Origin of the sequence: sulfur-oxidizing endosymbiont of Gigantopelta aegis, assembly GCF_016097415.1 — a bacterium.
GTDB lineage: Bacteria > Pseudomonadota > Gammaproteobacteria > GRL18 > GRL18 > GRL18.
The window spans coordinates 3582857-3671212 of the sequence record NZ_JAEHGE010000001.1; the positions used below are offsets into that span (position 1 = coordinate 3582857).

Annotated in this window: 89 protein-coding genes, 2 tRNA genes, 2 rRNA genes and 12 pseudogenes; 72 read left to right on the top strand and 33 right to left on the bottom strand. The window is 40.7% G+C overall.

Features of this window, described 5'->3' with window-relative positions; all coding sequences use genetic code 11:
• The first annotated feature begins 142 nt into the window (after positions 1 to 142).
• The 3 genes from JEU79_RS18360 (at position 143) to rrf (ending at position 3934) form a co-directional block, all read left to right on the top strand.
• Positions 143 to 218, top strand: a tRNA-Ala gene (locus JEU79_RS18360).
• Positions 219 to 713: 495 nt separating this feature from the next.
• Positions 714 to 3600: ribosomal RNA gene (locus JEU79_RS18365) — 23S ribosomal RNA — on the top strand.
• Positions 3601 to 3819: 219 nt separating this feature from the next.
• Positions 3820 to 3934 (top strand): 5S ribosomal RNA (gene rrf / locus JEU79_RS18370).
• A 524-nt stretch (positions 3935 to 4458) separates the two neighbouring features.
• Here rrf and JEU79_RS25800 read toward each other — a convergent pair.
• A complete protein-coding gene (locus tag JEU79_RS25800) occupies positions 4459 to 4617 on the bottom strand; it encodes a hypothetical protein (RefSeq protein ID WP_214660658.1) in 159 nt (52 codons plus the stop codon).
• On the opposite strand from JEU79_RS25800, the gene JEU79_RS28815 reads away from it, so the two are divergent.
• The 6 genes and pseudogenes from JEU79_RS28815 to JEU79_RS18400 all read left to right on the top strand — a co-directional run bounded on the left by JEU79_RS28815 (position 4577) and on the right by JEU79_RS18400 (position 7080).
• Positions 4577 to 4879: a lipoate--protein ligase family protein gene (locus tag JEU79_RS28815; RefSeq protein ID WP_198265278.1), complete on the top strand. Its 303-nt coding sequence runs from the start codon at positions 4577 to 4579 to the stop codon at positions 4877 to 4879. The two genes, JEU79_RS25800 and JEU79_RS28815, sit on opposite strands and share 41 nt — an antisense overlap.
• A complete protein-coding gene (locus tag JEU79_RS26800) occupies positions 4774 to 5124 on the top strand; it encodes a hypothetical protein (RefSeq protein ID WP_246540401.1) in 351 nt (116 codons plus the stop codon). The genes JEU79_RS28815 and JEU79_RS26800 overlap by 106 nt, the downstream gene beginning before the upstream one ends.
• Before the next feature lie 220 nt (positions 5125 to 5344).
• A pseudogene (locus tag JEU79_RS18385) lies at positions 5345 to 5886 on the top strand (type III pantothenate kinase).
• A 68-nt stretch (positions 5887 to 5954) separates the two neighbouring features.
• Entirely contained in the window at positions 5955 to 6125 is a 171-nt protein-coding gene (locus JEU79_RS18390; protein WP_198265281.1) for a hypothetical protein, read from the top strand.
• Entirely contained in the window at positions 6122 to 6778 is a 657-nt protein-coding gene (locus JEU79_RS18395; RefSeq protein ID WP_198265282.1) for a hypothetical protein, read from the top strand. The genes JEU79_RS18390 and JEU79_RS18395 overlap by 4 nt, the downstream gene beginning before the upstream one ends.
• Before the next feature lie 226 nt (positions 6779 to 7004).
• Positions 7005 to 7080: transfer RNA gene (locus JEU79_RS18400), tRNA-Thr, on the top strand.
• Between the two features lie 171 nt (positions 7081 to 7251).
• On the opposite strand, the gene JEU79_RS28820 is transcribed toward JEU79_RS18400, so the two are convergent.
• From JEU79_RS28820 to JEU79_RS18430, 6 genes and pseudogenes are all read right to left on the bottom strand, one after another.
• Positions 7252 to 7461 carry a tyrosine-type recombinase/integrase gene (locus JEU79_RS28820; RefSeq protein ID WP_425511186.1) on the bottom strand — a complete coding sequence of 70 codons (210 nt, stop codon included), beginning with the start codon at positions 7459 to 7461 and terminating at the stop codon, positions 7252 to 7254.
• A gap of 206 nt (positions 7462 to 7667) precedes the next feature.
• Positions 7668 to 7923, bottom strand: a pseudogene (locus tag JEU79_RS18410) (transposase domain-containing protein); the annotation flags it as partial.
• Positions 7924 to 9215: 1292 nt separating this feature from the next.
• Positions 9216 to 9488, bottom strand: coding sequence for an ATP-binding protein (locus JEU79_RS18415; RefSeq protein WP_198266070.1), 273 nt, complete (start codon positions 9486 to 9488; stop codon positions 9216 to 9218).
• Positions 9454 to 9696 (bottom strand): ATP-binding protein, encoded by a 243-nt coding sequence (locus JEU79_RS18420; RefSeq protein ID WP_198265284.1) that lies wholly within the window; start codon positions 9694 to 9696, stop codon positions 9454 to 9456. The genes JEU79_RS18415 and JEU79_RS18420 overlap by 35 nt, the downstream gene beginning before the upstream one ends.
• On the bottom strand, positions 9663 to 10019 hold the full coding sequence (locus JEU79_RS18425) for a Mu transposase domain-containing protein (RefSeq protein ID WP_198265285.1): 357 nt from the start codon (positions 10017 to 10019) through the stop codon (positions 9663 to 9665). Before JEU79_RS18425 ends, JEU79_RS18420 begins: the two co-directional genes overlap by 34 nt.
• A gap of 218 nt (positions 10020 to 10237) precedes the next feature.
• Complete coding sequence (locus tag JEU79_RS18430; protein ID WP_198265286.1) at positions 10238 to 10957, bottom strand: hypothetical protein; 720 nt, start codon at positions 10955 to 10957, stop codon at positions 10238 to 10240.
• 52 nt (positions 10958 to 11009) lie between these two features.
• Between JEU79_RS18430 and JEU79_RS18435 the strand changes: the two genes are divergently transcribed.
• Positions 11010 to 11297: a TraC family protein gene (locus JEU79_RS18435; protein WP_198265287.1), complete on the top strand. Its 288-nt coding sequence runs from the start codon at positions 11010 to 11012 to the stop codon at positions 11295 to 11297.
• 4 nt (positions 11298 to 11301) lie between these two features.
• Here the strand turns inward: JEU79_RS18435 and tnpC (JEU79_RS18440) are convergent, their stop codons facing one another.
• From tnpC (JEU79_RS18440) to tnpA (JEU79_RS18450), 4 genes are all read right to left on the bottom strand, one after another.
• Entirely contained in the window at positions 11302 to 12480 is a 1179-nt protein-coding gene (gene tnpC, locus JEU79_RS18440; protein ID WP_343075016.1) for an IS66 family transposase, read from the bottom strand.
• On the bottom strand, positions 12387 to 12791 hold the full coding sequence (locus JEU79_RS26805; RefSeq protein ID WP_246540129.1) for an IS66 family transposase: 405 nt from the start codon (positions 12789 to 12791) through the stop codon (positions 12387 to 12389). Before JEU79_RS26805 ends, tnpC (JEU79_RS18440) begins: the two co-directional genes overlap by 94 nt.
• Positions 12792 to 12897: 106 nt before the next feature.
• Entirely contained in the window at positions 12898 to 13263 is a 366-nt protein-coding gene (tnpB, locus tag JEU79_RS18445; RefSeq protein WP_198262804.1) for an IS66 family insertion sequence element accessory protein TnpB, read from the bottom strand.
• Positions 13260 to 13589: an IS66 family insertion sequence element accessory protein TnpA gene (gene tnpA, locus JEU79_RS18450; RefSeq protein ID WP_198262442.1), complete on the bottom strand. Its 330-nt coding sequence runs from the start codon at positions 13587 to 13589 to the stop codon at positions 13260 to 13262. The genes tnpB (JEU79_RS18445) and tnpA (JEU79_RS18450) overlap by 4 nt, the downstream gene beginning before the upstream one ends.
• A 54-nt stretch (positions 13590 to 13643) precedes the next feature.
• Between tnpA (JEU79_RS18450) and JEU79_RS18455 the strand changes: the two genes are divergently transcribed.
• The 6 genes and pseudogenes from JEU79_RS18455 to tnpC (JEU79_RS18475) all read left to right on the top strand — a co-directional run bounded on the left by JEU79_RS18455 (position 13644) and on the right by tnpC (JEU79_RS18475) (position 17198).
• Positions 13644 to 14021 (top strand): TraC family protein, encoded by a 378-nt coding sequence (locus JEU79_RS18455; protein WP_198265288.1) that lies wholly within the window; start codon positions 13644 to 13646, stop codon positions 14019 to 14021.
• A 112-nt stretch (positions 14022 to 14133) separates the two neighbouring features.
• On the top strand, positions 14134 to 14631 hold the full coding sequence (locus JEU79_RS18460) for a hypothetical protein (protein WP_198265289.1): 498 nt from the start codon (positions 14134 to 14136) through the stop codon (positions 14629 to 14631).
• Between the two features lie 53 nt (positions 14632 to 14684).
• Complete coding sequence (locus JEU79_RS18465; protein WP_198265290.1) at positions 14685 to 14849, top strand: hypothetical protein; 165 nt, start codon at positions 14685 to 14687, stop codon at positions 14847 to 14849.
• 126 nt (positions 14850 to 14975) lie between these two features.
• A pseudogene (gene tnpA / locus JEU79_RS28825) lies at positions 14976 to 15149 on the top strand (IS66 family insertion sequence element accessory protein TnpA); the annotation flags it as partial.
• 142 nt (positions 15150 to 15291) lie between these two features.
• A pseudogene (gene tnpB, locus JEU79_RS28830) lies at positions 15292 to 15593 on the top strand (IS66 family insertion sequence element accessory protein TnpB).
• 74 nt (positions 15594 to 15667) lie between these two features.
• A pseudogene (gene tnpC, locus JEU79_RS18475) lies at positions 15668 to 17198 on the top strand (IS66 family transposase).
• 140 nt (positions 17199 to 17338) lie between these two features.
• Here the strand turns inward: tnpC (JEU79_RS18475) and JEU79_RS18480 are convergent.
• On the bottom strand, positions 17339 to 18673 hold the full coding sequence (locus JEU79_RS18480) for a DUF1501 domain-containing protein (protein WP_198265291.1): 1335 nt from the start codon (positions 18671 to 18673) through the stop codon (positions 17339 to 17341).
• A gap of 10 nt (positions 18674 to 18683) precedes the next feature.
• On the bottom strand, positions 18684 to 21161 hold the full coding sequence (locus JEU79_RS18485; RefSeq protein WP_214660626.1) for a DUF1800 family protein: 2478 nt from the start codon (positions 21159 to 21161) through the stop codon (positions 18684 to 18686).
• Between the two features lie 174 nt (positions 21162 to 21335).
• Here JEU79_RS18485 and JEU79_RS18490 point away from each other — a divergent pair.
• Positions 21336 to 22495 (top strand): annotated as a pseudogene (locus JEU79_RS18490) (IS3 family transposase).
• 287 nt (positions 22496 to 22782) lie between these two features.
• Here the strand turns inward: JEU79_RS18490 and JEU79_RS18495 are convergent.
• Together JEU79_RS18495 and suhB are read right to left on the bottom strand one after the other, a co-directional pair.
• A complete protein-coding gene (locus JEU79_RS18495) occupies positions 22783 to 23877 on the bottom strand; it encodes a hypothetical protein (protein WP_198265293.1) in 1095 nt (364 codons plus the stop codon).
• Between the two features lie 150 nt (positions 23878 to 24027).
• Positions 24028 to 24828 carry an inositol-1-monophosphatase gene (gene suhB / locus JEU79_RS18500; protein ID WP_198265294.1) on the bottom strand — a complete coding sequence of 267 codons (801 nt, stop codon included), beginning with the start codon at positions 24826 to 24828 and terminating at the stop codon, positions 24028 to 24030.
• A gap of 248 nt (positions 24829 to 25076) precedes the next feature.
• On the opposite strand from suhB, the gene JEU79_RS18505 reads away from it, so the two are divergent.
• Positions 25077 to 25601: an RNA methyltransferase gene (locus JEU79_RS18505; protein ID WP_198265295.1), complete on the top strand. Its 525-nt coding sequence runs from the start codon at positions 25077 to 25079 to the stop codon at positions 25599 to 25601.
• A gap of 232 nt (positions 25602 to 25833) precedes the next feature.
• Here JEU79_RS18505 and JEU79_RS18510 read toward each other — a convergent pair whose 3' ends face one another.
• Positions 25834 to 26697, bottom strand: a complete 864-nt coding sequence (locus JEU79_RS18510) for an IS3 family transposase (RefSeq protein ID WP_246540402.1) — start codon at positions 26695 to 26697, stop codon at positions 25834 to 25836.
• Positions 26675 to 26995 carry a transposase gene (locus tag JEU79_RS26825; protein WP_198263033.1) on the bottom strand — a complete coding sequence of 107 codons (321 nt, stop codon included), beginning with the start codon at positions 26993 to 26995 and terminating at the stop codon, positions 26675 to 26677. The genes JEU79_RS18510 and JEU79_RS26825 overlap by 23 nt, the downstream gene beginning before the upstream one ends.
• 77 nt (positions 26996 to 27072) lie before the next feature.
• On the opposite strand from JEU79_RS26825, the gene JEU79_RS18515 reads away from it, so the two are divergent.
• The 18 genes from JEU79_RS18515 to JEU79_RS18600 all read left to right on the top strand — a co-directional run bounded on the left by JEU79_RS18515 (position 27073) and on the right by JEU79_RS18600 (position 43777).
• The gene (locus tag JEU79_RS18515; RefSeq protein WP_214660627.1) at positions 27073 to 27321 is read left to right on the top strand and encodes an RNA methyltransferase; all 249 of its coding nucleotides are present in this window, start codon (positions 27073 to 27075) and stop codon (positions 27319 to 27321) included.
• 358 nt (positions 27322 to 27679) lie between these two features.
• Positions 27680 to 28624 (top strand): serine O-acetyltransferase, encoded by a 945-nt coding sequence (cysE, locus tag JEU79_RS18520; protein WP_198265297.1) that lies wholly within the window; start codon positions 27680 to 27682, stop codon positions 28622 to 28624.
• A gap of 98 nt (positions 28625 to 28722) precedes the next feature.
• Positions 28723 to 29208, top strand: coding sequence for a Fe-S cluster assembly transcriptional regulator IscR (gene iscR / locus JEU79_RS18525; protein ID WP_198265298.1), 486 nt, complete (start codon positions 28723 to 28725; stop codon positions 29206 to 29208).
• A gap of 86 nt (positions 29209 to 29294) precedes the next feature.
• The gene (locus JEU79_RS18530; protein WP_198265299.1) at positions 29295 to 30509 is read left to right on the top strand and encodes an IscS subfamily cysteine desulfurase; all 1215 of its coding nucleotides are present in this window, start codon (positions 29295 to 29297) and stop codon (positions 30507 to 30509) included.
• 49 nt (positions 30510 to 30558) lie between these two features.
• The gene (gene iscU, locus JEU79_RS18535; RefSeq protein ID WP_198266071.1) at positions 30559 to 30942 is read left to right on the top strand and encodes a Fe-S cluster assembly scaffold IscU; all 384 of its coding nucleotides are present in this window, start codon (positions 30559 to 30561) and stop codon (positions 30940 to 30942) included.
• 111 nt (positions 30943 to 31053) lie between these two features.
• Entirely contained in the window at positions 31054 to 31377 is a 324-nt protein-coding gene (iscA, locus tag JEU79_RS18540) for an iron-sulfur cluster assembly protein IscA (RefSeq protein WP_198265300.1), read from the top strand.
• Positions 31378 to 31622: 245 nt separating this feature from the next.
• The gene (hscB, locus tag JEU79_RS18545; RefSeq protein ID WP_198265301.1) at positions 31623 to 32204 is read left to right on the top strand and encodes a Fe-S protein assembly co-chaperone HscB; all 582 of its coding nucleotides are present in this window, start codon (positions 31623 to 31625) and stop codon (positions 32202 to 32204) included.
• A gap of 258 nt (positions 32205 to 32462) precedes the next feature.
• On the top strand, positions 32463 to 34340 hold the full coding sequence (gene hscA / locus JEU79_RS18550; protein WP_198265302.1) for a Fe-S protein assembly chaperone HscA: 1878 nt from the start codon (positions 32463 to 32465) through the stop codon (positions 34338 to 34340).
• Between the two features lie 43 nt (positions 34341 to 34383).
• Entirely contained in the window at positions 34384 to 34722 is a 339-nt protein-coding gene (gene fdx, locus JEU79_RS18555; protein WP_198265303.1) for an ISC system 2Fe-2S type ferredoxin, read from the top strand.
• 86 nt (positions 34723 to 34808) lie between these two features.
• A complete protein-coding gene (gene iscX, locus JEU79_RS18560) occupies positions 34809 to 35009 on the top strand; it encodes a Fe-S cluster assembly protein IscX (protein ID WP_198265304.1) in 201 nt (66 codons plus the stop codon).
• A 19-nt stretch (positions 35010 to 35028) separates the two neighbouring features.
• A complete protein-coding gene (gene rlmN, locus JEU79_RS18565; protein WP_198266072.1) occupies positions 35029 to 36171 on the top strand; it encodes a dual-specificity RNA methyltransferase RlmN in 1143 nt (380 codons plus the stop codon).
• A 45-nt stretch (positions 36172 to 36216) separates the two neighbouring features.
• Positions 36217 to 37026 carry a type IV pilus biogenesis/stability protein PilW gene (pilW, locus tag JEU79_RS18570; protein WP_198265305.1) on the top strand — a complete coding sequence of 270 codons (810 nt, stop codon included), beginning with the start codon at positions 36217 to 36219 and terminating at the stop codon, positions 37024 to 37026.
• A gap of 2 nt (positions 37027 to 37028) precedes the next feature.
• Entirely contained in the window at positions 37029 to 38102 is a 1074-nt protein-coding gene (locus tag JEU79_RS18575; protein WP_198265306.1) for a helix-turn-helix domain-containing protein, read from the top strand.
• Between the two features lie 58 nt (positions 38103 to 38160).
• On the top strand, positions 38161 to 39450 hold the full coding sequence (gene hisS, locus JEU79_RS18580; RefSeq protein ID WP_198265307.1) for a histidine--tRNA ligase: 1290 nt from the start codon (positions 38161 to 38163) through the stop codon (positions 39448 to 39450).
• Between the two features lie 49 nt (positions 39451 to 39499).
• The gene (locus JEU79_RS18585; RefSeq protein ID WP_198265308.1) at positions 39500 to 40129 is read left to right on the top strand and encodes a YfgM family protein; all 630 of its coding nucleotides are present in this window, start codon (positions 39500 to 39502) and stop codon (positions 40127 to 40129) included.
• On the top strand, positions 40129 to 41301 hold the full coding sequence (gene bamB, locus JEU79_RS18590) for an outer membrane protein assembly factor BamB (protein WP_198265309.1): 1173 nt from the start codon (positions 40129 to 40131) through the stop codon (positions 41299 to 41301). The genes JEU79_RS18585 and bamB overlap by 1 nt, the downstream gene beginning before the upstream one ends.
• Before the next feature lie 30 nt (positions 41302 to 41331).
• On the top strand, positions 41332 to 42771 hold the full coding sequence (gene der, locus JEU79_RS18595) for a ribosome biogenesis GTPase Der (RefSeq protein WP_198265310.1): 1440 nt from the start codon (positions 41332 to 41334) through the stop codon (positions 42769 to 42771).
• Positions 42772 to 43219: 448 nt separating this feature from the next.
• Positions 43220 to 43777, top strand: a complete 558-nt coding sequence (locus JEU79_RS18600) for a hypothetical protein (RefSeq protein WP_198265311.1) — start codon at positions 43220 to 43222, stop codon at positions 43775 to 43777.
• A 182-nt stretch (positions 43778 to 43959) separates the two neighbouring features.
• Here the strand turns inward: JEU79_RS18600 and JEU79_RS18605 are convergent, their stop codons facing one another.
• Positions 43960 to 44811 carry an IS3 family transposase gene (locus JEU79_RS18605; protein ID WP_198265312.1) on the bottom strand — a complete coding sequence of 284 codons (852 nt, stop codon included), beginning with the start codon at positions 44809 to 44811 and terminating at the stop codon, positions 43960 to 43962.
• Positions 44789 to 44998 (bottom strand): annotated as a pseudogene (locus JEU79_RS18610) (transposase); the annotation flags it as partial. The gene JEU79_RS18605 and the pseudogene JEU79_RS18610, both read right to left, overlap by 23 nt.
• Positions 44999 to 45102: 104 nt before the next feature.
• Here JEU79_RS18610 and JEU79_RS18615 point away from each other — a divergent pair.
• The gene (locus tag JEU79_RS18615) at positions 45103 to 45918 is read left to right on the top strand and encodes a hypothetical protein (RefSeq protein WP_198265313.1); all 816 of its coding nucleotides are present in this window, start codon (positions 45103 to 45105) and stop codon (positions 45916 to 45918) included.
• A 133-nt stretch (positions 45919 to 46051) separates the two neighbouring features.
• Here the strand turns inward: JEU79_RS18615 and JEU79_RS18620 are convergent, their stop codons facing one another.
• Both JEU79_RS18620 and JEU79_RS18625 read right to left on the bottom strand, forming a co-directional pair.
• Positions 46052 to 46519 (bottom strand): cyclic nucleotide-binding domain-containing protein, encoded by a 468-nt coding sequence (locus JEU79_RS18620; RefSeq protein WP_198265314.1) that lies wholly within the window; start codon positions 46517 to 46519, stop codon positions 46052 to 46054.
• 585 nt (positions 46520 to 47104) lie between these two features.
• A complete protein-coding gene (locus tag JEU79_RS18625; protein ID WP_198265315.1) occupies positions 47105 to 47410 on the bottom strand; it encodes a c-type cytochrome in 306 nt (101 codons plus the stop codon).
• A gap of 102 nt (positions 47411 to 47512) precedes the next feature.
• Here JEU79_RS18625 and rimO point away from each other — a divergent pair, with 102 nt between their 5' ends.
• The 10 genes from rimO (at position 47513) to JEU79_RS18675 (ending at position 57746) form a co-directional block, all read left to right on the top strand.
• Positions 47513 to 48847 carry a 30S ribosomal protein S12 methylthiotransferase RimO gene (gene rimO / locus JEU79_RS18630; RefSeq protein WP_198265316.1) on the top strand — a complete coding sequence of 445 codons (1335 nt, stop codon included), beginning with the start codon at positions 47513 to 47515 and terminating at the stop codon, positions 48845 to 48847.
• A gap of 3 nt (positions 48848 to 48850) precedes the next feature.
• Positions 48851 to 49609 (top strand): carboxy-S-adenosyl-L-methionine synthase CmoA, encoded by a 759-nt coding sequence (gene cmoA / locus JEU79_RS18635; protein WP_198265317.1) that lies wholly within the window; start codon positions 48851 to 48853, stop codon positions 49607 to 49609.
• Positions 49610 to 49655: 46 nt separating this feature from the next.
• A complete protein-coding gene (gene cmoB / locus JEU79_RS18640; protein ID WP_198265318.1) occupies positions 49656 to 50621 on the top strand; it encodes a tRNA 5-methoxyuridine(34)/uridine 5-oxyacetic acid(34) synthase CmoB in 966 nt (321 codons plus the stop codon).
• A gap of 57 nt (positions 50622 to 50678) precedes the next feature.
• The gene (locus JEU79_RS18645) at positions 50679 to 50996 is read left to right on the top strand and encodes an SET domain-containing protein-lysine N-methyltransferase (RefSeq protein WP_198265319.1); all 318 of its coding nucleotides are present in this window, start codon (positions 50679 to 50681) and stop codon (positions 50994 to 50996) included.
• 434 nt (positions 50997 to 51430) lie between these two features.
• Positions 51431 to 51856, top strand: a complete 426-nt coding sequence (locus JEU79_RS18650) for a CHASE3 domain-containing protein (protein WP_214660629.1) — start codon at positions 51431 to 51433, stop codon at positions 51854 to 51856.
• A gap of 68 nt (positions 51857 to 51924) precedes the next feature.
• Complete coding sequence (gene tnpA / locus JEU79_RS18655) at positions 51925 to 52248, top strand: IS66 family insertion sequence element accessory protein TnpA (RefSeq protein ID WP_198262602.1); 324 nt, start codon at positions 51925 to 51927, stop codon at positions 52246 to 52248.
• Positions 52245 to 52574: an IS66 family insertion sequence element accessory protein TnpB gene (gene tnpB / locus JEU79_RS18660; protein ID WP_198262810.1), complete on the top strand. Its 330-nt coding sequence runs from the start codon at positions 52245 to 52247 to the stop codon at positions 52572 to 52574. Before tnpA (JEU79_RS18655) ends, tnpB (JEU79_RS18660) begins: the two co-directional genes overlap by 4 nt.
• 100 nt (positions 52575 to 52674) lie before the next feature.
• Positions 52675 to 54204 (top strand): IS66 family transposase, encoded by a 1530-nt coding sequence (gene tnpC / locus JEU79_RS18665; RefSeq protein ID WP_198265321.1) that lies wholly within the window; start codon positions 52675 to 52677, stop codon positions 54202 to 54204.
• A 44-nt stretch (positions 54205 to 54248) separates the two neighbouring features.
• Positions 54249 to 55892, top strand: a complete 1644-nt coding sequence (locus JEU79_RS18670; protein WP_198265322.1) for a methyl-accepting chemotaxis protein — start codon at positions 54249 to 54251, stop codon at positions 55890 to 55892.
• A gap of 48 nt (positions 55893 to 55940) precedes the next feature.
• Positions 55941 to 57746, top strand: a complete 1806-nt coding sequence (locus tag JEU79_RS18675; RefSeq protein ID WP_198265323.1) for a chloride channel protein — start codon at positions 55941 to 55943, stop codon at positions 57744 to 57746.
• Between the two features lie 239 nt (positions 57747 to 57985).
• On the opposite strand, the gene bamJ is transcribed toward JEU79_RS18675, so the two are convergent.
• Both bamJ and msrB read right to left on the bottom strand, forming a co-directional pair.
• Positions 57986 to 58675, bottom strand: coding sequence for a BamJ family beta-barrel-assembly machinery protein (bamJ, locus tag JEU79_RS18680; protein ID WP_198265324.1), 690 nt, complete (start codon positions 58673 to 58675; stop codon positions 57986 to 57988).
• Between the two features lie 163 nt (positions 58676 to 58838).
• Positions 58839 to 60008: a peptide-methionine (R)-S-oxide reductase MsrB gene (msrB, locus tag JEU79_RS18685; RefSeq protein ID WP_198265325.1), complete on the bottom strand. Its 1170-nt coding sequence runs from the start codon at positions 60006 to 60008 to the stop codon at positions 58839 to 58841.
• 302 nt (positions 60009 to 60310) lie between these two features.
• Between msrB and JEU79_RS18690 the strand changes: the two genes are divergently transcribed.
• The 10 genes from JEU79_RS18690 to gshA all read left to right on the top strand — a co-directional run bounded on the left by JEU79_RS18690 (position 60311) and on the right by gshA (position 71194).
• Positions 60311 to 61060: a response regulator transcription factor gene (locus JEU79_RS18690; protein WP_198265326.1), complete on the top strand. Its 750-nt coding sequence runs from the start codon at positions 60311 to 60313 to the stop codon at positions 61058 to 61060.
• A complete protein-coding gene (locus tag JEU79_RS18695; RefSeq protein WP_198265327.1) occupies positions 61060 to 62538 on the top strand; it encodes a sensor histidine kinase in 1479 nt (492 codons plus the stop codon). The genes JEU79_RS18690 and JEU79_RS18695 overlap by 1 nt, the downstream gene beginning before the upstream one ends.
• Positions 62539 to 62971: 433 nt before the next feature.
• A complete protein-coding gene (locus JEU79_RS18700; protein ID WP_198262526.1) occupies positions 62972 to 63919 on the top strand; it encodes an IS1595 family transposase in 948 nt (315 codons plus the stop codon).
• A gap of 97 nt (positions 63920 to 64016) precedes the next feature.
• Positions 64017 to 64316, top strand: coding sequence for a hypothetical protein (locus JEU79_RS18705; protein ID WP_198265328.1), 300 nt, complete (start codon positions 64017 to 64019; stop codon positions 64314 to 64316).
• 226 nt (positions 64317 to 64542) lie between these two features.
• Positions 64543 to 64821: a hypothetical protein gene (locus JEU79_RS18710; protein WP_198265329.1), complete on the top strand. Its 279-nt coding sequence runs from the start codon at positions 64543 to 64545 to the stop codon at positions 64819 to 64821.
• Between the two features lie 188 nt (positions 64822 to 65009).
• Entirely contained in the window at positions 65010 to 65966 is a 957-nt protein-coding gene (locus JEU79_RS18715; protein WP_198265330.1) for an MBL fold metallo-hydrolase, read from the top strand.
• A gap of 101 nt (positions 65967 to 66067) precedes the next feature.
• The gene (locus tag JEU79_RS18720) at positions 66068 to 66826 is read left to right on the top strand and encodes an enoyl-CoA hydratase/isomerase family protein (RefSeq protein WP_198265331.1); all 759 of its coding nucleotides are present in this window, start codon (positions 66068 to 66070) and stop codon (positions 66824 to 66826) included.
• Positions 66827 to 67158: 332 nt separating this feature from the next.
• On the top strand, positions 67159 to 68493 hold the full coding sequence (locus JEU79_RS18725; protein ID WP_198265332.1) for a DUF2066 domain-containing protein: 1335 nt from the start codon (positions 67159 to 67161) through the stop codon (positions 68491 to 68493).
• A gap of 8 nt (positions 68494 to 68501) precedes the next feature.
• The gene (locus JEU79_RS18730) at positions 68502 to 69602 is read left to right on the top strand and encodes an AI-2E family transporter (protein WP_198265333.1); all 1101 of its coding nucleotides are present in this window, start codon (positions 68502 to 68504) and stop codon (positions 69600 to 69602) included.
• 8 nt (positions 69603 to 69610) lie between these two features.
• Positions 69611 to 71194: a glutamate--cysteine ligase gene (gene gshA, locus JEU79_RS18735; RefSeq protein WP_198265334.1), complete on the top strand. Its 1584-nt coding sequence runs from the start codon at positions 69611 to 69613 to the stop codon at positions 71192 to 71194.
• Positions 71195 to 71230: 36 nt separating this feature from the next.
• Here the strand turns inward: gshA and JEU79_RS18740 are convergent, their stop codons facing one another.
• Genes JEU79_RS18740 through JEU79_RS18750 form a run of 3 tightly spaced genes read right to left on the bottom strand, consistent with a single transcriptional unit; the run spans position 71231 to position 72146 of the window.
• Positions 71231 to 71689, bottom strand: coding sequence for a thioredoxin family protein (locus JEU79_RS18740; protein ID WP_246540403.1), 459 nt, complete (start codon positions 71687 to 71689; stop codon positions 71231 to 71233).
• Positions 71632 to 71850 (bottom strand): hypothetical protein, encoded by a 219-nt coding sequence (locus tag JEU79_RS18745; protein WP_198265336.1) that lies wholly within the window; start codon positions 71848 to 71850, stop codon positions 71632 to 71634. The genes JEU79_RS18740 and JEU79_RS18745 overlap by 58 nt, the downstream gene beginning before the upstream one ends.
• Before the next feature lie 41 nt (positions 71851 to 71891).
• Positions 71892 to 72146, bottom strand: coding sequence for a transposase (locus tag JEU79_RS18750; RefSeq protein ID WP_198265337.1), 255 nt, complete (start codon positions 72144 to 72146; stop codon positions 71892 to 71894).
• Positions 72147 to 72689: 543 nt separating this feature from the next.
• Between JEU79_RS18750 and JEU79_RS18755 the strand changes: the two genes are divergently transcribed.
• The 15 genes and pseudogenes from JEU79_RS18755 to JEU79_RS28835 all read left to right on the top strand — a co-directional run bounded on the left by JEU79_RS18755 (position 72690) and on the right by JEU79_RS28835 (position 81970).
• The gene (locus JEU79_RS18755; RefSeq protein WP_198265338.1) at positions 72690 to 72905 is read left to right on the top strand and encodes a hypothetical protein; all 216 of its coding nucleotides are present in this window, start codon (positions 72690 to 72692) and stop codon (positions 72903 to 72905) included.
• 67 nt (positions 72906 to 72972) lie between these two features.
• On the top strand, positions 72973 to 73212 hold the full coding sequence (locus JEU79_RS18760; protein ID WP_198265339.1) for a transposase: 240 nt from the start codon (positions 72973 to 72975) through the stop codon (positions 73210 to 73212).
• 263 nt (positions 73213 to 73475) lie between these two features.
• Positions 73476 to 74105, top strand: a complete 630-nt coding sequence (locus JEU79_RS18765) for an IS3 family transposase (RefSeq protein ID WP_246540620.1) — start codon at positions 73476 to 73478, stop codon at positions 74103 to 74105.
• A gap of 487 nt (positions 74106 to 74592) precedes the next feature.
• On the top strand, positions 74593 to 75045 hold the full coding sequence (locus tag JEU79_RS18770; protein ID WP_198265340.1) for a winged helix-turn-helix transcriptional regulator: 453 nt from the start codon (positions 74593 to 74595) through the stop codon (positions 75043 to 75045).
• Positions 75042 to 76184 (top strand): glycosyltransferase family 4 protein, encoded by a 1143-nt coding sequence (locus tag JEU79_RS18775; RefSeq protein ID WP_246540404.1) that lies wholly within the window; start codon positions 75042 to 75044, stop codon positions 76182 to 76184. The genes JEU79_RS18770 and JEU79_RS18775 overlap by 4 nt, the downstream gene beginning before the upstream one ends.
• Before the next feature lie 95 nt (positions 76185 to 76279).
• Positions 76280 to 76879, top strand: coding sequence for a sugar transferase (locus JEU79_RS18780; protein ID WP_281400976.1), 600 nt, complete (start codon positions 76280 to 76282; stop codon positions 76877 to 76879).
• Position 76880: 1 nt separating this feature from the next.
• Entirely contained in the window at positions 76881 to 77546 is a 666-nt protein-coding gene (locus JEU79_RS18785) for an acetyltransferase (protein ID WP_198265341.1), read from the top strand.
• Positions 77543 to 77974 carry a MaoC family dehydratase gene (locus tag JEU79_RS18790; RefSeq protein ID WP_198265342.1) on the top strand — a complete coding sequence of 144 codons (432 nt, stop codon included), beginning with the start codon at positions 77543 to 77545 and terminating at the stop codon, positions 77972 to 77974. The genes JEU79_RS18785 and JEU79_RS18790 overlap by 4 nt, the downstream gene beginning before the upstream one ends.
• A 469-nt stretch (positions 77975 to 78443) precedes the next feature.
• Positions 78444 to 78722 carry a Uma2 family endonuclease gene (locus JEU79_RS18795; RefSeq protein ID WP_198266077.1) on the top strand — a complete coding sequence of 93 codons (279 nt, stop codon included), beginning with the start codon at positions 78444 to 78446 and terminating at the stop codon, positions 78720 to 78722.
• A 64-nt stretch (positions 78723 to 78786) separates the two neighbouring features.
• Positions 78787 to 78948: pseudogene (locus tag JEU79_RS18800) on the top strand (aminotransferase); the annotation flags it as partial.
• A 134-nt stretch (positions 78949 to 79082) separates the two neighbouring features.
• Positions 79083 to 79535, top strand: coding sequence for a Uma2 family endonuclease (locus tag JEU79_RS18805; protein ID WP_198265343.1), 453 nt, complete (start codon positions 79083 to 79085; stop codon positions 79533 to 79535).
• A gap of 23 nt (positions 79536 to 79558) precedes the next feature.
• Positions 79559 to 79867: pseudogene (locus tag JEU79_RS18810) on the top strand (DegT/DnrJ/EryC1/StrS family aminotransferase); the annotation flags it as partial.
• Between the two features lie 83 nt (positions 79868 to 79950).
• Positions 79951 to 80541 (top strand): IS1 family transposase, encoded by a 591-nt coding sequence (locus tag JEU79_RS18815; protein ID WP_198265344.1) that lies wholly within the window; start codon positions 79951 to 79953, stop codon positions 80539 to 80541.
• The gene (locus JEU79_RS18820) at positions 80538 to 80771 is read left to right on the top strand and encodes a hypothetical protein (protein WP_198265345.1); all 234 of its coding nucleotides are present in this window, start codon (positions 80538 to 80540) and stop codon (positions 80769 to 80771) included. Before JEU79_RS18815 ends, JEU79_RS18820 begins: the two co-directional genes overlap by 4 nt.
• A 26-nt stretch (positions 80772 to 80797) precedes the next feature.
• A pseudogene (locus JEU79_RS28835) lies at positions 80798 to 81970 on the top strand (IS3 family transposase).
• Positions 81971 to 82306: 336 nt separating this feature from the next.
• Here JEU79_RS28835 and JEU79_RS18845 read toward each other — a convergent pair.
• The 7 genes and pseudogenes from JEU79_RS18845 to tnpC (JEU79_RS18885) form a co-directional block, all read right to left on the bottom strand.
• Positions 82307 to 84130 carry a carbamoyltransferase family protein gene (locus JEU79_RS18845; protein ID WP_198265349.1) on the bottom strand — a complete coding sequence of 608 codons (1824 nt, stop codon included), beginning with the start codon at positions 84128 to 84130 and terminating at the stop codon, positions 82307 to 82309.
• On the bottom strand, positions 84131 to 85132 hold the full coding sequence (locus JEU79_RS18850; RefSeq protein ID WP_198265350.1) for a polysaccharide deacetylase family protein: 1002 nt from the start codon (positions 85130 to 85132) through the stop codon (positions 84131 to 84133). It abuts the gene before it with no gap.
• A 133-nt stretch (positions 85133 to 85265) separates the two neighbouring features.
• Positions 85266 to 85553: a hypothetical protein gene (locus tag JEU79_RS18855; RefSeq protein ID WP_214660630.1), complete on the bottom strand. Its 288-nt coding sequence runs from the start codon at positions 85551 to 85553 to the stop codon at positions 85266 to 85268.
• Positions 85554 to 85634: 81 nt separating this feature from the next.
• A pseudogene (locus JEU79_RS27665) lies at positions 85635 to 85895 on the bottom strand (transposase domain-containing protein); the annotation flags it as partial.
• A 288-nt stretch (positions 85896 to 86183) separates the two neighbouring features.
• Positions 86184 to 87345 (bottom strand): annotated as a pseudogene (locus JEU79_RS28840) (IS3 family transposase).
• A 63-nt stretch (positions 87346 to 87408) separates the two neighbouring features.
• Positions 87409 to 87534, bottom strand: a complete 126-nt coding sequence (locus JEU79_RS18880) for an IS66 family transposase (RefSeq protein ID WP_246540405.1) — start codon at positions 87532 to 87534, stop codon at positions 87409 to 87411.
• Positions 87531 to 88356 (bottom strand): IS66 family transposase (gene tnpC / locus JEU79_RS18885; RefSeq protein ID WP_198265354.1); only part of this gene is annotated, 826 nt, incomplete at its 5' end. The genes JEU79_RS18880 and tnpC (JEU79_RS18885), both read right to left, overlap by 4 nt.

Sequence of the window (88356 nt, forward strand, 5' to 3'; positions counted from 1 at the left end):
AATTTTATCCATTTTGAATTGTTAGCCTTGCTCATGTGCGATGCACACTACACAAGGCTAACAATCCAAACTGAATAAAATTCCGAGATTCTAAAGCAGCCACTAAGGTGACTGCGGGGGTGTCGGAATGCCTTAGTCTATTGGGGCTATAGCTCAGCTGGGAGAGCGCCTGCCTTGCACGCAGGAGGTCAGGAGTTCGATCCTCCTTAGCTCCACCAATACTAACACTCAGCAAAATCCAAAGGCGGATTAAGTATAGTTACTGACACATTGTAAGATTCAGTATTTATAGTTAATCCATTTTTTATGGATTAGAACGAAGACTTGGCAACAAGTCATCGTGCTCTTTAAAAATCAGTGAAGTAAACCAACGCAAATGTATCTTAGGTGATACATTGTGCTTGCCTGTTTTTTTATCCAACAAGCAAGTACAAACAATTACCGAGGGTATGCGTCTACAAGCAATGGCTGGTTGTATTGACAGTGCTCGCAAGAGGACAGAAGAAACAACTGGCTAAAGTTCAATAGTAGAAAAAGTAGTTCTTAAAAACGAGGCCACCGACGCAAGTTGGTGGTTGAATTCTTAGAAGAAAGTTACGAAAAGCGATCTTTATGTATCCATAGTCTTAACTAGCAATAGTGAGAGACAGGTATTTTCGACGCAACGACGCGAGTCGCAGCAAACAAAAGGCCGAGAGTACTTTGTGATATATAGTCAAGAGATTAAGCGCATACGGTGGATGCCTAGGCGATAAGAGGCGATAAGGACGTGGTAATCTGCGATAAGCTCTGACAAGGTGATAAACATCCGTTATAGTCAGAGATTTCCGAATGGGGGAACCCAGCCAGTGTAAGCTGGTTATCAATATCTGAATACATAGGATATTGAGGCAAACGAGGGGAACTGAAACATCTAAGTACCCTTAGGAAAAGAAATCAATAGAGATTCCGTCAGTAGCGGCGAGCGAACGCGGAACAGCCCAAAAGTTTAATAAGTGTTAGTGGAATGACTTGGGAAGGTCAGCCAAAGAGAGTGATAGCCTCGTACACGAAAGCACATATTAGATGAATCTGAGTAGGGCGGGACACGTGATATCCTGTCTGAATATGGGGGACCATCCTCCAAGGCTAAATACTCCTTATCGACCGATAGTGTACCAGTACCGTGAGGGAAAGGCGAAAAGAACCCCGGAGAGGGGAGTGAAATAGACCTGAAACCGTGTGCGTACAAGCAGTGGGAGCAGACTTTGTTCTGTGACTGCGTACCTTTTGTATAATGGGTCAGCGACTTAATTTCAGTAGCAAGGTTAACCGAATAGGGGAGCCGTAGGGAAACCGAGTCTTAATAGGGCGCAAGTTGCTGGTATTAGACCCGAAACCGAGCGATTCAGCCATGAGCAGGTTGAAGGTGCCGTAACAGGCACTGGAGGACCGAACCCACTTATGTTGAAAAATGAGGGGATGACTTGTGGTTAGGAGTGAAAGGCTAATCAAGCTCGGAGATAGCTGGTTCTCCTCGAAAGCTATTTAGGTAGCGCCTCGTATCTTACTCCAGGGGGTAGAGCACTGTTTCGGCTAGAGGGTCATACCGACTTATCAACCCGATGCAAACTCCGAATACCTGGAAGTACAATTACGGGAGACACACGGCGGGTGCTAACGTCCGTCGTGGAGAGGGAAACAACCCAGACCGCCAGCTAAGGTCCCAAAATTATTGCTCAGTGGGAAACGATGTGGGAAGGCCCAGACAGCTAGGAGGTTGGCTTAGAAGCAGCCACCCTTTAAAGAAAGCGTAATAGCTCACTAGTCGAGTCGGCCTGCGCGGAAGATTTACCGGGGCTAAGCAATATACCGAAGCTGCGGATGCCGCTATTTATAGTGTGCATGGTAGAGGAGCGTTCTGTAGGCTGATGAAGGTGTTCTGTAAGGAATGCTGGAGGTATCAGAAGTGCGAATGCTGACATAAGTAACGATAAAGGGGGTGAAAGACCCCTCGCCGAAAACTCCAAGGTTTCCTGCTCTACGTTAATCGGAGCAGGGTGAGTCGGCCCCTAAGGCGAGGCAGAGATGCGTAGTCGATGGGAAACTGGTTAATATTCCAGTACTTTTTATAACTGCGATGGGGAGACGGAGAAAGCTATACCAGCCTGGTGATGGTTATCCAGGTTTAAGCCGGTAGGCATGTCACTTAGGAAAATCCGGGTGGCTTTATGCCGAGACGTGATGACGAGACACCAAGGTGTTGAAGTGGTAGATGCTCTGCTTCCAGGAAAATCCTCTAAGCTTAGGTTATAAGGAACCGTACCCCAAACCGACACAGGTGGGTGGGATGAGAATTCTAAGGCGCTTGAGAGAACTCGGGTTAAGGAACTAGGCAAATTAGCACCGTAACTTCGGAAGAAGGTGTGCCCTCCATGGTGAAGCATTTACTGCGTAAGCTGAGGAGGGTTGCAGTGAACTGGTGGCTGCGACTGTTTATTAAAAACATAGCACTCTGCGAACACGAAAGTGGAAGTATAGGGTGTGACGCCTGCCCGGTGCCGGAAGGTTAATTGATGGGGTTAGCTTCGGCGAAGCTCTTGATCGAAGCCCCGGTAAACGGCGGCCGTAACTATAACGGTCCTAAGGTAGCGAAATTCCTTGTCGGGTAAGTTCCGACCTGCACGAATGGCGTAACGATGGCCACACTGTCTCAACCCGAGACTCAGTGAAATTGAACTTGCTGTGAAGATGCAGTATACCCGCGGCTAGACGGAAAGACCCGTGCACCTTTACTACAGCTTTGCACTGAACTTTGAACCTACTTGTGTAGGATAGCTGGGAGGCTTTGAAACCATGACGCTAGTTATGGTGGAGCCACACTTGAAATACCAGCCTGGTATGTTTGAGGTTCTAACCTAGACCCCTTATCGGGGTTGGGGACAGTGTATGGTGGGTAGTTTGACTGGGGCGGTCTCCTCCCAAAGAGTAACGGAGGAGCGCGAAGGTACCCTAATCCTGGTCGGAAATCAGGAGGTTTGTGCAAAAGCATAAGGGTGCTTGACTGCGAGACAGACATGTCGAGCAGGTACGAAAGTAGGCTTTAGTGATCCGGTGGTTCTGTATGGAAGGGCCATCGCTCAACGGATAAAAGGTACGCCGGGGATAACAGGCTGATACCGCCCAAGAGTTCATATCGACGGCGGTGTTTGGCACCTCGATGTCGGCTCATCACATCCTGGGGCTGTAGCCGGTCCCAAGGGTATGGCTGTTCGCCATTTAAAGTGGTACGCGAGCTGGGTTTAGAACGTCGTGAGACAGTTCGGTCCCTATTCGCCGTGGGCGTTGGAGAATTGAGAGGAGCTGCTCCTAGTACGAGAGGACCGGAGTGGACGAACCTCTGGTGTTCCGGTTGTCACGCCAGTGGCATTGCCGGGTAGCTACGTTCGAACTGATAAACGCTGAAAGCATCTAAGCGTGAAGCAGGCCTCAAGATGAGTTCTCCCTGACACTTTAAGTGTCCTAAAGGGTCGTTGAAGACTACGACGTTGATAGGTTGGGTGTTGAAGTGCAGTAATGCATGAAGCTAACCAATACTAATTGCCCGTGAGTCTTGACTATATATCGCAAAAGTACTTTCGAATAAGAGATTGTTTGAGAGAATTACATTCTACAGAATGAATTAAGGCTTTAGCGTATACCCAAAGATACGGTTGTTACCGAGTACCAAGGGTAACGATAACGACCAGCGTTGGGCGGTTTGATAACCGCCTGAGAAGTTTACTTCCAATATTCGAGCGAGGGGCGAAGCGCAAGCTAGCCTCTTACTCCACCGCCTTTCCTGGCGGCCATAGAGACATGGAACCACCCGATCCCATCCCGAACTCGGAAGTGAAACGTGTCATCGCCGATGATAGTTTGGGAGTTCCCATGCGAAAGTAGGTCACTGCCAGGGTTTAATACGGCTTGCACTGAAAAGTGCCAAGTTAAGAAGAAGCCCCTGAGTCTCACGACTCAGGGCTTTTTTTTGTGCGAAAGAAAAGATGCAAGAAAAAGACTAAAAGAAAAGCAGGGTTGATAGTTAGGTATCGTTGCGCTTAAAGTACAAGTTATTGAAACGTAGGATGCTGCTGAGGCACGATGCGCATCAATCTAGATGAAATATAACAAATATAATCTTGCTAGTTTTATAATTTTTAGTAAGATACCCCTCATGAACAAGCTAGACTCAGAATATGAGCTATTTAAAGCACTTTGTAACAAAGAACCCGTTGCTATTAATACTAAAAACACAGGCTTAATCGAGAGCTTGTTGGCCAAAAAATATAGGTATTAAACAAACTGCTAACAACTATAGAATAAAACAAGAGTGCATTGCTCTATCAGAAAAATTGCTCCGCAATAATCTTGATACGGCTATCAATAACTCAATTAATCCACTAAATATCACCTATCAAACCAATTCAACCAATAAACAAATCACGCAACAAAGCCAAATAGCAAAATACTCAGTGCTTTTAAGCGAATATCAATCTTCGGGTCAGGGAAGACGAGAAAACAATGGTTTTCACCGTTAGCGACAAATATCTGCTTATCAATGCAATTTGAACTACAACAAACACAGAATATACAATTCATTCCTTTAATAACAGCAGTTGCAGTTTGTCGTTCGTTAAAACAACTAGGTGTTGAAGCTTGTCAGATTAAATGGCCCAATGATATTTACCTTGAGGGTAAAAAATTAGCAGGAATTCTTGTTGAAAGTCGCTTTAATGCAGAAAAAAGTCAGTATATGTGGTTGGTATCGGACTCAATGTTAATATGGATGCTAACGAGGATATTGATCAATTGTGGACTAGTCTACGTATTAATCAAAATAAACGCTTTGATCGAAACATAATTGTTTCTTTGCTTCTATCCGAATTGATAGCAACCTATAATAGGATATCCGAATTTAATGCCTATGACTTTGTAAGAACATGGCATCAATATGATTATTTGTACGGTGAAACGATTACTATAGTCGATAGCCATGGCTCATACACTGCTATGGCCCAGGGATTGGCAAATGATGGGGCATTATTGATCAAACGATCAAGCAAAAAAAAGAGCAAGATAAGATATATTCAGCTGAAGTTTCGATAAAAAAGTCAGGACAGATCAAATAAGCCAATTTATCTTTCCATTGGTAGGATGTGGTGAGGAACGAACCACATCAAAGACGTAGATTTAAAACCATTGATGCGGTTCGTTCCTCACCACATCCTACATCTGAAGTGTAAACATCTTTTTGATCTATGCCAAAAGTCATAGGAATGCTGTGTGAAAATATTAAAAAAGAAGTGAGAAAAAATACGTGAGTTATGTGTTAATTGATGCGGGTAATAGTTGTTTAAAAATAGCCCGAGTATTAGAACTGGATAATAATGACATAAAAAACGACATAAGTTATAACATTATTGATTATACGGATTTATATGAAGATTTATTTTATGAACTAGAAGACTATACACCCTCAAAAGTATTAGTTTGCAATGTGTCCAACCCGCTTAATTTTCATATTATTTCTGATGTGATTTATAAGCTTTGGCAAATTGAAGCACATTTAGTACATGTTGAACAAGATAAATACGGTCTCACGACATTATATTCAAATCCAAGAACACTCGGGGCTGATCGCTGGGTGGGCATGATTGCAGCACGCGAAGAATTCAAAAAACACTCTGTGTCGTTGATTGCGGCACTGCTGTTACTATTGATGTTGTCACAGATATTGGCGTACACTTGGGCGGATTAATCACTCCAGGCATTAAAACAGCCCGTGATTCTCTCGGTTTGAACGCAAATAACTTACCTTCAGTTGAAAATAACAGTAAAAACATCAATAATAATGCATCATCCTTTTAGCGACCAATACACAGGATGCTATTTTAGGTGGTACGCTGTATCAACTAAGTGCCTATATCGAGCGTATTGTGTCTGAGATAAAAGAAGAGTTTGGTGAAGGTGTTGAATGTATTATCACCGGTGGCGATGCTGAGAAGATTCAAGCACTTACCTACCACCACTTTCATTATAGAGAAGCACTCATATTGGCAGGTTTAAAGATCGTGGCTAGAGAAAAATTTTGCAGGGATAGTATATGAAGTGGTTGTTTATCATTGCGGTGTTGGTAAATATTGCCTTTGGTGTCAATAATCTATTTTTTGTAGATAAATCCGACCTACAAACTGCCAGTACGGATGATTTTGATAAAACTCAAATAGTCTTACTCAATGAGATGGACTCTAATGCCTTAAGAGAACTTCAGGATAAAATCTTGCCAAAGCAGTCAGACTTAGCCGCTGATTTAGTAGACATTGACAATGAAACGCTCGATTTAGATAAAAATGTCTCTCAAGCTGAGAGTGAGACCCAAGCAGAAAACTTAGCTGAAACAAGGAGCCAAGAATTACCTCCCGTTGATAGTGATCAAGTATCTCAAGTCATCCCAACGCTTCCAAGAAGTTTATGTTATCGATTGGGACCCTTCAGTAAAGACTTAATGACTGATGTTAGACTAACACTAGAAGCACAATATCAAAATGAGTTATCTTTTGGTATCGAAACCACCTCAGCGATTACATACTATCGTATTTATATTCCACCTTTAAAAGACAAAAAAGCAATTAAAGAAATATTGGCTCAGCTAGACGAAAATGGTCTAAAAGATCATTATGTCATGTCTATCGATGGACGAAAAAATGCCATTGCTCTTGGCGTGTTCAAAAAAGATCGGCAGCTGAAAAGTCGCGACTAAAGCCGCTGGAATTGGTTTTTCAACCACCATAGAAGCCATTAGCGATGATAAAAACAGCCTTTATCAACTCATGGTGCTGTTTAAAAACAAACAGGATCAGGCTTTTTATCAAACGCTGGTTTTAGAAAAAGAACTTATCTCCATCGCCTGTGAAAATAAAGGTTGATCACACAAACAGATTCTGTATAATACGCCCTGTCTTGTCCCTAAGACGTTTTAACGATATGCCGGTATAGCTCAGTTGGTAGAGCAACTGACTTGTAATCAGTAGGTCCCGAGTTCGACTCTTGGTGCCGGCACCATATTCTTAATTTTTAAAAAAGTGATATCAATTCACCTTTTAAAAAATTACTTTAAAATCAAGTCAGAACCCAATCCTTCTACAATATATTATCCAATCTAATGTCCAATTAAAAATCCAATCTAAAGTCAATTCGCTACTCAAAAAATTAACAAAACAGAATACATTACACTTATTGTGAGCGATTAATTCTTTTTGTCAAGCTTTGTTCTAATATTTTTATCAATTCCATTTGTGGTGCCAAATCAGTCTCAACATACTGACGAGTCACTCTCAGATCTGAGTGTCCTAGTATATTTGAAAGAGTTAATATATTAATATTGGTGGTATTACCCAATTCTGAGGCCATGGTATGGCGAAACCGGTGAGGGGATACGGATATACCCGTATTTTTTTAAGTCTTTTAAAAATCCACTCACTTGTTCAACGCTACAAGTTAATCCATGATATTTTGAGTTGAACCTTGTGATATTAAAAACCTGGTCAGTTCGTTTTGTATTACCAACTTCTTTGTGTTTCTTCAGTAAAAACGTCAAGTCTTCAATTAATATGTCAGTAAGCGCTTAACGAACAGCGTTCTTTACCTTTTCAATTCTGATTTTTTAAAATTCCAGGAAGCAATGCTTCCAGCTTTTCAACCGTATCCGCATAAGGTAATTGGGTTAATACATAGACCATATACATATGGCTCAATATCATTGGCCTTAGCGGTTTCAATAAAACTATAATGAACTGCACTGGCATGTGCACCCTTTGGCGTATCTGAAAATAACCAGGCCTTTCTACCCACGCAGAATGGACGGATAGCATTTTCTGCCAGCACATTACTGATATTCAACCGACCAAGGCAAACCATCGGCATATTTTGAGATAATGATGTGTGCCATCAGGTGAATACTGCCCATTGATTTAGGTAATGGATGTTTTGGCATGACCGCAGCTTTCATTGAACGACTGTCTGTGTCATTGGTGCCTGCAAAGACGGCTTTTCCTGGAAGTATTCCAGTATTTGGACTTTAGCTGGAATGATATCCAGCTCTTCTCTGACTTTAGTGTAAAAACCTCAATGGCACCGGCTTTTTCTTCATCTGTCAGATCGATGAAGACAGGGACTCTTGGAATAGTCTTTGAGAAAGGCTTCCTGCCTGTTTTTCTTTCTTCTTAGGCGAAGTGGTTTTAGGTTCAGGAGCCCCTCGTTTTTCTGTTCAATGACACTCAACAATTCATTCTTGTCCGCGTGTGAAAAAGCGGAAAATATAGAGTCGTTTTTGTGGATTCAGCCTTGTTTTGCATGGCTTTATTATAACAAAAAATAGACTAAAAAATACTTAAAATACAGACTCATAATGCAATTTCTTATGCGGTTTCATGACACTGATATCATAGCCGTCTAATAGCCAGTTGATTTGTTGTCCGGTGATCATTCTGAGTTATTTTGAAGCACGGGAGCAAAGGCAATATCTTCAAAAAGGGTTGGTATCGATTATTTTTTTTTTAAAGCAAAATTAAAAATAGCCTTCATATGACGAAGGTAAGTATTCCATGTTGTCGTACTGGCCTGTTCTAATACTGTATCTTTCCAGTTGGCTTGGGTTTTTTTATATGCATAAAATCAATTTCCTGAATAATAGATGAATGAGGGCAACATTCATTAAATCGTCTTGAAATTGACAGATAATTCTCTTCAGTTCTTGGATTATTGATCTTTGCGCATAGGTAATATTGAACCATCTCTTTAATAGTCATTAGTTTTAACCTCGTTATTTTTATTAATAGTTAAAAACAGCCTCATCCAACATGTATAATCACCTTATTGAATTCAGGGTGCTTACCATCAGGATAAATCACATTAAAAGGGAGTAAATAGATGAGCCATGATTTGGGTCTGGCGTCAAACCTTGTCCGGTTGCGCAATTAGCGGTTTCATTCTGAGTCATCGATTATTGTCAGTGAAGATACTTGATAGGGCGAAAAGCGACCGATGTGCGGCTTTTGCACTTGCACGAAAGCCTGGTTTGAGCGTAATGAGCAATCGCTTGCGATAACTGTCGCAATTTGATTAGACGCATGATGAATATCGGTGCAGCAATCATATTGTCAAATAGTATTCACTGAGGTAATGAGCAAGCTATTGGTTCATTTTTGACAAATAGTACCTGGCACTATATCAATATCATCAAGAATAAGTAGCTCATATTTATCCAGCTTTTTCAGTTCAAATTCCAGAGATAACGCTTCTTTTGCCTTTTGAAGCATTTGCACCAATGAAGTGCTGCTCATGAATTTAACCCGCACTGATTGCTCGATGAGTGCGTAACCAATAGCGGCGGCTAAATGCGTTTTCCCCAGACCACTGGCACCAAATAAAAGCAGATTATGTCCTTGCCTGAGCCAGTCTAACTGAGTGATTTTTTTGTTTGAGCTGTTGGGCTGTCACACCGGTTATTTCATTAAAGTCATACTGTGATAACTGTTTACCAATGGGTAGTTTGCTTTCTCTTAATAAGCGCTTTAATTTGTTGTCATGCCGGTAACTGGTTTCTAATTCACATAAATGGGCTAAAAATAATTCAGGCTCCCAATCTAATTCAATGGCTTTTGTGAAACCTGCTGCCATTGTTTGACCATGGTCGTTAAACGTAATTCTTTGAGTAAAAACGGTAATATCATCTCGGTAAGCCGATGATTTAAAGGCATTGGGCTTTTGGCTAACGAGTGAATGATATGTTTATAATTGATTGAACGCGAACGGATATGGCGGTGTGCATAAATACGCTTTAAACTTAAGGTCAATTCATGACCATAGAAACAATCTAAATGTTGATCATAAATATGGATCAATAACGTGGTACCAATCAATCGGGAGGGTACGGTATAAGTGACTCGTTTAACTGAAATGGTACTCCTTGTGGTGACTTTAACATAGATCACTAAAGCCATTGGTGCGGCGGCTGGGAAGCGGTTTTAAGTGTGCTTTTTCTTCATTAAATCGTGTTTTACAGCGTATGTTTATTTGGCGAACGATGTCATCAATAAAGGCTTCATAATCCAATAAGGCGGTAAAATCTCGACTGCCACGAAGGAGTAGCTTTTGTTCGATTCGGCGTTTTAAATGACCATTAGGGGATTCAATGGCTCCATTTTCATGGGCAATGCCTTTATTGTTTCGAGTGGCTTTTTATACCATAGTATTGACATAATTTTTCATAACGCTCGGTCAGCTTTTCTTGTTCATAATGATTGTTAAATGCAGCACTTAGGCTATCGGTTCGGTGGCTTACAGGGACACCGCCTGATTGCCATAGCGCATTCTGTAAGCCTGAAGAAAGAGATTCAAAGCTCTCTCCACCTAAGACAACTTGAACATAAGTCCAGCCACTATAAACCAATCGGTAGTGATAAAGTTTGTGTTTAAAATCTTCTCCGTCAATCGTGATTTTAAGCTCATTAGCCCAGGTGTAATCTGAAATACCCATATCACCGGCAATGTGTTTTTGTTGAAAAATAACTTCTTGCTCCGGTCCTTCCTGAGCACGCCAGCGTTTGACTCGGCGTTGCAGTGTTCTTAGGTGAGTGTTGTCAAATTGACCGGGTTCTAGCTCTTCCAGTGCTTCTAATAAGGTAATGGGCTGTAGTTTGGGCTCAATCTCAAGTAAGGGCACTAAATGTTGTTCAAAAGCACCATTTAAGGGATCTTTTCGAGTTTTGTACTGTCTGGGCTGTGTGGTGCCGCCGGGGTGCTTACCTGTATCAATGCGTCGCGCTGATCTTTCTGAAAATCCTGCTTTGGCTGCTGATGAAGCTTGAGTGTGATTCGGTTGTTTTCGATGTGACATGTATAACTTGACCTGTTCTTGGGTAATTGATTTTCCAGACATAAAAATCCTTCTCGATTAATGTGTCTGGAGTGTATCAAACCGGCCAAGCTAGTTGTCGCCGACCGGACAAGTTAATTGTCGCCTAATAGATGATGAACAATGCTGGTATTTTGATGATATACCCCATCGTATTCTGACGGTTGAACGGCTGAATCGAGTACCAACACCAGGTCACATGACTGCTGAACGTAGTCATAATGATTTTAACTTTGCATTTATGGATCGTTTGCCAGCAGGCAGTATTTTCACTATGTCCATTATTTTCAAACCACAGGATGTGATAGCCAACCACCTTGGAGGAATTATTAATGCCTCAGTGGGTACGGAAGATGATTCGTAAGCGCTTAACGAACAGCGTTCTTTACCTTTTCCAATTCTGATTTTTTAAAATTCCAGGGAAGCAATGCTTCCAGCTTTTCAACCGTATCCGCATAAGGTAATTGGGTTAATACATAGACCATATACGCATATGGCTCAATATCATTGGCCTTAGCGGTTTCAATAAAACTATAATGAACTGCACTGGCATGTGCACCCTTTGGCGTATCTGAAAATAACCAGGCCTTTCTACCCACGCAGAATGGACGGATAGCATTTTCTGCCAGCACATTACTGATATTCAACCGACCATCTTCACAATAAACAGTCAGCTTAGGCCATTGATTATCAATATAGGTGAGTGCTTTTCCTGTCAAGCTGTCGTTCGGCACTTTGCCCAGGGTGTTATCGACCCATGTTCTTATTTTCTCAAGAAGCGGCAGGCTCTGTTTCTGACGAACCTTAAATTTTTCATTAACACTGGCTTCTTTTATCTCACGCTCAATTAAATACAGCTTATTGATATGGGCCAGTGCCACATCGGCTTTTGTAGGCTTTTGATTGCTCTTTTTCTTTGGTTGTGCCGTCTGAGAATCTTTGAATTTACGGCGAGTGTGATCCCAGCAGCCGACCGATGTGGCATTATTTTGTGCACACACGGCATTGTAACCGGCATAGCCATCGGTTTGCAGATAGCCGCTAAAGCCATCAAGCAGGCGCAGTGGTACTTCCTTCTTACGAGAAGGATCGTATTCAAACAGCACACTGGGTTGTCCAGGTGGCCCGCCACGACTGACCCACATGTATTTGTTCGAATGAGCACTGAGTCCCGGCTCTTTTAATACTTTGAGCACCGTTTCATCCATTTGGATGATGTCACCCGACAGTTGATGTTCTCGCATGAGGTTGATGAGCGGCTGGAACTGATGAGCCAGTTTAATAGCCCAATTGGCCATGGTGGCTCGGGTTATATCGCCGCCATAGCGTGATAATATGCCTTCCATTCGATACAGAGGCAAACCATCGGCATATTTTGAGATAATGATGTGTGCCATCAGGTGAATACTGCCCATTGATTTAGGTAATGGATGTTTTGGCATGACCGCAGCTTTCATTGAACGACTGTCTGTGTCATTGGTGCCTGCAAAGACGGCTTTTTCCTGGAAGTATTCCAGTATTTGGACTTTAGCTGGAATGATATCCAGCTCTTCTCTGACTTTAGTGTAAAAACCTCAATGGCACCGGCTTTTTCTTCATCTGTCAGATCGATGAAGACAGGGACTCTTGGAATAGTCTTTGAGAAAGGCTTCCTGCCTGTTTTTTCTTTCTTCTTAGGCGAAGTGGTTTTAGGTTCAGGGAGCCCCTCATCGTCAGCCGCCTGCTCAGCTTCATCAAATAAGCGTTCCTGACCATCACTTTTTTCACTGCTGGGTGCAAAGCGTTTACTACGAGCCAGACGAAGGGCTTCTTCCAGTATTTTTATACGTTGGTTTTTCTGTTCAATGACACTCAACAATTCATTCTTGTCCGCGTGTGAAAAAGCGGAAAATATAGAGTCGTTTTTGTGGATTCAGCCTTGTTTTGCATGGCTTTATTATAACAAAAAATAGACTAAAAAGTACTTAAAATACAGACTCATAATGCAATTTCTTATGCGGTTTCATGACACTGATATCATAGCCGTCTAATAGCCAGTTGATTTGTTGTCCGGTGATATTCATCAGGTCATCTTCACCCTTTGGCCATTTGAACTTTTCTTCTGAGAGACTTTTGTAATAGAGTACAAAACCGGTATTATCCCAGAAGAGGCATTTAATTTTATTACGCTGACGATTGGTAAAGGCATACAGATGGCCTGCAAAAGGATTATGACCTAATTCACATTCAACAATGGCACTGAGGCCAATAAAACTTTTACGAAAATCAACAGGCTTCAGATAGAGATACACCTGTGGCAGGCTGAGTGATGGAAGTATGGCTGACTTCATTGGAACAATCCTGCTAATTGTTTTACCAGCTGTACATTATCGGCAGTCACCCCTTCAATGCGTAGCTGATTGGGTAATTCTACAATTAATGCTGAGGTGCGGGCTGAATAGTGTGTCGGGGAAGATAGTTGAATAAAACCATTCCCCTTTGTCATCGCACTGGTTTGCGTTGTTGCACCCAGCAACTTACGCTTGTAATAGCCAAAACGTTTGATGGGTAGCCCATGTTCCTGACAATAGGATGCCTGGCTGATACTGTTTTCATTCCATTGATTAACGTGGTCTTGCCAAAATTGTTTTGAGTTGGCTTGGGTTTCTGGTTTCATTGATGTGCCTCATAATTAATCGATGGATTGATTATGAGGCAGGGGAGATATTTTTTGAATAACGCTAGATGGTTAAGCGCTTACGATGATTCTATTCTGGCGGCAGAGGAAGCCGCTCATGCCAAGCGTCAAATCGCTCTGAAAAACAAGTTTCATCCTGTGAATCTGTCTTTATACATAAAAGCAGATACGCTGTCAGAGCTGGATGAAATGACGTATGAAATTGATTCTTTATTGATCAGCAATGATCTCCAGCCTATCGATCTGAATAGTGACTTATTAACTCTGGACAGCTATCTGAAAAATCTGCCCATGGCCTATGATGTGGAATACGATAAATTCAGTCGTCGTTCAAGATTAATGCATTCCCTGGATATTGCAGCACTGAGTCCCTTATATGGTCGCTCCCGTGGATCAGTAATCCTGGCTTAAATGAATTTAACCGGGGAGGTGAGGCTCTTTTCTGGATCCCATAAGAGATCGCAAACAAAATGCGCATTTATTAACACTGGGTCCAACGGGAGCAGGCAAGAGTTCTTATCTGGTGAAGATCATTCGCTCCATGTTTGCTATTCATCGCCCCCGTATTTTTATTATTGAAGCAGGTAACAGCTTTGGCTTGTTGGGTGATGATTTTAAACGTCTGGGAGTGAGTGTTAATCAGTTAAGCCTGAAACCCGGTACCAAAGTGTCCATTCCTCCCTTCCGAGATGCAACGGCTTTGCTAAAAACCATAACAGAAACGGATATTGATGCCATTGAGGATGATGATCAGATTGAAGAAGTTGAGTCTGTTCAGGATAAACTAATGAATTCAGAAGCTGATCCTGATGAAAAAAGGGATCAGTTGGGTGAAATGGAAATTGCCGCAAAGATCATGATTACTGGTGGGGATGAAAATGAGAAGTTTAACAAATCTGATCGCCTGATTGTACGCCGTGGTATTTATCGGGCAGCAGAAACGGTTGCTAAAGATGGGCGTAAACAAACTATGGTAACCGATGTTGTCAACGGATCCGTGAGGTTTCACATTTTGAACTAACCCAAAATAATAATCGAAGTAAAGGAGAACGAGCCTCTGAACTGGCCGATGCCATGGAATTGTTCTGTGATGGCTTTACTGGAGAATTATTCAATCAGGAAGGGGAGTATTGGCCGGAAGCAGATATTACCGTTGTGGATCTGGCTTATCTGGCTCGTGAAGGATATGAAACTGAATTGGCAGTAGCTTATACCGGATTGATGGTAAACGTCAATTAAAACCCACGTTCACAATAAGCTTCAGTTAGCTCAAACTATGATCTTCAATTCGTAATTTGGAGATACAAATGAGCAACCATTCAAAAGATGCTTCGATGAAGCAACACATAGAGAGCCTGCCAAGCCAGTAACTTAAGCCAGGCAGTTTATTGTCAACAACATAAGATACCCTCTCATATTTTTAGCTATTATCGAAAGAAGTTGGGTTATGTTAGCTCATCAAAACAGGTCAACACCAACAATCAACTCATTCCCATTAATTTACTGGCCAATTCCCCACAAGCAATGCAATTAAAGTAAGCCATACCAATGGTTTCAGTTTGGAAATCAATTCTGATACGAACCTGAATCAGCTCAAGTCCATTCTGGATTTGCTCAGGACTGTTTCATGATAACGGGCATCACAGTCAATCAGGTTTATCTGGTTTCTGGTGTTACCGATATGAGAAAAGCAACCAATGGGCTATCACTGATTGTCTCAGAGCAATTGGAACACAATCCCTTTGATGGCAGTGTCTTTGTTTTTGTAATCGTCAGCGAGATAAACTTAAAATACTGTACTGGGAGCGTAATGGTTTCTGGCTTTACTATCGTACACTTGAAAAAGGGAAATTCCAGTGGCCGATGGAAAAAGAACAACCCACTCTTTCGTTAACACTGAGAGAATTACAGTGGTTACTGGATGGTTTATCTTGCACACAACACCATGCTCACCCTGAAATTCATGGTCTGGAAAACAACTAAAAAAGTCCCTTTAGATGCGCATTAAACAGAATAAATACAAGCATTTAACGCTCATTTTTAGTATAATATAACGCATGAGTTCAACAGACAAAATACTACCAGAAGAGATACCAACGCTCAAAAACAGGGTGCTTGAACTCCAGTCAAAAGTGGACTGGTATGAGGAACAATTTCGTCTGTTGCAACATAAACGGTTTGGTACTTCCAGTGAAAAAGAAGTTCACCCCGACTTCTTTAATGAGGCAGAAACGTTCGCCGAAGAAGCACCGGAAGTCCGTGAAACCATTACTTATGAGCGTAAAAAGCCCGGTCGTAAGCCTTTACCTAAAGACCTACCTCGTAAAGTTGTTCGTCATGAGTTATCTGAAGCAGAACAAGTCTGTGACTGCGGTCATCACTTGCATGAAATTGGTGAAGAGACCTCAGAGCAACTGGAAATTGTTCCTGCTCAGGTATATGTTGTAGAACATGTTCAGGTTAAATATGCCTGTCGTGCTTGTGAGGAAGGCGTTAAAACTGCTCCTAAGCCTGCACAGCCCATTCCTAGAAGTTTTGCATCACCCAGCCTGCTGGCCTATATCATTGTTTCTAAATTCCTAGACAGCTTGCCTCTCTATCGACAGGAAGCGATATTTAAACGCTATAAGATAACACTTTCCAGAGCCAGTATGTCCAACTGGGTGCTTAAATCAGCTGAATTACTCAAACCCTTTTATAATCGGTTGTTGTATTATCTCATTAGGCAGAAAATCATCCAGGCCGATGAAACAACGATGCGAGTGATCCATGATGGACGTGAGAATTGCCCTAAATCTTATATGTGGCTCTATCAAAGTGGCGGCTATCATTCCAAGTGTCCCATTGTTTTGTATGAGTATCAGCCTACTCGTGCAGGCCAACATGCCAAAACCTTTTTAACGGGGTTTTCAGGTTACCTGCAAACGGATGGCTTTCCCGGTTATCATATATTCGAAAATGAGAACAGTGAAGTCACTTTATTAGGCTGCATGGCACATGCTCGTCGCAAGTTCCATGATGCCTTAAAAGCATTACCCAAGAACAGTCAGAAAAAGCCTGGCATGGTACAAATGGCGATCAGTAAAATTGCTAAATTGTATGCGATTGAAAAACAAATCAAACCGCTCAATGCTGAACAACGTTACCTGATCCGTCAGGAAAAAAAGCAAACCACTACTGGATGACTTTAAAAAGTGGTGTGATGATAAAGTGACTAAAACAACAAAAGACAGTAAGTTGGGTGTCGCTATTCGTTATGTGATCAATCAATGGAAGTATCTGACTGTCTATCTTGAAGAGGGCAACCTCCAGATTGATAATAATATGGCAGAGCGGCGGATCAAACCCTTTGTGATTGGGCGCAAAAACTGGGTCATGAACCAAAATCCTCGTGGTGCTGAGGCCAGTGCTATTTTATATTCAATCGTGCAAACAGCGAAAGCAAACAACCTAGAGCCCTTTGCCTTTTTAACACACATTCTGACTGAGTTACCTAAGCTGGGCAGGCATTATGATGATGAGGCTTTAGAGCAATTGTTGCCATGGAATTTGACTGAAAAAATTCAGCCTTTAAATAAAGTGGAATGATACGTCAACGTGGGAAGTTTTGACGTATACGTTTTAATAATTGATGCGCTTCGTACCTCAGCAGCATCCTACGAGCGAGTAATGTAGGATGCTGCTGAGGTACGAAGCGCATCATCAATAGCATGAATGCTAATCAAGCACTAGCTTAAGAAGCCAATTGGATTATAGTTATGATTAGGAAAAACCGGTCCTAAAGTGTTATTACCCAGGTGTCTTGAAAGCACTTCAGAGAAGACATCGGTATAATCAATCGTCTTGGCTAAATAACGACCTTGATAGAGTTGATCTTCCCTTAGACCCGGCCACTGAGCGCCCGCGCCATACATTCCCCCATTGATTGAATTACCCACAGCAAACCAACTTGATGCATTGCCATGATCGGTGCCGCGACTACCATTTTCTCGTGCGGTACGACCAAACTCGGTCATTGTTAAAATGACCACATCAGAATCAGTGGCAGTGCTAATGTCCTTATACAAGGCAGCAATTCCCGAAGCAAAATCACTGTGTCGAGTTGCCTGACTGCCTTCGGCGCCACCCTGATTTGCGTGGGTGTCCCAACCGCCGATATTCACCGTGGCGAGTTCCAGACCAACATCAGATTTAATTAATTTTGCTACCTGAGTCAATTGACGACCAAATGAACTGTCGGGATAAGTCGCACCATTTTCAGGGGTATAATCCGCTTCAGATACATCGGCCAATGTCTCAAGGTTGTTGAGCATGATTTGACCTTGTTGATGAACCAGATCACGATTTGGATTATCAAATACGGAGTCACCATAGATATTTAATAAATTTTCTATGGTGGCACTATCAAAATTATTGGCACCGAAATCGGAAATATTGTTAAAGGTCATAACGCTTTCTGAGCCCCGTAAGGCATGCACTAATTCATCACCCATACTAACGGCTCTGACCAGTGAATCTCTTTTTAAAGCGGCCATGTGTCGATTGAGCCAGCCATCTGGCAGGCGAGTCGGCATACCGCTTTCTATTAGATTTTGACTCTCAAAGTGGGAACGTGACGGATTGTTATAATGCACTGCGGGCATAACCGCCATCACACCTTGCTGATAAAGCTCATGTAATGGCGATAGCGCAGGGTGCAAACCTAATAAACCATCTAAGTTTAAGGCACTGGCTGCGCTAATAGAGGGCGGGCTGATACCAATGGTCGGACGTAAGTTATAATATTCGTCGTCACCAAAGGGAATGACGGTATTAAGGCCATCACAGGCACCACGCTGGAAAATGACCACCAGTGTTTTACCGGCAAACTGATCAGGCCCTGCAGTTTTAATGATTGGCGTGGCCGAAGCCGCAGCCTCTTTTTTTAAGTTGCCTAATAAAATGGCATTACTCATCAATGCATTGGCAGATGTTACCGTTGGATTAAAAGGATTGCCGTAAAGGAATGATCCTGAAGCCAGTGGCACCGCCATTAAATTGCGGATAAATTTTCTTCTGTTCATGACAAATCCTTTATTGAAGTTGATAAGCTGGAAAACTTAAAACGGTTGCAATCATTGCTCGCAATGCTTGCTCAGACCCTTCTGCATCCAGTTCAAAGGGCACACGGCCATCCTGTGTCAGCTTGTTGTAAGCGACTGACCATTCAAATGGTGTGTAGTCACTATCGACAGTCAGCATCAGTAAATAGCCCAATACACCCTGTGCAGTCTCATAACCACGGCTTCTAAAAAATTCCGTGACACTGTTGAGATAAGTATTACTGTTGTAATAATTTTCTTCGTTAAATGCCAGATTAGTGCCGAAGCGAATGCGGGTCATGAGCTGGTTCATATTGATCCATTTATCGCCGGTTTCAGCCCAGCCTGTAGGGACAGGATTATGAAACAAAGGCATGCCCAGATTTTGTATTTCAGCATAGGTATTACGTGGCGAATGCTGAGCCATCAAATTACGTTCAGCACCGGCGAGAAACTCAATGGGGGTTTTGAATTTCTGGTGGAACTGTCGGGGTGAATTAAATTCAGGCGAGGCAAAGATTGTTTGCAATACCTGTTTTATGTTGCCATTACTACTGAGGAAGCTTGCGGCACAACCGCTGATTGAACCTGGTAGTGGCTTATCATCAACAAAAACTTGCAAGAGCTTAGTACAGATAAATTTGGCCGTGGCAGGGTGTGAGGCTAATATGTCAAGTATCATGTCACCGCCTTCTACGCCTAAACCGGCAGGGATAACATTACCGACAAAGAGTTTTTCTCCGTAGTCATGTCGTGACTCATTAAAGTAGAAGGCATGATCTCTTTCTTGCCAACCGGTGAATACACGGGCAACTTCAGCGACATCCTCATTGGTATAACCGCCATTGACTCCCAGTGTATGCAACTCCATTAACTCGCGAGCATAATTTTCATTAGGCTCTTCTTTGCGATTGGTAATATTGTCCAAATAAACCATCATGCCGGGGCTCTTTGAGCTAACGGCAAGCAAGTCACGAAAGTTACCCAGGGCATGACGGCGAAACAGATTATTCTCACCGAGTTCATAACCGACATGACTGGTTTTATTGACATCGGTATTGAAGTGATTTTCCCAGAACCAGGTCATTACTTCTAATAATTGACGCTTACTATAAATTGCATACTTAAGCTGATAATCAATTAGGTCACGATGCGAGTCAGGCACTTCAAAGGCAATTCTATCCTGGAATGCAGTATCATCAATCGTTGAAGGATTGAGCTGTTGATTAATAAACGCCTGAGCACCCATTTTGCGTACTTCATCTAATAAGTCAGGTGTTGCGCCAAAGGTGAGGCGATTGATTAGCTGAACGCCATCATCAATGACTGAAACGACTTGTAAATTGACTGTTTCGCTGGAAAGATTACCGGCTGAATCCACTGCTTTGATGACAACATCAATGGTGGCGCCTAGAGTGACTTCCTCAACGACTAAAGTCCAACGACCGCTTGCGGATATTTCTATTTTGGAGTCACTTTTAACCTTGCCATAAATAGAGTCATTCACGTCAGCGCTTAGGCGTCTCACGCCGGTATTATCGCTGACATTACCGGATATGAGGAATCCTTTGACAGATACTTTGTCACCATTGAGGTGTGAGCTAATATCTAACGCCGGGAATTCATCATCTACAATTGAGTTGACGCTTAGTCCCACTTGAGTTTTATTTTGAGCCACATCATAGGCGGTCACACTCAGTGGAATATTGCCTAATCCACCCAGCATTGCAGCATTGACTGAATATTCCCAATAATTATTTGATACTGTTGCAAGACCAGAGCTACCACCAATATTGACTTCAACTCTATCAATGGCATCATTGTCACTGACTAGTCCTCGTAATAAAAAGCCATTACTACTGACTAAGGCATTTGCAGAAGGACTGCTAATGGAAATAACAGGTACTTTTTGATCAGGTCTATAGGTTAGGCCGGGGCTAATTGAAAAAACAACTTTGCCGCTTTCGCTGATCCAAGGTGAAAAGTAATATTTGTTCTGTGCAAAGGTGTTTTTTGCCAAAATCGTATAAAGTCTGCCTGAGTTAACGCCAGATAAATCAAAGTTTACGACTCCTTGTGCATCGGTTGTGCCGGAGTTCTTCCAGTGCAATTTTCCATCGGGTGTTTTTTCAATGGAGGTGAGCTTAAAACCGGCCATTGCCTTGCCATTGCGCGCATCAATGAGAGTAACGGGTGTATTACCGACTGCAAACGAAAAGTTGCCTGTGGTATTTAATATCTCACTATAAACGCTACCGGCTTGATAAGGTGAGCTTTTTAACTGATAAAGTCTGCCTGAGCCCAGGCCATCTAAATCAAATGCAACTTTACCCTGGGCATCCGTTGTCAGACGTTGACGCCATTTGTATTCATCGTTAGGTAAAATTTCTTTGACATCAATGCGCTGGTTGGCAAGCGGTTGATTAGTCAAGGCGTTAACCAGGGTGACATTTAAAGGTTTATTGCCCACGGTAAAAGTCACTGCACCGAGAGTGAGGTCTGGGCTATATTTGGTACTACCATCTATGAGGCTAGTGGCTCGAAGAAAGTATTCACGGCCATTGCTTAAACCGGGTAGTAATGTGGCTATACTTAACCGGACACACAACTTAAAATAACTAAAAGATAAAAAGTGTGACCTAAAATGAATGATCAAACAAAAAAACCGAATAAAAGCTATACATCAGAATTTAAAGAATCAGCTGTCAAATTAGCTAATGAGACGGATCAACCCGTTTCTCAGACTGCCAGGGAGCTAGGTGTTAATGTAAATACTCTACATACCTGGATCAGTAAATATTCCAAACCGGTGAAGACGGTAGCCAATAGAAGTGATGAACACATTTATGATGAAGTAAAACGTCTGAAAAAAGAATTGGCAAAAGTGATTCAGGAGCGTGATTTATTAAAAAGGCCACAGCGTACTTTGCAAGGGAAACTTTGTGAAGTACGCATGGATAACTGATCAGGCTAAAGATTACCCGGTAACGATTCTGTGCCGTTTTATGGATGTTTCCCGTAGTTGCTATTATGATTGGGTTAGCTCTCCTAAAACGGATAGAGAGAAAGAAAATGAAGCGCTTACTGAGCAGCTAAAAAACTGTTTGAAGACAGTCGCAAGACTTATGGAACCCGTCGTCTTAAAAGAAAACTGGCTGAAAAAGGCGTTCATATAAGCCGCCGGAGAATTGGTCGATTAATGAAAAAGCCGGTTTGTTTTGTAAAACGAAGAGACGCTTTAAAGCGACGACTAATTCCAAGCATAATAAGCGTATATCTCCAAATTTACTGGAAAGAGAGTTTACTGTCTCTCAACCTGATCGCTACTATGTGGGTGATATTACCTATATTGCCACCAAGGAAGGCTGGTTATATTTAGCGGTTGTCATTGACTTATTCTCTAGGCAAATTGTTGGCTGGTCGATGGATGAGCGAATGAAAGCCAAGCTAGTCAATGATGCTTTACTGATGGCCATATGGAAGCGTAAACCAATGGATGGATTGCTTTGGCATACTGACCGAGGTAGCCAATATGCCTCTGATAGTCATAGAAAAATATTGTCGGATCATAACATAATTCAGTCTATGAGCCGCAAAGGAAATTGCTGGGACAATGCTGTATCAGAGAGCTTCTTTCATAGTTTGAAAACTGAATTGACGCACCATTGTCGATTCAAAACCAGAGTAGAAGCAAAGCAGGCAATATTTGAATATATTGAGGTATTTTATAATCGGGAGCGACTTCATTCGGCTAATGATTATTTGTCACCAGTCGATTATGAAATACAGCAGGAAATAGCTTAAATCGATTGATTGAAGAGGGTAAAAGGCGACATAAATGCCGCCCATTACCGTTGACGGCCATCGGCTCCTCAGCCTGTGCCGTGAAGATATTGTAACAGGATCATTACCGTTGTGAAAATACCTTGGGTGAATGGAACGGCTCTATCGTTCCAGAGGGCAAAGCCCTTTCTCTTCATCTGTTTAAAGTTAACATGAGAAACTAAAATGATAGGAAATACAAAATGACAAAAATCACTTGAAACAGCCAAAAAAATATTTAGAAAACTGTCCGGAAAAGTGTTGACACATCATAGATCAAAACGAATAATACCACTGGTGTCGGTATTACCGGATGCGTGCCATTTATTGCTAGCATCACTTAATCGCTCGTATACTGTTATTCTAAAATCAGGCAGTGCTTTTTCGCTGGCGCCACTTTTTACCGCAACAGCTAAGGTGCCGACATTAAAACTGAAAGAGCCGGTAGTCGTGATAAGATCGGAATAACTATAGAGATTATTGTAAACCTTGGATGCTAATTTATAGCTTCTTCCTGCACCGAGACCATCTAAATCAACAATGATTTGACCATTTGCATCAGTAGTTCTTTCAGTGATCCAATCACTTTTATCATTAGCTAATAGCTCCTGGACAATCACTTTTTGGCCAGCAATAATTTGTCCACTAATGCTGTCACGTAAGGTAATGTTGAGAGCTTTGTTGCCTACTTTAAAAGCAATTTTGCCAATATTTGAGATGATCTGGCTATTTTTATAGCTACTATCAACGGGACTTTTTGCTTTTAAGATGTAGTTTGTGCCGCTCCCCAAGTTTTCCAAATCAAAACGAATGATACCCTGTTGATCGGTTTTACCTGAGGTGCGCCATTTTTGTTTGCCATCGGCCAAAATCTCGTAAGCAGTGATGGAATAATTTTTTAGGAGGCTTCCATCTGCACCGGAAGTAATGCTGGCACTCAGGGCGCCGACTTGAAAAGCAAAGATACCACTGGAGGATACAACTTTGGAATAGGTGGTAATGTTGTTAAATGCATTAACAGTCAACACATAATTCTGACCGAAGCCTAGGCCTTCTAAAGTGAATATTGCCTGCCCTTGAGTATCGGTGGTCTTATTGGCAAACCATTTTAGCTTGCCATCAGATGCGCGTTGATAGGCGGTCACGCTAAGCCCGGAAAGCTTCTGTTGGGATAAGCGATCAGTTAAATTAACGGTGAGTTGTCTGGTTTGAGCGGCTTCAAGCTGAGCATAAGGGGTCAAAACCAGCACTAATAATAGTGTGAGGAGTGACAGGAAGGCTCTACATTTCTCCCAAGCATATCGTTGTAGAATGTGTTGAAAAGAATGATGCTGGCTGACATCTATTGTTTGTTTTATTAACACATTGCCCCCTTTCCTTTATTGTTGATTATATTAATATTTAGTTTAAGCATTAATATAAAAAGGGGTGTGAGTGCTTTCACAGTTAAGAGTTTTAAGTGCTTTTAATGTGGAAATTTGTGCGTTAGTTCAATAAATTTCACCAGCTCAGGGCTATTTTACGAGCTCAGGGCTGAGATGTGGTTTAATCGTCTGTAATATCTCTTTAAACACTTTCGGTGTACCAGCGACAATATTGCCGGTTTCCAGGAAGTCATCACCACCGGAAAAGTCACTGACTAGGCCACCGGCTTCGGTGATTAATAAAGCACCTGCTGCCATATCCCAATCATTGAGGGCAATTTCCCAGAAGCCATCCAAGCGTCCAGCCGCCACATAGGCTAGGTCTAATGCGGCAGAGCCGGGTCTTCTGATGCCGGCAGTCATTGGGAATAAGGCTTTAAAAGTAGCCAGATAAGAATCTAAATGTTGTTGATCTTTAAAAGGGAATCCAGTGCCTAATAATGCACTTTCTAAGCCTTTTTGTTTAGAGACACGGATACGGCGGTCATTGAGCATCGCACCTTCACCACGGCTGGCAGTGAATAATTCTTGATTAGCCGGATTAAATACCACCGCCTGAGATAAACGGCCATTTTGCTTAAAAGCAATGGAGACGGCAAACTGAGGGAAGCCATGGAGAAAATTGGTGGTGCCGTCTAATGGATCAATAATCCACTGAAATTTTTCATCACCGTCAAGTAGGCCATTTTCTTCGGCCTTGATAGCATGATTGGGATAAGCTTTTCTAATCGTATCAATAATCACCATTTCAGCCTGACGGTCAACATCGGTGACAAAGTCATTGGCGCCTTTATTGGTCACTTTTAAGCTATCGACTTTGTCCATGGAACGGTAAATAACAGTACCGGCTGCGCGAGCGGCACGCACTGCAATATTGAGCATAGGATGCATTTGGAAGTCTCCGTAAAAATGCTGATATTGGCCTTAGCACTTAGGGCTAAAGACACGAATTAGAAGAATATTAACTACATTGGTATAAAATCTAGCGAGTATTCGGTGTTAAAGAGCAAATAAGCGACATATTATAACATCAATACGTGTTAAAATTCACTTTCTCGAATTGTTTGTCGCTTTTTTTATAAGGTTCTTTTTTTAAGAGCATTTTTTAAATTAATTGCATTTAACTATCAGGTGCTTTAATGAGCATTAATAATATCCGTATTGTCATGATCAATACTTCTCACCCGGGCAATATCGGTGCTGCCGCCCGGGTGATGAAAAACATGGGGCTAGATCGTTTGTATTTGGTGAACCCTAAGGAATTCCCTAATTATGAAGCGACCGCAATGGCTTCAGGTGCAGATGATTTACTGTCTCAGGCCGTGGTCTGTGATTCCTTTGAAGAAGCCTTGGCGGGCTGTCGCTTAGTCTTAGGCACAACAGCAAGAGAACGTAAAATACAACATGAGTTCATTGATGCCCGTGAAGCCGGAGTGTTATCGGTAAGTGAAGCCGAACAACATGAAGTTGCTTTAGTGTTTGGGCGGGAAAGAACGGGCTTAACCAATGAGGAAATAGGCCTTTGTCATAAGCTGATCAATGTGCCTACGAATCCGGAGTATAGCTCCTTAAATGTTGCCTCTGCGGTGCAAATTATCAGCTATGTGATGTGTCAACACTTTTCCGGACAGTTTTCTAAATATTTTTTTGGCTGTTTCAAGTGATTTTTGTCATTTTGTATTTCCTATCATTTTAGTTTCTCATGTTAACTTTAAACAGATGAAGAGAAAGGGCTTTTGCCCTCTGGAACGATAGAGCCGTTCCATTCACCCAAGGTATTTTCACAACGGTAATGATCCTGTTACAATATCTTCACGGCACAGGCTGAGGAGCCGATGGCCGTCAACGGTAATGGGCGGCATTTATGTCGCCTTTACCCCTCTTCAATCAATCGATTTAAGCTATTTCCTGCTGTATTTCATAATCGACTGGTGACAAATAATCATTAGCCGAATGAAGTCGCTCCCGATTATAAAATACCTCAATATATTCAAATATTGCCTGCTTTGCTTCTACTCTGGTTTTGAATCGACAATGGTGCGTCAATTCAGTTTTCAAACTATGAAAGAAGCTCTCTGATACAGCATTGTCCCAGCAATTTCCTTTGCGGCTCATAGACTGAATTATGTTATGATCCGACAATATTTTTCTATGACTATCAGAGGCATATTGGCTACCTCGGTCAGTATGCCAAAGCAATCCATCCATTGGTTTACGCTTCCATATGGCCATCAGTAAAGCATCATTGACTAGCTTGGCTTTCATTCGCTCATCCATCGACCAGCCAACAATTTGCCTAGAGAATAAGTCAATGACAACCGCTAAATATAACCAGCCTTCCTTGGTGGCAATATAGGTAATATCACCCACATAGTAGCGATCAGGTTGAGAGACAGTAAACTCTCTTTCCAGTAAATTTGGAGATATACGCTTATTATGCTTGGAATTAGTCGTCGCTTTAAAGCGTCTCTTCGTTTTACAAAACAAACCGGCTTTTTTCATTAATCGACCAATTCTCCGGCGGCTTATATGAACGCCTTTTTCAGCCAGTTTTTCTTTTAAGACGACGGGTTCCATAAGTCTTGCGACTGTCTTCAAACAGTTTTTTAGCTGCTCAGTAAGCGCTTCATTTTCTTTCTCTCTATCCGTTTTAGGAGAGCTAACCCAATCATAATAGCAACTACGGGAAACATCCATAAAACGGCACAGAATCGTTACCGGGTAATCTTTAGCCTGATCAGTTATCCATGCGTACTTCACAAAGTTTCCCTTGCAAAGTACGCTGTGGCCTTTTTAATAAATCACGCTCCTGAATCACTTTTGCCAATTCTTTTTTCAGACGTTTTACTTCATCATAAATGTGTTCATCACTTCTATTGGCTACCGTCTTCACCGGTTTGGAATATTTACTGATCCAGGTATGTAGAGTATTTACATTAACACCTAGCTCCCTGGCAGTCTGAGAAACGGGTTGATCCGTCTCATTAGCTAATTTGACAGCTGATTCTTTAAATTCTGATGTATAGCTTTTATTCGGTTTTTTTGTTTGATCATTCATTTTAGGTCACACTTTTTATCTTTTAGTTATTTTAAGTTGTGTGTCCGGTTAAGTATAGCCACATTAATGAAGTGATGATGGCTCTACAAAGCCTGAGCAAAAAAGCTGAAAAGGAACAAGCCATTGACTATGCTTCAAGTGACAATATGGAACGTTTTTATGAACACTTGCAGCAAACATTGATTGATATTGATTTTTTACGCGTGCAACAATCACCACAACTCATGCCTAAATTACGCCATATATACAATCGAACCCGCTTGAAAGAAGAAGAATTAAATATCCTTCGGGGTGTTTTGAATAAAACCCAGCGGCTGATAAAATAAATTGAACCATTTTCGTAAATATTCAGCGTATTGAGCCTATCAATAGAGTATCCGGTTGAATAGCTTGTCTTTACAGGGTTTTGAAAATAGGATGTTTTCATAAAGCGTCACAGGGATGTGCTTGGCGACCCTGTAAAGACAAGCTGTTTAATCGGATACGGGAATTATACTGAACAATTACCCATTTTCTTTGATATTTGTCGGGTTTGCCCCAAATTATGAGATTGAGTGTTGGTTTATTTCCTAGTAAAATGCACAGTCTTTGTCGATAGGCTTAGTTTTTGATGAAAAACACAGCTATAAATGCGAAATAGGGATTTATATGACTTTATTTAATAGTACGGGTTGAGAATGCTAGATGTTTGAACATTTAAAAGAAGACATTCAATGTGTTTTTGATCGCGATCCAGCGGCACGTAACTATTTTGAAGTGCTGACAACCTATCCCGGTGTGCATGCGATGATTTTTTATCGTATCAATAACCGCTTATGGCGTTGGAATATACAATGGCTAGCGCGCTTTTTCTCCTCAACCGCGAGAATTTTAACCGGTATTGAAATACACCCCGGTGCTACGATAGGGCGTCGTTTTTTTATTGATCATGGCATGGGTGTAGTGATTGGTGAAACGACAGTCATTGGTGATGATTGTACCTTATATCATGGTGTTACCCTGGGTGGCACCTCATGGAATGCGGGCAAACGCCATCCAACACTATGTAATGATGTGGTCGTTGGTGCCGGTGCTAAAGTATTGGGCCCGATTACTTTGGCTGATGGGGCTCGAATTGGCTCCAATGCGGTTGTAGTCAAAGATGTGCCAGAGTCATGTACGGTGGTGGGTATTCCAGGCCGAGTGATATCAGCGACCAAGCCGTCCACAGACAAGATCCAAAGTGATGCCATTGATGAAGTAATTAAAAAAGCGCATCCCAATGATGAACAACGTGAACACATGGCGAAGAAAATAGGTTTTGATGCCTACGGTACTTCCGGTGATATGCCTGATCCAATTGCTCACGCAATTAATTGTATGCTGGATCACATGCATTCGGTTGATGATAAGCTAGAAAAAATGTGTACCGCCATTCGTTCCATTGATGCTGAATTCCCAGAAATCAGTATCCCCGAAGTGCACATCTGTGAAATAACACCGGTTGACGATAAGTCAGAAGGCTGTCCGGCGCAGGATTTTTGCAGTAATGCACCGGGCAACAAACAAGAAGATAATGTTCAAATAGTACATTTAGAGACGAATGTCTCCGCAGATAAAAGTGCCCGTGCCTGTGATGAAAAATTATAATCCGTCTAGCCTTGGGGAGTCTATAAAAAATACTTGACTAAAACGCTAGGTTTTCTTAAGATGGGTAAATGATATCTTAAGAATACAGGAAAACATCAATGAGATTGACCACAAAAGGGCGCTACGCAGTAACAGCAATGCTGGATTTAGCTTTACACTATGAGCAAGGCCCGATTACTTTGGCCGATATCTCACAGCGTCAGGAAATCTCACTTTCTTATCTGGAACAGCTTTTTTCTAAATTAAGAAAAAATGAACTAGTGGATAGTGCCAGAGGTCCAGGTGGTGGCTATCGCCTGAGCCGACCTGCTGATGAAGTCGCGGTGGCGGAAATTATTGCTGCTGTAGACGAAACAGTTGATGCGACACGTTGTAAGCGTAAGGGTAACTGCCAACATGAAGAACGTTGTTTGACTCATGAGCTTTGGTGTGATTTAAGCGATCAAATCTTTAATTTTTTGGCCAATATCTCTTTGGGCAACTTAGTTGAAAAACAAGCGGTTAAAGAAGTGGCTCGTCGTCAGGATGATGCGGTGGCAATGAACCATATACGCCTAAAAGAACAACGCACTGCTGAGGCTTAAACCTCATAGGTTTACTATCTCATAGAAAAAACGAATACCAATACTGGAATCCTTGCCAGTGTGACTAATGATGACAGGAATGATTAATGAGTTCACCGATATATCTGGATTATTCAGCAACAACACCAGTTGATAAACGTGTTGCCGAGACAATGTGCCACTATTTAACAATTGAAGGGACTTTCGGAAACCCAGCTTCCCGCTCACATAAATATGGTTGGGATGCAGAATCGGCTGTTGAAGAAGCCCGTGAAAATGTTGCTGCATTGATCAATGCAGACGCCAAAGAAATTGTTTGGACCTCGGGTGCAACAGAATCTGACAACCTGGCTATTAAAGGGGCTGCACACTTTTATGCTAAGCGTGGTAAACATATCATCACGTCAAAAACTGAGCATAAAGCGGTTTTAGATACTTGCCGTCAGTTAGAACGTGAAGGTTATGAAGTCACCTATCTTGATCCGGAAGAAGATGGTCTTATTGACTTGGCAAAACTTGAAGCGGCTATGCGTGATGACACTATCTTAGTTTCTATCATGCACGTGAATAACGAAATTGGTGTGATTCAGGATATCGAAGCCATTGGTGAAATGTGTCGTGCCAGAAAAATTGTTTTTCATGTTGATGCCGCACAAAGTGCCGGCAAAACAGAAATTGATTTGAAAAAATTAAAAGTGGATTTATTATCTTTATCAGCACATAAAGTTTACGGTCCTAAAGGTATTGGTGCACTCTATGTGCGCCGTAAGCCAAGAATTCGTATTGAAGCTCAAATGCACGGTGGTGGCCATGAGCGCGGTATGCGTTCCGGTACTTTAGCACCGCATCAAATTGTTGGTATGGGTGAAGCATTTAAGATAGCGAAAGCAGAAATGCTGGATGAAAACAAACGCATCCTGGCTTTACGTGACCGCTTATTAAAAGGCTTCGAAGGTATGGAAGAGCTTTATGTCAATGGTAATCTAGAACAGCGCGTCCCGCACAATTTGAACTTAAGCTTCAATTTTGTTGAAGGCGAGTCATTATTGATGGCCATTGATTCATTGGCTGTTTCTTCTGGTTCAGCCTGTACATCGGCTAGTCTGGAACCTTCTTATGTCTTACGTGCAATTGGTCGTAATGATGAACTGGCACACAGCTCCATTCGTTTCAGTATCGGTCGTTTTACCACTGAAGAAGATGTGGATTACACGGTGCAACTATTAAAAGAAAAAGTGGATAAACTGAGATTGTTATCACCTTTATGGGATATGTATAAAGACGGAATTGATATTTCATCAATTCAATGGAATGCGCACTAAATTTTAGCGCAACACTCCAATAACGATAGAAAAATTGAGGTAAATGACAATGGCTTATAGCGATAAAGTAATGGACCACTATGAAAATCCACGTAATGTTGGCACCATGGATAATGATGAATCCGGTGTTGGTACGGGGATGGTTGGTGCGCCAGCCTGTGGCGATGTAATGCGTTTGCAAATCAAAGTAGACGAGCAGGGTATCATCGAAGATGCTAAGTTTAAAACCTATGGCTGTGGATCAGCGATTGCTTCAAGCTCTCTGGTAACAGAATGGGTAAAAGGTAAGACATTGGAAGAAGCAGGTCAAATTAAAAATACTGATATCGCTGAAGAACTGGCTCTACCACCCGTTAAAATTCACTGTTCAGTACTTGCTGAAGATGCAATTAAAGCAGCTATTACTGATTATAAAGAAAAGCAATCTAGCTAAATAAATAACCTTTATTTATTAGTGGTAATTCTTTACTACCATAGAAATAGAGGTTATCGTACAGCTTCTTGATAAGAAAAGCGTTTAGAATTGATGATTTAGGTTATTTTTATGGCAATTACACTCACTGATGCAGCAGCAAAACACGTTGTCGGTTTTATTAAAAACCGTGGCAAAGGCGAAGCATTACGCCTAGGCGTGAAAACAAATGGTTGTTCCGGTATGGGCTATGTACTTGAATTTGCCGATAGCGTTGAAGATGAAGACGAAGTCTTTGAAGACAAGGGTGTAAAAATCATCGTTGATCCTAAAAGCCTGATCTACATCGATGGCACAGAGCTCGACTATGGCCGCGAAGGCTTAAACGAAGGTTTCAAGTTTAACAACCCGAATGTTAAAGACGCTTGTGGTTGTGGTGAGAGTTTCAACGTCTAGTAACAAAGAGTTTCAACGTTTAGTAATAAAGAGTTTCAACGTTTAGTAATAAAGAGTTTCAACGTCCAGTAATAAAGAGTTTTAATCGTTGGCTTCAATTGAGGTGGATAAGCTTGCACATCCACCTTAACCACTAAATATCAACTCACAACTATCATACAAACTTGAAAGCAAACAAAACACCGGTTTAACACTTCCCACATATAAACCGCATCATCATTCACGTCTCAGGCTACTTCGTTCTCATGACAAATAATAGCAATAACATTCCGACAGATAATTACTTTAGCTTACTGGGTATGGTCGTTCATTTTGATGTCGATAAAACAGCACTGACAAACAATTACCATGAGATCCAAAAAAGCATACACCCTGACAACTATGCCAATGCCTCCGATTTAGAGCGTCGCTTGTCAATCCAAAAAGCGGCACAGATCAATGATGCCTTGCAAACCTTGAAAGATCCCACTCGACGTGCCACATATCTATTATCCTTATTTGGCATCGAACTGAATGAAAATGATACTAGTGTTGAGCCTGCTTTTTTGATGGAACAAATGGAGCTAAGAGAAAGCCTCTCTCAAGTGGGCGATAAAAGCGATCCGCTAGCAGCATTGGATGGCATTTTAAACAATGTTAAGCAGCGTATTAAAGAGGCGATTGAAGTATTAAGATCATTATTTCAACAGCTCACCTTAGATAAAGTAGCAACTAATCAAGATGAACTGCTGAAAAAGGCAAAATCCGAGGTGTTAAAAATGCAATTTTTAAATCGCCTGCAGGAAGAATGTCTGAATAAAGAAGAAGACTTGGCTGATCAATACTAGTCTCTCTTGTAACTATTAACTGATTTTTTTAGGATTAAGTGCATTGTAGAGTTCCAATAGAGTATCCGATTAAATGGCTTGTCTTTACAGGGTTTTGAAAACAGGATGTTTTCATAAAGCGTCACATGGATGTGCTCGAGCGACCCGGTAAAGACAAGCCATTTAATTGGGTACGTGAATTACACTGAACAGTAACGTCATTTTTTTAGCAAGAAATGGCAAGAATTATTAACGAATTTAATTAGAAATTATATCACTATGGCTTTATTACAAATATCTGAACCCGGAGAAACCACTGCACCGCACCAGCATAAACTAGCGGTTGGCATTGACTTGGGTACCACAAACTCCTTAGTCGCCAGTGTCCGTAGTGGCATGGCAGAAACTATTGCGGATGAGCAAGGACAGCATTTGTTGCCTTCCGTGGTACAGTTTCTGGGTAAAAATGAGCAAGGTTATCAAACTGATGTGGGTTATCAGGCACATAAAAATGCCGCAAAAGATCCCAAGAATACCATTGCTTCCGTGAAACGATATATGGGGCGTGGTCTGGAAGATATCGAACAACAGAGTATGTATGATATTGTCACTGAAGGGGATTCAGTCGTACCAAGAATTCACACCATTGCCGGGGATGTCAGTGCCGTAGAAGTGTCAGCAGAAATTTTAAAATGCTTGAAACAACGCGCAGAAGAAGCCTTGGGTGGTGATTTAACGGGCGCAGTAATCACCGTACCTGCTTATTTTGATGATGCCCAGCGCCAGGCAACTAAAGATGCTGCTAAGCTGGCCGGTCTTAAAGTCTTACGCCTAATCAATGAACCCACAGCCGCCGCTGTGGCCTATGGTCTGGATTCCGGTAGCGAAGGTATTCATGTTATTTATGATTTAGGTGGCGGTACCTTTGATATTTCCATTTTAAAACTGACCAAGGGTATTTTTGAAGTCTTATCGACAGCCGGTGACTCGGCTCTGGGTGGTGATGACTTAGATCAGCTATTAAGCGATTGGATTATTGAACAAATCAATGTCAATGAGCTGGATGCCAAAGTATTGCGGCGCATTTCAGATGCCGCCAGAGTAGCAAAAGAGACGCTCAGCCAAAATGAAAATTGCACCATAACGATTGAGTCCGATGTAGAACAAGCTTGGGAAGTTGAAATTTCCCGTGAAAAGTTTGAATTATTAATTCAGCCCCTCATTCGAAAAACACTCGTACCCTGTCGCCGTGCTTTACGAGATGCCGGGATTGAAAGTGATGAAATACAAGATGTGGTGATGGTTGGCGGTTCGACTCGAGTGCCTTTAGTGCGTCAAATGGTTGGTGAATTTTTTAGTACCGAGCCATTAGTCGATTTAGATCCGGATAAAGTGGTGGCTATTGGTGCAGCACGTCAAGCCGATATCTTAGCGGGCAATAAATCCGAGGATGATATGTTATTGCTGGATGTTACCCCGCTCTCATTAGGCTTGGAAACGATGGGAGGACTGGCAGAAAAAGTCATTCATAGAAACACCACCATTCCCGTGGCCAGAGCGCAGGATTTCACCACCTTTAAAGATGGTCAAACCGCTATGGCGATTCATGTGGTTCAGGGAGAGCGAGAATTAATCAGCGATTGCCGTTCTTTAGCACGTTTTGAATTACGTGGCATACCACCGATGGTTGCCGGGGCCGCCAGAATTCGAGTCACCTTTCAAATTGATGCGGATGGCTTGCTTTCTGTTGCTGCCCGAGAAGAAACCTCCGGTGTAGAAAGCAGTATTCAGGTTAAACCTTCCTATGGTTTAAGTGATGGTGAAATTGAAACCATGCTCAAAGACTCATTCAGCTATGCACAGGATGATGTGGATGCTAGAAAATTACGTGAAGAACAAGTTGAAGCTAGCCGCGTTGTCGAAGCGCTTAATGCCGCATTAGAAGAAGACGGTGAAAAATTACTCTCTGCCGAGGAGCGAGCAGAAATTCGTCAGGGAGTTGATGAATTGACTGAAATTGCTCAGCAGGATGATCAACGAGCAATCAAACTTAAAATTGAAGCCGTCGATAAGATTACTTCAGAATTTGCACAACGCCGTATGGATGCCAGTATCAATCTGGCCTTGAGCGGTCAACGTGTTGACGATATTAACTAAATAAGCCACATAATTAACAAGCTAAAGTGTAAAGGGCCAGAAAATGACTAAATTAATTTTTTTACCGCATGAAGAGATATGTCCTGAAGGTGCGGTTATAGAAGTAGAACCGGGCATGACTATTTGTGATGCTGCTCAGGAAAATGACATTGAAATTGAACATGCCTGTGAAAAATCCTGTGCCTGTACTACTTGTCATGTCATTGTGAGAGAAGGCTTTGATTCTTTGGAAGAAGCTACTGAACTGGAAGAAGACTATCTGGATAAGGCTTGGGGCGTTGAACCTGATTCACGCTTGAGTTGTCAGACTGTGGTTGCCGATGAAGACCTAGTGATTGAAATACCTAAATATACCATTAATATGGTCTCTGAAAATCACTAAGCTTTGGTTAACAAGCTTTAAGCTGGAAAAGTCTGATTTTCCCAGCTTAAAACAGTCATAAAAAATAAGTAAGCAGGAGATAAGTAATGGGCTTAAGATGGACCGATACACATGAAGTGGTTATTGAACTTGATGAGTTGTATCCAGATGTTGATCCACAGTATGTGAGTTTCCCTGATCTGATGTCATGGATTTTGGCGTTGGATGGCTTTGAGCAAACGGAAGAACATTGTGGTGAGCAAATTCTTGAAGCCATACAAATGGCCTGGATTGCCGATCGTGAGTGAACAGGCATCAAGTCAGCCTATTAACTTTAAGTCCAATAAAATTAACCTATTAGGTTATGATTTGGCCCACATGAAGGCTTTTTTTTCTGAAATTGGAGAAAAGCCTTTTCGCGCTGTGCAAGTGTTAAAATGGATTCATCAATTTGGTGCTCATGACTTTGCTCAGATGAGCAATGTCAGCCAGACACTGCGCCAACGGCTCAGTGAAATCGCTGAAATCAAAGCCCCTGAAATTGTTGCCGAACAAAAGGCCAGCGATGGTACGATTAAATGGCTAATGCGTCTTGATGGTGGCAATAGCATTGAAACGGTTTATATCCCTGAAGACAATCGCGGTACACTATGTGTTTCATCACAGGTCGGTTGCGCCTTGGATTGTGGTTTTTGTTCAACGGCGAAGCAGGGTTTTAACCGCAATCTAACCAGTGCAGAAATTATCGCCCAGTTATGGGTCGCTAATCTGGCCTTAAACCCTCTAGCTCAAGCCTCTTCAGATGACTCAGATAGTACGCATCATGGTAAAGTTCAGGACTCAAAAAATCGTGTCATTACCAATGTGGTATTAATGGGCATGGGCGAACCACTACTTAATTTCAACAATGTGGTTGAAGCGATCCATTTAATGCTTGAAGACAACGCTTATGGTTTATCCAAACGTCGTGTGACCCTCAGCACCGCCGGAGTTGTGCCAGCATTGAAACGCCTGCGTGAAGAATGCGATGTTAGCTTGGCCATTTCACTGCATGCCCCCAATGATGAAATTCGTGATAAAATAGTCCCCCTGAATAAAAAATACCCCATCAAAGAGCTATTAGCGGCTTGTCAGCACTATTTCAGCGGTGATACGAAAAAGAAGCAGTTTACCATTGAATATGTTATGTTAGCCGGGGTTAATGATAGTGAGAAAAATGCCCGCGAACTGGCTGTTTTACTAAAAAATATGCCCTGTAAAATCAATCTCATACCATTTAACCCGTTTCCAAGCAGTGATTTTGAATGCTCGAAAATGCACACCATCAATCGCTTTAAAGATATTTTATACAAGGCCGGTTATGTGGTGGTGGTACGCAAGACACGAGGTGAAGATATTGATGCTGCGTGTGGTCAATTAGCGGGTAAAGTAAAAGACAAAAGTCGCCGAACGGGTGTAGAAAATAAATAAAACGCTGCTTATTTTTGCTGTAACTGTAAAAGGGAAGTTATTTTGATGAAAAAGTTGTTTATCGTATTATTGTCCTTGGGTGCTTTGAGTGCCTGTCAGAATTCGCCACTGAGTGACAGTACTGCTGGTGACGATGACTTAAGTGTTCGTTATTCTGAAAGTAGTAGTGGCGAAGGTGGCAATAAAGCGTCAGAGATTAATACCCAATTAGGCGCAGGCTATATTGGTAATGGTAATTACGAACGTGCCTTGATTAAATTAAATAAAGCCTTAGAGTTTGATGCGAATAATGCCCAGGCACATAATTATCTTGGGGTGTTATATGGCCGTTTAGAGCGCCCGGACAAAGCGGAATCGTCATTTAATAAAGCGCTGAGAATTGCACCCAATAATTCTTCTATATTAAATAATTATGCTATTTTTCTCTGCGAGCAGAAAAATTACGAAAAAGCGCGTGTGATGTTTAAACGGGTGCTTAACAACCCGCTTTATACTAATCTTGACCAGGCTTATCAGAGTGCAGGCTTTTGTGCTTTGAGCAATAATAATTGGGATCTAGCAGAAAAACTCTATCGAAAATCATTGGATCTGACGGCTAATTCAGCCTTAGCATTACTCGGTTTAGCCAAAGTAAACTACAAGAAGCAGAATTTTCAATATGCCTGGAGTTATTTTGAGCGCTATTATAAAGTGTCTGTACTGGATTCAGATGCGCTATGGTTAGGGATTAATATTCTAGAGGAAGTGAGTAAGCCGGATAAAAATTTATTATCTAGCTTTAAATTGCAATTAAAAAGTAAATATCCAGACTCGGACGAAACCAAATGGTTTTATGAAGGCAAGCAGGAATACTAAACTTGGATAAACAATCTGAACAACAAGCACTGAAAGATATTATTGCGTCCAAAGAAGATGGCTTTGGTGTGCAGTTTAAAGCCGCCCGTGATGAACAAAATTTAACGGTTGAAGAAGTTTCCAGAAAACTGCATCTGGATAAAAAAATCATACTGGCTTTGGAAAAAGAAGATCATACGCAATTACCTGTGGCTACTTTTGTTTGTGGTTATATTCGTAACTATGCAAAATTCTTAAACATCCAGCCAGATCCATTGATCGAATATTATAAAAATGTGAGCGGTTTTGATAATTTTTCGCCTGAGCTGAAAGTGATTAAATCGAAGCATTTAACGGGCCAATCAAGTTATTTCACCGCTTTTTCTGCCATTATTGTTCCCGTAATGATATTGTTACTTATTTTGGCCTTGGCTGCGGGTGGTTGGCAATTGTGGTTATATGGTTCAGAAAATTATTTAAATAATACCTCGGACTCAGCTTCTAAAACTGTCTCATTAGTTGAATCAACAGAGCTGCGAGATACGGATGCTGAGACTTTATTGCTACCCGATATTGGTGAAGCTTACAATGAGCAAGCCATTTCGGCTGGAGATAAATATGTTGAAGGCTCTCATCTAGTTGAAGGCTCTCATCTAGTTGAAGACTCTCATCTAGTTGAAGGCTCTAAACCAGTTGAAGGCTCTAAACCAGTTGAGGACTCTAAACCAGTTGAGGACTCTAAACCAGTTGAGGACTCTAAACCAGTTGAGGACTCTAAGCCCATAGCAGATTCTTTGATCACTGAAGCTTCTCAGAGAGAAGAGAGTGCTCAAGTTGAAAGTACCAGTGCAAACATTAAAAATCAGTTGATTGTCGAGTTTAGCGGTTCGTCATGGGTCAAAATCAAAGGCGCAGATGGCAAAGTATTGGCTTCTGGTCTGAAAAAAGCCTCTAAAGTCTTACATTTGGAGGGGAAATTACCCTATCAGGTTTTCTTAGGCGATGCCCGTGTCGTTAAAATAAGCTTAAATGGGCAAGTTTTTGATCAATCAAGGTATATAAATGAGAAAAATGTCGCTCGATTTAAGGTAAAATAGCCCTTTTTTACTGAATTCCCTCAATTTAATTCAAATTTAATCCAATAAGGAAACCCTTTTGGCAGACAAAATTCAATCAATACGTGGAATGAACGATATTCTTCCCGATGAAAGTCCTGCATGGCAGTTTATCGAAGAAAAATTGCGTCACCTGATGCAAAGCTATGATTATGACGAAATACGCTTTCCAATTGTTGAAAAAACAGCACTTTTTAAACGCTCTATTGGTGAAGTCACTGATATTGTAGAAAAAGAAATGTACACCTTTGAGGATCGCAATGGCGATAGCCTGACTTTAAGGCCGGAAGGGACTGCTGCTTGTGTGCGAGCAGGGATACAAAATGGTATACTGGTTAATCAGCAACAACGTTTGTGGTATATGGGACCCATGTTTCGCCATGAGAGACCGCAAAAAGGTCGCTATCGTCAGTTTCATCAGATTGGCGTAGAAGTATTTGGTCTGGACGGGCCGGATATTGATGCTGAACTGATTTGCATGACGGCACGTTTATGGCAAACGCTGGGCTTATCGGATTCAGTGACCTTGCAATTGAATTCATTAGGTACTCCGGAATCCCGAGTGGCCTATCGTGCTGTTTTGACGGACTATTTGCAAGCCAATGAAGCGCTATTAGACAAAGACAGTCTGCGCCGTTTGCAGACTAATCCATTGCGTATCCTGGATAGTAAAAACCCTGCGATGCAAGCGATGATCGAAGCCGCACCAAAATTGATGGATCATCTTGATGACGAATCAAAAGTACATTTTTCACGCTTATGTGCTTACTTGGATAGCCTGGGTATTGCTTATGAAATCAATACCCGATTAGTACGTGGTTTAGACTACTATAGCAAAACCGTATTTGAGTGGGTAACTGATAAATTAGGTGCTCAGGGCACTATTTGTGCCGGTGGGCGCTATGATGGTCTGGTGAAACAACTCGGTGGACGGGATACCCGTGCCGTCGGTTTTGCTATGGGACTGGAGCGCTTAATTAGTCTGCTGGAACAGTCTAAACTGGAGCAGCACTTTAAAAAGCCCCATGCCGTGATGTTGATGATGGGTGAGCGGGCACAAAATGCCGGGCTGGCACTCACTGAGCAATTGCGCAATCAGCTGGAGAATGTCCGAATTTTTAATGTGTGTGGTGGTGGTAGTTTTAAAAGCCAGATGAAACGAGCGGATAAGAGTCAGGCAGAAATTGCCCTGATTTTAGGTGATGACGAGTTGGACAACGATGTGGTCACAGTAAAATACCTGCGCGCTGATAGAGAAGCTGATAAACCTCAGCAAGAACAGCTGACAATGCAACAGGTGACCGACTTATTGGCTGAATTAGTTGGCTAAATTAATAAATAAATAGTTTGATTAAGAATTTAAGTGTCTGGGAGACATAATGGATAACTTTGAAACAGAAGAACAACAGGTAGAAGCCATAAAAAAATGGTGGGGCGAAAACTATATAATGGTGATTGTTATTACCATCGTTGGTTTGGGTGGCATTGTGGGTGTGCAGCAGTGGAAACAGAGCCAAGTGACGCAGGCTCAGACCGCTTCTATGGAATATGACCATATCTTACAAATTGTAAAAGAAGGTAAAGACGAGCCCGTTAAACAACAAGTTGACACCATGCTGGGTGAATATGCTGATTACCCTTATGCGGCATTATCAGCCATGTTGGAAGCTAAGCAGCTTATTGATGCAGGCAAGTTATCTGAAGCTGAAACTCAACTTAATTGGGTCATCAATAACTCTAAGGCACAAAATTTACAGCATATTTCCAGAATTCGTTTAGCAACGATTCTTTCTGCACAAGGTAAAAATGATGCGGCCTTAAAAGTACTTGATGTTGAAACGGGTAATTTCAGAGCCAGCTATCTGGAAGTCAAAGGCGATGTTCTGGTTGCGATGAAACGCATAGACGAAGCACGTTCTGCCTATGATCAAGCCTTAGAAGCCTATGCTGTGATTGGTGCTAATGCACAGATTTTACGCGTTAAACGTAATGATTTAGGAAAATCATAATGATAGCGAAAAGAATAATAGGCATAGCTGCACTTAGTTTCATGAGTTTATACCTCAGTGGTTGCGGTTGGACCGATAGTTTTTTTGGTGGCGAAGATAACTCGATTCCACCGACTGAACTACAAGATATTACGAGTAGTGTACAAGTTGGAACTACCTGGACTAAAGACGTTGGTGTTGGTCTTGATGAAGCCTTTGTGGATTTACAGCCGGCAATTACTGATATTGAAGCGTTTACCGTCGATCGTGAAGGTCAGGTCACTTCGCTTGATTTGGCTACGGGTGCGGTCAATTGGCAGATTGAATTAGAAATGGTGATCACCGGCGGCGTAGGTCATGGTGAAGGCATCCTGGTTGTGGGTAATAATCGTGGTGAGATCATTGTTATGGATGATAGCAATGGCGCAGTATTGTGGAAAAAAGAACTCAGTAGTGTGATGCTCTCATCGCCATTGGTACAAGATGATACCTTGATTGTCCGCACGGGGGATGGCCGTATTTTTGGTCTGAGTGCAGAAAATGGCAGCCAGCTTTGGGTCTATGATCGGGGCGTGCCGGTACTAACCTTACGTGGTAATAGCAGCCCTGTTCTTGGTGGTAAAGAATTAGTCTTTACTGGCTTTGATAGTGGTAAAGTCGCCGCAGTGGGTGTTCAACATGGGCGCTTATTGTGGGAGGCCAATGCGGCAGTACCCAGAGGCCGTTCTGATTTAGAGCGTTTGGTTGATATCGATGGTTCCATGGTGCTTGTAGGTCGAGTGTTGTATGTGGCGACTTATCAAGGACGTGTAGTGGCAATCGATGCTCTAGAAGGGGAAATTTTATGGGCAAAAGAAATGTCCTCTTATGCCGGTATTTCAGCCGATGAACGTCATATCTATGTCACTGATTCAGATAGTAATCTTTGGGCAGTGGATCGTGTTTCCGGTGATATGTTGTGGAAACAGGACAAACTAGCCTATCGCCAACTGACAGCACCGGCTTCTGTGGGTGACTACATTTTAGTGGGTGATTTTGAGGGTTATGTACACATACTCTCACGTCTTGATGGTGAAATTGTGGGGCGTGAAAAGATCAATAGTAATGGTTTTCATGTTCAGCCACAGGTATCGGGTGATACCGTTTATATTTATGGTAATGGTGGTACTTTAGCCGCATTGCGACTTAATTAATTAGTACAAGAAGAGCGATAGAAACAAGTTATGAAACCGGTAATAGCCCTAGTTGGGCGTCCTAATGTGGGCAAATCAACGCTCTTCAATCGTTTAACCAAAACGCGTGATGCTTTAGTCGCGGATATGCCAGGAGTTACACGAGACCGCCAATATGGTGAAGGCATCGTGGGTGATCGCCCTTATATAGTTATTGATACAGGTGGCTTGAGTGGTGAAGATGAGGGCATTGATACCCTGATGCAGTCGCAGGTTTATCAGGCCATGAAAGAAGCAAATATTATTTTGTTCCTAGTTGATGGCCGTGGTGGTATTACCGGACACGATCAAACCATTGCGCAATATTTACGTGAATTGGGTAAGGACATTCTTATACTGGTCAATAAGGCTGAAGGTATGAATGAAGATGTCGTTGAGGCTGAGTTTTATGCTTTGGGCTTAGGTCAGCCCTATGCGGTATCATCATCTCATGGTGATGGTATCGCCCCCTTGATGGAAAAGATTTTAGGCGATATTCCTGAAGATGAAGAAGGTGAGGCCGATGAAGATTCCTATGCAAAAAGTGGCATTAAGTTAGCCATTGTTGGTCGGCCTAATGTCGGTAAGTCAACCTTGATTAACCGCCTGATGGGCGAAGAACGGGTGGTGGCATTTGATATGCCCGGTACTACCCGTGATAGTATATTCATCCCCTTTGAGCGTGATGGTCAGCGTTATACCTTTATCGATACTGCGGGCGTGCGTCGGCGTAGTCGAGTCAAAGAAACCATTGAAAAATTCTCCATTATTAAGGCATTACAGGCCATTGAGTCGGCCAATGTTGTGATTATCATGCTCGATGCCCATGAGGGTATTACGGATCAGGATTTACACTTACTCAGCTATGTCATTGATACCGGTCGTGCGCTTATTATTGCTATTAATAAGTGGGATGGTATGACCAAAGAGGCGCGTGAGTTTGTTAAAGAACAATTAGAGCGTCGCCTGCCTTTTCTTGATTATGCGAAATATCATTATATTTCAGCCCTGCATGGCAGTGGTGTTGGTTTATTGTATGATTCAGTGGACAAGGCCTACGATTCGGCGATGAAGCGCCATCAACCAGCTAAATTAAGTAGCTTGCTGGAAGAAGCAGTACAAATGCATCAACCGCCTTTGGCACGTGGACGTAGAATAAAGCTGCGCTATGCGCATCAGGGCGGTCAAAATCCTCCCCTGATCGTGATTCATGGTAGTCAGACGGAGCATATTCCTGAGTCGTATAAGCGCTATTTAATGAATTCGTTTCGTAAATGGTTAAAGCTAGAAGCGACACCCATACGATTAGAATTTAAAAATAGCACTAATCCTTATCGTGGCACGCGTAGAAACAACGATAAAACCAAGCAATTACTGCTTAAACGCCATCGTCAGACCAAAAATATGGCGAAGAAGTTCAGTGGCAAGAAAAACAAAAGAACCAATCGTTAGAGCTAGTCGTTAGAGCTAGTCGTTAAAGAACCGTTTATTACTCAGGCGTAGGGTGGGCACGCTTTTTGTGCCCACGCTGATAGTGTGAAGAACCCTATTGGCTGCTTATACTCATGATACTCAGTCATGCCTCGCTGCGCCCTGAAAGAAGTGCCCTTAGGGTGCATTTCCAAGTATAATGGATATATTACTCAGTCATGGTCATAAAGGTTGTGATTTGAGCAGCAATTATCGGCGTCGTGAACAATGTAAGCACAGCAGCATCTAACAAAGACTCAAAATAATACTTTTCGCACTGTTCTTCCACCCAAACTAAAAAAGTGAAAAAAATTGAATTATTTTTGAACTTTTTCACGATCTATCGATCAGATCAGTATACTCACAATAAATTGAGAAACTGATATGCTCAAGCCACGACCACAATTGACAAAAAAGGCTGATTAAACCATTGGCCTCCTTAACTAAAACCAAAAAGCACTTGGGCTTTACCGCATTACGAATGGCTGTTACTTCTCATTTTCTGGCAATCAAAGACAATCGCCAACAAAACAAATGTGACTACAGCCAAACAGAGGCATTGATGAGTGCATTTGCCTGTATGTATTTTCAAGAGCCTTCCCTTGCACAGTTTCAGTTGCGAATGGAAGAAGAGCTTCATAAAAATAATTTACGAACCCTCTTTGGTGTTGAGAATATACCTCAAAACAGTCAACTGCGAAAGATACTTGATGCTGTGCCCAGTGAAGGGTTCGCCCCCATTTTTAAAGATTTGTTTGAACGTCTGAGACGGCACAAACATTTAGAAGATTATGCTATTTTTCCCAATATATTACTGTGCGTAATTGATGGCACCCAGTATCACAGTTCAAAAGACATTCATTGTGAACAATGCCTGATGTGTCAACACTTTTCCGGACAGTTTTCTAAATATTTTTTGGCTGTTTCAAGTGATTTTTGTCATTTTGTATTTCCTATCATTTTAGTTTCTCATGTTAACTTTAAATAGATGAAGAGAAAGGGCTTTGCCCTCTGGAACGATAGAGCCGTTCCATTCACCCAAGGTATTTTCACAACGGTAATGATCCTGTTACAATATCTTCACGGCACAGGCTGAGGAGCCGATGGCCGTCAACGGTAATGGGCGGCATTTATGTCGCCTTTTACCCCTCTTCAATCAATCGATTTAAGCTATTTCCTGCTGTATTTCATAATCGACTGGTGACAAATAATCATTAGCCGAATCTCCCGATTATAAAATACCTCAATATATTCAAATATTGCCTGCTTTGCTTCTACTCTGGTTTTGAATCGACAATGGTGCGTCAATTCAGTTTTCAAACTATGAAAGAAGCTCTCTGATACAGCATTGTCCCAGCAATTTCCTTTGCGGCTCATAGACTGAATTATGTTATGATCCGACAATATTTTTCTATGACTATCAGAGGCATATTGGCTACCTCGGTCAGTATGCCAAAGCAATCCATCCATTGGTTTACGCTTCCATATGGCCATCAGTAAAGCATCATTGACTAGCTTGGCTTTCATTCGCTCATCCATCGACCAGCCAACAATTTGCCTAGAGAATAAGTCAATGACAACCGCTAAATATAACCAGCCTTCCTTGGTGGCAATATAGGTAATATCACCCACATAGTAGCGATCAGGTTGAGAGACAGTAAACTCTCTTTCCAGTAAATTTGGAGATATACGCTTATTATGCTTGGAATTAGTCGTCGCTTTAAAGCGTCTCTTCGTTTTACAAAACAAACCGGCTTTTTTCATTAATCGACCAATTCTCCGGCGGCTTATATGAACGCCTTTTTCAGCCAGTTTTCTTTTTAAGACGACGGGTTCCATAAGTCTTGCGACTGTCTTCAAACAGTTTTTTAGCTGCTCAGTAAGCGCTTCATTTTCTTTCTCTCTATCCGTTTTAGGAGAGCTAACCCAATCATAATAGCAACTACGGGAAACATCCATAAAACGGCACAGAATCGTTACCGGGTAATCTTTAGCCTGATCAGTTATCCATGCGTACTTCACAAAGTTTCCCTTGCAAAGTACGCTGTGGCCTTTTTAATAAATCACGCTCCTGAATCACTTTTGCCAATTCTTTTTTCAGACGTTTTACTTCATCATAAATGTGTTCATCACTTCTATTGGCTACCGTCTTCACCGGTTTGGAATATTTACTGATCCAGGTATGTAGAGTATTTACATTAACACCTAGCTCCCTGGCAGTCTGGTCCGGTTACATATAGCCACATTAGCCTGCATAAAGAACATAAAAGCGGTGAAATCACTTACAGTCATGCCGTATTACAAGGTGCCATCATGCACCCAGATAAAAAACAAGTGTTACCAGTCATGCCTGAAGCCATCCAAAATAAAGATGGTACAGAGAAACAAGACTGTGAGATCAATGCCAGCAAACGCTTCATTGCTCAATTGAAAAAAGACCACCCTCGCCAAGGCTTTGTTATCTGTGGTGATGGACTGATGTCACACCAACCGATGATTGAAACCATTAAAGATAATAAAATGCATTATCTTCTGGTGACCAAACCAGGTGATCATAAATATCTTTTCGAATGGCTCAATGACTTTACTGAATTGTCCTCATTTGAAACCATCGATGAGAAAGGTCGTACCCATCAGTATCGTTGGAAAAATGCAGTTCCATTACATGGTGAAGCTGATGCCGTCACCGTTAACTTCCTTGAGTATCATCTCATCAATTCAGAAGGAAAGATCACCTATCGTAATAGCTGGGTGACTGACTTTCAAGTCAGTGAGCACAATATTATCCAACTGGTTCAGGCTGGGCGTTGTAGATGGAAGATTGAGAATGAGTGTTTTAACACGCTGAAAAATCAGGGCTATTCTATAGAACATAATTATGGTCATGGTAAACAATATCTCAGCTATAACATGTACCTACTTACCTTGCTGGCCTTTTACTTTCATCAAATATTTGAGCTGACCGATGGGGCTTATCAGGCCTGTCGAACTAAAGCAGGTTCTAAGCGGTATTTGTGGGAAATGTTCAGAGGGACTATTCAGTTTCTTGTCATGGATTCATGGGAGGAAATGATGGATTTGTATTTAAATCCAGATGACTACGAGGTAACGAAAACGAAAAAATCTTAAACCCAACCGTTTGAAGGAATGCACTTGAGTGTGTAGCTCGACCCGTGCCTGCCATTTAGTGGTGCAAACGTGAGCCACTCAAAGAAAGTGCCATAAATTTTTAAAAAGCATGAACTTGGCTAATTGATGAGGTTTAAGTGGGTTCACCGATTTTTGCTGTGATTTGAGCCGACGCCTTGCGTAAATTCAAACTCAGTAAACGGGCAATCCCTTTTAAAATTTTAATACCGACTTCAGGGTGTTTGTTTAATAAGGTATTAAAATCATCACGGCGTAAAATCAAAATAGTCGAGTTCTTACGCGCCCGTACGGTGGCGGAACGAGTTAGGCCATCGATCAGCGCCATTTCACCCAATGATGCACCTTCTGAAATAGTGGAAATAACCACTTCTTTATCATCCAGCGTTTTAACAATTTCCAGTTCACCTGCAGCAACAAAACTCAAAAAACTACCATGCTGGCCTTCTTTACAGACTAGACCGCCTATTTGTAATTCTTTTGGGAATAAGTATTGAGATAATACTTGAGTATCATCGGCATCCAACTCATTGAAAATGGGTATTTCGGTAATGAGGTATTCAAGTTCTTTATTAATATTCATTGTTTTATATGCACTTTTATTGATGAGTTGATCGATATACCCGTGACACTTGGAAGTGCAGGCTTCGTTATTTTAATTTAAAGCCTCAATCATGTAGTACTTATACAATCAATCGGCCTTAAATCAAAATGCCTCGCTACATTTCCAAGTATCATGGGTATACTGTACTAATAATAAAATAGATTCCCATATTAGCAAGCTTGCTTTGATGCTATTTGCATATTTATGACTTTGGTCAAATAAATTGTCTTATTAATTGGTTATTATATCTGCAGATGTAGTATAATTCTTACCTTGTAGTGTCTGTCCTACAAAAATAATTTTATTGTCTGTATTTGAGGTTTTTTTAAATGATGATCTATTTAGTGGTAATCATATCGTTCATGGCGGGATTTTTATTAAGTGCTGTGATTGGGAGCAATCCAATTCGTGAAGACGAAGAAATGCCTCTATTAGCGAAAGATTTTATTAATATAAAATAATTTTTTGCTTCTATATCTGTTTTAATAAGTAAAAAATAGCTCTCCATGCTCATTTGCTCAGCACGAAGTGCTGCAAGCTGTCAAATGAGCATGGAGTAAAGGCTTATTTGTCTCCAGAGTGCTCCAGAGCATATAGGCTCACTGCTTTTAAGCTATCCCCGGTAATATTTGGGAACTTAGGCATCATTAAACTACCCTCAGTAATTTTGCTCGCAATATAGTCAACATTTTTATTTTCGCTAGTCAGTTCATAATGGATATTATCCTTACCCTCAATAGCTTTATGACAGTCTAAGCAAGCATTTTTAAAAATATCTTCACCACTCGCACCCGTTTCTGGGGCAAAGTCTTTACTACAGCCTGCCAATAAGAGTGTGCTTGTTGCTACTGCTAATAATAATGTTTTCATTGAGTATCCTTGAGTTTTTAATAAGCCTTAGGACATTAATGTTGGTATAATAGTTCATTTTTCAAGCAGACATTCGTAAATAAAGTAAGATTTAAGGTAATTATGAGCGCTAACAAGATAGGTTTTATTAGTTTAGGCTGCCCCAAGGCTTTGGTTGATTCCGAGCAAATTCTGACGCGTTTGCGTGCAGAAGGCTATGATATCAGTGATTCTTATCAAAATGCTGATATGGTGGTGGTGAACACCTGCGGTTTTATTGATGATGCGGTAGAAGAGTCATTGGATGCCATTGGTGAGGCGCTGGCCGAAAATGGCAAAGTCATCGTGACCGGTTGCTTGGGCGGCAAGGGTGACATTGTTAAAGAAACTCACCCTGATGTATTAGCCGTGACCGGTCCTCATGCCCTGGAAGAAGTGATGCAGGCCGTACATGCGCATATTCCCCCTGATCATGATCCCTATACCAGTTTGATTCCTCAGGGTGGGGTTAAACTTACACCTCGACATTATGCCTATTTAAAGATTTCAGAAGGTTGTAATCATAGTTGTAGTTTTTGTATTATTCCTTCCTTACGGGGAAAATTAGTCAGTAGACCCATTGGCGATGTGTTGCAGGAAGCTGAAAATCTGGTTAATGCAGGCGTTAGGGAATTATTAGTGGTGTCTCAGGATACTTCCGCCTATGGTTTAGATACTAAGTATCAATTAGGTTTTCATCAAGGCAAGCCGGTTAAAACGCGTTTTAAAGAATTGGCAGCGGCTTTAGGTGAGATGGGAGTCTGGGTAAGAATGCATTATGTTTATCCCTATCCTCACGTGGATGATGTCATTCCCTTAATGGCGGAAGGTAAAATCCTGCCTTATCTGGATATTCCATTACAACATTCTTCACCGAGTGTGCTTAAGGCAATGAAACGCCCGGCCAATAGTGAAAATATGCTCAAACGCATTGCTTTTTGGCGGGAGATTTGTCCTGATATTACTTTGCGTAGTACCTTTATTGTCGGTTTCCCCGGTGAAACAGAGCAGGATTTTGAGGATTTATTGGCTTTTACCCAAGCAATTCAATTTGATCGTGTCGGTGCGTTTAAGTATTCTGCGGTTGATGGTGCTGATGCCAATGCATTGCCTGATCATGTCCCTGAAGCGGTTAAAGAGGAGCGTCTGGAACGTTTAATGGCAGTGCAGTCTGAAATCAGCTTTAAGAAGTTGCAGGCTAAAGTCGGTCGGACGATGAAGGTGATTATTGATAGTATTGATGACAAGGGATTAATCGCCCGTAGCGCATCTGATGCGCCGGAAGTTGATGGACTAGTGTTTGTCGATCCTTTAGAGGATGATCAAATTGAGCAAGCGGCAGACCTGAATCCAGGGGATTTTATTGATGTTGAAATCATTGATAATAGTGAACATGATTTGTTTGCGCGCTTGGTGTAATAAATGACGCTAGGGCGTGATACACTGTTTTCCAGTCCACTGGATAAATTGGTTGATTTTAATTTTGACGAAAAAGTAGCCAGTGTATTTCCGGATATGATCAATCGTTCTGTGCCGGGTTATGCGAGTATCGTGGCAATGAGTGGTGTTTTGTCGGCTGAGTTTTATCAACATCATAGCAATTGCTATGATCTGGGCTGCTCATTAGGTGCATCGGCTTTATCAATGGCCAAGGCATTACAGGCTCGCTTTAGCGATGAACAACGTTCAGCTATTATTGCAGTGGATAATTCCACCGCAATGTTAGCTAAGGCAAAGTCTTTATTACAACAAAGTGATCCGGATTCAGCGTATAGCAAAGCCATTGATTTTATCTGTGCTGATGTGAATGACATCGTTATAGAAAATGCCTCGGTGGTGGTAATGAATTTTACCTTGCAGTTTATTGAGCCACAGCAACGGAAAAATTTATTGGCAAGGATTTATCAGGGGATGAAGCCGGGCGGTATTTTGATTTTGTCAGAAAAGCTCAACTATAGTGATGCTGAGCAGCAAAAACTACTGATTGATATGCACCATTTTTTTAAAAAAGCCAATGGCTATAGTGATTTAGAAATCAGTCAAAAGCGACAAACATTGGAAAATGTATTGCTACCGGAAACTTTAGCACAGCATAAACAGCGTTTAAATGATGTTGGCTTTAAACAAACTGAACAATGGTTCCAATGTTTTAATTTTTCATCTATTATTGCTATAAAATAATCTAAATTTAGCGTTTCCCAAATAATAATATACTCACTTCGACACTATGCTTGAATACACTGCTTTATACCAATCCATGCAAGATACGGCCTTAGAAAAATGGGCTGAAACCTTGCCCGATCAAATTGCGCAATTAGAACCCTCGACTCATGGTGATTTTAATCGCTGGCGTCAGGCTTTGAATGATTTGCCTGCTGTGACTCAATGTCATGTTGATTTTAATTCAGACACCTTGCAAATACGCAGTGAAAATGCACTTGATGGGGAATTGTTAGAAACAACCTTAAAGCAGCTAAGCCCTTGGCGTAAAGGCCCTTATCAAATTAATGATTGTTTAATCGATACAGAATGGCATTCTGATTGGAAGTGGAATCGTATCGTTGAACATATATCGCCGTTAAAAAATCGTCTGGTATTGGATATTGGTTGTGGCAATGGCTATCATTGCTGGCGTATGCATGGTGAACAGGCACGATTGGTGATTGGTATCGATCCTTCCTGGTTATTTTGGATGCAGTTTCAGGCGCTGAAACATTTTATTGGTGATAAGCCTGTGCACTTACTTCCCTTTGGCATAGAACAATTGCCTACCAATCTGCATGCCTTTGATACAGTATTTTCTATGGGGGTGTTTTATCATCGTCGTTCGCCGATTGATCACCTGCAACAACTCAAAGCTACGTTGCGCAAAGGGGGAGAGTTGGTGCTGGAAACCTTGATTATTGATGGTCATTTGGGTGAAACTTTAGTGCCGGATGATCGCTATGCTAAAATGCGTAATGTATGGTTTTTACCCAGCGTTGCAACGATGACGCAATGGTTACAACGGTGTGGATTTGAAAATGTGCAAGTGGTTGATATCAATCAAACCGCTATTGAAGAACAGCGCAGCACTTCTTGGATGCCTTATGAGTCATTACAAGATTTTCTTGATCCAGAGGACAAAAACAAAACAATCGAAGGCTATCCAGCCCCCAAACGGGCAACGTTTATTGCTCAAAAACCGTTTTAAAACGACTCAATATAAATGCATAAGACGAGAAACTACCACTAATGAGTAAAAACAACTATGAGTAAAAAACAGGCAGTCCATCAAGCGCCAGTCTATGTTGGAGAAAGTAAAATTCATGGCAAGGGCTTATTTGCTGCACGGGATATCAAAAAAGGTGAGCTATTGGGCGAGTTTAAATGTCAACCGACCAAAAAAGATGGGGCTCATGTCATATGGATGGCAGAAGATCGAGCCTATAAAGTATTAGATGATTTTAAATACATTAATCATGATGATCGGGCCAATGCCGCTTATTATGATGATTTTACCGTCATGGCAATCAAAAAAATAAAAAAAGATGATGAAATTACCCACTATTATGGACAAGATTGGTAATAAGGACTCATTATTAAGCCCTATTTAACCTGAGTTCTGGATAATAATTTACGGTATTGTTTAGTTAGCACTATTGTGATGCGCTTCGTTCCTCAGCAGCATCCTACTGTTTTACAATACATTACTTGCAGACAAGCGTAGGGTGCTGCTGAGGAACGAAGCGCACCGCCATGTAAGTTAACTTGCTCGTATGTATTATCCAGAATTCAGGTTATTTATTAATATTTACTCTCTTCTTTGACTTTTAGCAATGAAAAACTAAACTATAATCTAATACTACCGATATATCATAGTTATAGCGAATCAGTTTTCTTTCTTTGCTTCCCGGGGGAGCGTTTTTGATGCTAAAAGCCATATTTACCAAACTTTTATTGAATACTACGGTTAAATCGAAGCTGCGATTTAGTTTTGTGTTTTTTTTATTGGTCATTTTATTGGGTAGTGGTTCCTTTATTTATAATGGTTATACCCAAAAAGCGGTCATTATTGATGTGACTCAGAAGGGGGCGCCAATTATTGCTCACCTGCAAAGTATTCGTGAAGGCATTTCTGAATTATCCGCATCCAGCGGTCTTTATCTCCTGACTCGGGAAAAAAATTATCAAGATGTTTATCAAAAGGCATTAAGTGCCTTAAAAACACACATCACATCACTGGATGAGCATAAAGCCAGTTATCCTGAAATGGTGCAGTCGTTGGTCAAAATTACTGAGAAACTGAATGTACTGGATAAAAGTTTTGTTAATGTGATGAGAATTGGTGCAGATGATAATCTGAACAAACCGGCATTATTAATTGCCGGTCAAAAAGTGGGGCCGATCATTAATCAAATGTTACAAATCACTGTAAACGTCAATTAAAACCCACGTTCACAATAAGCTTCAGTTAGCTCAAACTATGATCTTCAATTCGTAATTTGGAGATACAAATGAGCAACCATTCAAAAGATGCTTCGATGAAGCAACACATAGAGGCCTGCCAAGCCAGTAACTTAAGCCAGGCAGTTTATTGTCAACAACATAAGATACCCTCTCATATTTTTAGCTATTATCGAAAGAAGTTGGGTTATGTTAGCTCATCAAAACAGGTCAACACCAACAATCAACTCATTCCCATTAATTTACTGGCCAATTCCCCCACAAGCAATGCAATTAAAGTAAGCCATACCAATGGTTTCAGTTTGGAAATCAATTCTGATACGAACCTGAATCAGCTCAAGTCCATTCTGGATTTGCTCAGGACTGTTTCATGATAACGGGCATCACAGTCAATCAGGTTTATCTGGTTTCTGGTGTTACCGATATGAGAAAAGCAACCAATGGGCTATCACTGATTGTCTCAGAGCAATTGGAACACAATCCCTTTGATGGCAGTGTCTTTGTTTTTGTAATCGTCAGCGAGATAAACTTAAAATACTGTACTGGGAGCGTAATGGTTTCTGGCTTTACTATCGTACACTTGAAAAGGGAAATTCCAGTGGCCGATGGAAAAAGAACAACCCACTCTTTCGTTAACACTGAGAGAATTACAGTGGTTACTGGATGGTTTATCTTGCACACAACACCATGCTCACCCTGAAATTCATGGTCTGGAAAACAACTAAAAAAAGTCCCTTTAGATGCGCATTAAACAGAATAAATACAAGCATTTAACGCTCATTTTTAGTATAATATAACGCATGAGTTCAACAGACAAAATACTACCAGAAGAGATACCAACGCTCAAAAACAGGGTGCTTGAACTCCAGTCAAAAGTGGACTGGTATGAGGAACAATTTCGTCTGTTGCAACATAAACGGTTTGGTACTTCCAGTGAAAAAGAAGTTCACCCCGACTTCTTTAATGAGGCAGAAACGTTCGCCGAAGAAGCACCGGAAGTCCGTGAAACCATTACTTATGAGCGTAAAAAGCCCGGTCGTAAGCCTTTACCTAAAGACCTACCTCGTAAAGTTGTTCGTCATGAGTTATCTGAAGCAGAACAAGTCTGTGACTGCGGTCATCACTTGCATGAAATTGGTGAAGAGACCTCAGAGCAACTGGAAATTGTTCCTGCTCAGGTATATGTTGTAGAACATGTTCAGGTTAAATATGCCTGTCGTGCTTGTGAGGAAGGCGTTAAAACTGCTCCTAAGCCTGCACAGCCCATTCCTAGAAGTTTTGCATCACCCAGCCTGCTGGCCTATATCATTGTTTCTAAATTCCTAGACAGCTTGCCTCTCTATCGACAGGAAGCGATATTTAAACGCTATAAGATAACACTTTCCAGAGCCAGTATGTCCAACTGGGTGCTTAAATCAGCTGAATTACTCAAACCCTTTTATAATCGGTTGTTGTATTATCTCATTAGGCAGAAAATCATCCAGGCCGATGAAACAACGATGCGAGTGATCCATGATGGACGTGAGAATTGCCCTAAATCTTATATGTGGCTCTATCAAAGTGGCGGCTATCATTCCAAGTGTCCCATTGTTTTGTATGAGTATCAGCCTACTCGTGCAGGCCAACATGCCAAAACCTTTTTAACGGGGTTTTCAGGTTACCTGCAAACGGATGGCTTTCCCGGTTATCATATATTCGAAAATGAGAACAGTGAAGTCACTTTATTAGGCTGCATGGCACATGCTCGTCGCAAGTTCCATGATGCCTTAAAAGCATTACCCAAGAACAGTCAGAAAAAGCCTGGCATGGTACAAATGGCGATCAGTAAAATTGCTAAATTGTATGCGATTGAAAAACAAATCAAACCGCTCAATGCTGAACAACGTTACCTGATCCGTCAGGAAAAAAGCAAACCACTACTGGATGACTTTAAAAAGTGGTGTGATGATAAAGTGACTAAAACAACAAAAGACAGTAAGTTGGGTGTCGCTATTCGTTATGTGATCAATCAATGGAAGTATCTGACTGTCTATCTTGAAGAGGGCAACCTCCAGATTGATAATAATATGGCAGAGCGGCGGATCAAACCCTTTGTGATTGGGCGCAAAAACTGGGTCATGAACCAAAATCCTCGTGGTGCTGAGGCCAGTGCTATTTTATATTCAATCGTGCAAACAGCGAAAGCAAACAACCTAGAGCCCTTTGCCTTTTTAACACACATTCTGACTGAGTTACCTAAGCTGGGCAGGCATTATGATGATGAGGCTTTAGAGCAATTGTTGCCATGGAATTTGACTGAAAAAATTCAGCCTTTAAATAAAGTGGAATGATACGTCAACGTGGGAAGTTTTGACGTATACAAATCACTAGTGTGATGATTGATTCTGAAGTAGAAGAAGAATCTCAGAGTGAAGAAATTGATCAGGTTAGAGTCAGTATTCTTAAGGTATTATTTGAACTACGCTCGGAATGGTTAAATTTATCACGTAATACCACTGTTTTTTTGACCTATCGCAATAATATTTTCTCGGAAGGCTATGTCGTACAATTGGATATTATAAAAAGTAAATTGGAATTTCTGGCTAGTCTGGAAGATGAACTTACTTTTGAAGAAGCGAATGGCCTTGAGGAATTGCAGGATATTGTAGTGAATTATGAGGCATTTTTAAAAGAGATTGTGCAGGTTCATAGTAGTAATGATTGGCGCAAGGACTCACAACTTATTCGTGATGAACTAGTCCCCTTATTAACAGATATTCTGAATTCAATCGGGCAAATTATCACTAAGCAACAAACACGTGCAGATGAAAAAATCCATAAGCTCTTGACTGATATTGAGTTATTTTCAAATATGACTTTAGTAATTGCCATCATCAGCTTTATTGGTGCCTTGCTCATTATTCTTATTCTCAATCTATTAGTGACTAAGCGACTGGTGACAACACAAAAGGCAATGCATGAAATCTCCTCAGGCGGCGGCTTGGGACACAGCCTGGATGAAAAAGGCAAAGATGAACTGGCGGCACTGGCAGTGGACTTTAATGTCTTCGTCGGAAAAATTAAACGGGTGGTTGATTTGGTGGTACTTTCTTCAAGCAATTTAGCTAAAGAAGCAAATAAAATGAGCTCCTTGACAGCATGTGCTTTGGATTTTTCCAATAGTCAGGAACGGCAAGTCTCAGAAGTGGCTGCTATCAATAGCCAGATGTCAGTGCAAATGGAAGCCATTGCTGAAAATACCAATAAAGCCGCAGAGTCTGTTGAAGAAGCTAAATCAGCAGCAGAGAGTGGGCGTAGTATTGTCCAACAGGCGATTGAATCGGTTCAGATAATTGCGACAGAAGTGAAAGATTCATCATCAGTGGTGAATGACTTAGCTAAAGATACTGAAAGTATTAGTTCAGTGATTCAGGTGATTCAAACGATTTCTGAGCAGACCAATTTATTGGCACTTAATGCTGCCATTGAGGCCGCCAGAGCAGGTGAGGCGGGTAGAGGCTTTGCTGTTGTCGCTGATGAAGTGAGAAGTTTATCGCACAAAATTCAAGAAGAAACTATTGTCATTAAGGAAAAAATTGAACAACTACAAAAAGCCTCTGTGAGTGTGGTCGACAAAATGAGTAGCATGCAGAGCCATGCAGAACGTACCGTACAACTTTCAACTGAAACGGGCAACAGCTTTGATAATATTGTCAGCGATATTACTCGTGTTAATGGGATGAATAAAGAAAATGCGGGTGCTACTGAACAACAACGCAAAGATAATGAAAAAGTGAGCAATTCATTGGAGAACTTAAGTGTAATGTCACAAACAATGGCTAAGACTTCTCAAGATGCTTACAATTCAGGTAATGAATTTAAAATCATGGCCGAGCAATTGAAAGATATAGTGGAGCAGTTTGTACATACCTCTGAAAGCAATGAAAGTTACGATGCAAATACAATATCTGTTACAGATGAAAATAATAATAAAAAATCAAATAATGTTTCAGACTCTCATGATGTAGAGTTGTTTTAACTTGGTTGGCAATAATAGTGATCACTAAGTCTGCTATACTTTGTTGTTATGGTTAAGCAAAAAAAATCAATGTTAAGTCGCTGGAAATCACTGAATCATCATGCTCATTTTCATGATAGCTTGGATCGCTTCCGCCTCCACCTTTCCCGCCCCGATGCTTTAATTTCACTGGCCTTGCTCGGTCTTTTTACCGGACTATTAACCGGTATTATTATTGTTTTATTTCGCTTATTAGTTGAATGTATTCAAACAGACTGGTTAGCTGTGCAGGGCGAAAATTATGAGGCGCTAGCGCTTGAAAGTCGTTTTTTATTACCGCTGCTGGGTAGTTTACTCATTGCCCTGCTGTTTCACTTCTTTGCCAAAGGTTCATCGGTATTGGGCATTGCCAGCGTGATGGAGCGTATGGCGTTTCATCAGGGCTACTTGAGTATGCGCGGCTTTTTTTTACAGTTCTTTGGCGCAGTGATTGCCATTGCTTCGGGGCATTCGGTGGGTAGGGAAGGACCTAATGTCTATCTGGGTGCTGCCTCGAGCAGTTTGGTGGGACAACTCCTAGGCTTGCCTAATAATAGTATTCGCACCCTAGTGGGCTGTGGTACTGCGGCAGGCATTGCGGCCTCATTTGATACCCCTCTTGCAGGTGTTATTTTTGCCTTAGAAGTGGTGATGATGGAATATACACTACTGAGTTTTATGCCAATTATTTTGGCCGCAGGCGCGGCGACCACTGTTTCTGTTTATGTGTTTGGCAGTCAGCCTGCGTTTATTGTACCTGATATTCATCAAGGTTCACTGTTTGAATTACCCTTAATTGTAGTGCTGGGTTTTTTGGCTGGCATTCTTTCCGCATTTTTAATTGAATTATTAAAAATGACAGCCCACCGTACCAGGAATTTTAATTTTCCGAGCAAGTTAATGCTTTCAGGTTTTCTAATTGGCCTGATCGCTATGTTAGAGCCAAGCATCATGGGTATTGGTTATGATACCGTAAGCCAGGCCTTAGCTGGTGGTTTTATATTGCAAACACTGGTGCTGTTATTGCTTTTTAAATTATTAGCAACCGTGGTCAGTATTGGTCTGGGGATCCCCGGTGGTGTCATCGGTCCGACCTTGTTTTTGGGGGCGTGTCTGGGTGGTGCGTTTGCTTTGCTGCTGCGTGCAATAGCGCCGGAATTAGGGCTGGATATTGGTTTTTATAGCTTGTTGGGCATGGGCGCGGTAATGGGCTCAAGCTTGCAAGCACCTTTAGCGGCTTTAACGGCAATGATGGAGTTGACCCATAGTCCACAGATTATTATGCCGGGTATGATTGCTATTGTGGTGGCCAATTTGACGGCCAGTGAGTTGTTTCGTAAGAAATCATTATTTGTGTCATTATTAGAAGCCAATGAAGTCAATGTTTATACCAATCCCATTAGTCAAACCTTAAGACGCATGGGCGTTGCCAGTGTCATGAATAAGCATTTTATCGAAGTCGATAGTGTTATTCATAAAGATAAAATGGCATTGTTGCTAGAGAAAAAACCAGAATGGCTATTAATTAATGAGCACGATAAGTCGTACAAACAATTAATGCCGGTGATTGACTTAGTTAAATATCTGGAAGAACTTGAAGCGCACCCTAAAGCGGATAAGGTGGAGCAGAAGGAAATTGATTTATTATCAATACCGGCAAAAAGAATTGATATTATAGGGATTCATTTACAGGCCACATTGGATGAGGCACTCAACAAACTTGATGATTTAAATTTGGATGCCTTGTTTGTTGAACGTATGAATGCACCCAATATTAAGCGTCTCTATGGTGTCTTGACTCGTGAACAGATTGAATCAGCCTATCAATTTAAGTGATTAACCTATCTTTACATTGGTAGGATGTGGTGAGGTACGAACCGCATCAAAGCCTGTTTGTTTTAACCTAAAATAATCAGTTGAATCGTAGCGAGAGCGACTTAGGTGCTGAAAATCCTTAAGATTCAGTGCATAAGGCGGTCGCAGTAGGTTCAACTGATTTTTTTAGGTTTAAAGCCATTGATGCGGTTCGTACCTCACCACATCCTACACTTGAAATGTAACGCAAGTTTAAGCATTTAATTAATTTTCAATAACTCAATATCAAAAATTAATGTTGAGTTGGGTGTGATCACCGAACCCACAGAACGATCACCATAGGCAAGATTGGCAGGGATGAATAATTGCCATTTATCACCGGCTTTCATGAGTTGCAAGGCTTCAACCCAGCCCGGAATCACGCCATTGACGGAAAACGTTGCGGGTTGATTGCGTGAGTAAGAGCTGTCAAATTCTGTGCCGTCTATCAGTGTGCCACGATAGTGCGTTGTTACTTTATCCGTTGCCTTTGGACTAGCACCACTGCCGCTCTTGATGACTTTGTATTGTAAACCACTCTTTAAGGTGATAACGCCATCCTTACTTTTGTTTGCCGCAAGGAAGTCCTTACCCGCCTTAATATTCTTTCCGGATGATGCTTTCTGAATTTTCTCTTGTTGTTTGATGAGCTTGGTTTTAAATGCATCCAGCGCTTGTTTCATTTCAGCCGTTGATAAAACTAACTTGCCCTTTGAGCCATCTTTAATACCTTCAATCACACTATCAACTTCTAACTCAATGCCTTGCATTTTTAAGGACTGAATAAAGTTAGAGCCAATGGCATAAGCGGCTTTTTGATCAATGGTTTGAGGCTGTGCCAAGGCAATAACAGGTAGTGCGCAGGCAAGGCTTAGGCTGGTTAAAATTCGCTTAAGAGAGAGCGTATTCATCATTACGATGTCCTTATAGTTTAGTCATGGGTGAAGAAGGATGAAGAGAGGTATATCTCAGAAGCATATCTCAGAGGTGAGTTAATAGACTCTCTTATTTATGTTTAAAGAGAGTCTACATCATAGATTTACTTTCTGCCTTATAAAGTTGGGGGATAAAGCATTATTTTTTTATATTTTCAAATAAGGTCACATATTGCTCATAACCCTGCTCAACTAACTCAGCCTGGGGGACAAACTTGAGTGAGGCGGAATTAATGCAATATCTTAAACCGGTTGGCTTTGGGCCATCAGGAAATACATGACCTAAATGCGAATCAGCATGTTTGCTACGTACTTCTGTACGGCTATAAAACAAATGCTTATCGGTTTTTTCTGTTACTGCCATTGTTTCAATGGGCTGAGTAAAACTGGGCCAGCCAGTTTTTGATTCATACTTATCCGTTGAGCTGAAAAGTGGTTCTCCGGAAACGATATCGACGTAGATACCCTGTTTTTTATTATCCCAATATTCATTCTGAAAGGGACGCTCGGTATCTTCTTTTTGGGTGACACTGTATTGCAACTCAGTTAATTGTGCTTTAAGTGTCTTATCATCAGGTTTCATATAGCGTCCTTTTTGCGACTTATTCTTGGCTTGGTTTTGGGGTTGAGCGTGGGACAAAGAATGAGATCTAGCCTTTCTTTTATGTAAATTCTCACCCCAGATAGACTCTAGATACTGGTCACGACCTGAGCGAAAACGATAATATTTATAACGAATAGGATTCTTTTTATAATAATCCTGATGATAGTCTTCAGCAGGATAAAAGGCCTTAAATTCTGTGATTTCAGTAACAATGGGCTTATCATAACGGCCGGATTTTGCCAGATCCTTAATAGCTTGTTCGGCCAATGATCTTTCGTTCTCATTGGTATAATAAATGACTGAACGATAATGTGCCCCGCGATCGACAAATGAGCCCGTTGCATCCGTGGGATCAATCAAATACCAGAGTTCATCCAATAACTCATTATAACTGATTTTATTAGCATCATAGATGACTTCTACGGCTTCAACGTGTTTGGTCATACCCGAAGACACTTGTTTATAACTGGGATTTTTAATCTCACCGCCACTAAAGCCGGAAATCACGTCAATGACGCCATCCACTTTTTCATAATTAGATTCGACACACCAAAAGCAGCCACCGGCAAAGTAGGCTTTTTTATAGGTATCGTTGTTATTTGTTGTGCTTGAGTTGCTATTCCCTGCAAACACGGTTAATGCGACGGTTAAAGATATGCCTGCCAATAAGGTCAGTAATATCTGCGGTGTTTTGAATCGTTTCATAATTTTTCCAGTATTAACTCTTTTGGTGATTGTTCTAGGATAATAGCACTATTGAGGTATATTGCCTCATGCTCTGCCTATCAGTATAAAGTAAATATTTGCCAATTTTATCACCTAATTATCACCTTTTTATCACAAAAGCTCAGCTTGTTATAGGTATTTTCCGAACTATAATTTTTCCACCAAAACTTTATACTAAGCTTACATATAATGTGCCTACTGCGAAATTGCTTAACGTATACCCATGATACTGAGTTGAGGAAGTAGGATTGAGGGCTTATCGCTAGATGTTAACCAATAATATGAAAAAAACAGTCTTAATTGTTGAAGATGATCCGGATATTGCCAATTTAATTAAATTGCAATTATTGGATTTAGATTGTGAGGTCGAAATATCTCATGATGGTCTGGAAGCTTTACAATTATTCAAAGCCGGTCAATATGCCTTAGTTATTCTGGATATTATGTTGCCGAGCATGGATGGTCTGGATATTTGTAAGGCTATTCGAGCAACGAATTCGCCAGTGCCGATTATGATGCTGACTTCAAAATCAACGGAATTAGATCGTGTTTTGGGGCTGGAATTAGGTGCAGATGATTACTTAACCAAGCCTTTTAGCGTATTGGAACTGGTTGCCCGAGTGAAAGCATTGTTTCGTCGGGCAAGCTTCCGTGAAACAGCCTTAAATAACTTGTCCAATGAGGCGTTAACGGAAAATAACTACTCGCAAGCAGTACCATCAGACAATTTGTTGAGTGTGGGGGAGTTGCGCATTAATTTACGCTCTCGCACCGTCATAGCCAGAGGTGATGAGCTTCGTCTGACCGCCAAGGAATTCGATTTGCTAACCTTTTTTGCCCAACATGCTGGTCAGGTTTTTACCCGTACACAATTGTTGGATAAAGTCTGGGGTTATGGTCATGATGGCTATGAACATACGGTTAATTCTCATATTAATCGCTTGCGGGCAAAAGTTGAAAACAACCCCACCAAGCCGGATTATATTTTAACTGCCTGGGGTGTTGGTTATAAATTTGTTGAGAATTTATAATGCCGGGTGAATATATTTTTCGTTCTCTCTATGCGCGTCTTGCCAGTATTCTCGTGCTGATCATTTTAACCATGGGCTTTGTCTATGGTTTTATTACCTACTCTGTCACCAGTGATTACCTACAAGAAACAACTCAGCAGTTCAATCGGGAATTGGCAAAAAAATTAGTCGGTGAGCGTGCCATTGTGGTAGATGGAAAAATTAATCGGCAGGCCTTAAAACAAACTTTTCATGACTACATGACGGTGAATCCGAATATTGAAATTTATTTATTGGATCTCAAGGGTAAAGTTTTATCTTATTCTGCTGATCCCGGTATTGTGAAACGGGAATCGGTGTCTTTAGAACCGATTCAGTCCTTTTTTCAAGGGAAATTAGTGCCGGGGGATGATCCCCGTAGTTTTACCATGAAAAAAGCTTTTTCTGTTACCCATGTACCCACTGAGGAAGCACCGGAAGGCTATTTATATATTGTGCTGCGTGGCGAGGAATATGATCAGGTTAATCAGGCTTTACAAAACAACTATGTTATTCAATATAGCCTCTATTCATTGTTGATCAGCTTAGGGGTCGGCTTGCTACTGGGCTTGTTATTATTTTATACCATCACCCGTCGGGTAAGAAATTTATCGATTGCTATGCGTGACTTCAGTGACAATGGTTTTAGCGCCTACCCTGATCCCAAATTACTAGACAAGCAACATAAAGATGAAATTGGCTATCTGGCTCGCAGTTTTGATGTCATGGCAGAACATACCATTGCTCAACTCAGTAAGTTGGAAGAACAGGATAAGTTACGTCGTGAGTTGGTGGCCAATATTTCCCATGATTTGCGTACCCCGTTGGCCAGCATGTTGGGTTATCTGGAGACTTTGACTATCAAAGGTGAATCCTTAGATGCTCAAAGTCGTGAAGACTATCTAAAAATTGTCTCGCAACATGGCAAACGCCTAAGTCGCTTGATTGATGATTTATTTGAATTAGCCAAATTTGACGCCAAGGAGATTACCCCGAAAAAAGAAATCTTTAGCTTCAGTGAATTTATCTTTGATAGTATTCAAAAATTTCAGCATCGCGCCAAGCAGGGGGAGATTAAACTGCAATTGAATTGTCCACGTGAAGCCCTATTGGTTAATGCTGACATTGCTCTGATAGAGCGGTTCATTGATAATCTCCTGGCCAATGCCTTTAATTACACTCAGCCAGGTGACATGATACTGGTGAATGTCAGCCAGCAGGGCGAAGAAATACAGATCAGAATTCGGGATACAGGCTGTGGTATCAGCGAGAAGGACTTACCTAAAGTTTTTGATCGCTTTTATCAGGCAGACAATAAGCATCGCAAAGGCAAACATGCGGGATTGGGTCTAGCGATTGTAAAACGGATAGTGGCCTTGCATGAGCGCCAGATTATAGTGAATAGTACCGTGGGAGAGGGCACAGAATTTTGTTTTAGCTTATTGTTAGTGGAGCAATGAGAAGGTCAATTTAAAGACGGTTTTGAGTCATTGACTATCCACAAGGTAATATTCGGGTTGTTCGGCAGTTTTTAAGGGTGTTTTTGTATTACCAGAAAATGTAAAAACTGATATAATAAAACCAGTAAGTACGAATACAGTCAGCATTAAGACTGGATCTTTTCCAAATGTCATCGTTTTACTCCTATACGCCTGTTTTTCGTTTCGTTTTAAAACAACTTATGTCTACAAGCAACTTATTTATAAACACCAACTTATATAAAAAAATAGAATTTTATTGCTGATTTTTTCACAATTTTCGCAAATAGACACCAATATATTACTTGATTACCCACAAAGCTCCGCCATATTTCGATAATTATACTATAATTATACTATAATTATACTATAATTATACTATAATTAAAGTATAGATTATGTGTGGAGTAGAATGATGTCAAAAAATAAAATTCAGTTTCAAGAAGGTTATAGTTTATTTGAGCTTTTTAATGATTATGGCACTGACAAACAGTGCCGACAAGCCTTATTTAAATGGAAATTTCCTGATGGATTTGTTTGCCCAGAGTGTGGCAATAAGACTTATTGCACTCTAGAACATCGCCATCTTTATCAGTGCCACCATTGTCATCATCAGACATCAGCAACCTGTGGGACAATATTTGATAGTACCAAACTGCCTTTATCTAAGTGGTTTTTAGCGATTCATCTTATGACTCAATTGAAGACAGCGGTTTCAGCATTAGAATTAAAGAGACAGCTTAAGGTAAGCTACAATACAGCCTGGAGTATGAAACAAAAGATCATGCAGGTTATGAAAGAACGTGATGACAGTAAACCTTTATCAGGCATCATTCAAATTGATGATGCCTACTGGGGTGGTGAGCACAGAGGCGGCTCCAGAGGTCGTGGTTCAGAAAATAAAACACCGTTCGTTGCAGCCGTTTCTACTAATGAAGATGGACACCCGATTGCAATGAATTTAAATGTGCTTAAAGGGTTTAAATCCAGTGAAATAAAACGATGGGCACAAACTCATTTAACACCTGGAAGTACTGTTTACTCAGATGGGTTAAATTGTTTTCCTGCGGTTAAAGAAGCTGACTGTAAGCATGTTCCAATCGTCACGGGTGGTGGTGCGGCAAGTGTTGATAAAATTGAGTTTATCTGGGTTAACACTATGATAGGTAATATTAAAAACTCTATGAAGGGAAGCTATCATTCCATTAACTCAAAACATTTACCTCGGTATCTTGCTGAATTTTGTTATCGGTTTAATAGACGCTTTAACTTAAAAGACATGATGCCAAGGTTTTTATGCGTGGCGATGAAAACGCCACCTATGAATGGAAAGCTCCTAAAAATGGCGGAGCTTTATGGGTAATCAAGATATATTATATAAATGAGAACTTGTTTGTATTCTAATTTGATGTATTTCTACTTTTTATGAGTTACAAATGATTTCTACAAGGATTTTTACAATGAAAGCCATGCTTTCCACTATCACTATTTTTTTACTTGTTCTACCTGCTCTGAGTTTCGCTAATGATCAAGTGGATATTGCAACGACGAGCGAGATTCAGGATTATTGCTATAAACCATCGAAGCCACTATTTTTTGCCACCAATGAATATAAACGTATTTATGCTGAAGATGTTAGTGAATACAAGCGTTGTCGTCAGGGCTATATTGAAATGAAACAGCGTGTTGCGCTAATGAAAGCAGAAGCGGATAAAAATGCTAAACTTATCCATAAGCGTTTTATTAATAGCCATCATTAACCTAAAATAATCAGTTGAATCGTAGCGAGAGCGACTTAGGTGCTGAAGATTAAGGGTTTTACAGGTTATTTGGGCTTTATTCGTAGTCACCTACGGGTGAAGTCAAAATGTTCTGGAAAATCCTTAAGATTCAGTGCATAAGGCGGTCGCAGTAGGTTCAACTGATTTTTTTAGGTTTAAGCACCGTAGTAGCAATTTTACATCATAAAAAAGCAGCAGGTTGAAAATGAAAGTTAGAATTTTAATTTTACTCAGTATGATCTTGGCTGGTTTTAGTGCTTCCAGCACTGCCGATATGTTTGAACCGATTCCTTTTTGCTACAAGCCGACGAAACCGTTATGGTTATCCACGGCTTATTACGCACGCCGTTACCAGCGTGATGTGGGGGATTATCAGCACTGTATGAAAGATTTTATTCGCTCTCAGGAATTGGCGGCCAAAGTGCATAGTCAAGCAGCCAAAAAGGCATTGCAAAGCTGGCAAGCGTTTTCTAAAAAGAAATAAAATCGGGTCGTTTTTTTGCAGGAGGGGCAATTGCCTAAGCATTTTTGTGTGGACAAAGCCTCTGAGCTGAAGATTGCCTTTCCTGTTGCTTTTAATGAGTAAAATTACCCCACTTTCTGACTATTAAATCAGCACTTTTTGATATATATTGTTATGGCTATTTATTATATAAAGAAAAAGGTCAATTAATGTTAAGAATATACGTGTTAGTGGTGAGTTTATTTCTCGTGACAAGCGAAGCTTTCGCATGGGACTTAGGTAAGGCAGGTACTTTTCAGTTTGAAAAAGTGGCGGAAAATGTCTATGTCATGCATGGCCCATTGACAGAGCCTAGTGTTGAAAATCATGGTTTTATGAATAACCCCGGTTTTATTGAAGCAAAAAATGGCTTAATTATTATCGATCCCGGTTCTGCTTATGGCGTGGGTTTGGAAGTACTTAAGGAAATTGAAAAAATTTCCAAAAAACCAGTTCTAGCCGTATTTAATAGCCATATTCATGGTGACCATTGGCTGGCAAATCAGGCCATCGTAGAAAAATACCCCGAAGTTAAAATATATGGCCATCCTAATATGATCAAGCAGGCTAATGGTGAGCAAGGGCTTAATTGGCTAGATCTGATGCTGCGCCTAACAGAAGGTAAAACCAAGGGAACAAAGATTGTGGCTCCCAAATTTGCTGTTAATGAAGGTGAGGCGATTAGCGTCGATGGGCAACATTTTCGCATTCATTCTATGATACCTGCACACACCAATACTGATATCATGATTGAACATGTAGAAAGCAAGACTCTGTTTCTAGGTGATAATAGCTTTGCTCATCGTTTGGGACGTTTTGATAGTAGCGCAAGTATGTTGGGCAATATTAAAGCGCTGCGGTATGCAATAGAGTTAAAAATGAATACTTATGTGCCAGGTCATGGGCAAACTGGGGATAGTGATGCTGCGGTTAAGCCTTTTTTAGATTACCTGTTACAAATTCAAGCGGTTGTTAAAGCGGGTTTTGATGATGATCTGGAAGATTTTGAGATAAAAGACAAGTCCATAGGGCAATTTGCAGCCTATAAAGATTGGGAAGGCTTTGATAGTAATTTTGGCCGCCATATCAATAGTATGTATTTAGAAATTGAAAAAACGGCTTGGTAACATTGAGCAAAAAACTGACTCGAGTATGTTTTAAGTCTCACGGGTATAGTTTGTTGAAGAAAATTTTTTACTTGTTTTAACCATATAAAATAGGCGTATTTATGAAGGATTATAGTGATTTTGATAGTGAAATTTTTTCCTGTCAGTATGAAGGGGAAACAGCGGTTATTTGCCTCAAAGCTGAATCTTTTAGGATGGCAATGGACGCATCAAAAATGCATGAAATGCTGGATTGTCTAAATACTATTGAAGTCGATAAGAATATTAAGGGCATATTAACGCTACATACTGCTGAGTATGAGCGAATTGAACTATTACAGACTTTTATCAAGTCCATTCAAAAGAAATCGGGCTATGTGCAAAAAGAAATGGGTGTGACCCGTTATGGCAATGCCGTCAAGCGTTTGACTCTGGCTATCAATGAGTTCAGTAAGCCCAATATTGTGGCTATTCGAGGCCAGGTTTCGATTGATTCTTTTGGCTTTTTTCTGGCCTGTGACTATCGAATTGCTGCTGATGATCTGTGTATTGAATTTCCCGGTTTAAAAATAGGCGTTACCCCCGTGGGGGCAGTGTCATTTTTTATGAATCGACAACTCGGTATGACTAAAACCATGGAAATTCTTCAAAATGGTGAGACGATTGATGCTCAGGAAGCAAATTCCTTGTCACTGGTCAGTGAAGTGGTGAGCGGTGATGACTTAAAAGCCACCTGCCTAGCCAAATTAGATGCCATGTACCAAGTGCCGGGTGCAACCCTTAGCTTGACCAAGCAACTGGTCAGACCTAAAACCTATGAACTGGAAGAGCACTTTGATGTCTCATCACGGTTGATGTGGCATTCGATTATCGACAATTGATTTTCAGCCCTATTGGGTGTACTCGTTTTATAGTAAGGAGATAATTTTTGATACTTTATTGTCCTTATTCTATATAATGTACCCCTAATATCTGGACTCGCCTCATTGCACCCTGAAAAAAGTACCCTGAAAGAAGTGCCCTTGGGGTACATTTCCAGGTATCGTGGGTATAGATGAAAGTCATTTAAAAAGGGATTCATACCTTGAAACGTCTGCCAATGAGTAAAACGACACTTTGCTATTTATTTAGTGATCCATTTAGATCTCAATTTTATGCCCGCGCCCGGCTTTATACTCGTGTCAGTGTACTCATTTTTTTGAGTTTGTTCGTCATGCAGACAAGCTTTTCAGCCAGTATCAGTAAATTGTATGAAGCGAGCATTAAGGTTGATGGCGATAAGCCTGAAAACCAGCTGATCAATGAAGCTTTTACTCAGGTCTTAGTCAAAGTCTCAGGCCGCTCTGATGTGAAAAGTTCACCTGCCTATGCGACGATGCTAAAACAGGCTGAGAGCGCTATTTCTCAATTTCGTTATGATTATAAAGCCAAGCCTTTCGAAGCGCCTTCAGAGAGTGATACCACTGATACGACCAAGCCTGAAACACCTCAGGCAGAAAAAGCACCAGAGCAGAAGCAAAAATGGTTTTGGGTGCGTTTTAATGCCAAAACAATCAATTCACTTCTAAAAGAAGCCCAACTCCCCGTTTGGGGAAAAATCAGACCGGAAACATTAATTTGGTTTTCACAAGAAACTAAGGGTAAGCGTCAATTACTCGGACAGTATGACGAACCGGAAGTTTATGCCATTTTTAAACAACAGGCTGAGCAACGTGGCTTATCACTTATACTCCCCTTTCTTGATTTGCAAGATCAATCCAGTGTGTCAAGTGCCGATATCTGGGGCAATTTTAATGATGCCATTTTATTGGCTTCAAGACGCTATCAAGCACAATCGACACTGACAGTCAGACTCTTTAAAGAGCCTAGTGGCCTATGGGTTGCACGTTGGAATTTGTTAATGCTAGGTGAAGTGCAAAGCTGGGAAACACGTAATACTGATCGTGACCAAACATTAAGTGCCGGTATTGATGAGTTGGCTACTAAACTATCACGCCAATTTACCCAAGTGGCAGATGCAGGCAATGAAGCAAAAGTGCTGGTACAAATTAATAATATTGGTGGCTTTAAGGATTTTCAAACAGTGGATGATTATTTACGTAATCTGGCGACCATTAAATCCATTGCTTTGCTGCAAGTAGCTCAGGATAGAGCGCTCTATGCTATTGAATATTTGGGTAGCAAAGAGTCCTTGATTCAGGAAATTCGACTCGGTGACTTACTTAATTCTGTTGAACGTACCATTGAACGTACCATTGAACGTACCATTGAACATAGTGGTGCGCTACAAAATAATAGCAATACCAATGATAGCGGGGCGGATAACGGCTACCAGGCTGTCATTCTTGATGACTTGGACAAACAGGCCAAAGACGGGCCAGCAAGTGAGCGTGAAAAAGCCTTAAATGCTATGAACCAGCCGCCCGAAAATCCTTCCGCAACCGTTCCAAACAATGCTTATCAAAACAATGCTGAAAATACACCGCTATTAGCACAAAAGAAAGTAGAAGTATTGACGCCTGAATTGGAATATTGGCTGGCAAGATAGGACTTGGGATGACTGACTCACAAAAATGGATGTTACTATCAATCGTCGTATTGATAGGTGTTCTGATTTATTTATTATCACCGATATTAATGCCTTTTTTAATCGCAGCATTCTTGGGGTATTTGGGCGATCCACTGGTAGATAAACTGGAAGCCCGCAAACTGTCACGCAATTTATCGGTCACCATCGTGTTTGTTATTTTTAGTCTGATCTTATTAGTGATGCTATTAATATTAATTCCTTTGCTGGAAAGCCAAATCTTAGCCTTATTGAGAAAACTCCCCGACTATATTGCCTTCATACAAAATGAAGTACTGCCCCGCTTATTGTCAATCACTGGTTTGAATGCTCACACTACTGATACTGGTTTGAATTTGGTTGAGCTAAAAAAAGCCTTTGTGGCGAACTGGCAAAGTATCGGTGGCTTTGCGGGTTATATGGTGAATTCTATCTCCCAATCAGGGCTAATGATCATTGCCTGGCTCTCCAACCTGGTATTAATTCCCGTCATAGCTTTTTATTTTATGCGTGACTGGGATATTTTTATTGCCAAACTGACTCACTTGATTCCACGTCATATTGAACCGCTGGTGACTCGATTAGCCCGTGAGTCAGACGAAGTGTTGGCGGCCTTTATGCGTGGTCAATTATTAGTGATGACCTGTCTGGGGGCGATCTATTCAACCGGCTTATGGATTGCCGGACTGGAACTGGCGCTATTGGTTGGACTGTTGGCGGGCTTGGTGAGCTTTGTGCCTTATTTAGGCTTTATTGTTGGTATTTTAGCCGCAGTGATAGCCGCCTTTATGCAAATGCATGATATAAGCTTGTTAATCCCCATTGCTATTGTGTTTGGTTTTGGACAATTAATTGAAAGTTTTTTACTGACACCATTATTAGTGGGTGAGCGTATTGGATTACATCCGGTTGCAGTCATTTTTGCCATTATGGTGGGTGGTCAGTTATTCGGTTTTGTGGGTGTGCTTATCGCCTTACCCGTCTCGGCAGTGGTGATGGTCTTACTACGCTATCTCTATCAAACTTATGTCGCCAGTGAACTCTACGAAAACACCCTCAGCAAAGAAAACGCTAAAGAAATTCAGGAATAATGTGCTAAATGCCAGACTATACTCTTCTAAGAAAACGCCTTAATGCAATTTCTGCATTGCCTGAAGCCAACTTGCTGACGGGAAATAAAATTGGTCTTGAAAAAGAAAGTCTACGGGTCGATGTGGCCGGTGGTATTGCCCAAACACCTCATCCAGAGGCGTTGGGGGCAGCGCTGACCAATCCTTATATCACCACTGATTATTCAGAAGCCTTGAGCGAATTCATTACCCCACCTTTAAACCAGATCAGTGATGCGCTGGCATTTTTACAAAACACCCAAAAGTTTGTTTATAAAAACCTACAAAATGAATTACTTTGGGCGACTAGTATGCCCTGCGTGGTTGCGGGTGAGTCCAGTATTCCTTTAGCACGTTATGGTAGTTCCAACGCCGCGACAATGAAAACCGTTTATCGTCGTGGTCTAGGTCATCGCTATGGCCGTGTCATGCAACTCATCGCCGGTGTGCACTTTAATTTCTCCTTGGAAGAATCATTCTGGTCGGTATTGCAAGAAGTGGAGGCTGATCAACAAACACAACAAGATTTTATCAATGAACGCTATTTTGATTTGATCCGCAATAGCCAACGAATGGGCTGGTTAGTCCCTTACCTGTTTGGTGCTTCACCGGCTGTTTGTAAATCATTTTTATTGGGTGGCTCAACCTCTCTGGCTGAATTTGATGAAAGCACTTATTACGAACCGTATGCAACATCATTGCGCATGGGGGATATCGGTTATCAAAATAACAAAGAAAATGAATCAGGCATTAAAGCCTGCTATAAAAACATTAATAGTTACATTGCTAGTTTGGACTGGGCAATCAATACACCGTATGAAGGCTATGAAAAATATGGCTTTCTAAAAGAGGGCAAATACCAACAACTCAATACCAATATTCTGCAAATTGAAAACGAATACTATTCGACTATTCGCCCCAAACAAATATTACAGGGCAATGAAAAACCCACCATTGCCCTAGCTAGGCGTGGGGTGAAATATGTAGAACTACGTTCTTTAGATGTGAATGCTTATGATCCCCTCGGTGTTAATGAAAGCCAGCTACATTTTTTAGAAGCCTTCTTATTGTTTTGTTTATTACACGAAAGTCCGATTATAGAAATATCGCAACGAAAAGAAGTTGATCACAATGAAATGCTCACTGCACATCAGGGGCGTAAACCCGGCTTAATTCTTTTTCGTAATGGACGACAACAGACCCTGAAATCATGGGCACTGGAAATCATGGAAGAAATGGCCGGTGTCTGTGAACTGTTGGATGCCAATGATCCAACAAAACCTTATACAGCTAGTCTCAATAAACAAACAGAACGGGTCTTACATTCTGATATGACCCCTTCGGCTAGAATGCTGGATGATATGCGTCAGGATAAAGAAAGCTTTCACCGCTTTGCAGAACGTATGTCTCGCGAGCATTTTCATTATTATAAAAATGTGAATTTAAGTACCGAACAAGAAATGTTTTATCAGGCCGAAGCCGTCAGTTCACAACGCAAACAAGAAGAAATTGAAGCATCAGACAAGATGAGTTTTGAAGAATATTTAGCGGACTATTTCGCCCAGTCTTTGTAGCATAAGAGTTGTAGTATAAGCGCTATAGCAAAGCTTTTAAAAAAGATGCCTATCAATAAAATCCCGCACAAAGGGTTCTCTTTGTGCACTATGAAAACGATCCACTTCCTCACCATGAACAAAAGCAATTACAGTAGGAAAACCTCGCACCTTGTAGCGCCCGGCAATACGCATATTTTCATCGGCATCGACTTTAGCTAATAAAAACTTCCCCGCATATTCTTTGGCTAGCTCATCCAGAATAGGCATTAGCACCTTACAGGGGCCACACCAGTCAGCACTGATATCAACCAGCACCAGACGTTTACTGGACTCTTTAATCGCCACCTGATCAAAATTTTTCTCAGTGGCATCAAACTCAATGTCACTCGATTTTAACTCGGGGTGAATATCAGGGTGGTGGTGCAGATCCATGGGAAAATCTCTCAAATAAAATTTCAGCCAGTTCTTTTTAAGACGACGGGTTCCATAAGTCTTGCGACTGTCTTCAAACATTTTTTTTTTAGCTGCTCAGTAAGCGCTTCATTTTCTTTCTCTCTATCCGTTTTAGGAGAGCTAACCCAATCATAATAGCAACTACGGGAAACATCCATAAAACGGCACAGAATCGTTACCGGGTAATCTTTAGCCTGATCAGTTATCCATGCGTACTTCACAAAGTTTCCCTTGCAAAGTACGCTGTGGCCTTTTTAATAAATCACGCTCCTGAATCACTTTTGCCAATTCTTTTTTTCAGACGTTTTACTTCATCATAAATGTGTTCATCACTTCTATTGGCTACCGTCTTCACCGGTTTGGAATATTTACTGATCCAGGTATGTAGAGTATTTACATTAACACCTAGCTCCCTGGCAGTCTGAGAAACAGGTTGATCCGTCTCATTAGCTAATTTGACAGCTGATTCTTTAAATTCTGATGTATAGCTTTTATTCGGTTTTTTTTGTTTGATCATTCATTTTAGGTCACACTTTTTATCTTTTAGTTATTTTAAGTTGTGTGTCCGGTTAAGTATAGCCACATTAGGTTATATTTCACAGGGTTGGTATGGACTTTCCCTCGCACTACAATTACCTTTTGAATGGACGTATTTTTTGGAAATTCATATTCGCTTATGATTGTTTTTGATAGGTTTCTTGGTGGAGATTCATTGTTGGCCACAAGTTATCCATATAGAGTTGGAGAGGTATATGGGTGGGATGAAACTAAATGGCACTCATGGTTTACTTGGTTTGCCTCCGATTTTGGTTTTTTGGTGTTTTATTTCTTGCTATACCTATGGGTTACTTGTATGCAATATCATGGAAAGAATCTATCCTTTTTTCAAATCCAATTTCAATATTTATGTTTGCATTGTTTTCTCTTGGTTTGATATTTATTCCTGCGAATAATCAATTGCTACATTCACCTGGAGGCTTGCTTGTTAGTGTTTGTTGTTGCAATTTCATTATGGTTTCTTGTAGGAAGAAAATTTAACTTTAGTGAGATGTAGTAAGTTGTGAATATAAAACTATCAACAGGTATTTGCCTGTTTATTTTACTGATATTAGGTAAGCTAATTACATTAGCAAAAGATATTGTATTATCATCATTTTATGGTGTTTCTTGGCAGGCTGATGCTTATTTTATTGCAAACGGCGTTCCTCTTTTAGTTTTCTCTGCATTTTATTCTACGATACCCCTAGTTTTTTTACCTGCATATAATAAGATATAATGTGGTTATACTTAACCGGACACACAACTTAAAATAACTAAAAGATAAAAAGTGTGACCTAAAATGAATGATCAAACAAAAAAAACCGAATAAAAGCTATACATCAGAATTTAAAGAATCAGCTGTCAAATTAGCTAATGAGACGGATCAACCTGTTTCTCAGACTGCCAGGGAGCTAGGTGTTAATGTAAATACTCTACATACCTGGATCAGTAAATATTCCAAACCGGTGAAGACGGTAGCCAATAGAAGTGATGAACACATTTATGATGAAGTAAAACGTCTGAAAAAGAATTGGCAAAAGTGATTCAGGAGCGTGATTTATTAAAAAGGCCACAGCGTACTTTGCAAGGGAAACTTTGTGAAGTACGCATGGATAACTGATCAGGCTAAAGATTACCCGGTAACGATTCTGTGCCGTTTTATGGATGTTTCCCGTAGTTGCTATTATGATTGGGTTAGCTCTCCTAAAACGGATAGAGAGAAAGAAAATGAAGCGCTTACTGAGCAGCTAAAAAACTGTTTGAAGACAGTCGCAAGACTTATGGAACCCGTCGTCTTAAAAGAAAACTGGCTGAAAAAAGGCGTTCATATAAGCCGCCGGAGAATTGGTCGATTAATGAAAAAGCCGGTTTGTTTTGTAAAACGAAGAGACGCTTTAAAGCGACGACTAATTCCAAGCATAATAAGCGTATATCTCCAAATTTACTGGAAAGAGAGTTTACTGTCTCTCAACCTGATCGCTACTATGTGGGTGATATTACCTATATTGCCACCAAGGAAGGCTGGTTATATTTAGCGGTTGTCATTGACTTATTCTCTAGGCAAATTGTTGGCTGGTCGATGGATGAGCGAATGAAAGCCAAGCTAGTCAATGATGCTTTACTGATGGCCATATGGAAGCGTAAACCAATGGATGGATTGCTTTGGCATACTGACCGAGGTAGCCAATATGCCTCTGATAGTCATAGAAAAATATTGTCGGATCATAACATAATTCAGTCTATGAGCCGCAAAGGAAATTGCTGGGACAATGCTGTATCAGAGAGCTTCTTTCATAGTTTGAAAACTGAATTGACGCACCATTGTCGATTCAAAACCAGAGTAGAAGCAAAGCAGGCAATATTTGAATATATTGAGGTATTTTATAATCGGGAGCGACTTCATTCGGCTAATGATTATTTGTCACCAGTCGATTGACACATCATTCTGTGATGGTTCATGTTGTGATACAATTTTTTCTTCTAAACAAAGTATTAGGATCGCGTTTTTATAGAAAAATATATTCTTTTCTTATAAAAATCACGCTTTCTTCTGTTGTAATGATTTTGTGTTTATTGTTTCTTCATGATTTTAAATATACGGGGTATGCTTATTTGGATATTGTTACAACTTTTATTGCATCAGTCTTTATTTATATAGCTTCTCTCTATGTATTAAGACAAAAAGATGTTCTTTTTTTTGTTAACAAGCTGTTTAGGATATTAAGATGATTGTTTAAATGTATCTGAAAAATAGTTTTGAAGTATCTAATATCAATGATTTATAATGGCTATTTGTCACAAAGTGGTATCATGGGATGTGTTGATGTTTCAGGCATGGTTGGAAGAGACCCGAAAATGAAAAAAATTGCTTTTTTGTCTACTCTTTGGTTGCCGGCTAAATTGGGTTTAGGCTCTAAGTCGTTATGAACAGTGAACTTATCAAATCACTTGAGGCGCTTTATACTGATTTTTATCGAGCGTCACACAGAAATAAACTATTGGCTGAAGCTTTCTATCTGACGGGTGAAGTAGAAAAACAGGGCACCGGATTTATACGGATAAGGGAGCAATTTAAGGAAAATTATCCAGACATGATGCTTTGGCTGAGCAGTGAAACGGGTGTTTTTCGGGTTTGCATGGGAAATAAAGAGCAACATAAAGGAGTCGCCGCCCCCGAAACCGCCCCCGAAACTACAAGAGAACGTATTGTTTTGCTCTTGAAGGAGAATCCTCGGCTGACAAAACAAGAATTGATGAATATTCTTCAAAAGGCGAGTGGTACAATAAAAGAACATATCCGGATTTTAAAAAAAGAGGGGCGTTTAAAGCGCGTCGGGCCAGATAAAGGTGGTCATTGGGAGGTTGTTGATACATGAGTTCATCCCAGGAGAAAGTCGGCACCATGCGATTAATTATCATAGGAGCTTTAGCCGAATCATTAATAAATTTTAGGGGGCATTTAATTAAAGCTTTTGTCTCTAAAAATTGCGAGGTGGTTGCAATGGCTGCAACTTCGCCATCGACTGTGATTGCAGCATTAAAGACAATGAATGTTGAGTTTAAAGAGTATCCAATCCAACGAAATGGCATGAACCCATTGGTTGACTATAAAACAGTCACGTTTTTACGGCAGTTTTTTTTACAATTTCATGCAGATATAATTTTAGCTTATACTATTAAACCTGTTATTTGGGGTGGGATTGCCAGCAGGGTGCTCCCCAATACTCGATTTTTTGCATTAATAACAGGTCTCGGTTTTGCTTTTAATGGAAAGGGATTTGTCAGAGGATTGCTCTCAAGCTTGGTTGCGAGATTATACAAGTTCTCACTCACTAATGCTCGCAAGGTGATCTTCCAGAATCCTGATAACCTGCGTGAGTTTGTTAAAAGAGGTATTGTTCCTCAAGACAAGTGTGTTTTAGTGAATGGTTCAGGAGTTGATGTGGTTGATTTTTCATATACCCCTGTTTTTAATGAGCAGAGAACCACATTTTTGACTATTGGACGTTTATTGGGGGAGAAAGGTTTTAGGGAATATGCAGAAGCTGCTCAATTAGTGAAAAAAGTGTATCCTGATACGATTTTTCAGCTTTTGGGGCCTGTTGACCCCTCACCCGATGGCTTAGCAATTACTGAAGTAGAAGCATGGCATAATCAAGGCGTGGTAGAATATCTTGGTTCTGCTTCGGATGTACGCCCTTATATAAAAAAGTGCCATATTTATGTGCTACCATCCTATCATGAAGGTATGCCTCGGACGGTGTTAGAGTCGATGGCTATTGGACGACCAATATTGACAACAGATGTGCCAGGTTGCCGTGAGACGGTTGTTCCGGGTAAAAATGGCTTTCTGGTGCCCAGTGCTGATGCCACAGCACTGGCTGAAAGAATGATATGGTTTATAGAGCATCGAGATCATTGGGCGAAAATGGGTGAGTGTAGTCGTGAAATGGCTGAAAAAAAGTTTGATGTTACTCAGGTGAATGCTCAGATTATGGCTATATTGGGCGTATGAAGTGGGTTATGGTGGACTATTGGTAAATAGTGATGTTATCTATAGAGGATAGTGAGTATTTAGATGAATGGTCTTATAAAAAGTAGGTTTTAATTGTGTTAAAACGTAGTGTTGATGTGCTGCTTGCTGCTTTTGCGATAATGCTATTATCACCTGTTTTTTGGTGGGTGCATCGTAAAATCGCCAAAAACTTAGGCCAACCGGTTTTATTCCGGCAGAAACGCCCTGGCTTGAAGGGTGAAATTTTTGAGATGATCAAGTTTCGCTCAATGTTGGATGCCCGTGATGAAAATGGTCAGGTCTTAGCGGATGAACGGCGTTTAACGCCTTTTGGTGTTTGGTTACGCTCAACCAGTCTGGATGAGCTGCCTGAATTATGGAATGTACTAAAAGGGGATATGAGTTTGGTGGGTCCTAGACCATTATTGGTTGAATACCTGCCCCTTTATAGTCAGCAGCAAGCCAGGCGGCATGAAGTACGCCCTGGCATTACGGGATGGGCACAAATAAATGGCCGTAATGCGGTGTCATGGGATGAAAAATTTGCTATGGATGTTTGGTATGTGGATAATCAATCCTTTTGGCTGGATATTAAAATATTATTTTTGACGGTAAAAAAAGTATTGGTTCGGGATGGGATTGCCGCTGATGGTGAAGCAACAATGGTAAAGTTTTCAGGAAATAAGGTAGGTTAGGATGGGGCAGTTATTTGGCGTTTATGGTGTTAGTGGTTTTGGTAGGGAAGTAATGCCGATGGCACGTATTATGATGAATAAGGACGATAGGATTGTATTTATTGATGATAATCCTGAACAGGCTTGTGTTAATGATATGGATGTTCTAAATTTCCAACAGTTTATGAATATAAAGTTAGAAACTAAAAATGTATGTATTTCAATAGCAAATAGTAAAATAAGGCGTGATATTTATGATAACCTTGAAAGGAATGGCGTTCATCATTGGTCAGTATTTTCCCAGAATAGTATTTGTATGGATAATGTAGATATTGGAGAAAATAGTATATTAGCACCATTTGTATCTTTAACATCAAATATTAAAATAGGAAAATCATTTCATGCTAATCTTTATAGCTATGTTGCACATGATTGTGTAATTGGTGATTTTGTTACTTTTGCTCCGAGTGTAAAATGTAATGGTAATGTTCATATTGGTGATAATTCATATGTAGGTACAGGTGTCATTATTAAGCAAGGTCGTCCGGGTAAACCATTGCATATTGGTAACAATGTAACGATTTCAGCAGGGGCGTTTGTAACAAAAAATATACCAGATGGTATGACTGTTTTTGGTAATCCAGCAGTTGAACTTAATAGGCAAAATATAAGGAAACTGAGAGGATGAGTTCATTTTTACATGGGGTGAATTTTAATGATATTTCAATTGGTATGTCAGCGAATTATTCTCAAACTATCACCGATGCGGATATTAAATCTTTTGCAGGGATTTCTGGTGATCATAATCCTGTTCATATGAGTGATGAATTTGCTGAAAACTCTCGTTTTGGTCAAAGAATAGCTCATGGTTTAATGTCTGCATCTTTTTTCTCCGCTTTGTTTGGTACAAAAATTCCAGGTCCAGGCTGTGTTTACGTTTCTCAGAATTTAAAGTTTAAGAAACCTGTTTATATCGGCGATACTGTTACAGCAACAGTAACTGTGACATCAATAGTTCAGGATAAGAGACGTGTATTTTTTAGTACAACCTGCAAAGTAAAAAATAAGGCTGTCATAACAGGCGAAGCTGAATTATTTATACCGGAAAATTCTTAATTATTCGTTACCATGCAGGGACGAAAAAAATGATAACTGCTCAATCTATTTTTATGGACTAAAATATAGGGTGCCCCAAAATTAATAAATCAATAGGATACCCCTAAATAGTATTGAAGAAAATTGCACTATGGTGAGCGTTCCTGCTACATTATTAAGATAAAGTCACTTTAATGTTGCATCATAGATAATAAGTGACTTGAATTCAGGTAATATGTCTTACTCTATTATTTTAAATTACTTAATTATTGAAGATTGGAGTGTTGTTTCATTTGCTAAAATTATTCAAGAGTGCTAATTATTGTCTTTTTTCGGTAATTATAATTTGGTTGGGTATCGATTATGAATATGCAGGTTCTTCAACAACATAAACTGACTGTCTCTGAGTATTTCAGTATTGGTGAGCTGAGAAATAAAACTGAATTAATACATGGAGTTATATTTGATATAGTGCCGCCGGGAGCAACCACTGCAAATTTTTTCTGAAAATGCACCACAACCGGATATTGCAATATTTAAGTTTTGTGAAAATGGCTATAGAGAAGCACATCCACTTGCACAGGATGCTTTGGCTGTTATTGAGGTATCTGATAGTACCCTGAGTTATGATCTGAATGAAAAACTAGAACTTTATGCCAGTGCCTCTATAGCTCTCTATTTTGTTGTGGATTTGAAAAAGAAATTGATTTTGAAATATTCTGAGCCAGCTAATAATCGTTATGCCAATATTGAAAAAGTCACTCAATAAAAATTGACGCGTTATCTATTGATATTAATATTATTCTATAAGTGGCTAAATTATAAAGACTACAATGCAAAATACGCCCTTCTCAACTTGGCCAGCATTCACACAGGAAGAGGCCGATGCGGTGACTTCTGTTTTACTCTCAAATAAGGTCAATTACTGGACTGGTCAGGAAGAGGAAGGTCGTGAATTTGAAAAAGAATTTGCCGCTTTTGCTGATGCTGGTTATTGAATTGGCCTGTTTTATATAACGCGGACTCAAAATTAAGGTTTCAGCTCTTTTTAGCAACATGATTGCTTAAAAAAGGAAATGTTAGGTTATAATTGATAGATATTTGCTAATAAATTTAAGGAGTGACTGTTATGGAATGGGTCGAAGTATTAGAAAATCCATTGTTAAAAAATCTCCCTTTCAAGATTGAATTGAATAAGTTTGGTAATTTGTTAATGAGTCCGGCATCTAATAACCATGGACGTATACAGAGTCGCCTTGCGGCATTGCTGTTAAATCAACGACCCAATGGTGAGGTCATTACGGAATGCTCAATTATGACTTCAGATGGAGTAAAAGTGGCCGATGTTGCTTGGTTATCGGACAGTTTTATTCAGAAATATGATTTTATTACCCCTTATCCAAAAGCACCCGAGCTATGCATTGAGATAATGTCACCATCAAATTCAAAGGCTGAAATTGAGAATAAAGTAGAACTTTATCTGGCTAAAGGGGCGTCGGAAGTTTGGGTCGTGTTTGAATTAGATGATATGCAAATATACACTCATACTGGCCAAATAAGTAAGAGCAGCCTAATTTCATGAGAACTTGGACATAAAAAATAGTAATGCAACATAATCAATCGTTCTCAAGCTGGCCTGCTTTTACGCAAGAAGAAGCTGATACTGTTTCAGCGGTATTATTATCAAATAAAGTTAATTATTGGACTGGGCAAGAGGGGCGTGAATTTGAAAAAGAATTTGCTATTTTTGCTGATACTGATTACGCAATTGCCGTTTCAAATGGTACGGTTACACTCGACTTAGCACTCAAAGCACTTGATATTGGTGCGGGTGATGAGGTCATTGTCACCTCTCGTACTTTCTTGGCTTCTGTTTCCTCAATTGTCACTGCAGGCGCCACCCCAGTGTTTGCTGCAAGCCGATAAATAAAGGTGTTGATAAATGCGATAAATTAAGCTATTATTCTTGTAAAATCAACATTTAAGGGGATATCTAAATGGATAAAATATCTTCTGATATAAAACAACCAAGAATTCCAGTTGAAATTAACGATATTCAGGTTAATTTTTGCAAAAATCCATTGTGCCAAAATTATGGTGTTCCTGCCAGCACAGAAAGCCAAGTTAAACTCCATAAATCACAAAAAGACTGCTACAAATTATCAAGTGGTAGTCGAAAGCCAGTTACTAAACTGATTTGCAAGTCTTGTAATGAGTTATTCCCAGTTAAGAGCAATCAAGGAATTTGGGATGAATTACAGCGAATTGAAGAATATTTAAAAGAAACTCCAGAGGTGTCATGCCCTGATAATTCATGTAAAAATAATCTCATTAGTATTAAGTTAGGAAAAGAATTTTACCAGTCTTTTGGGAAAACAAAATCAGGTTCTAGTCGTTATCGATGCAAGTCTTGTAAGAAAACATTTTCAGTTAAACAATCTACAACTGGTCAAAAACAGCCTCATAAAAACAATCTTATTTTCAAACTTCTAATGAATAAATCCCCTTTAAGGCGAATCTGTGAAGTTGCTGATGTTGGTATGGCGACTGTTATGCAAAAATTGATTTTCTGCATAAACAGTGCATGACCTTTGTATCAGAAAGAGAACAGAGGTTAATTAAAAGCAATATAAAGCGACTTTATGTTAGCGTGGATAGACAGGAATATATTGTTAATTGGACAAGACGAGAAGATAAACGAAATATTAAACTTTCAGCAATCGGTAGTGCTGACAATGAAACGGGCTACGTATTTCAAATGAATTTAAACTATGATCTAATGTGGCTATACTTAACCGGACACAACAACTTAAAATAACTAAAAGATAAAAAGTGTGACCTAAAATGAATGATCAAACAAAAAAACCGAATAAAAGCTATACATCAGAATTTAAAGAATCAGCTGTCAAATTAGCTAATGAGACGGATCAACCCGTTTCTCAGACTGCCAGGGAGCTAGGTGTTAATGTAAATACTCTACATACCTGGATCAGTAAATATTCCAAACCGGTGAAGACGGTAGCCAATAGAAGTGATGAACACATTTATGATGAAGTAAAACGTCTGAAAAAGAATTGGCAAAAGTGATTCAGGAGCGTGATTTATTAAAAAGGCCACAGCGTACTTTGCAAGGGAAACTTTGTGAAGTACGCATGGATAACTGATCAGGCTAAAGATTACCCGGTAACGATTCTGTGCCGTTTTATGGATGTTTCCCGTAGTTGCTATTATGATTGGGTTAGCTCTCCTAAAACGGATAGAGAGAAAGAAAATGAAGCGCTTACTGAGCAGCTAAAAAACTGTTTGAAGACAGTCGCAAGACTTATGGAACCCGTCGTCTTAAAAAGAAAACTGGCTGAAAAAGGCGTTCATATAAGCCGCCGGAGAATTGGTCGATTAATGAAAAAGCCGGTTTGTTTTGTAAAACGAAGAGACGCTTTAAAGCGACGACTAATTCCAAGCATAATAAGCGTATATCTCCAAATTTACTGGAAAGAGAGTTTACTGTCTCTCAACCTGATCGCTACTATGTGGGTGATATTACCTATATTGCCACCAAGGAAGGCTGGTTATATTTAGCGGTTGTCATTGACTTATTCTCTAGGCAAATTGTTGGCTGGTCGATGGATGAGCGAATGAAAGCCAAGCTAGTCAATGATGCTTTACTGATGGCCATATGGAAGCGTAAACCAATGGAATGATTGGATTGCTGGATTGCTTTGGCATACTGACCGAGGTAGCCAATATGCCTCTGATAGTCATAGAAAAATATTGTCGGATCATAACATAATTCAGTCTATGAGCCGCAAAGGAAATTGCTGGGACAATGCTGTATCAGAGAGCTTCTTTCATAGTTTGAAAACTGAATTGACGCACCATTGTCGATTCAAAACCAGAGTAGAAGCAAAGCAGGCAATATTTGAATATATTGAGGTATTTTATAATCGGGAGCGACTTCATTCGGCTAATGATTATTTGTCACCAGTCGATTATGAAATACAGCAGGAAATAGCTTAAATCGATTGATTGAAGAGGGGTAAAAGGCGACATAAATGCCGCCCATTACCGTTGACGGCCATCGGCTCCTCAGCCTGTGCCGTGAAGATATTGTAACAGGATCATTACCGTTGTGAAAATACCTTGGGTGAATGGAACGGCTCTATCGTTCCAGAGGGCAAAGCCCTTTCTTCATCTGTTTAAAGTTAACATGAGAAACTAAAATGATAGGAAATACAAAATGACAAAAATCACTTGAAACAGCCAAAAAAATATTTAGAAAACTGTCCGGAAAAGTGTTGACACATCATACTAATTGATTCCTGATTACATGCTTTTTATTTTGATAAATCTTGTTTAGAGGTTGCTGGGGTGTTTAACTAAAAACGAACCAATGGCCAAATAATCTAAGTTACCTTGCAGAAATGCTCGAATGGCATCAAATGGCGTGCAAACAATGGGTTCTTCATGCATATTAAAGCTGGTGTTAATCAAGCTGGAAATGCCACTGAGTTTTTCGTATTCTTTGAGAATATCGTAATAACCTGGATTAACCTCACGGCGTATCAGTTGTGGTCTTGCGGTGCCGTCAACATGCACAGCAGCCGGGCAGTCACGCTTCATTTCGTCGGTGCAATCAAAGGTGATGGTCATAAATTCGGCAGCGTGTTCGGCGCCTTTGATATTGATGAAGTATTTCTCTCTGGCTTCATAGAGTGTCACGGGAGCAAAGGGCATAAATTCTGTTCGCCCTAGGCGTTTGTTGAGCCATTGATTGACTTCTGGCTCACGGGCATGGTACATGATGGAACGATTGCCTAATGCTCTAGGACCATATTCCATGCGGCCATCAAAGCGAGCCACTACTTTGCCATTGTGAATGAGTTTGGCAACTTCAGCGGCATAGTTTTCCGGTTGTGTGAAGCTCAGATTCTCATTAGCAAGCTCTTTTTTAATCTCATCATCAGAGAAGTCAGGGCCAAAATAGGCATTGCTAATTGAGGGCTTGGTTTCTTGAGTATGTGAATGATACAAGGCCGCACCGGTGCCACAACCGCCATCACCCATATTAGGGTAGACAAAAATTTCTTTTACTGCGTCTATTTCAAAAATACGTTGGTTTAGTTTCACATTTGCTGTAACGCCGCCGGATAAGACGACTTTATTGATGCCGGTTTTTTCGACCCAATATTTGACGAATTTAACGGCTACTTTTTCTAGCACATCCTGGTAAGCGGCGGCGACATCAATTTTAGGGAAATGTGAGGCAAGATAGCGTGAGAAATAGATATTATTGGATTCGTAGATGTTAAAGTCACCAGAATCTTGGTCGATACGACTGAGTAATATGTTGCTGAGGATTTCTGGATCGCCATAAGATGCAAGGCCAACGATTTTTCCTTCGTGCCGTCCAGGCTTATAACCCAAGCTAGAAGTGACGTGTTCATAAAGTGTGCCCAGTGAGTTAGGGTATTTGACGCCATGTAAGCGTTTGATTTTGCCATTTTTGGCTTCGCTGACAGAACCAGCCAAGCCAGTACCATAGCCATCCAGCGTGATACATAAGGCTTCGTCAAAACCACTGGTGTAAAAACTATTAGCTGCATGGGATAAGTGGTGATCCATGCGTTTTAATTTATCTTTTAAGCCTAGTTGTTCTAAGCCATCTTCAAGTTCATTTTGCCATTTTTTAAAGGAGGCAACGGCGGTGTCAGCCCAGGCTTGAGAGCCTTTTATTGCGGCCTTATTGGAGATGGCCGATTGACTACCAGCTAAATTATAAAAAGTATTGTAAAGAAAGCCCTTTTCAACTTTTTCGTTGGGTAGGTTTAAACCATGGATATGTTCATGGCGCTTAGGAATTTTTTTCTCCGCCTCGGCGAGCATTTTTTTTAAGTTGCTGCTTTTGAATTGTTTTAAAAAGGCTTTTTCATCATCAAGGTTTTTCTCGATGAGCTTGGCCTCCTGGTGATCTTCCATAAAGGGATAGACGACCATGTCAATGTCTTCAATTTTGGTGTTGGTATATTCTAGGGCTTTTTCAATGGCGTGGAGAGGGAAGCCGTCTTGTTGTTTGCTCCGCGTAAAACGTTCTTCACCGGCAGCAAATAAAATTACCCCATCTTCAACGATAGAAACATTGGTATCTTTATCTAGAGGGGATATTCCTAACACTTTCATTTACAAGGTCTCCGTTTTTTGTTCAAGCATTTGTTTAAGTTGTGTGGGTGTGGAAGCGCTGCCATTTAATTCTTTAAAGAAAAAGTCAAAAAAGTAGCGAAAAGAATCTAAGAATGCGTTGAGTTCTTTTTGATTCTTTGTGTAATCTGTCATGCCCGGAACCACACTGGGGCTATGAAAATTCCAAGTGAAGGTTCTTACACCCTTATTATAAAGGAATTTTGTTAATTTTATATGTTCGTCTGTACTATAGCCTTCAGGTGAGAGCATTAATCGATCGACAATGTTCAAACGGGATAAAATGCCACGTGCCTTGATGACGTTTAAATGACCGGCTAGATTGTAGAGGTTTTTCGAGAGTGAGCCAGCAGAGCCAACAAAGGCACCACTTAAAGGGATTTCGAGCATTTGATTGTCAGGGCCAAACCAAAAGGGATCGGACGATGCATCACTGAAATCAGGGCCACCGTCAGCATGATAGTCGTAGGATGTGCAAATGGATAGATCAATATCAAAGCCCAGTTCGGCCATTATTGCAGTCGTATTCTCTTTGACCCCATACCGACCCGCCTTGTAAATGGTGGGTGAAAAGTCAAAGACGGCCTGAATTTGTTCTTTGAGATTTTTAAGCTTTGCAAACTCAAGTGCTCGACTTAGATTGCCCGGGTACATATTGCTGATCGTGAGGGCTTCTTCAAAGGGTGGATTGACCCAGGGGTGAAGGTGCGCACCAATTTCACAATTGTCTTTTTGATAGATGTCAAGTAATGGTTCATAGCCAGCAGCTTGGCTAGCGATAGGATAATCGATGACATAGCAGGGTTTTATCTGATATTCATCAAAGATATCTTGAACAAGATGAATTTTTTCCATCGCGGTGACAGAGTTAGCATGTTTGTCAGGGGGGGAAGACCAGTCAAATTCTTCTTCAGTATCGATCACAATGATCAGTTGTGGTACTGTTTCTCGAGGTAAATTAATTGGCGGATGATAATTAAGCATAGTTAATTGTAGTGTGATAAATGGATATTTTTATTGTTGGTCATAGTTTTTTTATAATGTTCTGGTTGATAACTTTAACTGCTATTGTTTTTGCATACAAGGTGTAAAATAAATAGAGCGAGAAAGTAGACCCTTATTTTATTGTTTTTGATAAATGATTTATCCAACGTTGTTTTTCCCACTCCTTAATAAGTTTCTCTGTTCTGTCTTTTAGTGGAAGGGCTGTGATGTTTTTATAATATAAAGTTTTATTTAAATCGCTAAAATAAACATCGAGTGTCTCCATATTTAATACTGTAAAATTATGTTGTTTTTCAACCATACCAATGCTTGATGGGCGATTAATGTTTCCAGTATATAGAAAAACAAATTGTTTATTTGATGATGTTTTACGAGGACTTGTATCACCTAATATCGACATAATAAGGCCATAATAATCGGATAGTCCGATAGGAGTGTTTACTGTTATGTTGTATACGTCAAAACTTCCCACGTTGACGTATCATTCCACTTTATTTAAAGGCTGAATTTTTTCAGTCAAATTCCATGGCAACAATTGCTCTAAAGCCTCATCATCATAATGCCTGCCCAGCTTAGGTAACTCAGTCAGAATGTGTGTTAAAAAGGCAAAGGGCTCTAGGTTGTTTGCTTTCGCTGTTTGCACGATTGAATATAAAATAGCACTGGCCTCAGCACCACGAGGATTTTGGTTCATGACCCAGTTTTTGCGCCCAATCACAAAGGGTTTGATCCGCCGCTCTGATGTGTCAACACTTTTCCGGACAGTTTTCTAAATATTTTTTTGGCTGTTTCAAGTGATTTTTGTCATTTTGTATTTCCTATCATTTTAGTTTCTCATGTTAACTTTAAACAGATGAAGAGAAAGGGCTTTGCCCTCTGGAACGATAGAGCCGTTCCATTCACCCAAGGTATTTTCACAACGGTAATGATCCTGTTACAATATCTTCACGGCACAGGCTGAGGAGCCGATGGCCGTCAACGGTAATGGGCGGCATTTATGTCGCCTTTTACCCCTCTTCAATCAATCGATTTAAGCTATTTCCTGCTGTATTTCATAATCGACTGGTGACAAATAATCATTAGCCGAATGAAGTCGCTCCCGATTATAAAATACCTCAATATATTCAAATATTGCCTGCTTTGCTTCTACTCTGGTTTTGAATCGACAATGGTGCGTCAATTCAGTTTTCAAACTATGAAAGAAGCTCTCTGATACAGCATTGTCCCAGCAATTTCCTTTGCGGCTCATAGACTGAATTATGTTATGATCCGACAATATTTTTCTATGACTATCAGATGCATATTGGCTACCTCGGTCAGTATGCCAAAGCAATCCATCCATTGGTTTACGCTTCCATATGGCCATCAGTAAAGCATCATTGACTAGCTTGGCTTTCATTCGCTCATCCATCGACCAGCCAACAATTTGCCTAGAGAATAAGTCAATGACAACCGCTAAATATAACCAGCCTTCCTTGGTGGCAATATAGGTAATATCACCCACATAGTAGCGATCAGGTTGAGAGACAGTAAACTCTCTTTCCAGTAAATTTGGAGATATACGCTTATTATGCTTGGAATTAGTCGTCGCTTTAAAGCGTCTCTTCGTTTTACAAAACAAACCGGCTTTTTTCATTAATCGACCAATTCTCCGGCGGCTTATATGAACGCCTTTTTCAGCCAGTTTTCTTTTAAGACGACGGGTTCCATAAGTCTTGCGACTGTCTTCAAACAGTTTTTTAGCTGCTCAGTAAGCGCTTCATTTTCTTTCTCTCTATCCGTTTTAGGAGAGCTAACCCAATCATAATAGCAACTACGGGAAACATCCATAAAACGGCACAGAATCGTTACCGGGTAATCTTTAGCCTGATCAGTTATCCATGCGTACTTCACAAAGTTTCCCTTGCAAAGTACGCTGTGGCCTTTTTAATAAATCACGCTCCTGAATCACTTTTGCCAATTCTTTTTTCAGACGTTTTACTTCATCATAATGTGTGTTCATCACTTCTATTGGCTACCGTCTTCACCGGTTTGGAATATTTACTGATCCAGGTATGTAGAGTATTTACATTAACACCTAGCTCCCTGGCAGTCTGAGAAACGGGTTGATCCGTCTCATTAGCTAATTTGACAGCTGATTCTTTAAATTCTGATGTATAGCTTTTATTCGGTTTTTTTGTTTGATCATTCATTTTAGGTCACACTTTTTATCTTTTAGTTATTTTAAGTTGTGTGTCCGGTTAAGTATAGCCACATTACTCTGCCATATTATTATCAATCTGGAGGTTGCCCTCTTCAAGATAGACAGTCAGATACTTCCATTGATTGATCACATAACGAATAGCGACACCCAACTTACTGTCTTTTGTTGTTTTAGTCACTTTATCATCACACCACTTTTTAAAGTCATCCAGTAGTGGTTTGCTTTTTTTTCCTGACGGATCAGGTAACGTTGTTCAGCATTGAGCGGTTTGATTTGTTTTTCAATCGCATACAATTTAGCAATTTTACTGATCGCCATTTGTACCATGCCAGGCTTTTTCTGACTGTTCTTGGGTAATGCTTTTAAGGCATCATGGAACTTGCGACGAGCATGTGCCATGCAGCCTAATAAAGTGACTTCACTGTTCTCATTTTCGAATATATGATAACCGGGAAAGCCATCCGTTTGCAGGTAACCTGAAAACCCCGTTAAAAAGGTTTTGGCATGTTGGCCTGCACGAGTAGGCTGATACTCATACAAAACAATGGGACACTTGGAATGATAGCCGCCACTTTGATAGAGCCACATATAAGATTTAGGGCAATTCTCACGTCCATCATGGATCACTCGCATCGTTGTTTCATCGGCCTGGATGATTTTCTGCCTAATGAGATAATACAACAACCGATTATAAAAGGGTTTGAGTAATTCAGCTGATTTAAGCACCCAGTTGGACATACTGGCTCTGGAAAGTGTTATCTTATAGCGTTTAAATATCGCTTCCTGTCGATAGAGAGGCAAGCTGTCTAGGAATTTAGAAACAATGATATAGGCCAGCAGGCTGGGTGATGCAAAACTTCTAGGAATGGGCTGTGCAGGCTTAGGAGCAGTTTTAACGCCTTCCTCACAAGCACGACAGGCATATTTAACCTGAACATGTTCTACAACATATACCTGAGCAGGAACAATTTCCAGTTGCTCTGAGGTCTCTTCACCAATT

Excerpts from the sequence above, each read along its gene's own strand:
- JEU79_RS28815 (WP_198265278.1), top strand. The coding sequence starts at position 4,577 with ATGCAATTTGAACTACAACAAACACAGAATATACAATTCATTCCTTTA.
- JEU79_RS25800 (WP_214660658.1), bottom strand. The coding sequence starts at position 4,617 with ATGAATTGTATATTCTGTGTTTGTTGTAGTTCAAATTGCATTGATAAG.
- JEU79_RS18395 (WP_198265282.1), top strand. The coding sequence starts at position 6,122 with ATGAAGTGGTTGTTTATCATTGCGGTGTTGGTAAATATTGCCTTTGGT.
- JEU79_RS18420 (WP_198265284.1), bottom strand. The coding sequence starts at position 9,696 with ATGGCAGCAGGTTTCACAAAAGCCATTGAATTAGATTGGGAGCCTGAA.
- JEU79_RS18425 (WP_198265285.1), bottom strand. The coding sequence starts at position 10,019 with ATGGCTTTAGTGATCTATGTTAAAGTCACCACAAGGAGTACCATTTCA.
- JEU79_RS18430 (WP_198265286.1), bottom strand. The coding sequence starts at position 10,957 with ATGTCTGGAAAATCAATTACCCAAGAACAGGTCAAGTTATACATGTCA.
- tnpB (WP_198262804.1), bottom strand. The coding sequence starts at position 13,263 with ATGAAGTCAGCCATACTTCCATCACTCAGCCTGCCACAGGTGTATCTC.
- tnpA (WP_198262442.1), bottom strand. The coding sequence starts at position 13,589 with ATGAAACCAGAAACCCAAGCCAACTCAAAACAATTTTGGCAAGACCAC.
- JEU79_RS18465 (WP_198265290.1), top strand. The coding sequence starts at position 14,685 with ATGGAATTGTTCTGTGATGGCTTTACTGGAGAATTATTCAATCAGGAA.
- JEU79_RS18480 (WP_198265291.1), bottom strand. The coding sequence starts at position 18,673 with ATGAACAGAAGAAAATTTATCCGCAATTTAATGGCGGTGCCACTGGCT.
- suhB (WP_198265294.1), bottom strand. The coding sequence starts at position 24,828 with ATGCATCCTATGCTCAATATTGCAGTGCGTGCCGCTCGCGCAGCCGGT.
- JEU79_RS18505 (WP_198265295.1), top strand. The coding sequence starts at position 25,077 with ATGAGCATTAATAATATCCGTATTGTCATGATCAATACTTCTCACCCG.
- JEU79_RS26825 (WP_198263033.1), bottom strand. The coding sequence starts at position 26,995 with ATGAATGATCAAACAAAAAAACCGAATAAAAGCTATACATCAGAATTT.
- JEU79_RS18515 (WP_214660627.1), top strand. The coding sequence starts at position 27,073 with ATGGCTCTACAAAGCCTGAGCAAAAAAGCTGAAAAGGAACAAGCCATT.
- cysE (WP_198265297.1), top strand. The coding sequence starts at position 27,680 with ATGTTTGAACATTTAAAAGAAGACATTCAATGTGTTTTTGATCGCGAT.
- iscR (WP_198265298.1), top strand. The coding sequence starts at position 28,723 with ATGAGATTGACCACAAAAGGGCGCTACGCAGTAACAGCAATGCTGGAT.
- JEU79_RS18530 (WP_198265299.1), top strand. The coding sequence starts at position 29,295 with ATGAGTTCACCGATATATCTGGATTATTCAGCAACAACACCAGTTGAT.
- iscU (WP_198266071.1), top strand. The coding sequence starts at position 30,559 with ATGGCTTATAGCGATAAAGTAATGGACCACTATGAAAATCCACGTAAT.
- iscA (WP_198265300.1), top strand. The coding sequence starts at position 31,054 with ATGGCAATTACACTCACTGATGCAGCAGCAAAACACGTTGTCGGTTTT.
- hscB (WP_198265301.1), top strand. The coding sequence starts at position 31,623 with ATGACAAATAATAGCAATAACATTCCGACAGATAATTACTTTAGCTTA.
- hscA (WP_198265302.1), top strand. The coding sequence starts at position 32,463 with ATGGCTTTATTACAAATATCTGAACCCGGAGAAACCACTGCACCGCAC.
- fdx (WP_198265303.1), top strand. The coding sequence starts at position 34,384 with ATGACTAAATTAATTTTTTTACCGCATGAAGAGATATGTCCTGAAGGT.
- iscX (WP_198265304.1), top strand. The coding sequence starts at position 34,809 with ATGGGCTTAAGATGGACCGATACACATGAAGTGGTTATTGAACTTGAT.
- pilW (WP_198265305.1), top strand. The coding sequence starts at position 36,217 with ATGAAAAAGTTGTTTATCGTATTATTGTCCTTGGGTGCTTTGAGTGCC.
- JEU79_RS18585 (WP_198265308.1), top strand. The coding sequence starts at position 39,500 with ATGGATAACTTTGAAACAGAAGAACAACAGGTAGAAGCCATAAAAAAA.
- bamB (WP_198265309.1), top strand. The coding sequence starts at position 40,129 with ATGATAGCGAAAAGAATAATAGGCATAGCTGCACTTAGTTTCATGAGT.
- der (WP_198265310.1), top strand. The coding sequence starts at position 41,332 with ATGAAACCGGTAATAGCCCTAGTTGGGCGTCCTAATGTGGGCAAATCA.
- JEU79_RS18615 (WP_198265313.1), top strand. The coding sequence starts at position 45,103 with ATGCACCCAGATAAAAAACAAGTGTTACCAGTCATGCCTGAAGCCATC.
- JEU79_RS18620 (WP_198265314.1), bottom strand. The coding sequence starts at position 46,519 with ATGAATATTAATAAAGAACTTGAATACCTCATTACCGAAATACCCATT.
- JEU79_RS18625 (WP_198265315.1), bottom strand. The coding sequence starts at position 47,410 with ATGAAAACATTATTATTAGCAGTAGCAACAAGCACACTCTTATTGGCA.
- rimO (WP_198265316.1), top strand. The coding sequence starts at position 47,513 with ATGAGCGCTAACAAGATAGGTTTTATTAGTTTAGGCTGCCCCAAGGCT.
- cmoA (WP_198265317.1), top strand. The coding sequence starts at position 48,851 with ATGACGCTAGGGCGTGATACACTGTTTTCCAGTCCACTGGATAAATTG.
- cmoB (WP_198265318.1), top strand. The coding sequence starts at position 49,656 with ATGCTTGAATACACTGCTTTATACCAATCCATGCAAGATACGGCCTTA.
- JEU79_RS18645 (WP_198265319.1), top strand. The coding sequence starts at position 50,679 with ATGAGTAAAAAACAGGCAGTCCATCAAGCGCCAGTCTATGTTGGAGAA.
- tnpA (WP_198262602.1), top strand. The coding sequence starts at position 51,925 with ATGAGCAACCATTCAAAAGATGCTTCGATGAAGCAACACATAGAGGCC.
- tnpB (WP_198262810.1), top strand. The coding sequence starts at position 52,245 with ATGATAACGGGCATCACAGTCAATCAGGTTTATCTGGTTTCTGGTGTT.
- tnpC (WP_198265321.1), top strand. The coding sequence starts at position 52,675 with ATGAGTTCAACAGACAAAATACTACCAGAAGAGATACCAACGCTCAAA.
- JEU79_RS18670 (WP_198265322.1), top strand. The coding sequence starts at position 54,249 with ATGATTGATTCTGAAGTAGAAGAAGAATCTCAGAGTGAAGAAATTGAT.
- JEU79_RS18675 (WP_198265323.1), top strand. The coding sequence starts at position 55,941 with ATGGTTAAGCAAAAAAAATCAATGTTAAGTCGCTGGAAATCACTGAAT.
- bamJ (WP_198265324.1), bottom strand. The coding sequence starts at position 58,675 with ATGAATACGCTCTCTCTTAAGCGAATTTTAACCAGCCTAAGCCTTGCC.
- msrB (WP_198265325.1), bottom strand. The coding sequence starts at position 60,008 with ATGAAACGATTCAAAACACCGCAGATATTACTGACCTTATTGGCAGGC.
- JEU79_RS18690 (WP_198265326.1), top strand. The coding sequence starts at position 60,311 with ATGAAAAAAACAGTCTTAATTGTTGAAGATGATCCGGATATTGCCAAT.
- JEU79_RS18695 (WP_198265327.1), top strand. The coding sequence starts at position 61,060 with ATGCCGGGTGAATATATTTTTCGTTCTCTCTATGCGCGTCTTGCCAGT.
- JEU79_RS18700 (WP_198262526.1), top strand. The coding sequence starts at position 62,972 with ATGTCAAAAAATAAAATTCAGTTTCAAGAAGGTTATAGTTTATTTGAG.
- JEU79_RS18705 (WP_198265328.1), top strand. The coding sequence starts at position 64,017 with ATGAAAGCCATGCTTTCCACTATCACTATTTTTTTACTTGTTCTACCT.
- JEU79_RS18710 (WP_198265329.1), top strand. The coding sequence starts at position 64,543 with ATGAAAGTTAGAATTTTAATTTTACTCAGTATGATCTTGGCTGGTTTT.
- JEU79_RS18715 (WP_198265330.1), top strand. The coding sequence starts at position 65,010 with ATGTTAAGAATATACGTGTTAGTGGTGAGTTTATTTCTCGTGACAAGC.
- JEU79_RS18720 (WP_198265331.1), top strand. The coding sequence starts at position 66,068 with ATGAAGGATTATAGTGATTTTGATAGTGAAATTTTTTCCTGTCAGTAT.
- JEU79_RS18725 (WP_198265332.1), top strand. The coding sequence starts at position 67,159 with ATGCAGACAAGCTTTTCAGCCAGTATCAGTAAATTGTATGAAGCGAGC.
- JEU79_RS18730 (WP_198265333.1), top strand. The coding sequence starts at position 68,502 with ATGACTGACTCACAAAAATGGATGTTACTATCAATCGTCGTATTGATA.
- gshA (WP_198265334.1), top strand. The coding sequence starts at position 69,611 with ATGCCAGACTATACTCTTCTAAGAAAACGCCTTAATGCAATTTCTGCA.
- JEU79_RS18740 (WP_246540403.1), bottom strand. The coding sequence starts at position 71,689 with ATGTTTGAAGACAGTCGCAAGACTTATGGAACCCGTCGTCTTAAAAAG.
- JEU79_RS18750 (WP_198265337.1), bottom strand. The coding sequence starts at position 72,146 with ATGATCAAACAAAAAAAACCGAATAAAAGCTATACATCAGAATTTAAA.
- JEU79_RS18760 (WP_198265339.1), top strand. The coding sequence starts at position 72,973 with ATGATCAAACAAAAAAAACCGAATAAAAGCTATACATCAGAATTTAAA.
- JEU79_RS18770 (WP_198265340.1), top strand. The coding sequence starts at position 74,593 with ATGAACAGTGAACTTATCAAATCACTTGAGGCGCTTTATACTGATTTT.
- JEU79_RS18775 (WP_246540404.1), top strand. The coding sequence starts at position 75,042 with ATGAGTTCATCCCAGGAGAAAGTCGGCACCATGCGATTAATTATCATA.
- JEU79_RS18785 (WP_198265341.1), top strand. The coding sequence starts at position 76,881 with ATGGGGCAGTTATTTGGCGTTTATGGTGTTAGTGGTTTTGGTAGGGAA.
- JEU79_RS18790 (WP_198265342.1), top strand. The coding sequence starts at position 77,543 with ATGAGTTCATTTTTACATGGGGTGAATTTTAATGATATTTCAATTGGT.
- JEU79_RS18805 (WP_198265343.1), top strand. The coding sequence starts at position 79,083 with ATGGAATGGGTCGAAGTATTAGAAAATCCATTGTTAAAAAATCTCCCT.
- JEU79_RS18815 (WP_198265344.1), top strand. The coding sequence starts at position 79,951 with ATGGATAAAATATCTTCTGATATAAAACAACCAAGAATTCCAGTTGAA.
- JEU79_RS18820 (WP_198265345.1), top strand. The coding sequence starts at position 80,538 with ATGACCTTTGTATCAGAAAGAGAACAGAGGTTAATTAAAAGCAATATA.
- JEU79_RS18845 (WP_198265349.1), bottom strand. The coding sequence starts at position 84,130 with ATGAAAGTGTTAGGAATATCCCCTCTAGATAAAGATACCAATGTTTCT.
- JEU79_RS18850 (WP_198265350.1), bottom strand. The coding sequence starts at position 85,132 with ATGCTTAATTATCATCCGCCAATTAATTTACCTCGAGAAACAGTACCA.
- JEU79_RS18855 (WP_214660630.1), bottom strand. The coding sequence starts at position 85,553 with ATGTCGATATTAGGTGATACAAGTCCTCGTAAAACATCATCAAATAAA.